Genomic DNA, 110,840 nt, shown 5'->3' with positions numbered 1-110,840 from the left:
CGTCTCCAGCAAGTGCGGGAGCGCGTCCGGATCGTAGGTGGTCGGCAGTCCCAGCATCTTGAGCACGGCCGTGTGCCGCTCCGCGGTGGCGTCGTCGAGACGGCCCGCCAGACGCGCGAGCTCGGCGGCGAACACCAGCCCGACGCTGACCGCGGCACCATGGCGCCACCGGTACTTCTCACGGCGTTCGATGGCGTGGGCGAGGGTGTGGCCGTAGTTGAGGATCTCGCGCAGGTCCGACTCGCGCAGGTCCACGGCGACTACGTCGGCCTTGACCTGGATCGAGCGGCGGACCAGCTCGCCGATGATGTCACCGGTGGTGTCCAGCGCCGCGGCCGAGTCCTGCTCGACGAGTTCGAGGATGCGCGGGTCCGCGATGAACCCGGCCTTGACGACTTCGGCCATACCGGCGACGAGTTCGTTGGGCGGCAACGTTTCCAGCGTCGCCAGGTCGACCAGGACCGCGCTCGGCTCGTGGAAGACGCCGACGAGGTTCTTGCCCGCCTCGGTGTTGATGCCGGTCTTCCCACCGAGCGAGGCGTCGACCATGCCCAGCAGCGTGGTGGGGACGTTGACCAGCCGGACGCCGCGCATCCAGGTCGCGGCGACGAAGCCCGCCAGGTCGGTCACGGCGCCGCCGCCGAGCCCGACGACCACTCCCTGCCGGTCCAGGCCCATCCGGCCGAGGACCTCCCAGCAGAAGCTGGCGACGGTGAGCGCCTTGCCGTCCTCGGCGTCGGGGATCTCGACCCGGTGCGCGTCGATCCCGGCCTCGGCCAGTTCGTCGCGGATGGCCTCGGCGGTGGTCGTCAGCGTCGGCGGGTGGATCAGCGCGACCTTGGAGGCGTCGGCGAGCTGCTCGGTGAGCTCGCCCAGCAGGCCGCGCCCGATGACGACGTCGTACGGCTTGGCGGTGTTGACGGTGATGCGAACCGGCTCGGTCATCGTTTCCCTCACTTCGGCGGAAGCCGCTTGGCCCTGGCGACCTCGCAGGAGATCTTGCCCTTGACCGGGGTGTCACCCGGGATCTCTTCGGTCACCTTCTGGCCCGGCGTCATCCGGTTCTTGGCGAACAGCGCCTCGCCGGAGGCCTTGCCCTCGGCGTCCTTGATCGCGATGGTGACGGCGTAGCGCGCGTCCTCACCGGTGCTGTTAGTGACCTCGATGGTGACCTTCGGGGTGTAGCTGGTGCTCTCGCACTTCATGACCTGGACGTCGGCGGCGACATCGGCTTCGGGCGCGGCCGAAGCCGATGTCGCCGAGCCGGTCTCCGCGGCGCTGGTCTGGATCACGTCCGAGCCCGGGGGCTGCTTTTCCTCGCTGCACGCGGTCAGGCTCAAGGTCAAGACGGCGAGAAGAACGCCGGCGATGGTGCGCTTCATGCTCGTTCCTTGCTGATCTCGGTCAATCCGATGATGGCGGCCTCGACGACCTCGTCGGGCGTCAGGTGGTCGGTTTCGATCTCGAACGTGGCCACCTCGCTGTACACCGGCAGCCGTGCGTCGAGCAGTGCCTTGTAGGTGGCGCGGGGGTTGACCCCGGCCAGCAACGGGCGCGCGGTGGACAGCCCGGCGCGCTGGACCCCGGCGGCCATCCCGACGTTGAGGAAGACCACCGTGTGCCCGGCCAGCCGCTCGCGGGTGCCCGGGGTGATCGGGGCCCCGCCGCCCAGGGAGAGGACGCCGTCGTGTTCGGCCAGTGCCTTCGCGACCATCTCCTCCTCCAGCGCGCGGAAGGCGGGCTCGCCCTCCTCGGTGAAGATGTCGGTGATGGGCTTGCCCGCGCTCGCGACGATGTCGTCGTCGCTGTCACGGAAGGCGAGACCGAGCCGGGCGGCGAGCGCCGGGCCGACCGTGCTCTTGCCCGAACCCGGCGGCCCGATGATCACCGCACGAGGGGTCACCAGCGCTCCTCGAGCGCCTTCAGGTAGCCCTCGACGTTGCGCTTGCCCTCGGCCAGCGAGTCCCCGCCGAACTTCTCCAGCGCGGCGTCCGCGAGGACCAGCGCGACCACCGACTCCAGCACGACACCGGCGCGGGGTACCGCGCAGACGTCGGAACGCTGGTGGATGGCCACCGCGGGCTCACCGGTCGTGACGTCCACAGTGGACAGTGCCTTGGGGACGGTCGAGATCGGCTTCATCGCGACGCGCACGCGCAGCGGCTCGCCGTTGGTGATGCCGCCTTCGAGCCCGCCCGCGCGGTTGGACCGGCGGGTCACCCCGACCGGACCGGTGCCGCGGTCGATCTCGTCGTGGGCCTGGCTGCCCCAGCGCTTGGCCGTGGTGAAGCCGTCGCCGACCTCCACGCCCTTCATCGCCTGCACGCCCATGAGCGCGCCGGCGAGGCGGGCGTCGAGCCTGCGGTCCCAGTGCACGTGCGAGCCGAGGCCCGGCGGCAGTCCGTAGGCGATCACCTCGATCACGCCGCCGACGGTGTCACCCGCCTTCCGCACGGCGTCGACCTCGGCGACCATCGCGTCGGTCCCCTCCTGGCCGAAGGCGCGGACCGGGCTCTCGTCGATGGCGGGCAGGTCCGACGCCACGGGCAGCGGGCCCTCCGGCGCCGAGGCGCCGCCGATCGACACGACGTGGCTGAGGATCTCGACCCCGAGCAGCTGCTTGAGGTACGCGCGGGCCACCGTGCCGAGCGCCGTCCGCGAGGCCGTCTCGCGCGCGCTCGCGCGCTCCAGCACCGGACGGGCCTCGGGGAAGCCGTACTTCTGCATCCCGGGCAGGTCCGCGTGGCCGGGCCGGGGACGGGTCAGCGGCTCGTTGCGCGCCAGGCCGTCCAGTTCCTCGGCGGGCACGGGATCGGCCGACATGACCTTTTCCCACTTGGGCCACTCGGCGTTCTCGATCTGGACCGCTACGGGGCCACCTTGGGTCAGCCCGTGCCGGACGCCGCCGGTGAACTCGATGTGGTCGGTCTCGAAGCCCATCCGGGGGCTGCGGCCGAAGCCGAGCCTCCGTCGCGCGAGCTGCTCGCCCACTTCGGCGGTGGTGACCTCGACCCCGGCGGGCATCCCTTCCAGGATGGCGGCGAGGGCGGGTCCGTGCGATTCCCCTGCGGTTATCCAGCGCAACACCTGATAGATCCTGTCACAACCTCCTCTCCGTCCCAGGACAGGCCGGGCTATCCCGGACCGGGTCCGGCGAAGATCGCGAGCGCCCACGCCGCGACCAGGAGACCGGGCCCGTGCGGCACGGTCGGATGCCGGGGCCCGCCCACCGCGAGTGCCACGCTCAAAAGCGCCGCAGCGACTGCGCCGAGCACGACCGACGGCCAGCCCGTCGCGGCGAGGACCGCGCCCAGGCTCCCGGCGAGCTTCACGTCACCGGCGCCGAGCGAGCGCGGCGAAACCGCATGGACGAGCGCGTGCGCCCCGCCGAAGACCAGCGCGCCGAGGACGGCCCGCCAGGCGATGTCCGCCCCTCCCCCGGCGGCGGCGACCGCGAGCGCGGCGGCGAGGGCCGGGTACGCGGGCAGGGTCAGGACGTCGGGCAGGCGGCGGTACTTGAGGTCGGCGAGCGCGAGCGGGACCGCGAAGACGGTCAGCACGGCCGGGACCGCGAGCCACCACGACGGCCACGCTCCCGCTTGGTGACGCAGGCTGACCGCGAGGAGCAGCGCGGCCGTGAGGCCCGCCGCCCACGCCGTCACCGGCGCTCCCGCCCGGCGCAGGCAGGAGCGCGTGGCGAGCGCCGATCCGGCGCCCGCCACCGTGAAGGCGATCGGCAGGAACACAAGATCAAGAGTGCGCCCGTCGCGCTCGGTGAGGCAAGGATTTCTTTTCGTGACAGGGACTTTCACGCACTTTCGGCAGGACGGGCAGGGGCTGAAGGGGCCCTTCGCCGCATCGCATGCGGCGAAAGCGTCCTTCAGCGCCGGCAACAGGAGGACGCGGCGGGTTATCGGCTCTGCGCGACGCCGGACCTGCGGCACCGACTGTGTGGATTTTGGGACGTTGGATGACCAGAAATCCACACACTCCCGCGCGATCGGTCTGGTCACGACGGGGTGTGTGGAAATAGGGACATCGAACGTCCCTATTTCCACACACCCCTCGTCCTGAGCGACACTTCGCGCCTCGTCGGCCACGTCAACCGGACACTTGCCTCAACCCTCAATACCGCAGGTGGCTGAAGGGGCCCATCGCCGCATCGCATGCGGGGAAAGCGTCCTTCAGCTCATGGACCGCAGCACCAATCCGCCCCGCTCCCGGCACCGAAGGCCTGTCATGACACCGGGATCAGGGGTTCATCCGCAGCAGCGGGAGACCCGAGGGCGTGCGGATCTCCAGCGCCTTGATGTCGCCGGTGCGCATCGCGGTGCCGACCACGATGTGCGCGGTGTCCTTGGGCATCGCGCGCCAGGACGCCAGTTCGCTGGTGCCGCCGTCGGCGTCGACGGCGACCAGGATGTAGTCCCCGGTGCGGTTGCCGCCGTAGCTGCAGGTCATGTCGACCTTCGTACCGGTGTCCGTGGCGGACATGGCGACCTCGGCGGTCACCGGGTAGTCGCCGAGCGGGGTCATCGGGTTCCCGGCGGCCGCGATCGGCCCGGTCAGGACGACCGCGAGCGCGACACTGGCCGCGACGGCCACCCCGGTGGCGGCGGTGGTGATCGCCCGTTGGATCCGCCTTCCCCGGCGGACCCGTTTGAGCACGGTCGGCAGCAGTTCCGGCGAGGGTGCCGGTTCCTCCTCCAGCAGCGCGGGGGCACCGGCCTGCGCGAGGAGACCGGGGATCCCGGCCAGATCGCGGACCGAAGCGGCGCACCGGTCGCACACGCGAAGGTGTTTCTCGTACGCGAACCGGTCTTCCGGGGACAACGCCCCGAGCACGTAGGCCGCGTCGTAAGTGGCGAAGGGGTCGGTCATTGAGTCACCCCTCTTTCCTCCAATACCAGCCGCAACGCCCGCAAGGCGTAGTGCGTCCGCGACTTGATCGTCCCTTCGGCCACACCCAGCCGCTTCGCAGCGTCGGCGACGGAGTAACCCTGGAAATAGCACAAAACGAGCACGTCCCGATGTCTCGGCGAGAGCTCACCGAGGGCTTCGGCGACCAGCCAGCCTTGGACCGCCCGTTCTGTGCCGTCCGTGACCGACGTTTCGGGTGGTTCGCCGGTCACCACCTCCGGATGCGCCTCGGCGGCGCGCCAGTCGTCGATGGCTATCCGTCTCGCGACGGTGAACAGCCAGCCCCGCGCCGACCCCTCGGACTGGTCGAGCACCTTGGCGTTGCGCCAGGCCCGCAGCAGCGTCTCCTGGACGACGTCCTCGGCGCGGACCCGGTCTCCGCTGGTCAGGTGCAGTGCGTAGGACCAGAGCGCCGCGGCGTGCTCCTCGTGCAAAGCCCGCATCAGCCGGTCCTCCGCGAATTCCTTCACCGATCGGTGCTTTCACGGTTGAAGAGCAGAGGGAGGGCGAAGACCACGCAAGCCACTTCGGTGATCAGGCCCCAGAGCTCGGCCTGGGTGGTGAAGCGCTCGGAGACGCCGAAGAACCCTGTCGTCAGCGAAAGCACGTACGCACCCAGCGTCGCCAAGCCGAAGCCGACCGCCGCGAGCACGGGAAGCCAGTGGTGCCAGACCAGGACGGCGACCGCGATGACCACGCCGGCCACCACGTTCACCAGGAAGAGTGGACCGACCACCGCCGTTTCGGACGCCCAGTCCTGCCATACGACGTAATGCACCCACGCCGAGCCGAGCAGGCCCGCCGCCACCACCGCCCGCAACAACCACCGGATCATGTCCGTATCTCTTTCCGCGTGTTCGGTTCCCCTATGCCTTTGAACACGGAAAAAAGGGGCTCCCGGTTCAATCCGGCACCCGATGGTCGGCGAAATTGAACCGGTTGGCCGCTCCGGACGTGTGTATGGGCATGACTGCCGAACTCCACTCCCGCCGCACCGTCCTGACCACCGGGGCCGCCGTCGCCGGCGCGGCCGTCGGTGCCGTGGCCCTCACGGCCTGCGGAAGCGACACCCCGTCGGCCGGCTCGGCCGCGGCACCGCCCGCCGCGGCACCGGGCGAGACCCTGACCGCGCTCTCCGACATCGAGGTCGGCCAGGCGAAGGCCGCCAAGACCGCCGACGGCAAGGACGTCATCGTCACCAGGACCGCCGAAGGCACCGCGGCCGCGTTCAGCGCGATCTGCACGCACCAGGGCTGCGCGGTCGTCCCGGAGGGCGCGGAACTCAAGTGTCCTTGCCACAACTCGATCTTCGACGCGAAGACCGGCGCGGTCAAAAAGGGACCCGCGGACCAGCCGCTGCCTTCGATCGCGGTCAAGGTCACCAACGGCCAGGTCGTCACGGCCTGACGAAACGCGAGAAGGGTCCCTTCAGGACGAAATTCGTCCTGAAGGGACCCTTCTTTGTCTTGCGTTTCAGCTGTCCCAGGTGAAGATCGGGTCGCCCGCCTCGACATCGCCGCCGGTGAGCAGTCCTGAAAGGACCTCGGCCTTCGCGTCCAGCGCCACCACGGGCACGATCGGCGAGTAGCCCGCGGCCACGACCGCTTCGGGATCCCATTCGACGACCGGCTGCCCGGCGCGGACGGTCTCACCCTTGACGACGTGGAGAGTGAACCCCTCGCCCTTCTGCTTGACCGTGTCGATCCCGAGGTGGACCAGCACGCCGCGGCCGTCTTCGGTGGCCACCACGAAAGCGTGCGGGTGCAGGGTCACGACCGTCCCGTCGACCGGCGAGACCGCGTCCTGGCGCCCGCCCGAGGGCAGGACCGCGAGGCCGGGGCCGACCATCGCCTGCGCGAAGACCGGATCGGGCACTTCGGTCATAGCGGTCGTCTTACCGCTTACCGGGCTCAGAATTTCGAGACTCACATCAGGTCCTCGATGTCGCTGGCGATCGTGTCGGCCTCCGGCCCCACGATCACCTGGACACCGGCGCCCATGCGCACGACACCCATCGCACCGGCGGCCTTCAGCGCCGCCTCGTCGAGCAGGCTCATGTCTTCGAGCTCACAGCGCAGCCGGGTGATGCACCCTTCCACCTCGATGACGTTCTCGGCGCCGCCGAGCGCCGCGAGGATCTTTTCCGGCCTGTCATCCGCCATCGCGGTCTCCCTGTTCCCTGTCGGTTTCCCACATGCGAACCAGCTGTACTACGCCGTTCGCCGACTCGCACGCCATCCCTGGCCACGAACGCGTAACGGTGGTTGACACCCGCTCGTGCGACGGAGCATCCTGCCCCATCGGATCATTGGTCTAGACCGGAACGTACCAATCTTCCGGACCAGATGCGAGTACGGGTACCCAACCGAACGGACCGAAAGGACGGTGACCGTCATGAGCGCTTCGGCGCAGCTGCCGCCGTCCGACCGTGTGATCAACGGACCGACGCCCAAACACGCCCAGCTGCGGGAGATTCTGCGCCGCACGGTGGAGCGTGAGCTACCCCCCGGCTCACCGATCCCCTCGGAACGTGACCTGGCCGAGACCTATCAGGTGTCAAGACTCACGGTCCGGTCCGCGATCGGCAAGCTGGTCGAAGAAGGACTCTTGTCGCGAGTGCGCGGCAAGGGGACGTTCACCGCCGCGAGGCGGATGGAATTGCAGCTCTACTTGATGTCCTTCACCGAGGACATGCGCCGTCGCGGGATGACCCCGACCACGGAGGTCGTCAAGACCGCCACCGAGGTCCCGCCCGCCCCTTCGGCGCACGCCCTCGGCCTGACCGCCGGGACCCCGGCGCACCGGCTGGTGCGGCTCCGCCGTGCCGACGGGGTGCCGCTGGCGGTCGAACGCGGCTGGTATCACGCCGGGCGGATGCCCGGTCTGCTCGACCTCGATCTCACTCGATCGTTGTACGTCCAACTCGCCCAGTCGTACGACCTCCGCCCGGACCACGCGTGGCAGACGGTCTGGGCGGAATCCGCGGACCGCGAAACGGCACGCCTGCTCGGCATGCGCGCCGGCAGTCCGCTTCTTGTCTTCCGCCGGGTCTCCAGCGTCAACGGGGAACCGATCGAAGACATGACTTCCTGGTACCGGGGCGATCACTACCAGGTCACCATGCAGCTGGACCGGAACACCCCGGATTCCGGTCACCATCCTCACTACGGAGGTACCCGATGAGCTCCACCACCGCCGAGGGGGCGAAGAGCAAAGGCAAGGGCAAGGGACTTGCCGGCCTTCAGCGCTTCGGCCGCAGCCTCATGCTCCCCATCGCCGCTTTGCCCGCCGCCGCTCTCCTGTCGAGGCTCGGTCAGCCCGACCTGCTCGGCGCGGACGGCCTCGGCTGGGACAAGGTCGCCGCGGCCATCGGTGCCGCTGGTGACTCGCTGTTCAACTGGCTGCCGCTCCTGTTCGCGGTGGGTATCGCGGTCGGGTTCGCCCGGAAGAGCGACGGTGCCACCGGCCTCGCCGCCGTGGTCGGCTTCTTCGTTTTCACCAGTGTTCTTCGCGTCTTCGCGCCGTTCGAAGAGCTTCCCGGCTGGAACCCCGAAAAGCCCGCCGGCCTGATGCTCAACCCGATCAAGTGGCCTTACAGCGTGCTGGCCGGTGTGATCGTCGGCCTCGTCACGGCGCTGCTGTGGCAGAAGTTCTACCGCATCAAGCTGCCGCCGTACCTGGCCTTCTTCGGCGGCCGCCGGTTCGTGCCGATCATCACCGCCCTCGTGCTGCTGGTCCTCGCGGTGCCGCTGGGTCTCGTCTTCCACTGGGTCAACGAAGGCATCCAGGCCGCCGGTGAGGCGGTCACCGGCTCCCCCGTGGTCGGTGGCGGTATCTACGGCTTCCTCAACCGGCTCCTGATCCCGGTCGGTCTGCACCAGCTGCTGAACGTGCCGGTGTGGTTCATCTTCGACGGTGGCGACCTGACCGAGTTCTTCAAGGGCGACCCGACCCGCGGCGCCTTCATGACCGGGTTCTTCCCGATCTTCATGTTCGCCATCCCCGCCGCGGCGCTGGCGATCTGGCAGACCGCGAAGCCCAGCCAGAAGAAGATCGTCGGCGGTGTGATGATCGCCGGTGCGCTGACCTCGTTCCTGACCGGTGTCACCGAACCGATCGAGTTCTCGTTCATGTACGTCGCTTGGCCGCTGTACCTGATCCACGCGGTCCTGACCGGTACCTCGATGGCGCTGGTGAACGCGCTCGACATCCACCTCGGCTTCGGCTTCTCCGCCGGCGCGATCGACTTCGGGCTCAACTTCAGCCACCCGGCGGCGAGCGGCAACGTCTGGCTGCTCATCCCGATCGGCCTGGCCTACGCGGTCATCTACTACGTGATCTTCCGTTTCGTGATCACCAAGTGGAACCTGCGGACCCCGGGCCGCGAGGACGACTCGATCGAGGCCGATCTCGAAGCCACCGCGGCGAAGCCCGTCAAGTAGTTTCAGCTCCAAGGAACAAAGGCACGAAAGGGAAAGAACATGCCGGAGAAACGCGTCACCGTGGCCAGCAAGGTGGGCCTGCACGCCAGGCCCGCGGCGACGGTCGCCAAGGCGGCCGCGGCGCAGCCCGTCGCGGTGTCCATCGCCAAGGCGGGCGGCGACCCGGTCGCGGCCGGCAGCGTGCTGAACCTGATGACGCTCGCCGCCGGTTACGGCGACGAGGTCATCATCAGTGCCGAGGGTGAAGGTGCCGAGGCGGCCGTCGACGCCATCGCCGAGCTGGTGGCGACCGACCTCGACGCCTGATCCCCCTCACTGCGAAGCCCGGGCCGCCCCGACCGGCCCGGGCTTCGTAGGGTGTGGGGCATGGAGAGCCTGCGCGAGATCGAACAGTGGCCGGTGGACAACGCCGCCACGGCCGTGGTGACCGCCGCCGGTGACGTGCTGGGCACGCACGGCGACACGACGAAGGTCTACAAGCTGGCGTCGGTGACGAAGCCGCTGACGGCCTACGCCGCGCTGATCGCCATCGAAGAGGGCGTCGTCGAACTCGACACCCCCGCCGGGCCGGAAGGCTCCACGATCCGGCACCTGCTCGCGCACACCTCGGGCCTGGCCTTCAACGAGCACAAGCAGATGGCCGAGCCGGGCAACCGGCGCCTGTACTCCAACGCCGGGTTCGAGCAGCTGGCCGACGCGCTCACCGAGCACTCCGGTATCCCCTTCGCCGACTACCAGGCGGAGGCGCTTTTCCAGCCGCTGGGCATGAAGTCGACCAAGCTGACCGGCTCCCCCGCCTCCGGCGCGGAGTCCACTGTGGACGACCTGGTCGCCTTCGCAGCAGAACTGCAGGCCCCGAAGCTCATCGCCGCCGAAACGGTGCGCGAGGCGACTTCCGTGGTCTTCCCCGGACTTTCCGGTGTCCTGCCCGGCTTCGGCCACCAGAAGCCGAACGACTGGGGCCTCGGTTTCGAGATCCGCGACCACAAGAGTCCGCATTGGACCGGTTCGTCGAGCTCGCCGCGGACCTTCGGCCACTTCGGGCAGTCCGGCACGTTCCTCTGGGTCGACCCCGAGGCCGGTGCCGCCTGCGTCGCGCTCACCGACCGTGCTTTCGGCCCGTGGGCGGCCGAAGTGTGGCCGCCCTTCACCGACGCCGTCCTCTCGGAGCTGCGCGGCGTCACTCCATGACGCGAACCGGCGAACCCGCCTGGAAGGCCGCGATGTCCTCGACCGCGTCGCGGTAGAAGATCTCGTAGGTCTCCCGGGTGACGTAGCCGATGTGCGGGGTGAGCACGACGTTGTCCAGTGTCCGCAGCGGATGCTCCGAGGGCAGTGGCTCGACGTCGTAGACATCCAGCGCGGCGACCGCGATCTCCTTGCGGCGCAAGGCGTCCACCAAGGCGGCTTCGTCCACGATCGGGCCGCGCGACGTGTTGACCAGGATCGCCGTCGGCTTCATCGCGGCGAGTTCCGGGGCGCCGACGAGCCCGCGGCTGCGGTCACTGAGCACCAGGTGGACCGACAGGACGTCGGCGCGGGCGAACAGCTCGTCCTTCGACACCGCCGTCACCCCGTGGGATCCGGCCTTCTCCTGGGTCAGGTTCTGGCTCCAGGCGATGGTCTCCATGCCGAACGCCTGGCCGATCTTGGCCGCACCGGCGCCGAGCCTGCCAAGCCCGAGCAGCCCGAGGGTCTTGCCCGCCAGGATCGTGCCGACCGTGGTCTGCCAGCCGCCCTCACGCATGTTCCGGGACTCTTCCGGCACGTTCCGCGCGGCGGCGAGGATCAGCGCCCAGGTGTGCTCGGCCGCCGGTGCCGCGATGTAGCCGGTGGAGCAGACGACCACGCCGTTGCGCCGGGCGGCGGCCACGTCGATCGCGGCGTTGCGGTGGCCGGTGCTCACGAGCAGCTCGAGCGCGGGCAGCCGGTCGAGGACCTCGGCGGGGAAGCGGGTGCGTTCGCGCATCGCGACCACGACGTCGAAGTCCCGGAGACGGGCCACCACCTCGGCGGGATCCGCGAACGGCTCGGTGAACACCTTGACGTCGGCGCCGAGGGAGTCCCAGTCCCCGAAGCCGAGCGCCACTTCCTGATAATCGTCGAGAATCGCGATCTTCATGGATCCCAGGCTAGGTCACGGCTAGGGTCCTGCCCGGAAGCCGTGTCGACGGCGAAGGGGAGGAGCGGGAAATGGACGAGATCTCGGCCTGGACCAAGACGGAAAGACTGAGCTTCGCGGACCTGCTGGAGGAGCTGGACGAGCAGGCGTGGTCGGTGAAGACCCTTTGTCCGGAGTGGACGGTGCACGCGATGGCCGCCCATCTGGCGCAGTCCACCAGGAACCGGCTCCGGGACACCCTCATCGGCGCCGTCAAGGCCAAGGGCAACTGGGACAAGATGAACGTCGACCAGGCCGTCGGTTACGCCGCGCGATTCTCCCCCGCCGAACTCGTCGCCCAGATCCGCGACGACGCGGCCTCGCCGCGCCGCTCCCCCGGCGCCAAGCCGATCGACCCGCTCGCCGACGTCCTCATCCACGGTCAGGACGTCGCCCGCCCGCTGGGCATCGACAGGCCCATGCCCGAGAAGCCGGTGATCGCGGCGCTGGAGCATCTCCTCGTCAGCCCGTTCTGGGGTGCCCGCAAACGCTGCAAGGACCTGCGGTTGATCGCCACCGACACCGGATGGACCGGCGGCGCGGGCACCGAAGAGGTGCGGGGACCGCTCGCCGACCTGCTCCTGGCGGTGAGCGGCCGGAGCGCCGGGCTGGCCACCTTGACCGGCCCGGGCACTTCACGGCTCAGCGCCGGCTGAGGGCTACCAGCGCGGGATGAACACGTCGACCCGCACCAGGTGGTGGTCCGAGGCGTCGTTGAGCCGGGCCAGCGGTGAATCGGGCAGCGGCCAGAAGACCTCGGCACGCCAGGGGAACAGGCCCTTCGACGGCAGGACGTAGTCGATCCGCAGGTTCCCCGGCGCGTTGTCGTTGAAGTCGCCGGTGTCGAAGAACGGGTCGCCCTTCTGGCCGATGTTGGCGCCTGCCTGGTCCCGCGCGGCGCGCACCGCGCCTTCGCTGCCCGGGCGCGTCTCGATGACGCGAGGCGAGTTCAGCAGCCGGGAGATCGCGCCGGGGACGCTGTCGCCGTCGAGCGGGTCGGAGTTGTGGTCTCCGGCGATGACGAACTTCTCGTGCGCGCCCAGTCCGCCGCGACGGCCGCGGTCGTCGTGGATGTAGCGGCCCTTGCCCGGGGTCACGTAGTCGGCCCAGAAGCGGATCTCGTCGTTGTTGCGGGTGCCGTTGCGGTCTTCGGGACCGTCGAAGGTGGGCGGCGTCGGGTGCGCGGCCAGGAAGTGCACGGTCGAGCGGCCGACGCGGATCGGGACGTCCCAGTGGGACTTCGACGACAGGCGCAGCACGTCGAGTGCCTGCGGCGAATACCAGTCGGCCGGCGCCGGGGTGGCCGGGTCGTCCGGGAGCAGCGCGCCCGGCATGTCCTTCCAGAGGAACTTCTGGAACGTCCGCACGCTCCGGGTGTCGATCGGGTACTTGGACAGCACGAGCATGCCGTACTGGCCCTCGAAGAGGCCGAAGCCGTGCGCGTCGTTGCCGCCGCCGACCTGGCCGTTGCGGTCGAGGTCGAACCCGGTCGCGACGCCGGTGTTCGACGGCGCCGTGAAGGCGTACGGGTAGTCGATCGGGGCGGCGCCGTTCTGGCCGCGCTCGAGGTAGTTCTCGCGGAACAGGTTCGCGGCGCGGTTTTCCGGCACGTAGTCGAACTCGTTGATCAGCAGCACGTCCGGCCGGTTGCGCTGGATCACCTCGGCGACCTCGTTCGCCTGCGCGTTGCCCGGCTGCGACAGGTCGGTCACGAGCTGCCCCGCCGCGCCGCGGTTGAGCGAGGCGTTGAACGTCGCGAAGCGGACGTTCTTCCCGGCGGTGGCTTCGGCCGGGGTGGCGGCCAGGAGCGTCCCGGCCAGCAATGCGCCCGAGGTGAGCACGGCGGCGATGCGTTTCACGGTCTTGAACTCCCCGTTTTGAGGGCGACAGTCGGTGCGACCTTACGCATCCTCGGCTGCCGCAGGGGTGAGCTTCAGGTGAACAGCTCCCTCTTGAACGTGTTCAAAATCTGGGCTACGGTCCTTCTTGAACACGTTCAAAAGGAGGTTCCCATGCAACCCGTAGTCGTGGCCTATGCGCTCTACCTGGCCATCACCGTCCCGCTGACCGTGCTGGTCGCCCGGACACTGAGCAAGCACGGCAAGACGTTCCTGGAGGACGTCTTCCAGGACAAACTGGCGCTCGCCCATTCGGTCAACCAGCTGCTCGTCGTCGGCTTCTACCTGGTCAGCCTGGGTTTCGTGACCCTGTTCCTGACCAGCGACGACACCGTCCTCGACGCGCGCGACGTCTTCGAGATGCTGTCGGTCAAGGTCGGCACCGTGGCGCTCGTGCTCGGCGTGATGCACGTCGGGAACGTGCTGGTGTTCAACGGGATCCGGCGCAAGCACCTGCACAACGGCGCGGCACGGCCCATGCCGATGCCGCCGCCCTACCCCGGCTACCCGGCGCCCGCTCCGCATCCCGCGCCCTGACCGGATAACGTGCAGTGGTGGCGAAGAGTGAGGAAACCAGGTCGCTGATCGTGGCGACCGCGTTGCGGCTGTTCGCGGAGAACGGCTACGACCGCACGACCATGCGGGCCATCGCGACCGAAGCGGGGGTGTCGGTCGGGAACGCCTACTACTACTTCGCCTCGAAAGACCAGCTGATCCAGGGTTTCTACGACGAGATCGCCAAAGTGCACCTGACGACGGCGCGCCAGGCGATCGAAGGTGAGCGGGACTTCAGCGCACGGCTCAAGACCGTCCTGCTCACCTGGCTCGACGTCGCCGAGCCGTACCAGCGCTTCGGCACCCAGTTCTTCGTCAACGCCGCCGACCCGGACTCGCCGCTGAGCCCGTTCAGCGAGGAGTCGACGCCCGCTCGGGACGCCTCCATCGGCTTGATGCGCGACGTCATCGCCGACTCCGACGCCAAACTCGACCCGGACCTGCGCGACGACCTGCCCGATCTGCTGTGGCTGTACCAGATGGGGGTCGTGCTGTTCTGGGTCCACGACCGGTCGCCCGGGCAGAAACGCAGCCGGGTGCTGGTGGAGCGGACGGTGCCGCTGATCGCGCGGCTGGTGGGACTTTCGCGGCTGCGGGTGCTGCGGCCGGTCAGCCGGGAGATCGTCTCGCTGATCCGGGACCTTTCGAAGCGGGACGATGCCGCCTGAGGCGCGTTTAGTCCTCTAGTTGCGTTTTCGCGAGTACGTGAAGGACCCCTTCCTGCACCTAGGCGCAAGGATGGGAGCCTTCATGTACTTGGAGCCAGAGTGGAAGCCTTCGAAGTCTTACCGGATCGGTAACTGTCATTTCAGGGTCACTCTGACAGGTTGGGAGGAGTGCTCATGGCGTTCCGGGACAATGCTCTGAGCGGAGCAGACCGTAGACGAGCACATCGACATACTCGCCGTGTTGGAAGGACCTGCCGTGCATGACCCCTTCCCGGCGGAACCCCAGGCGTTCGAGGGCTTTCTGCTCGCCGAGGTTACCGCCATTGGTGAGGGCTTCGATTCTGTTCGCAGTCGTGCGGCCGAACAGGTAGTCCACGAGCAGCCTCTGCGCCACCGTGCCCACCCCCTGTCCACGATGCTCGGGTAGTACTCCCACGCCGATCTCGTAGGTGACACCCGAGGGGAAGCCGCGGGGCTTCCAGGTGGCGATGCCGATAACCGTGTCGTCGGCCCGCGCGATCGCAACCGCCGCGAACTCGGCGGAGATATACCCGTCGATCTCCCATCGCTTGCGGCGTGCCCTCGGATCACCGAATCCGGGCCACTCGAACTCGCCGAGCGCATCGGGATCCGTGCAGAGGCGGTCGAGAAAGGCGAGGTCGGCCTCGGTGAACGCCCTCAAGCGGACTTTGTCCGGGCGGTTCGCTGGAGTCATGAAGGCCAGTATCTCGCCCGGAACATCACCCGTCAGACAGCGAACACTTCCCCACCTTGTTGCGACAGGCTGGAGTTTGTCGTTCCCCAGACGCTGACTGTGGCGAAGCACTGTGCACGACATCAAGGCCGCCCGTGCCCACGGGATAATCGAGGCACTGACCGCCGCCGACATCCGCTGCTGGGCTGACAAGGGCTATCGCGGCGCCGGCGGCACCGTGCGTGTGCCCTACTGGGGGCGGTGGGCGAAACTCTCCGCAGGCCGGCAGGCGGCCAACCGCTCACACACCCGGATCCGGGCCGAAGGGGAGCAGACCAACGCAGCTCTGAAGGGTTGGCGTCTCCTGCGCAAGCTCCGGTGCAGTACCACCCCGATCACCAGCCTGGTCAAGGCCAGCTCACTGTCATTTCAGAATCAAATCACTCGTCAGTGGCAAACGTGCCGATTAAATATTACTTAAAATTACGAACATTTGTTCGACTGATTTCGGTATTATTGTGGGGTGTCCCAGACGATCCTTCCCGAGTTGCCGCAGGAGTTGTGGCGCGCTGGCAAGCTGGAGCTTGCCCACGGCGTGCAGCAGTTTCTGCAGGTGATGCGGGTCGCCTCCGCCGGGTTGGGCCGGTATTTGGCGGAGATTGATTCTCGTGGCGCTAAAGACTTGTACGGGTATGGGACGACGGTGGCGTGGTTCGCTGATGTCGCGGGACTGAGCCAGGGCGAGGCGCGGCCGTATGTGAATCGCGCTCTCGATCTGAATCCGACGCGCGCTTTGGACGGCACGGAGATCCCGCCCTTCGCACCGGCAACCGCTGTTGCGGCAGCGGACGGCGCGATCGGCGAGGAACGGATCAAGCAGATCGTGGAGATCCTGCGGAAAATCCCCGCCGACACGTCTGCGGAGGATCGGGAACACGCGGAGACAACCCTCGCCGACCTCGCCCGGAAGGCCGGACCCCAGCAGGTATCGGACCTCGGAGACCAACTGCTGGGCTGGCTCGACCCGGACGGCAAGGAACCAAAGGATCCCGAACCCACCCAACCCCGCCGCGAACTCACCCTGGAACGCCGCAAAGACGGCTACTGGAAACTGAACGGCCTCCTCGACGACGAGTCCGGGGCCCGGACCGCCGCGGCACTCGAGGCTTACGCCAAGCCTCGCCCGATAGACGAGTTCAGCCAAGCCGACCTGCGCACCAAGGCTGAACGTCAGGGCGACGCCTGGGTCGACCTCGTGGACCTCGCGATTGCCTGCCCGGACCAGCCCGGCACCAACGGCTACCGCACCCTGATCCACATCACCATCGACCTCGACGAACTGAAAACCGGACTCGGCACCGCATGCGTGGACTTCGTCGGAACCATGACCGCCCGCGAGGCCCGCATGGCTGCTTGCGACTGCCTGATGTTGCCGGTGGTGATGAACGCGGCGGGTGAGCCGCTGGACGTGGGACGACTGCGACGGTTCGTCACCCCCGGCCAACGCCGAGCTTTGAACATCCGTGATCGGGGCTGCGCGTTCCCGGGGTGTCATCGCAACCCGAAGAACTGTCACGCCCACCACATTCACCACTGGGCAGACGGAGGACCGACAGATCTCCGGAACCTCGTGCTGCTGTGCGGCTTCCACCATCGGTTGATTCATCACGGTGATTGGGAAGTCCGCATGGCGGCCGATGGGTTGCCGGAGTTCATCCCGCCCCAGTATTTGGATCCGCTACGAAGATCCCGGCGCAACACCCATGTGTGAACCGAGGAGCCCGGCGACGGGCCCCTCGCCATGCCCAAGGTGTTTGGGGGTTACTCCCGAACAGTCCGGAAGTACAGGAACCGCGGCTTCGTCCGCAAAGTCGCGTACCACCGGGGATCGGACTCGGCGATCGACTCCTCCGGCATCGGCTCGACCAGCCTGTCGACGGCGAACCCGGCGTCCCGCACCGCGCCGAACGTCCAGCTCAGTGGCCGCCGATAGAACTGGACCTTCTGCTTGTACTCCCCCAGCGGGAACTCGTCGTCGAGCAGTTCGAGCTGGAAGTAGTTGTCCTTCTCGAACCAGCGCCAGTCCTCGCCGGGATGGTGCACGGAGAACACCAGCAACCCGCCAGGCTTCAGCACCCGCCGGAGTTCCGCCAGCGCCGGCGCCCATTCCTTCAGGTAATGCAGCACCAGCGACGCCGTGATGACGTCGATCGAAGCGTCTTCGACGAACGTCAGCGGCCGCGAAACGTCGGCCGTCTCGAACCTCGCGACATCCCCGAACTTGTCCCTGGCGACGGCGACCATGCCCTCGCTGGCATCGACGCCGAGGACGTCCGCGCCCTTCGCCGCGAGCAGCGCGCTGAGGTGACCCGCTGCGCAGCCGACGTCGAGCACCCGCTTGCCCGTCACGTCCCCGGCCAGCTCGACGATGGCTGGGCGGTCGTAATGAGCGTTGGTGCTGCTGGTCTCCGCATGCGCGGCGTAGAGCCGGGCGAAACCGTCGTACTGGGCAGCACGCGCCCGTTCGATGATCTCGTCGATCACCTCGGTCTTGGCGTCGGCGTACTGCTGGATGTACTTCCAGGTACGCCCGGCCAATTCGCGTTTCTTGGCCTCGTAGAGCTTCAGCTCGTCTTCGTGCGCGATCAACCGTTCTCGGAAGAGGCGGTAGCGCTCGGTCTGACCGTTGTCCGGCGAATAGACGTGCAGGTTGATGTTGGTGTCCGGGCCTTTGAAGCTGCGGTGCTTCTCCCACTCGGGCTCGCGGATGACGAGCCGGTAACCCGCCGCTTCGAGATCCGGCAGATAGGTGTCCTCGTCGTTCGAATCGGCGACGATGAGCATGATGTCGATGATCGGTTTCGCGCAGAGCCCGGGCACCGACGTGGAGCCGACGTGCTCCAGCACCAGCGCACGATCCCCCAGGATCCCCCTGATGCGCTTGGCTTCCCGGTCGAACAGCCCGGGCCACTCCGGGTCGTAGTCGGCCAGGGTGACGGTGGAATTCAGCACCGGAGCCTGGTCGACCCACGCGTTGTTGATGTCGTCTTCGGTGTAATCGTCTCGATCAGGTTTAGGCATCGACCCCTTGTTCCTTTCGCAAGGCAGTCGGCCAGATTATCGAATCCGGGCGATCTTGTCACCCGATCGGCAGAGAAAGGATCCCACCGGTCGCTTCCCGAAGAGCGTCCCGCATTTCCGCGCGCGGAGCGGGCTGCCCGGTGAAGTACTCGGACTGCCCGAAAGCCTGGTGCAGCAACATGTCCAGGCCGGTGGCCAGCCGCCCGCCCCGGTCGGCGACCGCTTCGGCGAGCGCGGTCGGCCAGGGGTGGTAGATGACGTCGAGGACGCAGGCGATCCCGGCCAGCTCCGCCAGATGCGGCCGGACGGCGTCCGGGGGCACGGTGTTCACCAGCACCGCCGAATCCACCGCGAGCTTCCCGAAATCCGCGTCGGCCCAGCGAAGGACCTCGACATCGAGACCGGCCCGCTGAGCCGCCTCCACCGTTTCCGCCGCCCGTGCGGGATCCCGCACGACCAGCCGGACCGTCCGCACGCCGAGCGCGGCCAGCCCGACGACCGCCGCCGCGGCCGTGCCACCCGCCCCGAGGACGACGGCCGCGTCGTCGGCGCCGGGCGAGTACTCCCCCGCGATCCGCAGCGCCTCGGTGACGCCGTCGACGTCGGTGCAGTCGGCCAGCCAGCCGCTTTCCCGGCGCACCAGCGTGTTCGCCGCGCCGACCGCGGCCGCGCGCGGCGTGACCTCGTCGGCGTACTCCAGCGCGGCCCGTTTCCCTGGCATGGTCACCGAGAACCCGGTCCATTCCGGACCGAGGCCGTCGATGAACGCGGGCAGCCCGAGACCGTCCATCTCGACCCGCTCGTAGGTCCAGCCGTCCAGGCCCAGTGCGCGGAAGGCGGCACCGTGCAGGACGGGTGAAAGGGAGTGTTCGACCGGTTTCCCGAGGATCGCGGCCTTGCGTTTAGTAGACACCGCGCCTCTGTGCGTCCAACTTGGCCTTGTTGTGCTCGTCGTTCGTCGCCGTGAAGCAGGAGAGTCCGTTCTTCTCGCACTTGACGAAGAACAGCCACTCACCCTCCGCCGGCTTCAGCGCGGCCTGGATCGCCTCCGCGCTCGGGACCGCGATCGGCGTCGGGGTCAGGCCGACGAATTTGTAGGTGTTGTAGGCGCCCGCCTTGTCCCGATCTTCGGGTTTGGTGAGCAGGGTCGGCCGGTCGAGGACGTAGTTGATCGTCGAGTCCATCTCGAGCCGCATCTTCTTGTCGACCCGGTTGTAGATGACCCGCGAGATCTTCCCGAAGTCAGCCTTCACCGCCTCGCGTTCGATGATCGAGGCGATGGCGAGCGTCTCGTACGGCGTCTTGCCCTCGCCCTTCGACTGGTCGCTGAGCCCGGCGTCGAGGATGCGCTTCGCCGAGGTCGTCACGACGTCGGTGAGCAGTTCTTCGGCCGTCCAGCCGGGCTTGACGTTGAAGATGCCCGGGGCGATGAGCCCTTCGAGCCGCCGGTCCTTGTGCTCGGCGTTGGTGGCGGCCTCGACCGCCCACGACGGCACGCCCAGCTTCGCTAGATCCGCGGTCTCGATCGTCTTTTTCAGTTCCTCGACCGGGATGCAGGTGCTCGTGCCGTTCAGGTCCGCGCAGGAAGCCTTGGACAGCAACGTGTACACCCCGGGCGTCTTTTTGCCGTCGGGCTGGGTGATGTCGTGGAACTGGGTGTACGGCCGGATTTCGACCTGGCCGACCTTCGACGTGGGCGCGACCATCTTCTCGACCGCGCTGGCGCCGGACATCTTCGTCTTCATGACGTAGTAGCCCTGCTGGAGCCGCGAGACTGCGGTGTTGTCCTCGCCCGCCTTCACGAACGCCTTGCCGCTGGCGACCACCCCGGCCGCCTGCAGCCGGTTGCCGATCGCCGACGTCGAATCGCCCTTCTCCACCTGGACGAGGACGTCGCTCTCGCCGGCGCCTTCGTAGTCCTCGTAGCCGAAGATCTCGTTGAAGCCGTAGTAGGCGCCACCGGCGAGCAGGACGAGCACGGCCAGCGCCGCGACCCAGCCCAGGGCGCGCTTCTTCTTGCGCTTCTTGGGCGGCGGTCCCTTGCGTTCCGGGCGCTCGTCCGCGATGCGTTCGGGCTCGGCGCGGTCTTCGTCCTCGAAGTCCTGCGCGTCTTCGTATTCGTCGTACTCGTCGTAGTCCTCGTACTCGTCGTACGTGTCCTCGCCGAAGATCTCGTCGTATTCCTCTTCGCTGCCCTGGGACGGCGGAGGGGCCGCGCCGGGACGCCTCGCCATCGGCGCTTCCTGGATCGCGGGGATGATGTCGGTCGGCCGCTCGTCCGGGAGCGGACCGTCGTCCTCGCGGCGCCTGCGGCGGCCGGGACGGGGTGGCTCGTCCTGGGCGTAGGCGGGCATGCCAAGACTCCGGTCACCCGGCTGGGGGGACCGCCTGGGCGGTGCGGGAGGCGGCGGGGCCGCGGGTTCCGGAGCCCGCCTCGGCGGGGCCGGACGCTGCACGCGGGGCGGAGGAGGCGGTGGCTCCTCGGGAGCGGCCCGGCGACGGCGCGGCGCCGGCGGGGGAAGCTCTTCGGGCTCCTGCCGGACGTGCCGGCGACGAGCGATGGGCTCCGCGGGTGGCTGAGATTCGGGCCGCCGACGCGGCGGGGCCGGGGGCCGGGGGGCCTCCTCGGGTTCCTCCCGCAACCGTCGTCTACCGCCCTGACGGCGTTCGGGCCGGCCGTGGGGCTCGGTCATTTGTCGCCCTTCCGTGCGCGATGTGCCGCTACCGCGTCGATCCAAGCCTGCAGGATCTCGACCGCGGCCGCCTGATCGACGACGGCACGTTGCTTACGTCCCTTCACCCCACGCTGCGACAGCATCCTGGATGCCGTCACCGTGGTCAACCGCTCGTCGGCCAGCCGCACCGGTACCGGAGCGATCCTCGCGGCGACCTTGTCGGCGTAGTCCAGCGCCGCTTCGGCCGCCGGGCCGTGACGGTCCTTGAGCGTCCTCGGCAAGCCGACGACGACTTCGACCACGTCGTGTTCCGTGACGAGTTCGACGAGCTGGTCGACGTCCTTGTCGCCAGTCGCGTCGCGAGTGAGGGTAACGAGCGGGCTGGCGAGGATGGGGTCGGGATCGCTCAGTGCGATCCCGACCCGGACGGATCCGACATCCACGCCAAGCCGCCTGCCGCGCCCCGGATCGGACTCCCCAGGCCGATCCGGGCGGCGCCCAGCGGCGTCGTCAGCCAACTTGGGCGACCGCCGCGCGCAGTGAGGCGATGGCCTGCTCGGCACCGGCCGGGTTGGTGCCACCGCCCTGTGCCATGTCCGGCTTGCCGCCGCCACGGCCGCCGATCGCCTCGGCGAACGACGGGACGAGCTTGCCCGCGGCGATGCCCTTCTCCTGGGCCGCCTTGGTGGTCGCGACGACGAAGGCGATCTTCTCGCCCTGCGGCGCGAACAGCGCGACGATGCCAGGACGGTTGCCGAGCCTGCCGCGGATGTCCTGGGCCAGCGCGCGCAGACCGTTCGAGTCGACGCCGTCGCCGAGCTTCTCCGCGACGACCGCGACCCCGCCGATGTCCTCGGCCTTGTCCGCGAGCGAGCCCGCCGAACCGAGCACCTGCTGGGTGCGCAGCTGCTCGATCTCCTTCTCGGCGTTCTTGAGCCGGGTGAGCACGTCGTCGATGCGCGACGGCAGCTGCTCCGACGGCACCTTGAAGGTGCTCGCGAGCTGCGAGACGAGCAGCTGCTCCTTGCGGACGTACTTGAGCGCGTCCGTGCCGACCAGCGCTTCGACGCGGTGCACGCCGGAACCGATGGACGAGTCGCCGACGAGCTTCACCAGGCCGAGCTGGCCGATGCGGTCGACGTGGGTGCCACCGCACAGCTCGCGGGAGTACTCGCCCATGTCGACGACGCGGACGTCGTTGCCGTACTTCTCGCCGAACAGCGCGACCGCGCCCAGTTCGAGGGCCTTGTCCTTCGTGGTGACGAAGGTGTTCACCTCGACGTTGGTCTGGAGGTAGTCGTTGACCTCTTCCTCGACCTCGGTCAGCACGTCGGCCGACACCCCGCCGGAGGTGGTGAAGTCGAACCGCATCCGGCCGGGCGAGTTGAGCGAACCGGCCTGCGCCGCGCGCTTGCCGTACGCGCCGCGCACGGCCGCGTGGACCAGGTGCGTCGCGGAGTGGGACCGCTCGATCGACAGGCGGCGGTGCTGGTCGACCGAACCGGTCAGCGCGCTGCCGATGCCGACCTCGCCGTCGACGACCTCGACGCGGTGCACGAACAGGCCCGGCACGATCTTCTGCACGTCGTGGACCTTGAGCTCGACGCCGTCGCCGAGCAGGACACCGGTGTCGGCGACCTGGCCACCGCTCTCGGCGTAGAACGGCGTGCGGTCCAGGACCAGCTCCGCCTTCTTGCCCGCGCCGACGCTGCGCACCGGGACGCCGTCTTCCAGCAGCGCGACGACCTTCGCTTCGGCCTGCAGATCGCCGTAGCCGAGGAACTCGGTCTCGCCGTGCTGCTCCAGCACCTTGCGGTACTCGGACAGGTCACCGTGGCCGGTCTTGCGCGAAGCCGCGTCGGCCTTCGCCCGCTGCCGCTGCTCGTTCATGAGCGTGCGGAAGCCCTCTTCGTCGACGGTCAGGCCCTGCTCGGACGCCATCTCCAGGGTCAGGTCGATCGGGAAGCCGTAGGTGTCGTGCAGCTGGAACGCCTTGTCGCCGGCCAGCAGCGAGCCACCTTCGCGCTTGGTCTCCTCGGCTGCCATGTCGAAGATGCGCGAACCGCTGGTCAGCGTCGAGAGGAAGGCCTCTTCCTCGACGCGCACGACGTCCTCGATGCGGTCGAAACCGGACAGCAGCTCGGGGTAGGTCGGGCCCATCGTGTCGCGGACGACCGCCGCGAAGGCGGGCAGCACCGGCTCGTGCACGCCGAGCAGGCGCGCGGACCGGACGATGCGGCGCAGCAGGCGGCGCAGCACGTAGCCTCGGCCGTCGTTGCCGGGGGTGACGCCGTCGCCGATGAGCAGGACACCGGTGCGGGCGTGGTCGGCGATGACGCGGAAACGGACGTCGTCGGTGTGGTCGGAGCCGTAGCGGCGGCCGGAGAACTCCTCGGCGCGGCCGATCACCGGGCGGACGAGGTCGGTCTCGTAGACGTTCTCGACGCCCTGCAAGATCGTCGCCACGCGCTCGACGCCCATGCCGGTGTCGATGTTCTTCTTCGGCAGCTCGCCGATCGGCTTGTGGCCGTGCTTCGGGCTCTTCTCGCCCCGCACGTCCTGCATGAAGACGAGGTTCCAGATCTCGATGTAGCGGTCCTCGTCGGCGACGGGGCCACCCTCGCGGCCGTAGTCGGGGCCGCGGTCGTAGTAGATCTCCGAGCACGGGCCACCGGGACCGGGCACGCCCATGTCCCAGTAGTTGTCCTTGCCGTCACGGGACTGGATGCGCTCGCCGGGCAGGCCGGTGAGCTTCTTCCACAGGCCCGCCGCCTCGGCGTCGTCCTCGTAGACGGTCGCCCAGATGCGGTTCGGGTCGAGGCCGTAGCCGCCCTCGTCCTGGGACTTGGTGATCAGCTCCCAGGCCGCCTCGATGGCGCCTTCCTTGAAGTAATCGCCGAAGGAGAAGTTCCCGGCCATCTGGAAGAACGTGTTGTGCCGGGTGGTCTTGCCGACCTCGTCGATGTCCGGGGTGCGGACGCATTTCTGGACGCTGGTCGCGCGCGGGTACGGCGGCGGGGCCTCACCGAGGAAGTACGGCTTGAACTGGACCATGCCGGCGTTGACGAACAGCAGGTTCGGGTCGTCGAGGATCAGGGGCGCGCTCGGCACGCGCGTATGTCCCTTGTTCTCGAAATGGCTCAGGAAGCGCTGGGTGATTTCGTGTGTTTCCACGGGATCGTCCTTGTATACGGGCTCGCGCGAAGGCGCTGGAGAAATGCGGGCAGGCGGGAACGGCGGAGGGCTCGGGCTCTTCTGGTCGCGGACGCGACCCGATCAGCCCTCCGCCCGGCGAGCTCGCCGGGCCGGGCGCCGCGGCGACGCCGCGTGCCTGCCCGCAGGGCCTTCGGAGGCCGTGCTCAAGCCGGATCGTTCGGACACCATGTCGTGCAGCTCCTGTTCGCGTTCGCTCATCCCGGCGCGGACCTCCGCGCCGAACGAACCGACGGCGCCCGCGAGTTCCCGCACGGCGTCGCCCAGGTTCGAGGCTAACCCCGCGGGCGTGGCCTGGCGAGCGGTTTCCGTCGCTTTGCGTGACAGGGCGACCCCGGCGACCACGCCGACGCCGAGCCAGAACAGGCGCTTCACTTGCGGCCCCGCTTCGCCGGGCGCGCGGCCTTCGCTTCCGCCTTCTTCCGGCGGGCCTTGATGGCCTTGCTGAGGCCGTAGGACAGCGCGGCCGTCTTCACCAGCGGTCCGCCGAGCGTCGCGGTGAACACCGACGTCAGCGCGGACACGTTTCCGGACACGGCCTGCGCGTTGGCCGTGATCCCGTCGACCCGCTCCAGCTGCGTGTTGACGTGCGTGATCGTCTCGTTCGCGCCGATCAGCAACGGGTCGGTGTTCTCGTGCGCCTTGCGGATCGCGATCGTGGCCTCGTCCAGGGTCCGGCCGAGCTTGAACAGCACGATCGCCAGCAGCACGACGAGTACGACGAATGCTCCTGCGGCGATCAGCGCGGCGATCTGCCCTGCCGACACGGGCCCTCCTCAAGGGTCTGCGGACTTGGTGCCCGTGAGGTTACCGCCCCGCCAGCCGTTCGGCGGTGTCACCCCGCCGGACGGTCACTCAGCGCAGTGAAGCGGGACGGAGAGCGTGGCGAACGCTGTTCGCCGCACACCCGACCTGTTCGGTTCTTGTGCCGTTCACCTTGCTCGGCAAAGGTCGCGCGCATGCCTGAACTGTCACGCCGTACGTTGCTGGGCGCCACCGGCGCCGCGGCCGCCACCACGCTCCTCCCGCCGTCCGTGCACGCCGCCATGGCCGAACCCATGCGCCGCGGCGGACTCGGCGCCATCGAGCACGTGATCGTGCTGATGCAGGAGAACCGGTCGTTCGACCACTACTACGGCAGCCTGCGCGGCGTCCGGGGCTTCTCCGACACCCATCCGCTGGAACTGCCTTCGGGGAAATCGGTGTTCGAGCAGCCGAATCCCGCGGGCGGCACGGTGCTGCCGTTCTCCCTGCGCAAGGCGGCCGAGCTCGCCGGCCGGAAACCGGACGACATCCAGTACCTCGGCGACCTCGACCACAGCTGGAACGGCAGCGGCAAGGCGTGGGCGCGCGGCTGGAACAACGGCTGGATCGCGGCGAAGACCCCCGCCACCATGACGTACTACGAGCGGCGCGACATCGCGCTGCAGTACGAACTCGCGGACACGTTCACCATCTGCGACGCCTACCACTGCTCGATCTTCGGCTCGACCAACCCGAACCGGAACTTCCTCTGGACCGGGACCACGGGCTTCGAACCGGGCAGCACGACGAACCGCGCGGTCACGAACGCGGCGTACTCCTACGACCACAAGGGCTACGACTGGACGACCTACCCGGAGCGCCTCGAGGCCGCCGGGGTGCCGTGGCAGATCTACCAGGAGTGGGACAACTTCACCGACAACGCGGTCGAGTACTTCGTGCCGTTCAAGAAGGTCGGCACGAAGATCCTCGCCTCGGTCGAGGAGAAGTTCCGCACCACCGAGGAGTTCTACGACGCGCTGCTCAAGAAGACACCCGAGGAGCGCGCGAAGCTGCTGAAGCAGTTCGACGCCGGTGTCGCCACGCTGACGCCCGCCGAGCGGAACCTGTTCAAGAAGGCCATGTACCGCAGTGAGCCGGAGACGCTGGTGACCCGGCTGAAGGCGGACATCCAGGCGCGCCGCCTGCCCGCGGTGTCGTGGCTGGTGCCGTCGGCGGTGGACTCGGAGCACCCCGGCGCGTCCACCCCGGTCGGCAGCGCGAACCTGATCTACCGGGTGCTGGACGCGCTCGCGTCCGACCGCGACACGTGGTCGAAAACGGTGCTGCTGATCAACTTCGACGAGAACGACGGCTACTTCGACCACGTCCCGCCGCCGATGCCGCCCGGCGCCGCGGCGAACGACGCGGACCACTTCAACGGCCAGCCGCTCGGTTTCGGCCCGCGCGTGCCGATGACGGTCGTCTCGCCGTGGTCGATCGGCGGCAACGTCGACTCGACGGTGTACGACCACACGTCGGTGCTGCGATTCCTGGAGCGCTGGACCGGCATCGGCGAGCCGAACATCAGCAAGTGGCGGCGGACCGTGGCGGGCGACCTCACCGGCGCCTTCGACTTCTCGCGCGGCGGACGTCAGCCTCGCGTGACGCGGCCGGGCGCGGTGCCCGCGCCGATCAGCCGGTGGCGGCCGTCCGCTCCGGCGGAGCAGAGCCTGCCCGTGGCCGAGCCCGGCAACCGGCCGTCGCGTCCGCTGCCGTACCAGGTCTCGGTGTCCGGCGTCGTGAAGTCCGGTTCCCTCGCGCTGTCGCTGGCGAACAGCGGCTCGTCTTCGGCGCATTTCGCGCTGTACCCGTACAAGGGCGAATTCCCCGAGCCCGCGCATCGCGACGTCCGCGGCGAGGCTTCGGAAAACGTGAAGCTGGCCGGTGACGACTACCGCGTGGTCGTCCAGGGGCCGAACCGGTCGTGGTGGGAACTGCGCGGGAACCGTACCGGGGCGGCCGCGGGCGTCGACGTGCGGACGCGGTTCCTGACGTGGCGTTCGGGTGTCGAGTTCAAACTGTCCAACTCGGGCTCGTCGGCGCTGACGCTGCGGCTGTCGTCTTCGCGGTTCACGCGGGTGGTGCGGGTCGGCGCCGGGCGTTCGGTCACTGTGGACTGGCCGGTTTCGGGCGGCTGGTACGACGTGAAGGTGACCGCGGACGGGGATCCGTCGTTCCTGCGGACACTGACGGCACGTGTGGAGAACGGGCGTTCCGGCGTCTCCTGCTGACGCCCTCGTGAGTGGTGCCTGACGCAAGTAGTCCTCTAGTTGCGGTAATTGCGTGTGCAAGGACCGCAACTAGAGGACTACTCGCGGTGCCGGTGGCACGAACGCTAATTCGGTTGCGCGCCGGTCTCCCCCGCTCTTAACGTCAGCCATGACCGCCACCTTGCACGCGCTCTGTTTCGACGCGAACGACCCGCGCGGTCTCGCGCGTTTCTGGGCCGGACTTCTCGGCTGGGAAACCGACGGCGACACGCTGATCCCGGACGACGACACAGGTTTCCGGATCCGTTTCGTTCCTGCCGAGGAAACGAAGTCCCGCAAGAACCACGCGCATTTCGACCTGACGAGCGAATCCCTGGAAGACCAGCGGCGGATCGTGGCGAAGGCGCTCGAACTCGGCGGCCGCCATATCGACATCGGTCAGCGCCCCGAGGAAGAACACGTCGTGCTCGCCGATCCCGAGGGCAACGAGTTCTGCGTCATCGAGCCCGGGAACACCTTCCTCGCCGAATGCGGTTTCGTCGGCGCGCTCGCCTGCGACGGTTCGCAGGAAGTCGGCTATTTCTGGAGCAAGGCGCTCGACTGGCCGCTGGTCTGGGACCGGGATCAGGAGACCGCGATCCGTTCGCCGCACGGCGGTCCGAAGATCACCTGGGGCGGCCCGCCGTTCGACGCCAAAACCGGGCCGAACCGGGTGCGTTTCGCTTTGAGCGGCCCGCTTTCGGACGTCGACCGGCTCGTCTCCCTCGGCGCGACCCGCCTCGGCATCGGGGAAAGCGGACAGGTGGAAATGGCGGATCCCGACGGCAACGAGTTTTCTGTCGGTGTGGTTGGCTAACCTCCGCGGCATGGACATGAGAGCCGTGGCCGAGTCCCTCATCGCCGGGGACCACGTCAGCACCTGGGAGCTGCGAGATGCCGGGCCGGACGATTTTCCCGAACTGCGCGAAATCCGGCGAACCGGGAATCAGGCGCTGCGCAACGCGGCACGCACGCTGCTGTTCGACTTGGGCGGCCCGGAAGCACTCGGAGAACACGATCTCGCGCTCGTCCGCCGTCTGATCCGGAGCAAACTCGCCGTCGAAGTCCCGGTCGCGATGCGGAGTTGCGAGTACTGGTTCGCCATCCCGACCACGGACCAGGCGGCGGTGCTCGACGCGTTCGGCCTGTCCGACGCGGAACCGGTGACCATGTCTCTGGGCACCGAGATCTGGAACCAGCACCACGACTCCGGGCATCAAAGATGCGCCCGGGTCTACGTCAGTCCCGCGCTCGACGGGTGGACGCTCGTCTTCGGCCGCCCGTCGGACGACCAGCACCCCGCGGACATCACCGAAGAAAGCTCCTGGAGCATCGAGCCTCGCGAGCAATATCAAGCCATGCTCGCGAACGAAAAAGTCTACCGCGGCGTGGAAAGTGCGCGCTGCGTCGAGTTGAGCCGCCGGTTCAGTGCCGCACATCTGTACTTCCGCAGCCATGGCGACTCGATGACGTCGTGGTGTATCGCCGAAAAAGGCGAACTGGTCCGGTTCTACGACGTCGCCGTCCCCGAGGAATCGGTCGGCGAACTCGCGGCCGAGAACGGCTACCTGCTCCCCCACGAAGACACTCCGCTGCCCGAAGGCTGGGCCGACGACATCGAGCACACCGAAAATCCCCTGGACTGGCAACGGGAATGGGTCCGGCGCCACCGGCGGCTCAAGGCGGAACTCGGGATTCCGGACCACTGCGACGCCGACACGATCGCCGAAGCACTCTCGGTACACCCCGGCAAGATCGGCCCGCACACCCACGTCGAAGGGCATGGGGTCATAGCACTCACCAGATGTGGCCGGGAGTATGGCCATCCCCGAACCTTGTTGACCGGCCTCGCTTACACGCCACCACCCGAACGGACCTCGATCTTCGACGAAGACCGGACCTGACGAACCTCAGGTACGCCCCGGCGTACGGCACAGGATGGAAATTGGTCTACACCTATTGACGCGCGCCTGGTCAGCGGCTCAAGCTGCTGGGACCGAGGGCCATCTTCCACTGTCGGAGGTTTCGGCGTGCCAAGGAGAACCAGAAAACTACTCCCGCTACTGGCGTCGCTCATCGCGCTGGCCGGGCTCATGATCGTCGTCGTCACCCCGTCCACGTCGAGCGCGGCAGGCAATGAGGACTGCCGCCCCGACGGGCTGTACCGGACACCCGGCGTCGACACCCCCTATTGCTCCGTCTACGACACCAACGGCCGGGAAAAGCTGGGAGACGAGCACTCCCGTCGCGTGATCGGCTACTTCACCAGCTGGCGCACCGGTAAGAACGGTTCGCCTTCCTATCTGGTCAACAACATCCCGTGGTCGAAGGTCACCCACCTCAACTACGCGTTCGCCCACGTCGACGCGCAGAACAAGGTTTCGGTCGGCAACCCGGGCGCGAACAACGAGGCCATCGGCATGGAGTGGCCGGACATCCCGGGCGCCGAGATGGATCCGTCGTTGCCCTACAAGGGACATTTCAATCTGCTGACCAAGTACAAGAAGCAGAACCCGAACGTGAAGTCGCTGATCTCGATCGGCGGCTGGGCCGAGACCGGCGGTTTCCTCAACCCGGACGGCACGCGCAACGCGTCGGGCGGGTTCTACAAGATGACGCAAAACCAGGCGAGCATTGACGTCTTCGCGGATTCGGTCGTGAAGTTCCTGCGCGACTACGGATTCAACGGCGCCGACATCGACTACGAGTACGCGACGTCGGCCAGCTACGCCGGAAACCCGGACGACTACTGGATCGCGCAGTCCAACCGCGGCACCCTGTGGACGGGCTACGAGAACCTGATGCGCACGCTGCGCGAGAAGATCGACCGGGCCGGTGCCGCCGACGGCAAGCACTATCTGCTGACCGCGGCCGTGCCCGCGTCCGGCTGGCTGCTGCGCGGCCAGGAGGTCTACGGCGTCACGCGGTATCTCGACTACGCCAACATGATGAGCTACGACCTGCACGGCGCGTGGAACCACTTCGCCGGGCCGAACGCGGCGCTCTACGACAACGGCAAGGACGCGGAACTCGCGCACTGGCAGGTGTACACCACCCCGCAGTACGACGGTCAGGGGTATCTCAACACCGACTGGGCCTATCACTATTTCCGAGGCGCGATGCAAGCGGGCCGGATCAACATCGGTGTCGGTTTCTACACCCGCGGCTGGCAAGGTGTGTCCGGCGGGACGAACGGACTGTGGGGCACCGCTCCACTGCCGGACCAGAAACAGTGTCCACCGGGCACCGGATCCCAAGTCGGCTCGACCGTGCCCTGCGGTAACGGCGCGATCGGCATCGACAACCTCTGGCACGACCTCGGTCTGGCGGGCGGCGAGGTGCCCGCGGGCGCGAACCCCATGTGGCACGCCAAGAACCTCGAGAACGAGATCACCCCGGACTATCTGGAGGCGTACGGGCTCACTCCCAAGACCGACCCGACCGACCGGGTCTCCGGGAAGTACGAGCGGTACTACGACAACACGATGGTGACGCCGTGGCTGTGGAACAACGACAAGAAGGTGTTCCTGTCCACTGAGGACGAAGCCTCGCTCGCCACGAAGGCCAAGTACGTGGCCGACAAGGGCATCGGCGGCATCATGATCTGGGAGCTGGCCGGCGACTACGCCTTCGACGAGGCCAAGGGCCAGTACTTCATGGGCGACACGCTGATCACGAAGATCAACGACGGCCTGCGCGGCGCCGCCCCGTACGGCAACACCAAGTCGTCGCGTCCCGCGCCGTCTTCGGTGCTCGACGTGAACGTGAACCTGACCGGGTTCGCACTGGGCGACGCGAACTACCCGATCACCCCGAAGATGCGCATCAAGAACAATTCGACCACCACCATCCCCGGTGGGACGAAGGTCGAGTTCGACTACGGCACGAGCGCACCCGGCAGCATGTCCGACCAGTCCGGCTACGGCCTGACGGTCACGAGCAAGGGCCATAGCGGCCCCAACGCCGGTGGGATGAAGGGAGACTTCCAGCGCGTCGCGGTGACCGTGCCGAGCTGGCAGTCCATCGCGCCGGGCGCCACGATCGAAATCCAGCTGAACTACTACATGCCGATCGCGTCGCCGTCGAACTTCACGTTCACCTTCGGCGGGACGACCTACGCGCTCACGACGGACTACCCGCGTGGCGGCGGCGCCCCGCCGACGACCACCACCACACCCACCACGACCACCGGAACGACGACCACGACACCCACCACCACGACCAGTCCGACGACGACCCGGACGACCACCACCACCCCGACGACGACCACCACGGCGCCGTCGAACGCCTGGAAACCGAACACCGACTACGCCACCGGTGCCCGGGTGACCCACAACGGCGCGGCGTACGTCTGCCGTCAGGGCCACCGGTCCCTGCCCGGCTGGGAACCGCCGAACGTGCCTGCCCTCTGGACCCCCGCCTGACAGACCCCGGCAGCGCGCTAGGAAAGGCCCGTTACTTGCAAATTTTGCAAGTAACGGGCCTTTCCTGTCACGCAAGTAGTCCCCTGGTTGCGGTACTTGCGCACGGCAAGGACCGCAACTAGAGGACTACTTGCGGCGGAGGTCAGTGACGCCCGGCGGTCAAAGTGTCGAAGTCCGGGAAGTCCCCCGCCAGGGTGGCGCCGGTGAAGTCGCCGACCCACCCGCCGTCGTCGTGGAAGAACCGGATCGACACGTAGTCGGGCCGCGTTCCCATGTCGAACCAGTGCGTGGTGTTCGCGGGCACGCTCAGCAGGTCCCCCGCCTCGCACAGCACCGCGTACACCCGCCCGCCGACGTGCAGGTAGAACACGCCGGACCCCCGGGCGAAGAAGCGGTCTTCGTCATCGTCGTGGGTGTGCTCGGCGAGGAACTTCTTCCGGGCTTCGGCAGCCTCGGCCGCCCAGCCGGGCTCGTCGGACGGAGTCATGCGGACGGCGTCGACGAACGTGTAGCCCTCCGCCGCCGAGACCTTGCCGATCGGCTCCTCGTACGCGGCCAGCACCTGCTCCGGCGTCACTTCGCGCGGCAGGTCCGCGACGAGTTCCCACCGGTCGAACCGGACACCGAGCCGTCCCAGTTCCGCGGTGATCACGGCCGGGTCCTCGGTCCTGAGCGCGATCTCGTCGGGCCGGTCGTCCGGCCACACGGTCAGCAAGGTCATCGCACTCCCCTTTCCTCGGGAACGAGTCTTGTCTCTACCCGGAACCGGAGCAACCACTCCAAACATTCCAGGCGATGACGCGCGTGGCGCAGGTCATCACCCCAGACGTAGATCCCGTGCCGCGCGACGATCACCGCCGGCGTGTCCGCCCGGAACCCCGCCTCGAACGCGTCGCCGAGGACGCGCATGTCCTGGCCGTTGGCGATCACCGGAATCGTCACCAGGTCGTCGTGCGCGGCGCGGCCGAAGCCCTTGAGCATCTCCAGGTCGCGGAGTTCGACGCCGTCCGGCCAGTGCTCGGCGGCCACGACCGGCGCGAGCGCGTGCACGTGGATCACGGCACCCGCGCCCGACACCGCCGCGATCCGGGCGTGCAGGCCCGCTTCGGCCGAGGGCACCTTGTCCGGATGCGGCTGCTCGGCCACGGCCAGCCCGTCCTCGCCGACCACCACGACGTCGTCGCTGGTCAGCTCGCCTTTGTCCCGTCCACTGACGGTGACGGCGACGCGCAGCGGATCTCGGCCCAGCACCACCGAGAGGTTGCCCGACGTGCCCCGCATCCAGCCCAGCCCGGCGAACCGGGCGGATTCCTCGGCGAGCGCGCGTCCGGCGAGTTCCAGTGTCGTCATCGCGGCGAGACCTTCACCTCGTCGAACGTCCGGATCGTCCGGTGTGCCCCGAAATCCGCGTCACCGAACGGCTCGCCGTCGCGCGCGAGGCCGACGGTCTGCCAGCCGTCGGCGGCGGCCCCGTCGAGTTCGGCCGGGACGTCGGAGAAGAACACGATGTCGCCCGGCTCGGCCTCCAGCGCGGAGGCGATCGCGCGATACGACGGCGCCTCGCGCTTCGGCCCGGCGTTCACGGTGTCGAAATGCTTCTCGAACAGGCCGGTGACGTCGCCGTCGGTGGTCCGCGAGAACGACGCGACCTGCCCGGCGACCGAGCCGGACGAGAACACCGCGAGCCGCAGCCCGGACTCGTGCCACGACCGCAGGGCGGGGGCGACGTCGCCGAAGAACTCCGTCGTCAGGTCGCCGTCGGCGTACCCGCGCTGCCAGATGAGCCCCTGCAACGTCTTCAGCGGCGCGATCTTCTGGTCCGCGTCCATCCAGCCGTGCAGCACCGCCACGACGTCCACTGTGGACGCCTCCGCCGGGAGCCCGCCGAGTTCCTTGATCCGCGCCACGGCGCCGGCGACCTCGGGGTCGTCCGGGTGCCCGTCGATCCACGGGCCCAGCCGCGGGCGCGCGTAGTCGTAGAGGGTCACGTGCACGTAGCTGGTGGCCGTCAGCGTGCCCTCGATGTCGAGGACCACCCATCGGGCGGTCAGCGTTGCGGTCACTGGTTCGCTTCCCCTTCTGCGTAGTACTCGCGGAGCCGTCCTGGTGCGAAGGCCCCGCGGTCGGTCACCACCGTGGTCACGAAACGCGGTGATGTCACGTCGAAGGCCGGATAGTGCCCTCGGACGCGTTCACTGGCGACACGGTGGCCGAGCGCGCTCAGCACCTCGTCGCCGTCGCGGTATTCGATCGGCACGTCGGCACCGGTCGGCGCGGCCTGGTCCGGCGCCTGGACCATCGCGTGGAACGGCACGCCGAACGCCTCCGCCGCCACCGCGAGCCCCAGCGTGCCGATCTTGTTGACGACGTGACCGTCCATGGTGACCCGGTCGGCGGCGGTCACCAGCGCGCCGACCTCACCCGAGGACAGCACGGCCGCACCCATCCCGTCGGTGATCAGCCGGGTGTCGGCGCCCATCTCGACGAGCGTCTCGGCGGTCAGCCGCGCGCCCTGCAGGTACGGCCGGGTTTCCGTGCAGAGGAAGGAGAACTCCTTGCCCTGCCGTCGCGCGGCCAGCACCAGCTCGACCAGGTACAGATCCGCCCAGCAGTGCGTGAGCACGGTCGCCCCGTCCGGGACCAGCGCCGCCGTGTGCTCGCCCAGCGCGCGGCTGCGCGACCGGTACAACTCGTCGCCCGATCGTGCCCCGGCGGTGGCGGCCTCGACCGGGTCCCCGGTCGACTTGTCCACTTCGGACAGTACGGCGGCGACGGCCTTGCGGAGGTGGTTGTTCGTCTTGCGGGTCGCGATGATCCGCTCCCCCACGCGCTCCAGGTACGCGCGGGCTTCGGCAGGCGCGTACCCGGCCGCCTCGCGCGCGCCGAGCACCATCGCTCCCAGTGCGGCGAAGTACGGTCCGGACGACTGGGTGACCATGTCCTCGATGGCCACCGCGACCTCTTCCGAAGTCCGGCACAGCACCCATTCGCGTGCGAACGGGAAGACGCGCCGGTCGAGGATGTGCACGCCGTCGTCGTCGAGGCGGACGCTTTCGGCGAGGATCGGCAGCGTCATCAGCTGTACCCCGAAAGGCACGGCGGGATGCCGTTGAGGAAGTGGTCGCCGACCTCGCGCGCTTTGTAGGTCACCGGATCGTGCAGGGTCAGGGTGCGGGCGTTGCGCCAGAAGCGGTCGAAGCCGTACTTGGTCGCCGTCGCCCGCGCGCCGGTGAACTCGAAGACCTTGCTCGTCGTCTCGACGGCCGCCCGGCTCGCGACGATCTTCGCCGACGAGATGGCGATCGCCGCTTCCGCGCGTTCGGCCGCGGTCAGGTCGAAGCCGCGTTCGTCGGCCTCACCGAGGGCGGAAACCGCCGCGTCGACGGCGAACCCGGCCGCCCTCGCCGTCGCGACCAGCTCGCCGTACCCGGCGAGTGTGTACGGATCCTGCGTCGCTTTGTCCACATCGGACAGTGTCCAGGCCCGCGCGGTCTCGCGCGTGTAGACCGCGGCGGCGTCGAGCGCGCCGGACGCGAGGCCGACGTAGACCTGCGCCAGCATGAGCTGGAATCCGATCGCCGCCAGGGAGATCCGGGGCACCCGCGGATCCGCCTGGTCGTCCGGCTGCGCACCGAGGACGTCGTCCTGGCGGACCCGGACGGCATCGAAGCGGACGGCGCCGCTCGCGGTGAGCCGCTGGCCGATGTTGTCCCATTCACCGGGGAAGGTGATCCCGTCGGCCCGCGCGTCGACGACGAACGTGAGCTTGTCGCCGTTGTCGGTCCTCGTCGCGCTGACCACCAGGCGATCGGCGACGGCCGCGCCGGTGGCGAAGGTCTTCGTGCCCTCGACGGTGAACCCGCCGTCCACCGGGGTCAGCAACAGGATGGAGTCGAGCGGGTTGCTCACGCCCGCCCAGAACCAGCCCGGTTCGCTCGCGGCGCGCGGCCCGAACAGGCCGGTGCGCCACAGCTGCAGGTAGTGGTAGCCGAGCAGGTGCCCGACCGACGCGTCCGCGGCGGACACGATCCGGGTGGCCTGGTTCGCGGCCGTCCAGCCGGCGGTGTCGAGCAGGGGCAGGAGCCCGGACTCGCGTAGCAGGGCGACCTCCTGGACCGGGAGCCGTCCGGCGAGGTCGCGCTCGGCAGCGTCCGCCGCCAGGGTGCTCGCCAGCTCGTGAGCCGCTTTTCGCCACACTTCGGTCATTCCGCCCCTTCCAACTCGACCACGGCGTCGAGGGCCACGCGAGTCGCCCTCGCCACCCCCTCGGCCACGACGTCGCGATGCGGGTCGTAGGCCGACGGGTCGGGGTGCTCGGGCCGCGCGTCGCCGTCGATCACGAGCACACCACCGGCCCGCAGGCCGCGCAATGCCGCGAACACCAGCAGCGTGGAGAGTTCCATCTCAATGGCGATCACCCGCGCGGCGAGGTAGTCGGCCATCGGGAGGGTGAGCACCAGCGGGCTGAACGCGGCCCGCGTCCACACCACGCCGCGATGTGCCTCCGGGGCGGCGCGGCTGAGCGCCACGACCGCCTCCGGGGTGGCGAACGCCGGGTACTCCGGATGGATCAGCTGCTGGGTGACGCCGTCGTCGCGGACCGCCGCCTCGGCGATGACGAGGTCGCCGTCCGTGATCCCGTCGGCCAGCGAACCGGCGGTGCCGAGCCGGATGAAGGTACGGACGCCGGCCTCGGCCAGCTCGCCGAACTGGCACAGCGCGCCGGGCCCGCCGACGCCGTGCGAGGACACGACGACCGGGACGCCCTTCCAGGTGCCGGTGTAGCTGCGGTACTCGCGGTTCTGGCCGACGAGGACGGCGTCTTCGAGCGTTTCGGCCACCGTGGTCGCGCGGTCCGGGTCGCCGACGACGACGGCGCGCGGCGGCAGTCCGTGCCGGGGGATCTTGGTGATGGGCAGGACGTCGCTCACGCGGGCTGTCCCTTCTTGCGCTTGAAATTGGACAGGAACAACGCCACGAGCGTGACGACATAAGGCGCGGCGTCGGTGGCCTGCTGCGGAAGGCCGATGCCCTGGAGCCGGAAGCCGAACGCTTCCGCGAGGCCGAACAGCAGCGCCGCGAGGAGCACCCCGAGCGGATGCGCGCGGCCGAGCATGACCGCGACGACGGCGATCCAGCCGCGGCCGGCGGTCATGTTCTCGGCGAACAACGTCACCGAGCCGAGCGCCAGTTGCGCGCCACCGAGACCGCACAGCGCTCCCCCGGCCAGGATCACCCCGTAGCGGTACTTGGTCACGTTGACGCCGAGGCTGGACGCGGCCTCCGGACGTTCGCCGACCCCGCGCAGCCGCAGGCCCCACGGATGCCGGTACAGCAGGACCGCGAGCGCGGGCACGGCCAGCCAGGACAGGTAGACCAGCAGCGACTGCCCGGGAATCGGGCCGAACTGGCCGAGTCCCTGCAGCGTGGGGTCGCTGAACGAGCCTTCGGTGCCGAAGACCGTGCGGATGAGGAAGCTGGTCAGCCCGACCGCGAGCAGATTGCTCGCGACGCCCAGCACGATCGGATCGCCGTCGAAGGTGATCGACCCGATCGCGAGGATCAGCGAGTACGCCGTCGCCGCGATCACCGCCACGACGACGCCGATCCACGCGCTGCCGGTGTACCAGCTCCCCGCGACGGCGCCGAAGCAGCCGACCAGGAGCGAGCCTTCGAGGGAGATGTTGAAGACCCCGGCCCGCCGGCACAGCGCGCCCGCGAGCGCGGCGAACAGGATGGGCGTCAGCGCGGTGAGCGCCGAGGAGAACAGGCTCGCGTCGATCATGCCCGCCTCGCCTTCCGCTTGAAGACCCCGGAGGTGGCCGCGAGGAAGATGATCAGCACCGCCTGCAGGACCGCGGTCAGCTCGCGCGGGACCTGGGTGGCGCGTTCCATGGCGAATCCGCCGCTGGTCAGCGCCGCGAAGAAGACCGCCGCGAGCAGCGTCCCGAGCGGGCTCGCCCCGGCGAGCAGCGCCGCGAGCAGGCCGATCCAGGTGTACTGCGGCGTGATCAGCGCGCCGTCGATGAACCGGTACGGGAAGCCGAGGGCGGCGATCGCGCCGACCAGCCCGGCGGTCCCGCCCGACGCGGCGAGCAGCCGGACCGTGAGCTTCGGCCGGTCGATCCCGGCGTACTCGGCGAACCGCGGCGCCCAGCCGGTCACCTTCGTCTCGAAGCCGGCGGGCGTGCGGGCGTCGATCACCGCGTGGACCGCGATCACCGCCGCCACCAGGAAGATCCCGGTCGTCACACCGTCGAGTTCGGGCAGCCGCGTGCCTTCGGGCAGTTGCGGGCTCTGCGGCAGGCTGGAGCCCGCGTCCTTCAACGGGAACCGCACCAGATAGCCGGCCAGCGACATCGCCGGATAGCTCAGCAGCAGCGTGCTGATCAGCAGCGGGACACCCAGGCGGTTCTCGCAGACCGCGGCCAGCGCGGCGTACGCGGCTCCGGCGAGAACGCCCGCGAGCAGTGCCAAGACGACCTTGACCGGCCCCGGACCGGGCACGTACAGGCCGACTGCGAGCGCGCTGACCGCGCCGAGCACCAGTTGCCCTTCACCGCCGAGGTTGACCATGCCCGCGCGCAGCGGGATCGCGAGCGCGGTCGCCATCCCCGCGACAGGGACGGCGTAGGCGAGGGTGTCACCGATGCCGTCGGGGCCGAAGGCACCCGAGACGATCGCGCCGTAGGCGGCCAGCGGGTCGGTTCCGGTGGCCAGCAACAGGATCGCGCCGAGCACGAGCGCCGCGACGACCGGGACGGCGATGATGCGGACGCGGGTCATCCGGCACCTCCGGCCATCGCCAGGCCGACCGTGTGCTGATCGGCTTCGTCCTTGGTGAACTCCGCGACGATCCGGCCTTCGAACAGCACCAGCACGCGGTCGGACAGCGCGAGGACCTCGCTGAGTTCGGCGGAGATCAGCAGGACGGCGTGCCCGGCGTCGCGGTGGGCGACGAGCCGGGCGTGGATGTTCTCGATCGCGCCGACGTCGACCCCGCGGGTGGGCTGCTCGACCAGCAGGAACGGCGCGTCGTGGGTGAGTTCGCGGCCGAAGATCGCCTTCTGCTGGTTGCCGCCGGACAGCGTGCCCATCGCGGCGGCGGGACCGGCCCCGCGGACGTCGTAAGCCTCGGTGATCGCCGACGCGTGGTCGTCGATCGCCTTGCGGCGCAAGAATCCCTTGCGTGCCAAGGGCAGCTTGCGATGGAAGCCGACGGCCAGGTTCTCCCGGAGGCTCGCCGTGGGCGCCGAGCCGACCTCGGCGCGATCCTCCGGCACGTGGGCGAGCCCGGCGTCCCTCCGCGCGCGCACCGACAGGCCGTCGAGGCTCTGTCCTTTGAGGACGATCTCGCCGCCGGTCTTCAGGAGGCCGGTGATCGCGCCGGACAGTTCGGCCTGGCCGTTGCCCGCGACCCCGGCGACGCCGACGATCTCGCCGGCGCGCACGGTGAGGGACACGTTGTCGAGCAACGGCTTTCCTTCCGTACCGGGAACGGTCAGGGAACGGGCTTCGAGAACGGCGTCCCCGGGTGTCCCGGCCGGATGGATCCGGTCGAGGTCGACCTCACGTCCGGTCATCGCCGCGGCGAGCCCGGCGGCGGTCTGGTCCGCCGTGCGCCCGCGAGCGCTGACGCGGCCGTCCCGCAGCACCGTGACGTGGTCGCTGACGGCGAGAACCTCCTGGAGTTTGTGCGACACCAACAGGATCGTGCGGCCTTCCCCGGCGAGCGCGCGCAGGACGCCGAACAGCCGCTCGGTTTCGGGCGGGGTCAGCACGGCGGTGGGTTCGTCGAGGATCAGGACGTCGGCCTCGCGGTAGAGGAGTTTGAGGATCTCGACGCGCTGTCGGAGCCCGACGGGCAGGTCGCGGACGCGGTCGCCGGGCCGGAGACGCAGTTCGTGCCGGTCGATCAGTTCGGTGACGCGGGCCGTCGCCGCCTTGCGGTCGAACAGGCCGCGGCGGGTGGGTTCGCTGCCGAACACGACGTTCTCGGTGACGGTGAGTTCGCCGAACAACGCGAACCCCTGCTGCACCATGCCGACACCGGCGTCGATGGCCTGCGCGGGCGAGCCGAAAGAGACTTCCTTGCCGTGCAAGGAGATCGTGCCTTCGTCGGGCCGGTGGAGACCGTAGAGCACGGACATGAGCGTCGACTTGCCCGCGCCGTTCTCGCCCATCAGCGCGTGGATCTCGCCCGCGCCGACGTCGAGGTCCACGTGGTCGTTCGCGAGCACTCCGGGGAACCGCTTGACGATCCCCCGGAGTGAGACGGCGTCAGGCTTTGGCGGGGTCATCGACGACGATCGCGCCCGAGATGATCTGGTCCCGCAGCTCGCCGACCTTCGACAGCACGTCGGGGCGGTTCGCGACGACGCACTGAGACGTCGAGGCGTCCGGCTCGAGTCCGGTCAGGGAGATGCCCTTCTCCTTGAGGCCGTAGGACTTCACCTCGCCCGCCTTGCCGCCGAGGATCGCCTCGACCCCGTCGCCGATGACGACGTTGGTGCGCTTGATGACGTTGTCCACGACCTGCCCGGGACTGGCCGGGCACTGGTTGGCGTCGACGCCGAACGCGAAGAAGCCGCCCTGCTTGGCGGCCTCGAAGACCCCGAGGTTGCCCGCTGCGGAGGCCGCGCCCATGACGTGGTCGACACCCTGGCCCGCGAGGGTGGTGGCCAGCGCCTTCGCCCGGGCCGGATCGTTGAACGGGTTCGCGCCGCCGATGAACAACGGGGCCAGCGTGGTGCCGGGCTTGGCCTTCTCCGCGCCCTTCCCGAACGGGATCGAGTACCGGTGGAACTGGGGCGCGTCGAGCACGACGACCGCGCCGACCTTGCCGGACTTGCTCAGCAACCCGGCTTCGGCACCGGCGAGGTAGGAGCCCTCGTGCTCACGGAACACCGCGCAGGTGACGTTCGGAAACGGCTTGGTGGTGCAGGAGTCCACGAACAGGAACTTCTGCTCCGGGTTGCGCTCGGCCTCGGCCGCGATCGCGTCGGCGAAATTGAAGCCGACGGCGACGATCACGGCGGGCTTCTCGCGCACCGCGGCCGCGAGGTTCTGCTGGATCGATGCCGGATCGGTGCTCTGGAACACCTTCTGCGTCCCGTTGTGCTTCTTGGCCGAGTCCTCGATACCTTGGACCGCGAGCTTGAGGAAGTCGTTGACCCCGACCGGGCTCGGCGTGATCAGGACCAGCGCGGGCCCGGCCGCGTTCTGGGCGGCCGGATCCTTGGCCGAGGCGTTGCACGCGGCGAGGAGCGCGACGGCGGAAACGGCCATGACGGCCCGCAAGAGGGTTCTCGGCGACATGTCCCGGACTGTATGTCGCTCGTCCACGATATGGCACCGAGTCCCACCATGCGGACGCGTGTAGGCCGTTATACGTCAAGCGTCGTCGGGGTCAGCCGCGAGCGTGGGGCTCGGGAGCGGGACGGTCCAGTTGCCCAGGGTGCCCCTTACCACTCACGAGACCCGGCTCGAAACGGCACGGACACGCCGCTCACTTCAAGAACGTTCACCCCGGATCGTGCGCCGCAGCTTCGGAACCCGCTCGTGCAGAGTCCGCTCCGCACCCCGCTGCGTCGGCTCGTAGTAGTCCCGTCCGACCAGTTCGTCCGGCGGATACTGTTGCGCCAGAACACCTTCCGGCGCGTTGGGCGGATACCGGTACCCCTTCGCGTTGCCGAGCTTCTCCGCCCCCGCGTAGTGCCCGTCCCGCAGGTGCGGCGGCACCGTCCCGATCCGCCCGGACCGGACGTCGGACAGCGCCGCGTCGATCGAGGTGACGATGGCGTTCGACTTCGGCGCCGTCGCCAGGTGCACGGTCGCCTGCGCCAGCGCCAGCCGTCCTTCCGGCATCCCGATGAACTGCACCGCGTGCGCCGCCGCGACGGCCGACTGCAGTGCCGTCGGATCGGCCATCCCGATGTCCTCGCTCGCGTGCACCACCAGGCGGCGGGCCAGGAACCGCGGGTCCTCCCCCGCTTCGATCATCCGCGCCAGGTAGTGCAGCGCGGCGTCGACGTCGGAGCCGCGGATCGACTTGATGAACGCGCTGATGACGTCGTAGTGCTGATCGCCGTCGCGGTCGTACCGTACCGCCGCCTTGTCCACTGTGGACTCGACGATGGCGAGGTCGATCGTCTTGGCCTCGGTCGCGCTCGCGGCGTCGGCGGCGGCTTCCAGCGCGGTCAGCGCGCGCCGGGCGTCGCCGGTGGCCAGCCGCACCAGATGCGCCCGCGCCTCTTCGGTCAGGGTGAGTTCGCCGCCGAGACCTCGTTCGTCGGTCAGCGCGCGGTCGATCAGGGCGACGATGTCGTCGTCGGTCAGCGGCCGCAGTTGCAGCACCAGCGACCGCGAGAGCAGCGGGGCGACGACGGAGAACGACGGGTTCTCCGTGGTGGCCGCCACCAGCAGCACCGTGCGATCCTCGACCGCGCCGAGCAGGGCGTCCTGCTGCGTCTTGGAGAACCGGTGGACCTCGTCGATGAACAGGACCGTGTTCTCGGCGTTGTAGTTGCGGCGGCGCCGGGCCTCTTCGATGACCCCGCGGACCTCCTTCACCCCGGCCGACAGCGCCGACATCGCCACGAAACGGCGACCGGTCGCGGCCGAAACGAGGTTCGCCAGCGTGGTCTTGCCGGTCCCCGGCGGACCGTAGAGCAGCACGGAGGCGGGGGCGGCGCCCTCGACGAGCCGCCGCAGCGGCGCGCCCTCGCGCAGAAGGTGCTGCTGGCCGACGACCTCGCCGAGCGTCCGCGGCCGCATCCGCACGGCCAGCGGCGAGCCTGCCGGTACGGCGACCTCCCTCGGCTCGTCATCCTCCGGAGGAGGCCCGAGATCGGGGTTCACGGTGAAGAGTTCGTCCTGTGCCACGGTGTCGACGGTAGCCGTACCCACCGACGGTTCCGGCCACAGGTCAGCGCAGCCGCTCCCGGAACGAGTGCCACATGATGACGGCCGCGTAGGGCACGAACTCGCGGCCCCGCCGCCACACCCACGGCACCCCCTTCAGCACCAGCCAGCCGACATGCCCGGCGGTGCTCGGCTCCACGCCTCCCGAGCAGGTCAGGCTGACCGGACGCGGCACCGCGAACCCGGCTTCGGACAGCCGTTCGGTGAACCCGGTCGCCAGCATCCGGTGCCCGAGTTCCGACGGGTGCAGCCGGTCGACGCTCCACGAGGTGAGGTCGTAGGCGCCGGGCAGCAGTTCGAGGTCGAGACACGGCACGCCTTCGCGCTCGACGACACCGGCGATGGCGGCGTTCAGTTCGGCCACCCGCTCGCTCAGCGCCCGCCGCAGCGACTGCGGGAGGCGGAACACCTTGCCGTGGTCGTGGTAGCGCACCGGCACCACGGTGGTGCCGACGGCGGCCAGCGAGCGGATCACTTCGGTGAGGTCCGCGGCGATCCGCTCGGCGCTGAAGTCGGGCCGCAGCGTGTCGTTCATCCCCGCCACCACCAGCGCGACGTCCGGCCGGTGCGCCACGGCCGCGGGAAGCTGCTTCGTCAGCACGCACCCCATGCGCGCTCCGGCGAACGACGGGTTCAGGTAGCCGTCCGGCTCGACGCCCAGCGCCTCGGCGACGAGCGGGCCGACCCCGCGCCAGCCGCCTCTGTCCGGCAGCGGGTCACCCAGGCCCACGGCGGTGGAATCGCCGAGCACGACCAGTCTGCGAGCGGACCGGGGTACGGCCGGGGCAGGAGGAAGGAGGGGTTCGGGACTCGGAGTGACTTCGACACTGATCACGGTCACGGTAGCCACCATCGGCCACGCAGACTCACCTGCGGTGATGCCTGGGTAACGCGGCGAGGACGGTCGAGCGAAAAGTCCGTGCGGGCGGTTACCGGAACGCGGGGTAGAACGCCAGGTCCGCGTGCGGACCCAGCCGGGCCCCGAGCGCCGCGGCGACCCGGGTGGCGTGTTCGGAGATGTCCGTCAGGCGGGCGCGCAGCGATTGCTTGGCCAGTTCCCGCCACCAGGTCACCAATCCGGCCTCCCGGCTGATCGGCGTGGCGTGCCTGTCCAGGTCCAGCTCGGGGAGGATTTCCCAGGTGATGATCCACAGCAGGAGCAGCTGACCGTCCATCAGGTGCTCGGCCAGCGCGTCCTCGTCCGCGAGCGCGGGCCAGACCGAGACGACCTCCGCCCGCCAGGCCGCGATCATCGCCTCGCTCATCCCCGGCGGCAGCGCCAGCGCGTCCGCGGTCGACGCGAACGGCAGCCGCAGGTACGCCGCGTCCATCAGGGTGCTGCGCACCCGGCCGCGTTCGAAGTCGAGGAATCGCACTCCGCCGCTGGTCACGAGGTTGTTGTCCGGGCTGAGGTCGACCGGGCTGAACGCGCGGTACGACGGCGCGCCCGCGCGCTCGGCGACCTCCATGACCCGCCGTTGCACCGGCTCCGGTGTCTCGACGTCGAGCAGTTCCTCAAGCAGCCCCGGCAGCTGAGCGCAGACCGCGGGCAGCGGCGCGTCCTCGTTCTTGACCGGACCACCCAGACGGCGCAGGAGCGCGTTGAAATCGGGCTCTCGGCTCGCGGTGCTCGCGTGCAGCCTGCCCAGCGACCGGGCCCACGACAGCAGCGCGCGTTCGGCTCCGCGCGCGTCACGGGCGTGGAGCTTGTCGTGCAGCGTCGGGACGCCGCCGAGGTCCTCGATCACCAGGACGCGATACCGGCCGTCGTGCGCCAGCAGTTCCGGGCACATCCGGTCCTCCGGCGCGAGCGCGGTGAACAGCTGGTAGCTGACCGCCTCCTGCGCGAACGGATCGGCCCGTCCCGGTTCGGGTGGATCGGGGTAGTGCTTGATGACCAGGGTGCGCGGCAACGCGAACGGCGAGGACGCCACCCGCGCCCGGACGACCGTTGCCGGGCCACTGCCGGCGAGGTCTTCCGGGGCTACGAGAGTGATCGCGCTGCCGAAGCGGCGCGAAAGGACCGACTCGCCCGCAGCGACTGCCGCTGCGACGGCGAGGGTTTCGGCTCCAGCTCCGACGGTGGAATCATCGGCAGAGGAGGTATCGACTGTCATTACCACCGACCCTACTCGTGACTGAGCAACCATGACCACTGAGATCCGGGCAAACGCGCGCACTGGCGCGATCTGGGACTCATCCGCGTGAAAGCGGACGTTCCGTTACCCTCGATCGTTGCCCTCGACGGCGCAACATCAGCACAATGGCCGCAGCTGCAACGATTCCGATGAGATTGACCAGCAGCTGACCGGCCGAATAGAGGCACCGGTCCCACTCACCGGCAACCGCGGCGACCACGGCGTAGCCCGCCGCCGGCACCGTGGTCACCGAGATGAAAACGCCGACCAGGGCGGCGGATTTGGCCGAAGTCATGGAAAGCATCCCCGCCGCGCCCGCGAGCAGCGCGACGATCAGCGACGCGATTCCCACCTGGTAAACGAAATCCGCCTCGTGGTTGTCCAAGAGCTTGCCGACCTCGAGAACTCCCGTGGCGTTGCCCAGCAGCACCACACCGAGGGTGATCACCATGGCGATGGGAAATCCGCCCAGCAGCGCGACGGTGCCTTGTTTCACCAGATCACCCCGCCGCAGCACCAGCCCGACCGCGATGGCCGCCAGCGGGCCGAATTCCGGCCCGACGACCATCGCGCCGACGATGGTGACCGACGAGTTCGTGATCACGCCCACCGACGCCAGCAGGCAGGCGATGGTCAGAAACGCCTGAAATGTCCAGGTGAGCCGGGATTCCTCACCCGTGCGGCCGACGAGTTCCTGCCACACCACCGCGTCCGCGGCCTCCCCCGGCGCGTCCTCTTCGGCCTTGTCCGCGGCGTCGGACACCGCGGTGTCCAGCGCCTCCAAGGTGATCCCGCCGGTGTGGTCGAGGTCGAGCCCGCACAGCGACTCGATGATGTCGTCGGTCGCCTCGCGGGCGATGTCGGCCTCGATCAGGTCGCCCTCGGGCGCGACCGCCACCCCGCGATGCAGGACGAGGTGCGCGGTCCCGGGGTGTGCCCGCAGGATCCGGATCGCTTCTTCGGTCCGGTCCGGCGGGCACACGGCCCTGAGATGGAGCATCAGTTCTTGACGGGCGGCGCGGGCTTGGCGTCGATGCCCGCCTCCTTGCGCTGTTCCGGCGTGATCGGCGCCGGGGCCGCGGTCAGCGGGTCGAATCCGCCGCCGGTCTTCGGGAACGCGATCACGTCACGCAGCGAATCGGCCTTGGCCAGCAGCATGACGATCCGGTCCCAGCCGAACGCGATGCCGCCGTGCGGCGGCGGGCCGAACGCGAAGGCGTCGAGCAGAAAGCCGAACTTCTCCTGCGCCTCCTCCTCGCCGAGGCCCATCAGCTCGAAGACCTGCTTCTGCAGTTCCTGCTGGTGGATACGGATCGAGCCGCCGCCGATCTCGTTGCCGTTGCAGACGATGTCGTAGGCGTAGGCCAGCGCGCTGCCGGGGTCGTCGGCGAGTTTGCCGATCCACTCCGGGGTCGGCGAGGTGAAGGCGTGGTGCAGCGCCTTCCACTTGCCGCCGCCGACGGCGACGTCGTCGGACTCGTCGGCCGAGATGAACATCGGGAAGTCGACGACCCACACGAACGACCAGGCGTTTTCGTCGATCAGGCCGAGACGGCTGCCGATCTCCAGCCGGGTCGCGCCGAGGAGCGAACGCGCGTCGGCGGGCTTGCCGGCGGCGAAGAAGACGCAGTCGCCCGGCTTGGCGCCGACGGCCTCGGCGACGGTCTCCCGCTCCTTCTCCGACAGGTTCTTCGCGACCGGCCCGCCGAGCGTGCCGTCCTCGTTGACGAGGATGTAGGCGAGACCGCGGTGACCGCGCTGCTTGGCGAAGTCCTGCCAGGCGTCGAGGGTGCGGCGCGGCTGGTCGGCCCCGCCCGCCATCACGACGGCACCGACGTAGGGCGCCTGGAACACGCGGAACGGCGTGTCGGCGAAGAACGCGGTCATGTCGGTGAGTTCGAGGTCGAAGCGCAGGTCCGGCTTGTCAGAGCCGTACTTCTCCATCGCCTCGGCGTAGGTGATGCGCTGGAACGGCCGGGGGATCTCGGCGCCGATCAGCTTCCACAGCGCCGTCACGATGTCCTCGCCGAGGGCGATGACGTCGTCCTGCTCGACGAAGCTCATCTCGATGTCGAGCTGGGTGAACTCCGGCTGCCGGTCGGCGCGGAAGTCCTCGTCCCGGTAGCAGCGCGCGATCTGGTAGTACCGCTCGAGCCCGCCGACCATGAGCAGCTGTTTGAACAGCTGCGGCGACTGCGGAAGCGCGTACCAGGAACCGGGCTTGAGGCGGGCCGGGACCACGAAGTCACGGGCACCTTCGGGGGTGGAGCGGGTCATGGTCGGGGTCTCGACCTCGACGAACTCCTGGGCGTGCAGCACTTCGCGGGCGGCCCGGTTGACGTCGCTGCGCAGGCGCATCGCGGCCGCGGGGCCGCTGCGGCGCAGGTCGAGGTAGCGGTGCTTCAGGCGCGTCTCTTCGCCGACGTCGACCCGGTCGTCGATCGGGAACGGCAGCACGGCGGCCTCGGACAGCACCTCGAGCTCGGTGGCCAGCACCTCGATCTCGCCGGTGGGGATCTCGGCGTTGGCGTTGCCGTCCGGGCGCTTCGAGACCTCGCCGACGATGCGGAGGCAGTACTCCGACCGCAGCTGGTGCGCGCGCTCGGCCATCTCGCCCTCGCGGAAGACGACCTGGCTCACGCCGCTGGCGTCGCGCAGATCGATGAAGATGACGCCGCCGTGATCGCGCCGCCGAGCCACCCATCCGGTGAGGGTGACCGTCTGACCGGCGTGCTCGGCACGCAAGGTGCCGGCTTTGTGGGTGCGAAGCACTGCGGGTGCTCTCCTTCGGCATCACGATTCTGCGATTCGACGGCGCTGCGGTTCGACTGCTCTGCGCCGACGTCAAAGGCTAACGAATCGCCCCCGATGCCTCGCGACCAGGTGTTCTCAGATCGTCGGCCAGGCCTCCAGCGCCGCGACCATCCGCCGGGTGTGCGCCAGATAGTCGGGCACGGACAGGACCCGGCCGTCGATGTTCTCCAGCAGCCAGCCCGCCGCGGCCTCCTTCGAGGCGAAGAACTGGGTGCAGACCAGCGCCTCGACGTAGTCCTGGCCGAGGGTGAGGTCGACGCCCGGCAACCGCGACGCGGCGACGACGGCGTGCGGCGGGTCGACGCTCAGCACGTGCGCCCGGGTGAAGTGGACACGGACGCGCGCTCCGGTCGCCGGGCAGACCGAATCCGCGTGCACGGGTTCGCCGGTGGCGACGGCCAGCAGGAACAGGTCCACCCGGAACAGGTCGGAACCCGGCCGGTCGGCCGGACCGGGCCGGGCGCCGCGGTCCATCACGACCAGACCGTCACGGATGACGAAACCCATCAGGTCCATCAGCCGGTGGGCCTCGGCGGGGTCCATCCCGACGGTGGCGGCGAGTCTGCCAATGGCGATGGGGTGTCTGCCCGCTCTGGTCAGCTTGGTCGCGGCCCAGGCGATGCGGACAGCGGCGGTGCGGTCAGTCCGGGTGGTCAACAGGCACCTCCTCGCCTTCGTCCCTTCGAGATTAATCACGAAAAGGATTTCCGCCAAGTGACTAAGCCGAACGGCCGAATCCGTTGTGACGTAAGAAGATTCACATTACGTATCCGGTTCACAGCAGCTTGAGCTGTTCCGCGGCGGGCGCCACCTCCTCCCCCACACGCTGCACGGGCATCGTCACTTGCATCCGGTCCCCGCCGTCCGCACGGGAACCGAAGCCGTGACGGCGCAGCAGCGGGCCGACGCGTGTCCCCAGCCGCTCTCGATAGGACTTCGGGAGATACGCGCCGCGCGAGTACAGCTCGCGATATTTCGGCACCAGCTCCGGGTGTTCGCGGCCGAGCCAGCGCGCGAACCACTCCCGCGCGCCCGGCCGCAAGTGCAACGGGAGGACGGTGACCCGCGTGGCACCGGCCTCGGCCAGCCGCGCGAACAAGGCGTCGAGCGCCTCCACCGAGTCGGTCAGGTACGGCAGCACCGGGGCGACCAGCACCGAACACGGGAGCCCGGCGTCGGCCGCCTTGCGGATCAGGTCGAGCCTCGCCCGCGGGGTCGGCGTCCCGGGTTCGAGGCGGCGTTGCAGATCCTCGTCCAGCAACGCGAGCGAGATCGCCAGCCCGGCGGGCACGTCCTTCGACACCGATTCCAGCAGCGGCAGATCCCTGGCCAGCACGGTCCCCTTGGTCAGGATGGACAGTGGCGTGCCCGAATCCGCGAGCGCGGTGATGATGCGCGGCATCAGCCCGTACCGGCCCTCGGCGCGCTGATAAGGATCGGTGTTCGTGCCCATCGCGACGTGCTCGCGCGTCCAGTTCGGCCGCCGCAGCTGCGCGGCCAGCACTTCGGGCGCGTTGACCTTGACGATCACCTGCGTGTCGAAGTCCCGTCCGGCGTCGAAATCCAGATAGGTGTGGGTGTTCCGCGCGAAGCAGTTGTGCGTGACCATGCCGTCGGCGATGAAGTCACCGGTGCCGGTGGTGATGTCGAACAGCGGCAGCTCGATGCCGAGCGCCTCGATGGACGACACCTTCCGCCTGGTCCGGCCGATGGCGAGACCGTCGAGGGACCGTTTCCAGCCGACGGCGGGGTCGGCGAGGTGGAAGAAGCGCATCTCTTCGGCCGGGCCGCCGATCAGCTGAACCGTCCACAACGGACGGAACTTGACGTTTTCGGTCTTCACGTATCGGAAACCGAAGTTGTCGAGCGCGGCGCAGAAGGTCGAGACGATGTCCTGTTCGTCGTGGGTGACGCGCAGCGCGCCGTGCCGGTAACTGCCGGCGAGGTCGAACAGCCCGGCCAGGAATCCGCGCTGCCAATGGGAATCCGGTGACGGTGGCACCTGCACGAAGCCGACCGACGCGCCGAAGTCGGGCAGGTACTTGAGCGCGCGGTCCGCGGCGGCCTGTTCGGCCGAGAAACCCCCGGACCGCAGCATTCCGCAGAGGAAACCGGCGCGGTAACCGATGGTGTCGTCCGGGGTCCTGGCCAGCTTCCCGACCCCGACGAGTTCGGTGCCGCCGACCAGATGCGGCCGCTGCGCCGCGCCGAAACGGGAACCCGTGACGTGCTTCCACCCGCGTCCGGTGAGGAACCGGTGGTCGCCACTGGCCACGATGGACGTTCCGTCGTCGAGGGTCAGGCGGTACGCAGGTTTGAGTGTCGACCAGTGCGCGAGGACGGTGGTGGGCACCAGGCGCCGCCCCGCGCCGCGCCCGCGCGTCCCGTAGATCTCGTCTCCGGGCGCGAGATCCGCGAGTGGCTTTGTCCGGCCGTCGGCCATCAGGACCGGCGTCCCGCCTTCGAGGCAGTACGTGCACGCGTGAGAGCAGCCGCGGTACGGGTTCACCGTCCAGCCGAACGGGACCCCCGAACCCTCGGGCACCTTGTTCAGCACGGACTTGGCGTGCACCTCGTGAAAGGTGACGCCGTCGAATTCGGGTGCCCGCACGGAGCGCAGCAGCCCGTCCAATCCGGGCAGGACCGGCTCGCCGCCGTCCGCCCGCTGTCGATCCCATCGCACCCGGCCAGTCGAACACATGTTCTAGACAGGTGTCAAACAGGTGTTCGAACGCGGGTGATCTTCACCGCGTTTCGTCCTCTAGTTGCGGTAGTTGCACGCGCAAGGACCGCAACTAGAGGACGAAACGCGAGGGTTCAGAGCTTGGTGATCTCGTCGGTGACGTACCCGGCGGGCTGGATGAGACCCGCGCACCGGCTCTCCCCGCGCGGCGTCGCCGACCGGCGGCGCACGGTCACGGAGTAGAAATCCTCGCCGCCGCGCACGGTGACCACCCGCGCGTCGGATTCGAGCAGCGGCTCCTCCTGGACGGCGAGCACGTCGTCCAATCCGGACAGGTTCAGCTGACGCCGGATCGCGATCTCCGCGAACTGCGCCCATGCCGTCCTGGCGGACGTGCGGCCGCGGAGCTGTTCCGGTTCGACCTGCCCGCGCAACGCGGCCTTGGCGACCAGCGCCGCTTCGGCCGGGTTGAGCTGGCCGTGCAGGAATCCGTCGGGGACCACGAGGAGGTTGCCCGCCCAGCGGTCGCCGCCGACGTGGCTGACCTCCCAGGACCGGCCAGGGTGGTTGGCGTTGAGCGCCGAGGCCAGCGGGCGGCCGAGGACCGCGCAGCACATGTCCTTGGTGCCGTGCGTGCAGACCAGGAACAGCGGACCGTCCACTCGCGTGCCGAGCCCGCCGACGCCGTTCGCGACCGCTTCGAGGTCCAGTCCGGCCAGGTCTCTCGTATCGCGGATCTCCAGGCGCTCCAGCCAGCGGTTGCCCGGCTCGCCCCCGCCGACGTACACGACGCGGGGGCGATCCGGGTCTCGCTGGTGCTTGCCGGGACGGCGGATCAGCAGCGGGCGGAGCCCGTGCGAACGTCTCAGGTTCTCGAGCAGCTCACGGCGCTCGGCGGGGAATGCCTCGTCGAGCAGGTTTTCCAGCGCGTCCGCGGGCCAGGGGCCCGGCTGCTCGATGAGCAGCCAGCAGCGCATGTCGGCCGCGGTGCCGGCGGGGCTCGCGCCCAGCATGCGCGCGACGGTGGCGCAGCCCGGCATCGCGGCGGGCGGCGCTGGGGTGTCCGAGAGCTGAGCGGTCATCGGCCGACCGCTCCGGACTTGACCTTAGGCATGCCTTAGCTTACCCCGTCCGGGCTACCTTCACACTTCTCGTCCCCTGTGACATTCAGCCGATGGAGAGAAGCCCCTGTGTGGTGAGCTCGCCGAGGAAGGCCCTAACGGTCCCCCGATCGAGTTCGGACAGCTCGGCGAGTCGTTTGACCGCCTGCGGAGTCCCGTCGAGCAACGCTCTCAGCAGCGGAGCCGCGGCGCCCGCGAACACGAACCGTTTGCCGTCCGCGAACAGGGTCACCCGGCCGTCGCCTTCTTCGAGCACCGCCCGGGGGACGAGGAACCGGACTTCGGTCTCGTCACCGTCCGGCAGCAGGCCGGAGGTCGCCGCCCAGGGCAGCCCGACACGCGGATGCGCCGGGGCCGACGAGTCGCGCTCGGCGAGGAAACGGCCGACCACGTCGGTGGTCAGCGTGGCTTCCAGTTCGGCGCGCAGCGCGGCGGCACGGGCCGCGCGCTCGTCCTCCGTCCCGAACCTCGGGAGGTCCTGGCGGAACACGGTGCTCGCCCGCAGCTTGTCGGCGAGCCAGGACACCAGGTCGATCCCGGTGGCCGGGCTGAAACCGAGCGTGAGGTGCAGCGACATCTCCCCCACCGCGGTGACGTCGTGCCAATGCCCGCGCGGGACATAGAGGACGTCGCCGTCTTCGAGGACGAAGTCGTCGATGGGCTCACCGGGCCGCTCGGGCTGGTCGACGTCGCGGTGCAGCGGAGCGGTCCTGGTCGGGCCGTGCATCCGCCAGCGTTTGCGGCCCGCGACCTGGATGATGAACGCGTCGTGGTCGTCCCAGTGCACGTCGAAGCCGTGGGTCACGCCCCAGCCCGCGTACAGGTTGACCTGGACGCTCTCGCGGAGGTCGTGTTCGAGACCCCTGGCGAGGTCGCCGATCGGGTCGCTGAGTTCCTGGATGGCGTCGAGCACCATCGTCGCGCCGCCGCGGAGGTGCTCGGTGAACGGAGCGGCCTGCAGGCGGGGGACGGTGCCACTGCGGCGAGTGGGGACGAGATCGGTGTAGCTCTCCATGGGCACCGGAGTGCCATCGAGCGCCAGGCGCAGCCGCGGGAACTCCAGGCGATGCTGCCGGAGGATCGCGTTCAGCGCCGGCCACGGCAGCAGGTCGGAGAACCGGCCCGCGCGGCCTTCGAAACGGCGGTAGGTCTCGCCCTGGACGTCTTGGAAGAACTGGCTGACCCCGAGCGGAGCCACGAGGTCAGCCAGTGTCGGCGTTTCGGGCACTCAGCCGTCGTTGCCGTCGTTGTCGGCGGCCGCGCCGTTGGCCTTCCCGCGGTCGACCGCGGTCGGGATCATTTCGACCTCCAGCAGCAAACCGCTGTCGGGAGCCTGCGTACCTGACTGTTCCTGTGCCATCCTGCCACCTTTTTCTCAGACGAGCGGACGGACCGAAAATCGGCCTGGAGCGTCGCCAAGCCTACGACACGTTTCGAGAAAATTCACCGCCCAGCAGGGAAAAACGACCTGCGGAGCGATCTTCGACACCGTGGCGCGAGTTCACCCGGACAGCGGTTCTAAGCTCCCATCCATGGCTGAACCGGCATCCGTCCCGCGACCGCGATGGGACGTGCTCGCGGCCGTCGGCGCGGGGGGCGCGCTGGGCAGCCTGGCCCGCTACGGCCTGTCGGTCGCGCTCCCCCATTCGCGGGGCCAATTCGCGCTTTCGACCTTCGCCACCAACGTTTCCGGCTGCCTGCTGATCGGCGTCCTGATGGCACTGCTGACCGCCGCGGCCGATCCGCACCGGCTGCTGCGGCCGTTCCTCGGGGTCGGGATCCTGGGCGGTTACACCACGTTTTCGACCTACGCGACGGACTCACTCGATCTTGTGACGACCGGGCATCCGTTCACCGGGTTGGCGTACGCCTTCGGCACGGTGGCCGCAGCGCTGGTGGCGGTCTACGCCGGCCACGAAATCACCCGCGCGGTGACGAAATGACCGTTTTCCTCGTCGCACTGGGCGGCGGTACCGGCGCGATCCTGCGTTTCCTGACCGATCTGCGGATGCGGGCATGGCGAGGCGCCGCCTTCCCGTGGGGCACGCTGGCGGTCAACATCGTGGGCTCGGCGATCCTCGGCGTCCTCACCGGCTGGGCGCTGTACGGCGGCCAGCCGGACGGGATCCGCTCGCTGCTGGCCGTCGGGTTCTGCGGCGGGCTCACGACGTTCTCGACCTTCGGGTACGAGACGCTGCTCCTGTTCACCGAGAAGACGCGACCGCGCGCCGTGCTGAACGTCGGCGTCACGATGGCCGCCGGGATCGGCGCCGCGGCGGCGGGGCTCCTGCTCGCCGCCGCCGTCTGGCGCTGAGTCAGTCTTCGGGGACCATCCGCCACGCGGCCATCGCGATCGCCTCGCGCTGCTCGGCCGGGAGACCGGCCGCCATCTCCTCCAGCTTCTCGACGACGCCTTCGTGAGCGGCGTTCGCGAGCCGGAGCCCCTCTTCGGTCAGCGTGATCTTCAGCGCGCGGCGATCACAGGAATCCGCGACCCGCTCGACGAGAGCGCGCCGCTGAACCCGGTCCACCAGGCCCGTGACACTGGACTTCTCCAGGTTCAGCAGGCGGCCGAGCTCGGTCATCCCGACGCCGGTCTCCCCCTGCGCCAGCACGCAGAGCAGCTGCGCTTGCTGGGGCGTGAGGTCGTGAGACCGGCCGACGTCGATGAAAGCCCGCTGCACGAGATGCGAGAGCCGCACCAGCGCCGTCGCGAATCCGAGGTCTTCGGCCGTGGTCATGCTCCCTAGTCTACTTGACGATCGTTCGGAGTACGAACTACTGTAGTTCGTAGTACCAACATTACGTACTACGAACTAGGGGGTCTCATGACCACGACCGTGGCCGTCATCGGCGGGGGATACGGCGGCATCACCGTCGCGAAGGAACTGGACGCGTTCACCGACGTCGTCCTCGTCGAGCCGCGCGAGGACTTCGTCCACCACGTCGCCGCGTTGCGCGGGCTCGTCGATCCCGAGTGGACGGATCGGCTCTTCTACCCGTACGCCCGGCTGCTCGAGCGGGGGCGGGTGCTCCGCGACCGCGCGGTGACCGTGGACCAGAACGGCGTCACCCTCGCGTCGGGCGAGCGGCTCACGCCGGACTACGTCGTGCTGGCGACCGGTTCGGCGTACCCGTTCCCGGCGAAGATCGACTTCCAGGACAGCGCCGCGGCGAAGGCGAAGATCCGTGCCACGCGGGAAGAACTCGCGGGCGCGGAGAAGGTGCTGCTGCTCGGTGCGGGCCCGGTGGGGCTCGAGCTGGCGGGTGAGATCAAGGCGGTGTGGCCGGAGAAGGCCGTGACGATCGTCGACCCGGCGGCGGGAATCCTGCCCGGCTTCCCGAACGAGTTCCGCACGGAGATCCGCCGTCAGCTCGACGAACTGGGCGTCGAGCTCCTGCTCGGCACTTCGCTGGCCGAGCCGCCGGTCTCGGAACCGGGGCAGGCGAAGACGTTCACCGCCGCGCTGACCGGCGGCGGCGAGGTGACCGCCGACCTGTGGTTCCAGTGCTACGGGGGCGCGCCGCACACGGCGTACCTCGACGGTGAGCTGGCCGGCGCACGGCAGGCGAACGGGCAGGTGGACGTGACCGCCGACCTGCGGCTTCCCGGGCAGCCGCGGGTGTTCGCGCTCGGCGACATCACCGCGCTGCCGGAAGGGAAGCTGGCGAAGGTGGCCGGTGACCACGCGGAGGTCGTCGTGGCCAACATCCGGGCGCTGATCGAGGGCGGCGAGCTGCGGACCCACACGCCGGGCGGGCCGATGATCTCGCTGCCGCTCGGGCCTTCCGGGGGCGCGACCTACGCCGAGGAGGTGGGGGTGCTGGACGCGGCGACGACCTCGGAGATCAAGGGGTCGCACATGATGGCTTCGCGGTACGAAGAGCTGTTCAACACCGCGTGAGCCCTCCCGGGATGTCATGAAAGGGGCTTTCAGGACGAAAAATGTCCTGAAAGCCCCTTTCATGACACGCGTCAGCGGGGAGCGAGACCCCGAACGTGCGCGAAAGGATCCTCACCCGTCGGAAGCAAGGCGATGATCGGCGTCGTCAACCCGTTGTCCACATAGGACTGTACCTGCTCGCGGCAGGAATCGAGGCTGCCGTGGACGATCAGGTCGTCGACGACCTCGTCCGGGATGACCTGGTTGGCCTTCTGCCGGTCGCCGGCGGCCCACGCCTCGTGCATCGGCGCCAAAGCCTCGCCTCGGCCGAGCCAGTCGTGGAACGCCGCGTACACCGGCACGGTCAGGTAGCTCGAGATGAGCATCCGGCCGAGCCCGCGCGCGGCGGCCTTGTCCTCGGTGGGGCAGACGAAGATCCGCGCGGCGAGTTCGGTGTCCGGACCGATTTCGGCCCGCACCTTCGGCACGTCGGAGGCGGCGAGCCAGTTGGTGATGGCGCCGTCGGCCTCCTTCGCCGCCAGCCGCAGCATGCCCGGCCGCAGCGCGGCGAGCATGATCGACGGCGGCGGGTCGGCGGGCCGCTCCAGCCGGAACTTGCTGACCGAGAAGGACTCGTATTCCTCGGTGACCTTCTCCCCCGCCAGCGCCGACCGCAGGAACCGCAGGGTGTCACGGGAGCGCGCGAACGGGGCCTCGAACTCGGCGGCGTTCCAGTTCTTCACGATCACCGGCGACGACGCCCCGATGCCGAGCACGAACCGGCCGGGCGCCAGTTCCGCGACGGTCGCCGCGCTCATCGCCAGCAGGCCGGGTCCGCGGGTGTACACCGGCACGATCGCGGTGCCCAGCCGCAGCTGCGGCGCCCACTGCGAGGCCAGCACCAGCGGCGTGAAGGCGTCGTTGCCCGCCGTCTCGGCCGACCACGCGTCGGTGTAGCCGAGGTCGGGCAACTGTTCGACCATCTCCTTGTGCGCCGCGAGCGGCACCCCGGTCAGCGGAATCGTGATGCCCCACCGTTTCATGCGTTCTCCTCGCTCTTCACCGCGTCACCGGACAGCTCACGCACGATCCAGTCGATCTGCGTGCGCATCAGGTTCTCCGCGACCTCTTCGGCCTGCGGCGTCATATGCGTCGCGCCGGCCAGCGGCAGGAACACGTGCGCGCGCCCCTTGGCCAGCAGTGCCGACGACAGGCGCAACGAGTGGGCGACGAAAACGTTGTCGTCGGCCAGACCGTGCACGATCAGCAGCGACCGCGAAAGGTCACCGGCGCCGGCGATCAGCGAGTTGTGCTCGTACGACGCCGTTTCCTCCTGCGGAAGCCCGAGGTAGCGCTCGGTGTAGTGCGTGTCGTACAACGACCAGTCGGTCACCGGGGCGCCCGCGATACCGGCGTGGAAGACGTCGGGACGGCGCAGCACGGCCAGCGCGGACAGGTAGCCGCCGTAGGACCAGCCGCGGATCGCGACCCGCTCCAGATCCAGTTCCGGATGGAGCGCGGCCGCCGCGTGCAGGGCGTCGACCTGGTCGGCGAGGGTGACGTCGGCGAGCTTGCCCGCGATCTCCTTCTCCCAGGCGGAACCCCGGCCGGGCGTGCCGCGGCCGTCGGCGACCAGCACCGCGAAACCCTGGTCCGCCAGCCACTGCGGGGTCAGGAAGGCGTTGCGGGTCTGCAGGACACGCTGGGCGTGCGGGCCGCCGTACGGGTCGAGCAGCACCGGCAGCTTGCCTTCGCTCGCCTCGTAGCCGGTCGGCAGCACCAGCGCGGCGCGCAGGCCCCGCTCCCCCAGCGTCAGCCAGGTCAGGTTCGGCACGACGTCGGGATCGACGGTGTAAGAACCGATGCGCGCCACGGTCGTCTCGCCGGACACGACGGTCACCACCGGGCCGCTGCGGTCCAGGCTCCACGACGAGAGCACGGTCAGCGAAGCGTTGCCGGAGCCGACGTGCACACCGTCCTCAGTGGACAGACGGCGGAGTTCGCCGCCTTCGGTCCGGAAGACGTGGATCTGCGTCGGATCGGCTTCCGACGCGCTGAACAGCACCTCGTCGCCGACGTGCAGGATCGAACGCACCTGCAGCCCCGGCGGGGTGACCGCGACCCCGTCGACGATCAGCCGGTGGTCGCCGTCGGCGGCGCTCTCGCGCACCAGTCGTCCGCCGGTCGTCCACGCCGGGACACCCGCGGCGATCTCGACCCAGCACTCGTCGGTCTCGGTGTGCAGGACCTCGACGGCGCCGGTCGCCGGGTCGACCGCCTGGATCTCCAGGGTGCGCTGGTCACGCGACTGCACGGACAGCAGCGGCTTGCCCGCGGCCGACCAGTGCACCGCGGCCAGGTACTCCCAGTCGGTCTTCGCGACGTCGACGCGCGCACCGTCGAGGCCGATGATCGCCAGCGTCACGTCGACGTTCTTCGACCCCGCCGCCGGGTACGCGACCACGGTGGCCGGCGACTGCGGGTTGGCCGGGTCGGCGATCGTCCAGCGCGGCACGGCGGCGCGGTCGGACCGCTCGGCCAGCAGGCTCTTCCCGTCCGGGGACCACCAGTAGCCCCGGGTCCGGTCCATCTCCTCGGCCGCGATGAACTCAGCGAGCCCCCAGGTGATGTCCTCGCCGTCTTCCCCGGCGAGCACGCGGTCCTCACCGGTGGCGCGGTCGATCACCCGCAGGCGCCGGTCGCGGACGTAGGCGACGTGGGTGCCGTCCGGGCTGGGCCTCGGGTCGACGACCGAGCCGTCGACCAGCACGGACACCGCGCCGGTGGCCAGGTCGAGGGTGTGGAGCTTGCCCGACAGCGAGAACGCGGCGACGGTGAAGGCGTCGTCGACCGCGTAGCCGACCACGCCACCACCGGTCTCGCGGCTGCGCTCGCGGCGAGCACGCTCCTCGGGCGGCAGGTCCTCTTCACCCGGCAGCAGCTCGGCCGCGTCGACCAGCTTCGTCTCCTCGCCCGAAACGACGTCGAACGACCACAGGCTGTGCCGCGGGTCGGTGCCGGACTCGGCGCGCAGGAACAGGATGCGGGAGCCGTCCGGAGCGACCTTGAACTCTTTCGGCGCGCCGAGGGTAAAGCGCTGAGTGCGGGCCTGACGGCGGAGGAATGGGAGATCTTCGAGGCTGGTGTCGGTCACGTCCGAACTCTCTCAGACGATCAACCGGGAACGCCAACACCTTCCAGCTTCTTCAGTTCCGTCTCGGGGTCGAAGTCGGCCTGGGGGAACTTCGGGTCCATCTCCTCGATCGTCTCGATCAGCAGCCGCGCGACCAGGAAGTTGCGGTACCACTTGTGATCGGCGGGAACGGCGTACCAGGGCGCGTTCGCCGTCGAGGTCTTCGCGAAGATGTCGGCGTAGGCCTTCTGATAGTCGTTCCATTGGGCGCGCGCGTCGAGGTCGGCGGGGTTGTACTTCCACCACTTCGCCGGGGTCTCCAGCCTCGCCTTGAGCCGCTTCAGCTGCTCCTCCGGCGAGATGTCGAGGAACACCTTCACGACGGTGGTGCCCGCGTCGGCCAGCTCCTGTTCGAACTCGTTGATCTCGGCGTAGCGCTTGCGCGATTCCGCGGCGGGCACCAGTTTCTGCACGCGCGGGACCAGGATGTCCTCGTAGTGGGAGCGGTCGAAGACGCCGACCTGCCCGGGCACGGGGAGCTGTTTGCGGATCCGCCACAGATAGTGGTGGCGTGCCTCGGCCGCGGTCGGCTTCTTGAACCCCGCGTACCGCACGCCCATCGGGTTGACCAGGCCGAGGACGTGCCCGACCGTGCCGCCCTTGCCGGAGGTGTCCATCCCCTGCAGGACCAGCAGGACACTGCGCTTTCCGCCGCCGACGCCCTCCGCGTAGAGGGCCTCCTGCAGCTTCGCGAGCTTGCCGCCGGAGTCGGCGAGGCCCTTGAGCGCCTTCGGCTTCTTGTGCGGCCCGATCGGGAACGAGCCCGGATCGTGCCGCTCGGTCCCCTTGCCGATCCTCAGCGCGTCCCGCACGGAGACGTGGTCCTTTTTCGCCATCCGGCGACGATAACCGCGGTCCGCGCCCCGCGCCTGCGGTGATCAAGTACTCCGATGCATGATTTCGCCACCCGAAGGAGGCGATACGCAACGAACAACGGGTCAAAGCAACGTTTCCCGGATGAAGTCCACGAGAAGGGCATCTAACCTGAACGCATGACGACCGCCGACTTCATCGCGCTCGACGAGCAGTGGAGCACGCACAACTACCACCCCCTGCCCGTCGTGATCGCCACCGCCGAGGGCGCTTCGGTCACCGACGTCGAGGGCAAGACCTACCTCGACTTCCTCTCCGGCTATTCCGCGTTGAACTTCGGGCATCGCCACCCCGGGCTCATCGCCGCCGCGATCGAGCAGTTCGGCCGGGTGACCCTGACCTCCCGCGCCTTCCACCACGACCAGCTCGGGCTGTTCTGCCGGGAACTCGCCGAGCTGACCGGTACCGAAATGACGTTGCCGATGAACTCCGGCGCGGAGGCCGTCGAGTCCGCGGTGAAGATCGCCCGGAAGTGGGCGTACCAGGTCAAGGGCGTCCCCGACGGGACCGCGGAGATCATCGTCGCGGGCTCGAACTTCCACGGCCGGACGACGACCATCGTGTCCTTCTCCACCGACGAGACCGCCCGCGCCGACTTCGGCCCGTTCACGCCGGGGTTCGTCACCGTCAAGTACGGCGACGCCGACGCGCTGCGCGACGCCATCACCGAGCGCACCGCCGCGATCCTGCTGGAGCCGGTCCAGGGCGAGGCGGGCGTGATCGTGCCGCCCACCGGCTACTTCGCCGAGGCGCGGCGCCTGTGCGACGAGCACGACGTCCTGCTGATCGCCGACGAGATCCAGTCGGGCCTCGCGCGCACCGGCACCGTCCTCGCGCTCGACCACGAAGAAGTCCGCGCCGACGTCTACACCCTGGGAAAGGCGCTCGGCGGCGGGATCATGCCGGTCTCGGCCGTCGTCGGCAGCCAGGCCGTGCTCGGCGTGCTGAAGCCGGGTGAGCACGGCTCCACCTTCGGCGGGAACCCGGTCGCCTGCGCGATCGGCCGGGCCGTGGTCGGGCTGCTCAAGACCGGCGAGTTCCAGGAACGCTCGCGCGAACTGGGCGCCCACCTGCACGGCAGGCTCGGCGAACTGGTCGGGAACGGCCTGGCCGAGGTCCGCGGCCGCGGTCTCTGGGCGGGCATCGACATCGCGCCCGGCGGGCCGACCGGCCGGGAGGCGTCCACCGCGCTGGCCGAACGCGGCGTCCTGTGCAAGGAGACGCACGACCACACCCTGCGGATCGCGCCGCCGCTGGTGATCAGCCGCGAGGAACTCGACCGCGGTATCGACGCGATCACGGAGGTCGTCAAGACCCGGTGAACCTTTCGGGCGGCCGGTACGTTGGCTGTCCATGGGAGACGAGCGGGAGTGGGTGGAGCGGCCGCTGGTCGGCACCGAGACGGTGTCGCCGGAGGACTGGTTCGCGAGGGGCAAGGCGCTGCGGGACAAGGCGCCGTCGGCCGAGCACGATCACGCGGCGGCCGGCAAGGAACGGCCCGGGGTGGCGGAGTTCTTCGCCCGGAGCAACGAAGGCCGCCTGCCGGAACTGGTGGAACTGCGGCGCGAGCGCATGCTCGCGTCGCCGTTCACCTTCTACCGCGGCACGGCCGGGCTGATGGCCGCGGATCTGGCGGGCTCGCCGGCGTCCGGGCTGACGGCGCAGCTGTGCGGGGACGCGCACGCGGCGAACTTCGGGCTCTACGGCACTCCCGAGGGCCAGATCGTGATGGACATCAACGACTTCGACGAGTCCGTGCCGGGGCCGTGGGAGTGGGACCTCAAACGGCTCGCCGCGAGTCTCGTGCTGGCCGGGCGCGAGGGCGGTATCGGCGAATCGGGCTGCCGCGAAGCCGCCGAAGACGCGGTGAAGTCCTACCGGCGCACCATCCGGGGGCTGGCGGAACTGCCGTTCCTGCGAGCGTGGAACGCGCTGCCGGACGCGTCGGTGCTGAGCAAGGTGAAGGCGCACGACCTGATCGACGACTTCGAGGAAGCGGCCGAGAAGGCGCGGAAGAACACCAGCGCCAAGGTCACCGCGAAGTGGACGAGGCGGATCGACGACCACGAGACCGGCCTGGAACGGCACCGGTTCGTCGAAGACCCGCCGGTGCTCACGCACGTCGACGACGCGACGGCGGAGGCCGTCGTCACCGGCCTGGTGTCGTATGTCGACACCCTGCGCGAGTCGCGGCGGACGCTGATCTCGCGGTACCGGGTGTCCGATGTGGCCTTCCGGGTGGTCGGCACCGGCAGTGTCGGGCTGCGCAGTTATGTCGCGCTGCTGCACGGGAACTCCGGTGAAGACCTTGTCCTGCAAGTGAAACAGGCCAACCCGTCGGCGCTGGCGCCCTACCTCGGGCTGCCTTCACCGGAACACGAGGGGCGCCGGATCGTCGAAGGCGCACGGCTCGTGCAGGCGGAGACGGACATCCTGCTCGGCTGGACGACCATCGACGGCGTGCCGTACATCGTGCGGCAGTTCCGGAACCTCAAGGGCGACATCGACCCGGCGGAGCTGAAGAAGGACCACCTCGACGACTACGGCCGCCTCGCGGGCGCTTTGCTGGCGCGGGCGCACACGCGGTCACTGCATCCGCAGATGCTGGCGGGGTACTTCGAGGACGACGAAGACCTCGACGAGGCCATCGGGGCGTACGCGGTGCGATACGCGGATCAGACCGAAGAGGACTTCGCCGCCTTCGCCGCGAGCTGAAGGGGCCCTTCCCCGCATCTGATGTGGGGAAAGTCCCCTTCAGCCCCGTGGGGTGGTCACGTAATCTCGCCGGATGAGCGGAAGAGCACCGTACGGGCTGGTCGCGGTGACCTGCGCCGTGCTCATGGTCGTCCTCGGCCTGATGGTCTCCGGCGAAGGCCTTTCCGGCCCCGACGAACTCGCCGTCAAGTGGGTCGAGCGCACCTTCGGCGAAGACGTGCTGCGACTCCTCGTCCTGCCGACCGAGGCCTACGTCCTGATCCCGATCGCGGTCCTCGCCGTCGCCTTGTGCCTGTCAGGAGGGCACAAGCTCGAAGCGGTACTGACCATCGTGGGCCCGCTCATCGCGATCCTCGCCAACACCTGGGTGCTCAAACCGCTCTTCGACCGCTGGAAGAACACCTATCTCGCCTACCCGAGCGGGCACACCGTCGCGCTGGTCGCGGTGCTGACCGTGCTCGTCCTGCTCGCCCGCCCCGGGGTCGCGACGGCCGTCATCGCGGTCGTGGGCGCGGTGGTGCTCGGCGGTGTCACGATCGGCATGATCGGCCTCGGCTATCACTACCTGACCGACGTCGTGGGCGGCACGCTGTTCGCCATCGCGACCGTGTGCGCGACGTGGACGCTGCTCACCTGGGCTGCACGGCGTCGCGCGCCAGTGCCGTCAGACGGCTGACGGCGCGCAGGTACTTCTTGCGGTAGCCGCCGTTCACCATCTCCTCGGTGAACAGCAGCGGCACCGGCTCACCCGAGACCACCAGCGGGATCGCGCGGTCGTAGAGCCGGTCGGCGAAGGCGACCAGCCGCAGTCCGACGTTCTGGTCGGGGACCGGGTGGATGTCGCGCAGGTGCACGCGGGTCACGCCGTCGAGAAGCCTGCCGTAGCGCGAAGGATGCAGCTCGCCGAGGTGCCCGCACAACGCGTCGAAGTCGTCCACAGTGGACTCAGGATGCGCGGCGGCGGAGGCTTCCAGCTCCTCCGGGCTCGCGGGCGGCGGCGCGTCGGGCAGGCCACGGTGGCGGTAGTCCGGGCCGTCGACGCGGCAGACGCCGAACCGGGCCGACAGCGACTGGATCTCGCGCAGGAAGTCCGCGGCGGCGAACCGGCCTTCGCCGAGTTTGTCCGGCAGCGTGTTGGAGGTCGCCGCCACGAACACCCCGGCCGAAATCAGCTCCTGCAGCAGCCTGGTGACGAGCATGGTGTCGCCGGGGTCGTCGAGTTCGAACTCGTCGATCGCCAGGAACCGGTGCTCGGACAGCCGCCGGACCGCTTCGGCGAAACCGAGGGCGCCGACGAGGTGGGTCAGCTCCACGAAAGTGCCGTACGCCTTGGGGGACGGCGTCTCGTGCCACGCCGAGGCGAGCAGGTGCGTCTTGCCGACGCCGAAGCCGCCGTCCAGGTAGAGCCCCATCGGCCCGGCCGGCGCGTCGTCCCCGCCGCCGAACAGCGCGCGCAGCTTCGACTTCGGCTTCCGGTTCGCGGCCTCCGCCACGCGCTTCGCGAAAGCGCCGCAGTCGACGACGGCCGCGGCCTGACTCGGCTCGTCCGGGTTGGGCACGTAAGTGGAGAACCGGACCGCGTCGAACCGGGGCGGCGGGACGAGCGCGGTGATCAGCTCGTCGGCGGACAGCTCCGGACGGCGATCGATCAGGCGGGCGGGCATTCGCCGAGAGTAACGGCACCGGCGGCGGCCGTTCACCCTCCCTGACCGGGCGTATCCCCCGCTCAGCGGTGCCGTCGGGCGCGTGCTGGGATGGTCGTGTGCAGCTTTTGTGGCCAACGACACCGGCGGATCCCGTCTCCGACGCCGACCTGGAACGGCTCTACGGGTATCCCGAAAACCTGACCCGACCCTGGGTCCAGGTCAACTTCGTCAGCTCCGCGGACGGCGCGGCGGCGGTCGACCAGCTGTCCGAGGGGCTTTCGCACCCCGCCGACAAGCGGATCTTCCTGATGGGACGGCTGCTTTCCGACGTGATCCTGGTCGGCGCGGGCACGGCGCGCGCCGAGGGCTACCGCGGCGCGCGGATCACTCCCGAACGCGCCGCCCGCCGGGTCTCGCTCGGGCTGTCCGAAGTTCCGCCGATCGCGGTGGTGACCCGTTCCGGTGAACTTGACCCCGCGGGCCCGTTGTTCACCGACACCAAAGTCCCGCCCATCGTCATCACCACCGAGAAGGCGCCGCGAGCCGAACTGGAGCGCACGGGCGCCGAAGTCCTCGTCGCCGGGACCGACGACGTCGACCTCCACGAGGCACTGAAACTCCTGGCAGGGCGCGGGCTGTATCGCGTCGACTGCGAAGGCGGCCCGATGCTGTTCGGCGACCTGATCGCGGCCGACCTCGTCGACCAGTTGTGCCTGACCGTCGCTCCCCTGCTCGCGGGCGCGGGCGAACGCAGGATCGCCGACGGCCGCCCCGCCCCGCAACCGCGGCGGATGGATCTCGCGTCCGTGCTTTTCGAAGACGGCTTCACCATGCTCCGCTATCGCCGCCGGGAGGGCGGGTGAGCGAGCCCGCGCCGGTTCCGGACGAGGAGCTGGCGGCCCGGGCCGCCGCCGGGGACCACGGTGCCTTCGACACCCTGGTCCGGCGGCACACGGCCAGGATGTACCGCGTGGCGCTGCGCATCACCGGCAGCGCGTCGGAGGCCGAGGACGTCGTCCAGGAGGCCTGGCTTTCCGCGTGGCGCGCGCTGCCCGGGTTCCGGTTCGAATCCGCGGTGTCCACCTGGCTCTACCGGGTGACGACGAACGGCGCGCTCGGCCAGGTCCGGCGCCGGAAACCGACCGTGCCGCTCGACGAGGGGGACGCGGGCGTCGTGCCTGGTCCGGAGGGGCATGTGGTGAGCGCCGAACAGGTCGGCACCGTGCTGCGCGCGATCGCCGAACTCGATGTCGGCCAGCGGATCCCGCTGATTCTGCGAGAATTCGAGGGGATGACCTACGAGGAGATCGCCGAGGTCCTCGAGGTCGGCGTGCCCGCCTTGCGTGCCCGCCTGCACCGCGCGAGGGTGGCGCTGCTGGCGAAGCTCGGCGACAACTTCCGACCCGGGGAACGGTGATGAGCGAGGATCCGCGGGACGACCCCCGGTGGGAGCAGGTGCGCGCCGCCGCGAGCCGTCCGGTGCCGACGCCGCCCGGGCTCGTCGAACGGGTGCTCCGCTCGGTCGGCGGGGTTCGCGGCAGGCACACCACGGCGCCGCTCGATCTGCCCTCGGCGGGTGGGAAGACCCAGGTGTCGGAACGGGCTCTGGTGCTGATGACCAGGAGGGTCGCCGCCGAGATCGGCCGCGACCTCGGCGGGGTCCACGTCTCGGCCGTCGCGCTCGAGGACGACGTCCTCCAAGTGCTGGTGACGGTCCGGTTCGGGGTCGAGGCGTCGGCCGCGGAACTGTTGCGCCACCGCGTCACCGCGGCGCTGACCGGTCAGCTCGGCTCGTCCCCGCCCGCGATCAACGTCCACGTCGTCGACGTCCACCCGGACTGACCCCGGACCTGGACCGACCGCTCACCGGCGGGTCAGCGGGGGCGTGACTCGACGTCGTGTCTCGAAGGCCCCCTTTGGGACGTTCACCGTCCTGAAGGACCCCTTTGAGACATCCCGAAGCGGGGCCGGAGGCACAGAACCCCAGCGGGGCTTGACGCGAAGGGAGCCTTCACGCGGCCCCGTCCGTGACTACTGGTGTTCCTCGGGCCACAGGTGCGTTCGGGTGCCCGCCGCCAGGACACGTTTGGCTTTCGGCTCGATAGGACACGAATCGCCACTCACGACCAGCTGGACCGACCGCTCACCGTCGGCTGAACCCCGGAAGTGATTACCCCGTTCGGGTGACATGGCGGGACGACTCGGCATGCGCGCATGTCCTGGTCGGTGAGAGCGTAGGGACCACCGCGCGCGCAGGTCGCGCGGCACCGGTGCGAGAAGGAGCGAACTTCATGGCGCAGCCGATCGCGAGCAGGCCCGACACCCCGATCGCGGGGTCGTCCCTCAACGAAGAAGGAGCCGCCGGCAAGACCACGATCTCGTCGGTGGTGGTGCAGAAGGTGGCCGGTCTGGCCACCCGTGAGGTGACCGGGATCCACGCGCTGGGCGGCGGCGTCTCGCGGGCCTTCGGCGCGATCCGCGAACGCATCCCCGGTTCCGGCACGGTCACCACGTCCGGTGTCTCGGTCGAGGTCGGCGAGAAGCAGGCGGCGATCGACCTCGACGTGGTCGTCGAGTACGGCGCGCGCATCGTCGACGTCGCGCGGGCGGTGCGCCGCAACGTGATCGGCCAGGTCGAGCAGATCACCGGCCTCGAGGTGATCGAGGTCAACATCGCGGTCAACGACATCCACCTGCCCGACGAGAACGGCGGCGAGACCGAGACCTCGCGGGTCGAATGATGAACGGGACCCAGACCGGCCTGCTCGCCGGCCTCATCCTCGGCCTCGCCGCGACCCAGGGCTTCACCGCGTTCCTGGTGACGCTGGCCGTCGGCGTCATCGGCCTCGTCCTCGGCCGGGTACTCGACGGCGAACTCGACCTCGGCGACCTGTTCGGCCGGGGCCGCGACAAATGACCGTCCCGCCCGACCCCGACGACACCGCTGATCGCGGCACCCTCACCATCGCGCCCGCCGTGGTCCGCAAGATCGCGCAGCACGCGGCGGACCAGGTCGACGGGACCACGCGTGCCGAGCGGCGGATCGCCGGACTCGGGCTGGGAACACACGGCGCGAGCGCGAAGGTCGGCGGTGAGGGCAACGACGTCGACCTCGTGCTCGACGTGGCGCTGAACTATCCGGCACCGGTGCGGCGGGTCGTCGGCGACCTGCGCGCCCGGGTCACCGAAGAGGTCGAACGGATCACCTCGTACCAGGTCCGCGACATCTCGGTGAAGGTCTCCGCGCTCCTGCCCGACATCGCGCCCCGCGTCCGCTAAGGAGCATCCGCATGCGTTTGTTCGTCCGCCTGCTGTCCGCCCTGATCGGGCTGGCGCTGGCCGCCGCCGGAGTCCTGCTGGCCTTGGAGGTCGGCTGGGGCTGGTGGCGGCCGGGGCGGGGACCGCTCTTCCTCCCGTGGGACGACTGGCGCGACAGGCTCTCGGAGGTGTCCTGGAGCGCGCCGGAGGTCCGGTACCTCGCGATCGCCGTCGCGGTCGTAGGCCTGCTGCTGATCGTCGCGGCGGCCTCGGCCGGGCGGCGGGCCATCCGGCTGGCCGATCCGGCGAACGAGGTCAGCGTGACCACCTCGCCGCGTTCGCTGGCGAGGCTGGTGGGGCTGACCGTGCGCGCGCAGGACAACGTCGCGGGCGCCAAGGTCACCGCCACCGCCAAGAAGATCCGCGTCCGCGCGACGAGCAGGCTGGAAACCGAAGGCGAGCTGCGGCCGCGGCTGCTGGAAACGGTCTCCGGCCTGCTCGACGACGTCCCCCTGGTGCGGCGGCCGAAGGTGTCCGTCGTCGTCGACTCCCCGAAGGACCGCCGATGACCCGTTCGGTCTCCGCCAAGGCGCTCGGCCGGTCCACCGGCACCGAACGCACCCTGACCGTCCTCATCGGACTGCTCGCGCTGCTCGGCGGGGCCGCGGTGGTCGCGGTCGGCGCGGGCTGGCTCGGCACGTATCGGGCCAACCGCTCGCTCGTGGACCCGATCGCGCTCGACTGGCTCTCGCAGAACGCGCTGGCCGCCCGGATCGGCGCCATCGTGCTCGGTGTCCTGCTGTTGTGGCTGGGACTGTGGTGGTTCTTCCGATCGCTGCGCCCGGAAGGCCGTCCGGACCTCGAACTCGACGACGACCTCGTGGTGACCTCCTCGGCCATCTCCGAGGCCGTCCGCGCCGACGCCGAGACGATCGACGGTGTCGGGCGCGCCCGGGTCCGCGCGGTCGGCGACAGCGACAACCCGGCGCTGCGGATCACCCTCTGGCTGAGCGAGGGCACCGACCTGAAACGGGTGTGGGAGCAGCTCGACCTCACCGTCCTGGCCCGCGCGCGGGAATCGCTCGGGGTCACCGTGCTGCCCACCGCCGTCCGGCTCGAACTCGACACGGGAGCACCGCAACGGGTGCGCTGAGCGCGTCGTTGTGGCAAGAATGGCCGTCATGTCGCTTCCCTTGACACCGCCGGTCAAACCGATGCTCGCCAAACCGGCGAAGGCGATCCCCGATTCCGGTGGTCTGCTGTTCGAGCCGAAATGGGACGGCTTCCGCTGCCTGGTCTTCCGCGACGGCGACGAACTGACCCTGCAGTCCCGCTCGGAGAAGCCGCTCAACCGGTACTTCCCCGAGGTCGTCGAGCGGCTGAAGGCGGCGCTGCCCGAGCGGATCGTGCTCGACGGCGAACTGGTGGTCGGCCGGGACGGGAAGCTGGACTTCGACGCGCTCACCGACCGGATCCACCCCGCCGAAAGCCGGATCAAGCTGCTGGCGGAACAGACCCCGGCGGAGTTCGTCGCGTTCGACCTGCTGGCGCTCGGCGACGAGTCCTATCTGGACGAACCCACGTCGAAGCGGCGCGAACGGCTGGAGAAGCTGGCTTCGGGCGGCATCCACCTGACCCCGGCCACCTCGGATCCGGTGATCGCGCGGCACTGGTTCGAGCTGTTCGAGGGCGCCGGGCTCGACGGCGTCATCGGCAAACCGCTCGACGAGCCGTACACCCCCGGCAAACGGGTCCTGCTCAAGTACAAGCACTCGCGCACCGCCGACTGTGTGCTCGCGGGCCTGCGCTGGCACGTCGACGGCGAAGCGGGCGAGATGGTCGGCTCGTTCCTGCTCGGGCTCTACGACGAGGACGGCGTGCTGCACCACCCCGGCGTCGTCGGGTCGTTCCCGGTCACCCGGCGGCGTGAACTGGCCGAGGAACTGGCGCCGCTGATCACCGACGGGGCCGATCACCCCTGGCTGGGTGACAACGTGCGGGAAAAGCAGCGGATCCCCGGCGGGATCACCCGGTGGAAGTCCAAGGAAGCCCCGTGGGTGCCGCTGAAGCTGGAGAAGGTGGTCGAGGTCGGTTACGAGCACACGGAAGGCGGCTATCCGTCGCGGTTCCGCCACACCGCGCAGTTCAAGCGGTGGCGTCCCGACCGCGAACCGGATTCCTGCACCTACGCCCAGCTCGAAGAAGTCGCCCGCTACGACCTGGACGCGGTCTTCCGCGGCGAAGTCAAGCGCACCCGCTAACCGGGGTCTGACACACCACCTGCGAAGCTCACCCACGAGCTTTGTCATGCCCTGGAAGTGAGGACCAGCCCGTGAGCACCGCCCGCCGCACGCCACGGCTGATCCTGACCACGGCCATGGTCACGGCCGCGATCGCGGGCTGCACGGCCGGTCCGTCGGTCCGGCCGGCGGTGATCGACAACGACGGCAAAGCCGATCCCGGCTCGTCGACCACGGCGCAGCAGGTACCGCTGCCGCCGCTCACCGAACCGCAGTCGCCGTCCATCAAATGGGAGGACTGCGACGACGCGACCCGGCAACGGCTGGGCCGGCCGTCCGTGCCGGACACGCTGAAGTTCTCCTGCGCCAGGGTGCCCACCACGCTCGACGCGCCGGATCTGCCCGGCCGCGGGCTCTCGCGGATGACGGTGGTCAAGACCGGCGGCGGGCCGATCCCGCTGGTCGTGGTCAACGACGTCGACGGTGAGCCGGGTTCGCTGTACGCCGCGCGGCTGGCCGCGGCGCTGCCGCCCGAGTACCTGCAGAAGTTCTCGCTGATCGGCGTGGACCGGCGCGGGACCGGGGCGTCCGCGCCGGTGCAGTGCATCCCGGCGGAGATCCGCACCGACCTGCTCGGCGGGGACCCGGCCGCCGGCGACCTCGAAGCCGTGGTCGACGCGGCGCGCAAGGCGGGCCAGCAGTGCGCGATCGAACTGGACGACTCTCAGGTCGCGATGGACAGCTGGCGGACCGCGGGCGACCTCGAAGAACTCCGGAAGCAGCTGGGGCTGGACAAACTGCACGCGCTGGGCCGCGGTGACGGTTCGAAGGTCCTCGCCGAATACGCCGTGCGGTTCCCGGCACAGGTCGGCCGCGTCATGCTCGACGGACTGCCCGACCCCGCCCCCGACGCGGCCGCCGTCCAGGAGTCCATCGCCGCGAGCGCGCAGGCAACCCTCGACGCCTTCGGCGCCGACTGCATCGCCAAGGGCTGCCCGATCGGCGACGCCCGCGCGGCCGTGACCGCCGTGGCGGACCGGCTCCGCGCCGCCCCCGCGATGACCACCGACGGGGTGGAGATCACGCCGGGGATCGCTTTGTACGCCGTCTATTCCGGGCTCGCGCAGCGCTCGCGCTGGGTGGAACTCGCCGAGGCGCTCAAGACCGCGCAGACCGGCGACGTCACGCCGCTGGCCGCGTTCGCCGAACCGGTGCTCAAGGACTCCCGTGCCCGGCCGACCCGGCTGGACGGCACGCTCGCGACCAAGTGCAACGACAGCGCGACACGGCTCTCGGCCGAAGAACTCACGCGCGTGACCACGACCCTGCGCGACAAGTACCCGCAGTTCGGCGTCTTCGCCGCGCAACAGCTGGCTTGGTGCAGCCCGTGGCCCGTGCGCCGCGAACCGCTCCCACCCGCCGGCACCCCGGGCGCACCGCCGATCCTCGTCGCGGGCACCGCGACCGACCCGGTCACGCCGGAACAGGGCACCGGCCGGGCCGCCGACCAGATGCCGAGCGCGGTCACGATCACCTGGCAGGGCGCCGGGCACGGCGCGCTGAGCCTCTCCCCCTGCGTCACCGACGCGACGCGGGCCTTCCTGATCGACGGCAAGATCCCCGTCGACGGCACCCTCTGCCCGGCCTGAAGGGCCCCGTCCCTACGCCCCCGAGAAGTGTCATGAAAGGGGCTTTCAAGACATTTTTCGTCCTGAAAGCCCCTTTCATGACATCGGGCGGCCGCGAAAAGCGCTACTGCCGGTAAGACTCCACCTCGGAGACCGGCCGCACCGCGGCCCCGTCCGGGTCCTCGTCGAACTCGACCCGCGCCCGGCGCTGCCGCAGCAGGTCCCAGCACTGGTCGAGCTGCTGCTCCACGCCCGCGAGCCGGGCCCGGTCGTCCGAACTCAGCCCGGCGCCGATCGCCCGCGAGCGGAGTTCGTGCTCGACACTGACCAGCTCGTCGATCCGGCTGAGGATGTCCCCGTCGGCCATGTGCGCCTCCTGCGAAACGAAACCTGGGTTGCTCCATAAGAGACGCTACGCGCAATCGCGGGAATGTGCGCCGGGCCTGTTTCGTTACGCCGGACATGAGCACAGTTGAGCTGACCGCCGCCAACTTCGATCAGGTCGTGTCCGAGAACGACTTCGTGATCATCGACTTCTGGGCGGGCTGGTGCATGCCGTGCCGCCAGTTCGCGCCGACCTACGAAAAGGTGTCGGGCAATCACGACGACATCGTGTTCGCGAGCGTCGACACCGAGGCCGAGCAGCAGTTGGCCGCCGCCTTCGACGTGCGCTCGATCCCCACGCTCGCGGTGATCCGCGACAAGACCGTCATCTACGCGCAGCCGGGCGCGCTTCCCGAGAAGACGCTCGAAGACCTGATCCAGCAGGCGCGCGACATCGACATGGACAAGCTCAAGGAAGAGGCGCAAGAAGCCTGAGAAACGAAAAGAAGGGGCCCTTCCCGGCGGATTTCGCCGGGAAGGGCCCCTTTGTACTTCAGCGGAACCGTGCCACCAGGGACCGGGTCAGCCCCGGGTGGCGAGTCCGCGCAGGAAGAACGCCAGGTTCGCCGGGCGTTCCGCCAGCCTGCGCATGAAATAGCCGTACCATTCGTCGCCGTAGGGGACGTAGACGCGCATCGTCTTGCCGTCGCCCGCGATCCGGCGCTGCTCTTCGGGACGGATCCCGTACAGCATCTGGAATTCGTGGTCGTCCGCCTCGCGGTCCGTGTCCATCACGAGCTTCTCGGCGATCGCGATCATCCGGGGGTCGTGCGAGGCGACCATCGGATAACCCTTGCCCTGCATGAGGATCTTCAGGCAGCGCACGTAGGACTTGTCCACTTCGGACTTGTCCTGGAACGCGACCTCTTCGGGTTCGGCGTACGCGCCCTTGCACAGCCGGACGCGGGAGCCCTCGCCGGAGAGGTCGCGGCAGTCCTGTTCGGTCCGCCGCAGGTAGGCCTGCAGCACCGCGCCCACCCACGGGTACTCGGTGCGCAGTTCCCGCAGGATGCCCAGCGTCGAGTCGGTGGTGGTGTGGTCCTCCATGTCGAGGGTGACCGTGGCACCGACCGCTTCGGCCGCCGCGCAGATCTTGCGGGCGTTCTCCAGCGCGACCTTCTCGCCGTCCGCGGGCAGGAACTGGCCGACCGCGGACAGCTTCACCGAGACGTCCGCGCCGAACGCGAGACCGTCGGCGGCGAGCGCGGACAGCAGTTCCTCGTAGGCGCGGACGGTCGTCGCGGCCTGCTCGGCGTCGGTGGTGTCCTCGCCGAGGTGATCGAGGGTGACCCGGAGGCCGTCATCGGCCAGTTCGCGGACCACCCGGGCGGCGTCGGGCGTCCCGGCGCCGGCGACGAACCGGCCTACCACCGATCGGGTGGCGGGGACGACCTCGACCAGCTTGCGCATCCGCTGGGATCGAGCGGCGGCGAGCAGCGGGGCACGCAACATCACGGACTCCTGAGAACTCAGCCCTGGTGGGGGTAACGGACGGAGGTGGGCGGAACGAAGGTCTCCTTGACCGAGCGCGGGCTCGTCCAGCGGAGCAGGTTGAACACCGAACCGGCCTTGTCGTTGGTGCCGGACGCGCGACCGCCGCCGAAGGGCTGCTGGCCGACGACCGCACCGGTCGGCTTGTCGTTGACGTAGAAGTTGCCGGCGGCGAAGCGCAGCGCCTCGGACGCCTTCGCGACGGCCGTGCGGTCGTTGGCGATGACCGCGCCGGTGAGCGCGTAGTCGGCGGTCTCGTCGATCAGCTTCAAGACGTTGTCGAAGCCCGCGTCGGTGTCGTCGTCGTAGACGTGGAGCGAGAGGATCGGCCCGAAGTACTCGGTGCGGAAGATCTCGTGGTCCGGGTTGTCCGACACCAGGATCGTCGGGCGCACGAAGTAGCCGACGCTGTCGTCCGCGGTACCACCGGCGATGACGTCGATCTCGGCGTCCTCGGCCGCGTTCTTCAGCACGGCGGCGTGCTTGTCGAAGGCACGACGGTCGATCACGGCGCCACCGAAGTTGCCCAGATCGTTGACGTCGCCGTAGGTGATGGCCTCGGTCTCGGCGATCAGGCCGTCCTTCAGGCTCGCCCAGAGCGAACGCGGGACGTACGCGCGGGACGCAGCCGAGCACTTCTGGCCCTGGTACTCGAAGGCGCCGCGGACCAGCGCGGTGCGCAGGATGTCGACGTCGGCCGAGGAGTGCGCGAGCACGAAGTCCTTGCCGCCGGTCTCGCCGACCAGACGCGGGTACGTGCGGTAGCCGGAGATGTTGGCGCCGACGGTGCCCCACAGGTGCTGGAAGGTCGCGGTGGACCCGGTGAAGTGGATCCCGGCCAGGTCGCGGTGGGTCAGGGCGACCTCGGAGACGGCCTTGCCGTCACCCGGCAGCAGGTTGATCACGCCCGGCGGCATGCCGGCCTCTTCGAGCAGGCGCATCAGCATGTGCGCGGCGTAGCTCTGCGTCGGCGACGGCTTCCACAGCACGACGTTGCCCATCAGCGCGGGCGCGGTCGGCAGGTTGCCGGCGATCGCGGTGAAGTTGAACGGGGTGATGGCGTACACGAAGCCCTCGAGCGGGCGGTGCTCCATCCGGTTCCAGATACCGGGCGAGCTGACCGGCTGCTCGGCGAGGATCTGGCGGCCGAAGGCGACGTTGAAGCGCCAGAAGTCGATCAGCTCGCAGGCGGAGTCGATCTCGGCCTGGAAGGCGGTCTTCGACTGGCCGAGCATGGTGGCGGCGTTCAGCCGGGCACGCCACGGACCGGCCAGCAGGTCGGCGGCACGCAGGATGATCGCGGCGCGGTCGTCGAAGGACAGCGCGCGCCAGCCGGGAGCGGCGGCCTTGGCCGCGGCGATCGCGTCGTGCGTGTCCTGCGCGGTCGCGCTGTGGATGACACCCAGCACCGCCTTGTGGTTGTGCGGCTGGACGACCTCGATCTTCTCGCCGCCGCCCTTGCGCTGCTCACCACCGATCGTCACGGTGAGGTCGATGGGGTCCGCGCCGCCCAGCGACTTGAGCGCGCCCTCGAGTTCAGCGCGCTCGGCGCTGCCCGGTGCGTAGTTCAGCACCGGCTCGTTCTTCGGGGCGGGGGTCTGGGTCACGGCGTCCACTGACTGCTCCTGACTTCACTTCGCCGGGTAGAGGTCTCACCCCGAACGTTAGACCGGACGAGTCTGTCGCGGCTTGTTCGACTGGCTAGAATCAGGGTGACCATCTTGTCCGATCGGCTTAATTCGGTGATTACCGCGATTACAACGTCCGCTGATTCGACCACTGCCGCGTCCCTGCGGCATGTCCTCGCCACTCTCGGGGAACCGCTGGTCAGGGTGCTCGCGGCGCCGAGCGGGCTCGGGGTCGAGGTGGGGGACGTCGTCATCCACGATCCGGAGGATCCGCCCGACGCCCATCCGGGTGATCTCGTCCTGGTGATCGGCGCCCGCGGCCGGGCCGCCGCGGGCGCGATCCGGGCGGCGGGACGGTCGGGCGCGGCCGCGGTGGCGGTCAAGAACGGCTCGGCGGTGGTGAACGTCGCGACCGACGCGGGGATCGCGCTGATCGAGGTCGGCCACGAGGCGCGCTGGGAGCAGGTCGAGGCGCTGGCCAGGGGTGTCGTGGACGCCGCCCGCGCCGGGGGCGAGGCGGACAGCGGCGAGGTGCTCGGCGACCTGTTCTCGCTCGCGCAGACCGTCGCGACGCTCACCGGCGGCCTGGTCAGCATCGAGGACACCGCGAGCCGCGTGCTGGCCTATTCGCGAGCGGGCGACGAGGTGGACGAACTGCGCCGTCTCTCGATCCTCGGCCGTGAAGGCCCGGAGCGGTACCTCGCGATGCTGCGCGAATGGGGTGTCTACCAGCGACTTCGCGCCGGGGAAGGCATCGTCCGCATCGACGAGCGGCCCGATCTCGGCATCCGGCGCCGGATCGCGGCCGGGATCCACGCCGGGTCGCAGCCGCTCGGCACGATCTGGGTCCAGGAGGGCGCGCATCCGCTCACCGAAAGCGCGGAAATCGCGTTGCTCGGCGCGAGCCGGGCGCTCGCGCCCCAGCTGATCCGGCACCGGACCCTGCCCAGCCCGGAACTCCGGCTGCGCGAAGACCTGCTGGCGGGACTGCTCGACGGCCGCCTCGACGTCGAGTCCGTGGCCGACGACATCGGCGCGGATCCGGGGAAACCGGCCATGGTGCTGGGATTCTCGCTCCCCCGCGACCGGGCGGCGACCGACCGGCAGCTGCGGCGGGCCGAGCTGGTGCACCTGATCACCGTGCACACCGCCGCGTACCGGCGGAGCGCGCTGGTGAGCGTGATCGGCGGCCGGGTCTACGCGCTGCTCCCCGATCTGCCCGAGCACGCCGAGACGCGGATCCTGGCGCTGGCCAAGGAAATCGTCGGCACCGCGCAACGGCACCTCGACGTCCGGGTGCGCGCGGCGCTGGGCGGCGTCGTGCCCCGCCTCTCCGACGCGGCGGCTTCGCGTGGCGACGCGGACCGCGTGCTGGCGACGATGGCGCGCGGACACGGGACCGCGGATGTCGCCTCACTGGCCGACGTCCGCGCCGAGGTCCTGCTCTCCGAAGTGCTCGCTTTCCTCGGTGAGCAACCGAGAATCCGCGATCCGCGGCTGGCCGAACTGATCGCGCACGACGGCGACCACGGCGGGATCCTGGTTCCGGCGGTGCTCGCCTATCTCGACGCGTTCGGTGACGTCCGGCGCGCGGCGCGCGAACTGAACATCCACCCGAACACGGTGCGGTACCGGGTACGGCGCGCGGCCGAGGTGTCCGGGATCGACCTGGACGATCCCGCGCAGCGCATCCTCACCCAGCTTCTCCTGCGCCTCTAACCCGCGTTTCGTCCTCTAGTTGCGGTTGTACGCGTCGCGAACTACCGCAACTAGAGGACGAAACGCGGGGGTGTCACGACGCCGTGGCGAGGCTCCGCAGCCCCGCGACCTCGGCGAGGGCCCGGTAGGAATCCAGCCGTTCGGCCTGGTCGAAAGTGCTTGTGGTCACGAGGATCTCGTCGGCGCCGGTGGTGGCGACGAGGGCGTCCAGCCGGTCGCCCACCTCATCCGGGGTGCCGGCGATCTGACCGTCGAGTGCCCGGTCCAGCCGCTCACGGTCGCGTTCGGACAGTGCCCCGGTGAGGATCTCCTCCACCGGCGACAGCGGCGGGAAGACGCCGTGCGTGCGCGAGTAGACGGTCGACCACGCTTCGGGAATCAGCAGTCGTCGCGCGGCTTCGGCCGTCTCGGCGACCGCGATCGCCGTGGACACCACGACGTACGGCCGCGAAGCCTGCGCCGAAGGACGGAAGGCGGAGCGGTACCCCTCGATGGCTTCGAGCAGCGGCCCCTCGCCCCGGACCGGCGCGATCACCAGCGGCAGCCCCAGTTCCGCGGCCAGCCGCGCCCCGGCGCCGGTGGCCAGCAGGAACGCGGGCACGCGCAGCCCCTCCGCGGGAATGGCGTGCACGCCCGGATACGCCGTCTGGTCCCCCGCCACGAAGCCCAGCAGCTCCCGGACCTGGTCGCCGAAGCGGTCGGCGTCGTCCTTCTCGTGCCCGAGTGCCTGGCGGACGCCGCCGGTGAACCCGACCGACCGGCCCAGTCCCATGTCGATCCGGCCGGGGAACAGCGACTCGAGGACACCGAACTGTTCCGCGACCACCAGCGGCCGGTGGTTCGGCAGCATCACGCCGCCGGTGCCGACCCGGATCCGCTCGGTCGCGGAGGCGACCGCGGCCGCCAGCACCGTCGGCGCCGAACCGGCGACGCCGGGCACGCTGTGGTGCTCGGAGACCCAGAATCGGTGGTAGCCCAGCGCTTCGATGTCCCTGGCGAAGGCGACCGTGTCCCGCAGCGCGCGGGGCGCGTCGCCACCGCGGCGGGTCGGGGACCGGTCCAGTACCGAAAGCGTGATCACCCTCGGGTCAACGCGCCCGGACCCGGCGGGCATTCCCCGCTCAGGGGCGCCAGCGCTCGCTGTAGTCCGCGTGGTCGGCGTGCGGCAGGGCCAGCAGCCGCAGGGTCAGGCACCAGTTCGTCCCGGCCTCGTCGGCGGGCACGTTGCACGTCTCGCACCAGTACTCGTTGCCGTACAGGGGGAATCCCGGGACCTTCTCCGAAACCGTCGTGCGGTGCGCCTGCAGGAGCCTGCGCGTCGCCTCGATCTCGTTGATCATCTGATTGACCACATCGAGCTCGATGTCGTTCATCGAACGGATCTTCTTTTCGATGACGACCTTGGTCTCACCACGATTGAGCGATTCGCTGATCTCGGTTTTCTTGACCGCCTGCATGATCAACGCCTGGCGTTGCCCCACACGCGCGGCGAGAAAGGCGATCAAGTCGTCCACAGGTACTCCTTCGTCTCCCCCAGCCTAGTGTTCGGGTGAGACTGTCGCTGGCAGGAAGCCCGGCGTTACGACAAGGTCCCACGCGTCACACAGTCTCGTATCGGTCCGCCGCGGAGCGGTAACAGGTTTCTAGATCGACACGAAAGCGCAATCACTCCGCGAGCAAAACGAAGAAGAGATGGATGACGAGCACGAATTTGTCACCGATACCGCACGCGTCGTCACGAAATGCGTTCCCGCTCGTGGCCGGGCTCGCCGTCGCACTCACTTTGGGCGCGGGCGTCGGAGTGGTGGCGGCCACTCAGCCGAGAGTGCTCGACGCGGCCACGGCGACCGTCCCGGCGACGGTGACCGTCACCGCGGAGGCCACCCCCGCGCCGACCGTGACCGTCCCGGCACCCCCGGTCACTTCCGGACGCGCCGTCCCCGCCACTCCCGCGAACCGGTTCGCCGACGGGACCTACCTGGTCGGCACCGAGATCGAAGCGGGCTCGTACCGCTCGTCAGGACCTGCACCGGGCGGCAACGGGCATTGCTACTGGGCGAGGCTGCGCACCGGCGGCGTGTCGAAGATCCTGGCCGACCAGCTGACCACGGGCGCCGCCCGGTTCACCACTCGCAGGGGTGAGTACGTGCAGGTCGCGGGCTGCGAGTTCAGCCTGTCTCCGTAGATACGCAGGCAACATTGCGCAGTTTGAACTGCGGAAGTTAGCCTGCGGTCATGCCCGAGAACACCTCCAGCGCCCGCGCGGCGCACGACATCCGAGTCGCCTTCAGCAGGTTGCGGCGCCGCCTGCGCGAGAACTACGGCAGCGGCGACCTCACGCCGTCCCAGACGTCCGTGCTCAGCAGGCTCGACAAGGACGGCGAAGCGTCGGTCAGCGACCTAGCCACACTGGAAGGCATCCGCCACCAGTCGATCGCCACCACCGTCGGTGTCCTCGTGGAACGAGGGCTGGCCGCCCGCCGCCCGGATCCGGGGGACGGACGGCGTCAGCTGATCTTCGTCACCGGCGGCGGTCACGACTTCCTCGAAGAACGCCGCAGGGCCGGGGAAGGCTGGCTCGCCCAGGTCCTGGAGACGCGGTGCACCGAGGCCGAGCGGCGCACGCTCATCGCGGCGGCGGCCGTCCTGGAACGGGTCGTGCGGCGGTGAGCACGGGCTTCGACCGGCGGCTCCTGCCCCCGATGATGCTCGGAGCGGCCCTCAACCCGGTCAACTCGTCGATCATCTCCGTGTCCCTGGTGCCGATCGGCGTGGCCTTCGGGGCGCCGCCCGCCCAGACGGCGTGGCTGGTCTCCGCGCTGTACCTGGCCACCGCGATCGGCCAGCCGGTGATGGGACGGCTCATCGACCTCTTCGGCCCCCGCAGCCTGTTCCTGGCCGGGGCGGCGCTGACCGGGATCTCGGGCGTCGTCGGCATGCTCGCCCCTGGTTTCGGCGTGCTCGTCGCGTCCCGGGTGCTCCTCGGTTTCGGCACCTGCGCCGGCTATCCGGCGGCGATGCACCTCATCCGGAGCGAGTCCCTGCGCACCGGGAAGGACAGCCCGGCCGGGGTCCTCACCGCGCTCGCCATCACCACGCAGACCATCGCCGTCGTGGGGCCCAGCCTCGGCGGCCTGCTGATCGGGGTCGGCGGCTGGCGCGCGACCCTCGCGATCAACATCCCGCTCGCCCTGGCCGGCCTGTACCTCGGCTTCCGCCGTCTCCCGGCGACGCCGGTCCCCCACCGTGACAACCGGAGCATCGTGCGCGAACTGGACCTGCCCGGCATGGGCCTGTTCGCCGCGGCGCTCGTCTGCCTGCTGCTGTTCCTGATGGACGTGCGGAGCGGCGACTGGTGGCTGCTCGCCGTGACCGTCGTGGCGGGCGCCGGGTTCACCTGGCGCGAACTGAGGACCCGGCAGCCGTTCATCGACGTCCGCCTGCTCGGCGGCAACCTGCCGCTGCTGGCCACCTACGGCAGGGCCCTGCTCAGCTTCGTCGTCAGCTACGCCTTCCTCTACGGCTACACGCAGTGGATGGAGCAGGGCCACGGGCTGTCCGCGCCGGAAGCCGGACTCGTCCTGCTCCCCCTGTTCGCCGTCGGGATCATCGCCTCCACGGTCACCGGACGCGGCAAGGCCGTCCGCGGCAAGCTCCTGGTCGGCTCGCTCGGGCAGGTCGCCGCCTGCGCCCTGCTGCTGTTCCTGAACGACGGCAGCCCGATTTGGGCGCTCCTGGCCGTCGTGGTGGTCCTCGGGGTGCCGCAGGGGTTGAACAACCTCGCGCTGCAGAACTCCGTGTACCACCAGGCCCACGCCGAACGGATGGGCTCGTCGGCCGGGCTGCTGCGCACCTTCGGCTACCTCGGCGCCATCGTCGCGTCCGCGGCCAACGGCGCCTTCTTCGGGCAGCGCGCCGACAGCGGCGGCCTGCACCACCTGGCCGCGTTCATGCTCGTGGTCAGCGTGCTGTTCCTCGCGCTGACCGTCGCGGATCGCTCGCTGGCCCGCGTCGGGCGAGCCTAGGTGTCGTCGCGCGCCTTGCTGGGCTGCACCCGCTTCGGCTCACCAGGCATTTTCGGATAGTCCGGCGGATACGGCATCTCGCCGAGGCCGTGGTCGCGCTCGTCCCGCGCGTACCACTCCAGCAGCGTCTCGATGCCGAACGCCTGCTCGTCCATCGGCGCGTGGAGGTCACCGCGCTCGGCGTAGAAGGCGCCGGCGGTGAGGACGTCGAAGTCGTCCGGGTCGACCTCGGTGAGCAGGTCCCAGGTCAGCGGGGTCGACACCGTCGCGCGCGGCGTGCCGCGGACCGACCACGCCGACGCCACCGTGCGGTCACGGGCGGCCTGGTTGTAGTCGATGAAGACCCGGCCGCCGCGTTCTTCCTTCCACCACGCGATGGTCGCCTTCTCGGGAATCCTGCGCTCGACCTCGCGGCCCAGCGCGATCACCGCGTGGCGGACGTCGATGAAGTCCCACTCCGGCCGGATCCGCACCAGGACGTGCACGCCGCGGCCGCCCGAGGTCTTCGGGTAGCCGACGAGCCCCGCCGAGTCGAGGACCTCGCGCACCACGCCGGCGACCTCGACCGCGTCGGAGAAACCCGCCTCGTCCGGCGGGTCGACGTCGATGCGGAGCTCGTCGGGATGGTCGACGTCGGGCCGTCGCACCGGCCACGGGTGGAAGTCGAAAGTGCCCAGGTTCGCCGCCCAGGCGAACACGGCGGGTTCGGTCGGGCAGACCTCCTCGGCGGTCCGGCCCGACGGGAAGGTGATCTTCGCGGTCTCCACCCAGTCCGGGGCGCCCTTCGGCACACGCTTGGCGTAGAACCACTCGCCCTCGACGCCGTCGACGTAGCGCTTCAGCGTCGTGGGCCGCTCGCCCACCGCGCGCAGCAACGGCACGCCGACCGCGACGTAGTGCTCCACCACCTGGCGCTTCGTGATGCCGCGGGCGGGGAAGTACGGTTTGTCCGGGCTGGAGACCCGGACCTTGCGCTCGCCTACCTCGACCTCGATCGGCTCACCGTTCTTGGGCATGCGCCCACCGTAGCCAGTCCGGCGCCGCTCAGGCCCGTGGATCGTGCTTCAAAACCGCCATCGTGATGACGTCATGCCACTCGCCGTCCCACCACAGGGCTTCCCGCTGCAGTCCCTCGCGGACGAACCCGCACTTCTCGTAGACCCGCTGGGCACGCGGGTTGAAGTCGAACACCTCCAGCGAGACGCGATGGACGCCGACGACGTCGAAGGCGAAGTCCAGGATCAGCTTCGTCGCCTCGGTGCCGTAGCCCTTGCCGAAGACTGCGGGCCCGGTCAGCGCGATCCGGAACGAGGCGGAGCGGTTGTGCTCGTCGAAGTCCGAAAGCACGACATCGCCGAGGTAGACGCGATCCTCCTTGCGCAGGATCGCGTAGTCGGCCCGGTCTTCGAGTCCCGGCCGCGAGGCCAGCCAGTTACGGATCTGTTCCTCGGTGAAGACGGTGTGCGTGCCGGTCAGCCGCGTGGTCTCCGGCTCCTGCAGCGCCCGCCAGGCGGACTCGAAGCAGGACTCGTCGAGCTGCGCCAGCACGATGTTCTCGCCGGTGAGTTCGGGCTGCGTCCGCAGCGCGTCGGTGTCGATCACAGCGAATACCGTACGGTTGACGCAGTGTCCGGCCGTACCAAATTGATTCTCGCGCTCACCGTGCTCGCCCTCTTCGTGACGGCCGCGGTGCTCCTGCCGATCCCGAGCCCGGCCGGGCTGCGGGCCTGGGCCACCGGACTCGGCCCGGCCACACCCCTGGTGTTCTTCCTGGTCTATTCGGTACTCACCGTGGCGCCGATCCCGCGCACCGTGTTCAACCTGGCGGGCGGGCTGCTGCTCGGCGCCACGACGGGCATCGTCGTCGGCATCCTGGCGACCACGGTCGCCTCCGGGCTCTCGTTCGCCCTTTCGAGGGCACTGGGCCGCGACCTCGTCACCCGGCATCTGCACCGGGCCAAGGTCCGCGCGGTCAACGACCGGCTTTCCGACGGCGGGGTCCTGGCGATCACGTCCTTGCGGCTGATCCCGATGGTGCCGTTCGCTCCGTTCAGTTACCTGTGCGGAGTGTCATCGGTCCGTTTCGCTCCGTATCTGATCGGGACCGCGCTCGGCAGCCTGCCCGGCACGGTCGCGGTCGTCGTCCTCGGTGACGCGCTGACCGGGGAAACACCCCCCGCCCTGCTGATCTGTTACGCCGTGTTCGCCGCCGCGGGGGCCGTCGGGCTGATCAAGGTCTTCCGGCGGAAGGCCGTTCCGGTGGCCGAACCGAGCGGCGAAGAAGAAGTGCCTGCCTCCGCACCGGCGAGCTGACGGGGATCCGAAACCACAGCCCGCTACACTCGATCGGGTGCGCGGGACCATCACGACCGCGTAACGCCACCATCACCCCGGGAATGTGTCAGGAGCAGTCGCCATCGACACCGGTCAGCTGATCGCTGGGCACTATCGCCTGGTCGAGCAAATTGGTAGCGGTGCCATGGGGGTGGTCTGGCGTGCCATCGATGTCCGCCTCGAGCGCTCGGTGGCGGTCAAGCAGATCCTCCCCCAGCCGGGTGTCTCCGAAGCCGAACGCGACAACATGCGCCAGCGCGCCATGCGCGAGGCGAAGAACGCGGCCCGCTTCCAGCATCCGAACGCGATCGTGGTGTTCGACATCGCCGAAGACGGCGGCGACCCCTGTCTGGTGATGGAGTACCTGAACGGCCCGAGTCTCTCGGCGATCATCTCCGACGAAGGCACGCTGCCGCTGGGGCGCGTCGCGAAGATCGGCGAGCAGGTCGCGTCGGCGCTGGTCGCCGCGCACCGCGCCGGGATCGTGCACCGTGACGTCAAACCCGGCAACATCCTGATCGACGAGTCGGGGACCGCCAAGATCACCGACTTCGGCATCTCCCGCGCGGCCGGCGACATGACGCTCACCCAGACCGGCCTGATCGGCGGCACCCCGGCCTACCTCGCGCCCGAGCTGGCGCGCGGCTCGGACCCGGTGCCCAGCTCCGACGTCTTCGCGCTCGGCGCGACGCTCTACCAGGCGATCGAGGGCCAGACGCCGTACGGGAACAGCTCCAACCAGCTCGCGCTGCTGTACGCGGCCGCGAACGGGCAGATCAACCCGCCGCAGCAGGCGGGCGCCGCGACGGCGCTGCTGATGAGCCTCCTGCGCACCGAACCGACCGAACGCCCGAGCATGGCCGAGGCCCAGCAGCGGCTCGCCGCGCTGGCGGCGAACGAATCCGGCGCGGGCACGGCGGCGTCGCCGCGGCTCTTCGGAGCGGGCGGCGGTAGACAGCCCGCCGCGCCCGACACCCCGGGACGCGGCATCCCCGGCGGGGACCGGCCGCCGTGGCAGCGGACCGAGCAGCCGGCGCAGTCCGCCGCCGCGCCGCCCCCGCCTCCTCCGGTCAAGCAGCACACGCCGACAGCGGCGTTCATCCCGATGCGCTCGCAGTCGGCCCCGCCGAACACCCCGCCGCGGCCGGTCGCCGCGGCGACCCCGCCGCCGTCCGCGGCCGCCCCGATGCGGCCGTCCGCCGGGAAGCCCGCCGACGGCAAACGCAAGGCCGTCCTGTTCGCGGGCGCCGGTGCCGCGGTCGTGGTGATCGCCGTGATCGTGTTCCTGGTGCTGAACTCCGGCAACGGGGCCACCAACAACCAGGGCGGCGACAACGCCGGGGCGAACCCGCAGACCTCCGCCTCCGCGCCCAAGTCGACCGCGCCGTCGTCCTCGAAGGCCGCCCCGGCGGGCCTGGGGAAGACCCCGAGTGAGAAGGTCACGAGCTATTCGAGCGTCGGCGGCTTCGTCCTCGACTTCTTCGACACCGACAAGATCGGGACCTCCGCGAGCTGGAACAAGCTCACGGACGCCGCGAAAGAGCTCTACGGCTCGGAGCAGGCTTTCGCCGACTACTGGAGTAGCCACAAGGTCACCGGTGCCGACACCGCCCGGGCGGACAAGGGCGGTGGCAACGCCGACGGCTCGATCGACATGAACATCACGCTCAACAAGGGAGTCCGTCCCGCGCTGCGCGTCGTCCAGGTCGGCGGCCAGTACTTCATCGACGCCGACACGCGAGTACTCGGCAACTGACCCAGCGTGGCGGTGGTGAGACCCGCCTCGCTGGTGGTAGGCCAATCGCCGCTCGTGGCTTACTGTTGCCCGTATGGCCGATAGCGGACCTTTCGGACCTGGCCAGAATCCTCGTTTCGACGAGGACCTGGTAGGCCTCGACCCGTACGACCCCGAAGCCCGTGCCTTCGCCGAGCACCTGGACCGCATCGAACGCTGCGGTCCCAACTTCACCGTGGAAGCCTGCCTCGACGGTGTCTCCGATTTCGCCGACTCCAGCAACCGTCTCGGCGGTCTGCGCTGGTGGGTTTCGGCACTCGTGGTGATCCTCATCGTGCTCGGCGTGATGGTCACCGCATGGGACATCATCGGCCGGGCCATCGCGTGGCTCGCGGGGTAACGTGGAACCGGTGAAAGGCATGAAACCCGTTGTCGGAGCCACGCCACGCGTGGTCAAGTCCGAGCAGGAATGGCGGGAACAGCTCAGCCCCGACGAGTACGCCGTGCTCCGCCAGGCGGGCACCGAGCGCCCCTTCACCGGGGAGTACACCGACGCCAAGACCACCGGTGTGTACCAGTGCCGTGCCTGTGGCGCCGAGCTGTTCCGCAGCGATACGAAGTTCGAGAGCCACTGCGGCTGGCCGTCGTTCTACGACCCCGCCGATACCGAAGCCGTCCTCCTCCGTGAGGACACCGCCATGGGGATGCGCCGGATCGAGGTGCTGTGCAAGTCGTGCCACAGCCACCTCGGGCACGTCTTCGAAGGCGAGGGGTACGCGACGCCGACGGATCAGCGGTACTGCATCAACTCGATCTCGCTGACGCTCGTTCCCGAGTCGTAACCAACCGAAGCGAACCACCGCCCTCCCCGACGCGTTCCCGTTGAACAGGAACAGCGTCGGGGAGGGCGGTGTCATATGAGTGACCCCTGGGGTATCAGCGGACCGGACTTCGCCTGGCTTTACGCCTGGCTCGCGTTTCTCCCGTTCCTCGCCGCCGGGATGTACGCGCTGTGGCTGCGCCGCGGCACCGGCCCCCTCGAAGTGCCCGGAGTCCATCACCTGGCCGCGCTGGCGGGTGGCAGTGACCGCGTCACCGACACCGCCGTCGCCGGGTTGCTCGAACGGCACGGCCTCCGGCCCGACAGCTGCGGACGCCTGCACCCGGTCAGGCCGGTTCCGGCCGATCCCTTCGAGCGCGCGATCGTCGCTCTCGTGCGCGGCGACAGAATCGGCCTGCGCGAGCTGCGCTCCAAGATGGCGCGGCACGAGGTCGTCCACGAGCTGCGCGCCGACCTCCAGCGGAGAGGTCTGCAAGTCGCCGAGAACCGCCGCCGTCTGGGCTGGCGGTGCGCGATGGCCGTGTACGTCGCCGTTCTCGCGCTGGGGATCGCGCGGCTGGCGAACGCCGTACCGCTGAAGCGGCCGGTCGCCATCCTCGTCGTCCTGATGGTCTGCGTGGTCGGCGCACTCGGCCTGATCGTGTGGTTGCAGTTGCCGGACAGGTCCGGCCGCGCGACCACCCAGGGCACGCTGGCGCTCCGGTACGGCGACTGGGACCGCGAACTGGGCAGGACCGCCACCGGGCAGGTCGCCCTCCACGGTTTCAGGGCCTATCCCGATCCGGTGATCGCGGCCGCGCTGAGCACGACCGGTGGCACCCGCGGCAACCGGTTCACGGGCATGGTGGGCTCCTCGGGCTCCGGGGGCGCTTACATCCCGGCGGGCTCGTCCTGCGGCGGAGGCGGTTCTTCTTGCGGTGGCGGAGGTTCGTCCTGCGGCGGCGGTGGCGGAGGTGGTTGCGGTGGCTGAACTCGAGACCGTCATGGCCGTGCTCGCGGCGCTTCCGCTCCTCACTGCCCTGACGTACACGCGGTGGCTGCGGAACCGGCGTCACGGCGGCGAACCGCCGCGCACGATCTACCAGGTCGCCTACCTCGCCGGCGGACCCGACCGGGTCTCGGACACCGCCGTCGCGGGCGCCGTCGAGCGGCGGGTGGCCCGCCTCGACAGCTCCGGTGTCCTGCGTCGGACCTCCGCGCGCTCCGCGGACCCGTTCCTGCTCGCGGTGGCGGACAGCCTGCCGAAGGTGCGGGCGGCGAGGGTGTGCGAATCGCTGCGCGGGTCGGAGCCGATGCGCACGCTGCGGGCGGAGTTGCTCGACGGCGGTCTGGTCGTTCCGGAAAGACGTCTGCGCCGGGTATGGCGCGCCGCCGTGGTCGCGCACCTCGGGCTCGTGGTGCTCGGGGCGGCGGTGCTCATCCGCACCGTCGTGATCACCGAGCGGTCCATCGCGCTCGCCGGAATCGCGCTGGCCGTCGCGATGACGGCGTGCGCCGTCACCGTCCGGCTCGAGCGGGTCCATCGTGCGGTGTGGACCACGAAAGCGGGCGAGCGGGCGCTCTCGCGGGCGAGCGGCGATCCGCACCTCGTCACCGGCGCGATGGGCGCGGTGGCACTGGGTGGCATCGACGCCTATCCGGATCGGCGGTTGGCGCGGCTTCTGACCCTGACGACGCCTTCTTCCCGCCGCAAAGCCCAGGTCGCCGTCAGCAACGGTGCCTCTCCTGACGGTCTAACGGCCGTCGCGGACGGTTCGCCGGGCTGATCGACTGGTCCGGGGGAACCACGACCGGACGGAAATGCGTCGGACTACGGTAAGTGCACCTGCTCGTGAAAGGCCCGTGCGATGGAAGACACCTGGGGCATTCCCGGACCCACTTTCCTGGCGATCTACGCCGTCCTGCTGGTGTTCCCGCTGGCCCTCGGTCTCCTGTGGACCATCTCGGTCAAGCTGGACCGCAAGACCTCGCGCGGCACGGTGAACGGACCGCAGCCGACGGTGTACGAACTCGCTTACCTCGCCGGCGGCCCGGACCGCGTGGTCGACACGGCCATCGCGGCCTTGGTCGACCGCGGGACGCTGCGGGTCAGCAGCTCGAAGCAGCTTCAGCTGACGGGAGCCGAGCCCGCGGACCCGGTCGAGAGGGCCGTCGCCAAGGGCGCCAGGCCGGGCTACAACGCCACGACGCGCGGCATTCGCGACCGGCTGCGGATGTCGGGGCCGATGCAGGCGCTCGGCAAGGATCTGGAAGCGCGAGGACTCGTCGTCGTCAACCAGGCTCCGCAGATCCGCCGGGTCGTGGCCAACCTCTACCTGGGTGTGATGATCCTCGGCCTGGTGCGCGTGTTCGCCGGGATCCTCGGCGACCATCCGGTCGGTTTCCTGATCCCGCTGGTGATCGTGGCCTCGCTCGCGACCTTGTTCTCCCGGATCGCCAAGAACAAGCGGACCGGGCCGCGCCCGACCAGCGAAGGCAACCGGATCCTCGGCAGCGCCAACAGTGCCCTGGCGCGGGAGCGCAAGCGCGGGATCCCCAGCGCGCCCGCGATGGGCGGTATGGCCGGTGGAGCCATGCTGGGCGGCGCCGCCGCGGCCGTCGCCTTGGGCGGACTCGCCTTCTACCCGGACGAAGAGCTCAGTGCGGCGCTGATCCCGCCGCCCATGCCCGGCGCGTTCGGTGGCGGTGGTTCGTCCGGCGGCAGCACTTGCAGCACCGGTGGATCCTCGTGCAGCGGCGGGAGTTCCTGTGGTGGCGGCGGTAGCTCCTGTGGAGGCGGCGGCGGGGGCTGCGGTGGCTGACGCACCGGGCCACCTCGGGATCGGCATCGGCTGGCGGCACGAGCTGGACCTGTCGATCGCGCGGCTGCCCGGCGTCGACTGGGTCGAGGTCGTCGCCGAGAACCTGCACACCGGTCATCTTCCCGAAACCCTGATCGCGTTGCGCGACAAGGGAATCCCGGTCCTGCCGCATGCGGTCTCGCTGTCGCTGGGCGGGGCGGGGCCGCTGGACACCGACCGCGTCGAGCAGCTCGCGGAAGTCACCCGTGAACTCGGGGCGCCGATGGCCAGCGACCACGTGTGCTTCGTCCGCGCGGGCGGGCTCGACTCGGGGCATCTGATGCCGCTCCCCCGCACCCGGGAAGCGCTCGACGTCCTGGTGGACAACGTCAAACTGACCCAGTCCATCGTGGACGTCCCGTTCGCGCTGGAGAACATCGCGGCGGTGCTGGAGTGGCCGGACGCGGAGTTCACCGAGTCGGAGTTCCTGCGCGAACTCACCGACCGGACCGGCTGCCTGCTGATCATCGACGTCGCCAACCTGTACGCCAACGCCCGCAACCTCGGCACCGATCCCGAACGGTTCCTCGACGAGATCCCATGGGAGCGGCTGGCGTACACGCATATGGCGGGCGGTGTCGAACGCGACGGCGTCTACCACGACACGCACGCCCATCCGATCGTCCCGGAGGTGCTGGACCTGCTGCGGGAGCTGCGGAAGCGCGTCGCCCCGCCGGGTGTCCTGCTGGAACGCGACGACGACTACCCGCCCGACAGCGAACTGGCCGCCGAACTGGCCGCGCTCCGGGAAGCGGTCACGCCGTGACCTCGCCCCGGGAGCGGCTCGCCGGGCAACAGGCCGAGCTGCTCAAGGCGCTCCTCGCCGGAGGCGACCCTCCGGCGGGTTTCGACGCGGACAGGCTCCGCATCGAAGCGAACGTCTTGCGGAACAAGCAGAGCAGGCTGGCCGCGTACCTGCGGCCGGACCTCGCCGAGGCCCTCGGCGACCGGTTCGGCGCGCTGTTCCGCGAGTACACGACGGCGCATCCGAAGACCGACACGGTCCGCGCGCGGGCCTACGCGGACGCGTTCGGCACGTGGCTCGTGGAACGCGGCGAGATCCCGAAACCTCGGGGCCGGTTCGCAAGCTGGCTACGCCGCAACTAGTCCTCTAGTTGCGGTACTTGCGCGTGCAAGTACCGCAACTAGAGGACGAAACGCGGGTTTCACCAGACGGCGCGGTCGCTTCCGGGTACGCGCGTGCCCTCCACCCAGAAGGGATTCGAGCCCGGCAGTACCCCGGCCATCTTGACCCGGGTCAGCCGCCCGAGCGGGCTTTCGGCGTCCTCCAGCCATTCGCCGCCGTCGAAACCGGTGGGCCCGGGTTCCTTGCGGCCCAACGAATTCAGCCACTCCCCCGTCCCGGCGAGCGAGGTCCGGACGTGCTGACTGCCGCCCTCGGTGGCCGCCCGGCGAAGGGCGGTCATGATCGCCGCCGCGGTGAGCCAGCCGGTCGCGTGGTCGAGCGCCTGCACCGGAAGCGGCCCCGGACCGTCGATCCCGGCGGTCTTGCCGCCTTCGTCGGCGATCCCCGACGCCATCTGCACCAGGCTGTCGAACCCTCGCCTGCGCGCCCAGGGACCTTCCCAGCCGTAGGCGGACAGGTCCGCGACCACGATCCCGGGCCGGGATTCGGCGATCGCCTCCGGAGAGAAACCCTTGGCCACCAGCGATCCCGGCCGGAAGCCCTGCAGGACGACGTCGGCACGCGCGATCAGCTTGCGCAGCCGCGAGCGCCCGGCTTCGGTCTCCAGATCGACGTACGCCGAGAGCTTTCCCATGCCGGTGTCGACGGCCAGTGGCGGCACGGTCGGCAGGCGGTCCGCCCCGATGTGCATGACGGTCGCGCCGTGCGCGGCGAGCACACGGCCCGCGACCGGTCCGGCGATGACGTGGGTCAGGTCGAGGATCCGCACCCCGCCCAGCGGCCGGTCGGAATCGAACAGCCGCACCGGATCCGACGACCCGAGCGACCGGATCCCGGCGACCGGCAACGCGGAAGACGCCTGTCCTTGCTTGTGCGCCAGCCATTCCTCACGGGAGCGCAGCACGGCCGCGGCACCGCCGGCGCCGACCACCGCCGACTCGACCTCGAACTTCGACTTGGCCGCCACGACCTTCTCGAAAGCCGCGCGGGTCGCCGGGACACCGAGGCCCCAGCACACCGCCGAAACGTGACGCGGGTAGTTGCAGTGCAGCCGCACCCAGCCGTCGTTCGCGCGGTAGTCGCCGGACAGCGGCGCGCTGAACGGCACCGGCTCCCCGTCGACCCGGATGTACTGCTCGCTGTGGAAGGACGCCGCCGCGTGCCGGGTGTCGATCGAGACCTTGCCCGGCTCGATTCCCCGCAGCCGCAACAGTTCCCCGGCGGCCAGCGTCGCCACGGCGATACTGGTCGTCGCGGCTTCCTCGACCCGGAAGGTCCCGGGCAGCACGGATTCGGGGCCGGTGACCTCGACGGCGTCTTCGGTGAGCGTGTCGCCGGTGAGCGTGGTCCAGACGCGGGAGTCCACTGAAGCGTTCACTACGGCAGCAGGGTGATCAGCTCGGCGGGATCCACCTTCGTCCCGGTGTAGAACGGGATCTCCTCGCGCACGTGGAGGCGGGCCTCGGTGCCGCGCAGGTGGCGCATCAGGTCGACGATGCGGTGCAGCTCGTCGGCCTCGAAGGCCAGGATCCACTCGTAGTCGCCCAGCGCGAACGACGCGACCGTGTTGGCGCGGACGTCCGGGTAGTCGCGGGCCTCCTTGCCGTGGTCGGCGAGCATCTTGCGGCGCTCGTCGTCCGGCAGCAGGTACCACTCGTAGGAGCGCACGAACGGATAGACGCAGATGAACTTGCGGGCCTCTTCACCGGCGAGGAACGCCGGGATGTGGCTCTTGTTGAACTCCGCCGGACGGTGCAGCGCGACCTGGCTCCACACCGGAACCGAGGCGCGGCCGAGCGGGGTGTGCCGGAAACCGCTGTAGGCCGCCTGGACCTGCTCGATCTCCTCGGCGTGCCACCAGACCATGTAGTCGGCGTCGGCCCGCAGTCCGGAAAGGTCGTAGAGCCCGCGGACGACGACGCCCTTGGCCTCCAGCGAGTCCAGGTACTCCGTGGTCTCCGCGGTCGCCCGCGCGCGGTCCTCACCGAGCTTGCCCTGCTCGGCCCGGAAGACCGACCAGGCGGTGTAGCGGATGGTGTCATTGAGCTCGTTGTAGTTCAGCCGCGCCATACCGCCATCTTGGCACTGCCGGTGCTCAGGAGCCCTCGTGGGTCGGTGTGATCCCGGCGATGCGCCGGGCGGCCGCGTCGGCGGTGGCGATGCAGGCCGGGAGCCCGACGCCGTGCAGCGTCGCGCCCGCCACGGCGAGCCCCGGGACCTCCCCGACGGCGCGTTCGATGCGCTCGACGAGTTCGAGGTGACCGGTGCCGTACTGCGGGAGCCCGCCGCCCCAGCGCGTGACCAGCGTTTCGATCGGCGCGGCGGTGACACCGGTCAGCCGGGCCAGATCGTCGCGGACCACCCGGACGAGTTCGTCGTCGTCGGCGTGCAGCGCGCCCGGTTCGCCGAAGCGGCCGACCGAGCCGCGCACCAGCACCGGGCCTTCGCCGTACTGCGCCCACTTGCGCGTGGAGAAGGTGAACGCCTTGGCCGCGAACGGTTTCCCGGCCGCGTCCTGTTCACCGGCCCCGATCAGCACCCCGGACGACTCCGGCAGTTCGGTGCCCGGCGGCAGCGCGAGCGCGATCACCGCCATCGACGCCAGCTCGACCTCCGCGAACGCCGACGACGCCACACCCACGACGCCGTCGAGCAGCCGCCGCGCCGAGGGCGCCGGAACCGCGAGAAGGACTGAGTCGGCTTCGAGGTCGTCGACCTTCCAGCCGGTGGCGGTGCGCTCGATCGCCGTCACCGTGGTCCCGGTCCGGATCTCGGCGCGGGACAGCTCCGCGAGCCGCCGGATCAGGGTGCCGAGCCCACCCAGCAGGGTGCCGAAGACCGGCGCAGTACTCGGCGAAGCGGGCATGAGCGAGGCCGCGCCTTCGGTGAGCGAACGCGCGCCGCGGTCCACCGCGGACGCCAGACCGGGCATCGTCGCGCGCAGCCCGAGCCCGTCCGCTCCCCCGGCGTAGACCCCACCGAGCAGCGGGTCGACGAGGCGGTCCACGAGCTCGTCGCCGAACCGCTCGCGCAGCAGCGGGCCGAGCGGCACGTCCCCGGCGGGCAGTTCCACCGGCGCCAGCGAAGACTCGGCCTCGACCAGCGCGCGGCCCTTCTCCGACAGCACCCCGGCGACCGCGTCCGCCGAGGCGGGAACGCCCATGACCGTGCCCGGCGGCAGGCCGAGCACGGATCCGCCGGCGTGGATCTTCGCGCGGGCCTTGGTGGGGTGGACGAGACCCTCGCCCAGCCCGACCTCGCGGACCAGGGCGAGCGCCTCGGGTCGCCGGGCGAGGAATGCCTCGGCGCCGACGTCGTAGCGCTCACCGGCGAGTTCGATCGTGCGGAGTTTCCCGCCGAGGGACTCGGTCGCTTCGAAGACGACGATCCTGGTGTCTTCGCCGAGCAGCGTCCGCAGGCGGTAGGCCGCGGTCAGTCCCGAGATACCGCCACCGACGACGGCGGCGGTCTTCACGGTGCTCACGGCTGGAGCTCGTGCACCAGCCCGACCACGCGCGTCAAGACGTCCGGGTCGACGCCGGGCAGGACGCCGTGGCCGAGGTTGAAGATGTGCCCGTCGGCCGCGCGGCCCTCGGCGTGGATCCGCCGGACCTCCGCTTCGAGCACCGGCCAGGACGCGTGCAGCAGCGCGGGGTCGAGGTTGCCCTGGACGACACCGCCGCCGAGCCGCCGGACGGCCTCGTCGAGCGGGAGGCGCCAGTCGACGCCGACCACGTCGGCGCCCGCGTCGCGCATCGCGACCAGCAGCTCGCCGGTGCCGACACCGAAGTGGATCCGGGGCACGCCGTACCCGGCGACCGCCGACAGCACCTTCGCCGAATGCGGCAGGACGAACTCGCGGTAGTCCCGCTCCGAGAGCGCGCCCGCCCACGAGTCGAACAGCTGGATCGCGTCGGCCCCGGCGTCGAGCTGCGCGGACAGGAAGGTGATCGCCATGTCCGCCAGGCGCCCGGCGAGCTCGTGCCACAGCTCCGGCTCGGAGTGCATGAGCGCCTTGGTGTGCTCGTGGTTGCGGCTCGGCCCGCCCTCGATGAGGTAGGAGGCCAGGGTGAACGGCGCGCCGGCGAAACCGATCAGCGGCGTCTCGCCCAGCGACCCGACCAGCAGCCGGACGCCGTCGGCGACCCGCTCCACCTGCTCCGGGTCCAGGACCGGCAGCGCGCGCACGCCCGCGGCGTCGCGGATCGGCTCGGCCACGACCGGGCCGGTGCCCGCGACGATGTCGATGTCGAGACCCGCCGCCTTGAGCGGGACGACGATGTCACTGAAGAGGATGGCCGCGTCGACGCCGTGACGGCGGATCGGCTGGAGCGTGATCTCGGCGAGCATCTCGGGGTCGAAGCACGCGTCGAACATCGAGGTGCCTTCGCGCAGCGCCCGGTACTCGGGCAACGACCGGCCTGCCTGGCGCATGAACCACACGGGGGTGCGGGCCGGGCGTTCGCCGCGCGCGGCGGCCAGGAACGGCGCGCCGGGCAGGGCACGACGGGCCGCGGGGACGGTCTGCGCGGGAGAAGCAGCTGAAGGAGACATCACGGTTCATGGTGCCATGGGCGCTCCGAGCCCTTACTCTCGGCGCGTCTGCGCCCCGAACCGGACTATCGCGTCTTACAGTCGGTTGGTGACCGCGATGACGTCAGTACCCGATCTCTTCCGTGAAGCCGTCGCGGCGTTGCAATCGGTCCGGCCCCGTCCCGAAGTGCAGCTGGAAACGATGCGCCCGCCGCAGCGCCTGGCGCCGTGGTCCTACGCGGTGAGCTGCGAGGTGGAAGGGCCGGCGGACGTGCTGGCGTCGGGGCGGCTGGTGCTGCTGCACGATCCGGACGGTCAAGAAGGCTGGGACGGGGTTCTGCGGCTGGTCATGTACGTCCGCGCGGAACTCGACCGGGAACTGGCGACGGATCCCTTCCTTCCCGCCGTCGGCTGGTCGTGGCTGACCGACGCGCTGGAGAGCTCCGGCGCGGAGTGGACGGCGCTGGGCGGCACGGTCACCGAGACGTCCTCGGCCCGCTTCGGCGACATCTCCGGGCCCACGCGCACCGACGACCTGGAGCTGCGGGCGTCCTGGACGCCGACGGACGCCGCGCTGCGGTCGCACGGGCAGGCCTTCTGCCAGGTGATGGCGAGCGTCGTCGGACTGCCGCCGGTCGGCGTGACCCTCTTCGAGCAGCGCCAGTCCTCCTGAGACCCGACACTCCGTCCCGACACGCCGGAATCCCGGCAATCGAGACATAGCATTTGGGTTATTCTGCAATCTCCGGCCAGCTAGCGCCGCTAGGAAAGCTAGCGACACTAAAGGCCCCTTGCTCCCCCGCCGGATCGGCGGCCCAAGTACGTGAAGGACCCCTTCATTGCGTCTAGCGCAATGAAGGGGTCCTTCACGTACTGCCGAAGACCGCGCGAAGCGCCCGAGGACACCTTCGCTTACCCCATTCGCGAGGCCCTCAGAGCGTCCGTACGCCGTCGAGAGGCGCTTCAGGGCCATCTGGACTAGACCAGCTCCGACCAGCGCGGAGACGGCCGCCCAGAGGTCTGGACCACCCCGTTCGTGCTACCGACAGTGTCACCGTCAGCAACAAGATCAATCCGGCCGAAACAGGCCCTTGAAGCACCCCGGGGCGCCTCCGGAGCGTTACTACCGCAGTCACCCAGCGAAGCGATCATGACCCTCCGCGAAGTTGATCAAGCCCCATGCCGGAGGCGGTTTCCGACCCTCGATGCCCTGCTCTCCAAGGCTCCCGGGCAGAGGCACCGGCAGGTGCACGGCCCATCTGCACAGTCGGTTGGACCCCGGTAACTGAAGTGCATCGTGTTCTTTCGGCGATGTGTTAGCCACCGGCTGTGTACTAGCCCGATCGTGTTACAACGAACTCCCTGAGTAACTACTCGTTTGAGATAGATACCCATTCGATCCCCCCGTGAAGGCCTCAGGGCGGCTACAGTGCCATCGACGACACCACTTTCGGTCTAAAGCTGGCGCGGCTAAACGGCCGAAAGTCCCGGTGCCGGTCGGGGGGCACGACCGACTCCAGGGAGGTAGTGACGTGGCTACCGTCGGCATTTCTCAGGCCGTCCGATCCACGCCAGCCGGTTCATTGCCGGCGAGCATGGTTCCGCATCCGCGGGAAGAGCTTTTTTCCGTGTTGGTGGTCGATGACCACCCGCTGTTGAGGGAGGCAATCTCAGCAAGACTCGCACAGATGGGTGCGGGCACCGTCCACGAGGCCGCCACGGTGGCCGAGGCAAGGGCGCGAGCACAGGCCACTGGGCCTTGTGACCTGGCGATCCTCGATCTCGGTCTGCCGGATGGCAGCGGCATCGAGCTGGTTACGGAACTCCGTAGCCATGGCTGGCCTCGCGTAGTGGTGCTCGCTTCATCGGACGACCCGTACGCGGTCAGGTCGGCGTTCCAGGCCGGCGCCCAGGCATACCTGCTCAAGTCGGCATCGCCGGTCGTAGTGACCGACGGCGTCCGCAGGGTGCTCGAGGGCGGCGTCTACGCGGACCCGAGCGTCGCACCGGTCTTGGCCACCGGCACCCGAGTCGCCGGCACCGACAACACCCCGCGCGAGCTTTCGGCGCGCGAGGTCGAGGTGCTGCAGCTCGTCGCCGACGGCCAGTCCAACAAGGAGATCGGCGAGGAACTCAGCCTCTCCGCTCTCACCGTGAAGTCTCACCTCTCCCGCATCGGGCGCAAGCTCGGCACGGGTGACCGGGCTCAGATGGTGGCGCTGGCCATGCGTGCCGGCGTGATCCGCTGACAAAGGCGAACTGCCCTGCGGGGCGGGCGGACCAGGCGCGGCCCGCTCGTCCCGTAGGGTCTTCACCTATGGATGGCGACCGACCCGGAGAACCGCAGGCGGACTCTATGACCGGCACTGATGACACCAGTGCCGCCGTCTTGTTACGCGAGCCCGCCGAAGGCACTCCACCGGTGATCGCCGACGCGACAGCCCTCGCCGAAGCCTGCGTGAAGATCGCGGGCGGCAGCGGGGCCATCGCCGTGGACACCGAGCGCGCGTCCGGCTACCGGTACTGGCCGAAGGCCTATCTGGTCCAGCTGCGCCGCGAAGGTGCCGGCTCCTTCCTCATCGACCCCATTCCGCTCGAAGGGCAGCTCGCGCCCCTCGCGGAAGTGCTCAACAACGCCGAATGGGTGTTGCACGCGGCCTCTCAGGACCTGCCGTGTCTCGCCGAACTCGACCTGCACCCGAAGAGCCTGTTCGACACCGAACTCGCCGGACGGCTCGCCGGGTACGAACGGGTCGCCCTCGGCACCCTCGTCGAACTCCTCCTCGGCTACCAGCTGGAGAAGGGGCACAGTGCCGCCGACTGGTCGAAGCGCCCGCTTCCCGTCGACTGGCTGAACTACGCCGCCCTCGATGTCGAGTTGCTCATCGAGCTGCGAGAGAAGCTCGAAGCCGACCTCGAGGCCCAGGGCAAGCTCGAATGGGCTCAGCAGGAGTTCGAGGCCGTCCGCACCGCGCCGCCGCCCGCCCCTCGGGCCGAGCCGTGGCGCCGGACGTCCGGCGTCCACAAGATCCGCAGCGCCCGCGGCCTCGCCGCGGTGCGCGAACTGTGGCAGGCGCGGGACGAGCTCGCCCGCAAGCGCGACCGCGCGCCCAGCCGGATCCTGCCCGACAGCGCGATCATCAACGCCGTCACCGCCGACCCGAAGACGGTCGAGCAGCTGCAGTCGCTGCCGGTGTTCAGCGGCCGGATCCAGCGGAAGTACACCGCGAGCTGGCTGCGGCACCTGCAGGCCGCCCGCGCGCTCCCCGCCGAGGAACTGCCCACCCCGGCGCAGCAGACCGACGGCCCGCCGCCGGTGAACCGCTGGTCGGACAAGGATCCCGACGCCGCCGCCCGGCTTTCGGCCGCCCGCGCGGCGCTGGCCGCGATCGCGGAGGACCGGCGGCTGCCGGTGGAGAACCTGCTACTGCCGGAACTCGTGCGCCGCACCTGCTGGCGCCCGCCCGCGGACCTGAGCGAGGACGCGGTCGCCAAGGTCCTCGCCGACGGCGGTGCCCGGCCGTGGCAGATCGAGCTGACCGTGGCGGCGCTGAGCAAAGCGCTCCACGCCACCGCCGCCGCCTGACCCGGCTTCAGTCCTCCAGTAGCGCCCGCGCGGATTCGCGCAGCTCGGCGTCCGGTTCCCCGATACCGGCCAGCCTCAGCACGCTGTCGGCCCCTTCGACGGCGTGCGCTTCGACGTCCAGGTCCGGCTGGTCACGCCGGACGATCGCGATGCTCTCGACGAGCCCGAACACTAGATCGGTCCGAATGCCCAGGAGGTCGCCGGGGACCCCGGCGACCGCGACGAGCGAGCCGTAGACGCGTTTGAGCTCCGCGCGTTCGGCCCGGAACCGCCCCAGCCTCGGCGAGGAGATCTCCGGCAGCAGGTACAGCGCACCGAGGTTGTGCCGCGCGCTGCCGAGCAGGTGGATGTCCGCGTAGGCCAGCGCCCACAGCCGCGTGCCGACCGGCGCCAGCTGGGCCGACAGCCCGCCCGCGACGTCCAGCGACGGCCGGACGGTGTCCTCCAGCAGCGCCGCGAGAATGTCCTCTTTGGACGGAAAGTGGTAGTAGAGCGACGCCTGGCGCAGTCCGGCGCGTTCGGCGATGGCCCGTGTGGTCGTCGCCGCGTACCCGGCGCCGGTGAACAGCTCCCCGGCCGCGTCCAAAACCGCGAGCCGCGCTTCCCGTTTGCTCGCCGCCGCACCGCTGGCTCTGGGCCTGCCCACCCCGGTCGTTTTCGTCATCTATCCGATCCTGCCATTTCTCCGCGAAGATCTTTGTTACGTCCGGCGGTCGGCCCAGGTTACCGAATCCGGTATCACTTAACACCGCGCTTACCGGGCGGAGATCAGAAGGACTCCGCATGCGCTTAATTTCGGTCATCCGATCGAAATTCGGCCCTCCAGACAGGAGCCCCCGAAAATGCCGTCCGAAGACCTTTCCGCCTTCGGTTACCGTCAAGAACTACGCCGGACGCTGGGCGGGTTCTCCGCCTTCGCCGCCGGATTCTCCTTCGTTTCCATCCTGACCACGGTGTTTCAGCTGTTCGCCTTCGGCTATTCCTTCGGCGACACCCTCTTCTTCTGGACCTGGCCGCTGGTGATCATCGGCCAATTGCTCGTCGCCCTGAACTTCGCCGAACTCGCGGCCCGATTCCCGCTGGCAGGATCGGTTTACCAGTGGGCGAAACACCTCTCACCTGGATTCGCGGGCTGGCTGGCGGGCTGGATGATGCTGGTCGGCTGCGTCGTCGCGCTCGCCGGTGCCGCCATCGCGCTGCAGGTCGTCCTCCCGTCGGTCTGGAGCGGTTTCCAGCTCGTCGGCGGGGATCCGGCGATCACGTCCCCGACCGGCGCCACCAACGCCGTCCTGCTCGGTGCCCTGCTGATCGTCTTCACCACCGCGATCAACGCGGGCGGCGTGCGGCTCATGGCGCGGATCAACGACGTCGGGGTGGCGGCCGAACTCGTCGGCGTCCTCATCCTGATCATCGGGCTCGCGCTCTTCGCCGTCCGCGGCCCGCAGGTCGTGCTCGCACCGGCGGGCGAAAGCCCGGGAGCCGGCGGCGTTCTCGCTTCGGCGCTGATGGCCGCGTACGTCCTGTACGGCTTCGACACCGCAGCCTCGGTCGCGGAGGAGACCAAGGACGCGAGGCGCATCGCTCCGCGCGCCGTGCTCCGCGCGCTCCTGATCTCCGGAATCGGCGGGCTCGCCGTCGTCATCACCGCGCTGATGGCGGCACCGAGCCTCACCGACGGCCAGCTCGCCGGGAAGGGCCTGCCGTATGTGATCACGGCCGTCTTCGGGGACACGCTCGGCCGGATCTTCCTCGCCGACGTCGCCATCGCCGTCGTCGTCTGCACCCTGACCATCCAGACCGGCACCGTCCGGCTGATCTACGCGATGGCCCGCGACGGCGCGCTTCCCGGCGCCAAACTGCTTTCCGCGGTCAACGCCCGCACCGGGACGCCGATCGCGCCCGCCGTCCTGTCCGGGGCGCTCGCGATCGGGCTCCTGCTGCTGAATCTGGGGAATCCGACCATCTTCAGCACCATCACCGGCACCTCGGTGGTCGTGGTCTACCTCGCCTATCTCCTGGTGACCGGACCGCTGCTGATCCGGCGCCGTCAAGGCCGTTTCACCTCCGAACCCGGCCACTTCTCCCTGGGGCGATGGGCTATTCCGGTCAACGTCGCGGCAGTAGGGTACGGCGCGATGATGATCGTCAACATCGCTTGGCCACGAGCCGAGATCTACGACCTGGCGGGCACCGGCTCCGTCTGGGTCCTGTTGTTCCCGATCGAGTTCGTCGGCGCCGCGATCCTCACCGGCTACCTCTGCTGGCGCCGCCGCTCCGCGCTCACCACGGTCCCCGTCCCCGCGATCTGAAGGAAGGTTCCATGAGCACGACATCGACCACGTACGGCGCTCGCGACCACGCGCGTGCCCAGGCGGGCACGGTGACCGACACGATGCCCGCCATCCCCGCGGCCACCTGGCCGGATCCGCCCGCCGGGATCGACCCGGCGAAGCTGGTCTGGGCCGAGACCGTCGCCGGCGGCGGCTACACCCACAAGGTCCTCGCCCGCGGCACCGAACTGCGGCTGACCGACCTCGAGGGCGACGCCTGCGCGCATCTGCTGCTGTTCAACGCCGACCAGCCGTGGGAGCGGCTGAACGTCGCGGACACGGTGAAGGTCCAGTGGAACGCCTATCTCGGCGAGTCGATCGCGCTGCTGTCGGATCAGGCGCGGGTCCTCGCGACCGTCGTCACCGACGAGAGCGGAAAGCACGACTCGCTGTGCGGGACGTCCACTGTGGACGGCAACGCCGAACGCTACGGCGACGGAAGCCCGCAGGGCGATTCGCCTTCGGGGAACGCGCTGTTCACGCTGGCCGCCGCGAAGCACGGCCTGACCCCGCGCGATCTTCCGCCGAGCCTGTCCTTCTTCCAGGGCGTCCACGTGGAGGCGGACGGAGGGCTGACCTTCGAGGGATCGGCAGGTCCCGGCAAATCCGTGGTCCTGCGGACCGAACTCCCGGTCGTCGTCCTGATCGCCAACGTCGCGCATCCGCTCGACCCGCGCCCGGACTACACGGTCACCCCGCTGCGTGTCTTCGCCCAGCGCAGTGAACCGTCCACACCGGACAGTCCTGAATGGACCGCGTCACCCGAGGCACAGCGCGCCTTCGAGAACACCGCCGACTACCTGACCGCCAGGGGGATCGCATGACCACGACGATCATCTCCGACACCGAGGTCGCCGCGCGGGCCCCGTACTCCACCGTGCTCCGCAGAGGCGAGACACTCGCGATCATCGATCTCGGCGGCAACCAGGCCGTCGACTTCCTCTGCTACGCCGCCGCCGACACGGCCAAACGCTACAGCGCCGCCGCCACGATCTCCGCACAGCGCAACATCTTCCTCACCACCGGCAGCGTGCTGCGCACCGGCGAAGGCGCTCCGCTGCTCACCGTCGTCGGGGACACCTGCGGACGACACGACACGATCGGCGGCGCCTGCAGCAAGGAGTCGAACAGCCTCCGCTACGGCCAGCACACTCGGTACCAGCACGCCTGCGTCGAGAACTTCCTGGCCGAAGGCGCGAAATGGGGCCTGGGGAAACGGGATCTGGTCGGCAACGTCAACTGGTACATGAACGTGCCGGTCGAGCAGGACGGCACACTCGGCATCGTCGACGGCATTTCCAGGCCCGGCATGGAGGTCCGGCTGCGTGCCGAGACCGACGTCCTGGTGCTGGTGTCGAACTGCCCGCAGATCAACAACCCGTGCAACGGGTTCGACCCGACTCCGGTCAGAATGATCGTCACCGGCGGTGACGCGTGAAACTGCTCGTCGCCAACCGGGGGGAAATCGCGGTCCGGATCATCCGGACCGCCAAGGAGATGGGCATCGCGACGGTCGCCGTCTACTCCGACGCGGACCGCACCGCCGCACACGTACGACTCGCCGATGAGGCCATCCGACTGGGCCCCGCGCCCGCCAGGGAGAGCTATCTCCTCGGTGACGCGATCATCGAAGCCGCACTGAAGACCGGGGCGGACACGATCCACCCCGGCTACGGATTCCTGTCCGAGGACACCGCTTTCGCCCGGACGGCGGAAGCGGCGGGGATCCGGTTCGCCGGTCCCACCGCGGACCAGCTCGAAGTCTTCGGCAGCAAGCACACCGCCCGGCACAAGGCCGTCGAAGCCGGGGTCCCGTTGTTGCCGGGCACCGGGCTGTTGGACACCCTCGCCGACGCGGAAGTGGCGGCCACCATGATCGGCTACCCGGTGATGCTCAAGGCCACCGGCGGTGGCGGCGGGATCGGCATGCGCGCCTGCGCTTCGGCCGAGGAGTTGCGGGAGGCCTGGGACGCGGTGCGGAGCATCGTGGCCAAGAGCTTCTCGACGTCGGGCGTGTTCCTCGAACGCCTGGTGACGCGGGCCCGGCACGTCGAAGTCCAGGTGTTCGGCGACGGCGCGGGTGAGGTGCTGGCGCTGGGCACCCGGGACTGCACCCTGCAGCGACGCAACCAGAAGGTGTTCGAAGAGTGCCCCGCGCCGGGTCTTTCCGAAGCGGTGCGCGAGAAGCTGGTCTCGGCGGCCGTCGGCCTCTGCGCGTCGGTGCGCTACCGGTCGGCCGGCACGGTCGAGTTCATCTACGACCCGGACCGGGAAGAAGCCGCGTTCCTCGAAGTGAACACGCGGCTGCAGGTCGAGCACCCGGTCACCGAGGCGGTCTACGGGATCGACCTCGTCGCGTGGATGCTCCGGCTCGCCGACGGCGACACCGGGATGTTCGCCACCGCGCCGGAACCGCGCGGGCACGCGGTCGAAGCCCGGGTCTACGCCGAGGATCCGGCCGCCGGGCACCGGCCGAGCGCGGGCCTGCTGACCCGCGCCGACTTCCCCGCCGACGTCAGGGTCGACACCTGGGTCGAGGCCGGCACGAAGGTGACGACGCATTACGACCCCTTGCTCGCCAAGGTGATCACCGTCGGTCAGGACCGGGCCGGGGCACTGGCCGCGCTGGGCACGGCGCTCGGGGGAAGCCGGGTGGACGGCGTCCGCACGAACCTCGGGCAGCTGCGCGCGGTCGCCGCCGACCCCCGGCTTCGGGAGGTCACGCACGACACCTCGACCCTCGACGCGATCACCGATCCCGAACCGCGGATCGAGGTGCTGCGCGGCGGCACGATGACCACCGTGCAGGACTGGCCGGGACGGCTGGGGTTCTGGCACGTGGGTGTCCCGCCGAACGGCCCGATGGACGATCTGTCACTGCGCCTGGGCAACCGCGCGCTGGGCAATCCCGAAGGGACACCCGGCCTAGAGTGCACTGTGGACGGTGTCTGCCTGCGGTTCACCGATGACGCAATCGTTTGCGTCACGGGATCTCCGTCCCCGGTGACCCTCGACGGCGAGCCCGTTCCCCAGTGGGAACCGGTCGAGGTTCCCGCGGGCGGCGTGCTCGACGTCGGCACCGGCACCGCCGGGCTCCGCGCGTACGTCCTCGTCCGCGGCGGGATCGACGTGCCGGACTTCCTGGGCAGCGCGGCGACCTTCACCCTGGGCGGCTTCGGCGGGCACGGCGGCCGCGCGCTGGCGACCGGCGACGTCCTCTCCCCCGGGCCGGTTCCGGAGAACGCCGTCACCGGCGCTGTCCCCGAGGCCGAACGCCCGGTCTTCTCGACGCACTGGGAGATCGGCGCGTCCGAAGGACCACACGCGGCTCCGGAGTTCTTCACCCCGGACGACGTCGAAACGTTCTACGCCACCGACTGGGAGGTGCACTTCAACTCCGCGCGGACCGGCGTCCGGCTCGTCGGGCCCCGGCCACGATGGGCGCGGGAGGACGGCGGCGAGGCGGGATTGCACCCGTCGAACATCCACGACACGCCGTACGCCATCGGCGCCGTCGACTACACCGGCGACCTGCCGATCCTGCTGGGCCCGGACGGGCCGAGCCTCGGCGGTTTCGTCTGCCCGGCGACCGTGGTGACCGGGCAGCGCTGGAAACTCGGCCAGCTGCGGCCGGGTGACACCGTACGGTTCGTGCCGATCACCATCGAGCACGCGATGTCGCTCCGGGAGACTCCGGCCTCGGCGGTCAAGCCGAGCCGAACGCCGATCGACGACGGCGGCATCTTCGGCCGTCTGTCCACTTCGGACGAGAACCCCGAGGTCACCTACCGGCGCAGCGGCGACGACAACCTGCTGATCGAGTACGGGCCGATGAAACTCGACCTGGCCCTGCGGATGCGGGTCCACGCCCTCGCCGACAGGCTGGGCGCGGAAGGACTCGACGGTGTCGTCGACCTGACACCGGGCATCCGCTCGCTGCAGGTGCACGTCGATCCGGACGTGCTGCCGGTGTCGAAACTGCTCGGCCTCGTCCAGGAGGTGGAGCACGATCTGCCGCGCACCGCCGATCTCGTGGTGCCGAGCCGGACCGTGCGGCTGCCGTTGTCCTGGGACGATCCGGCGACCCGCGAGGCGATCGAGCGGTACATGGCGGGCGTGCGCGACGACGCGCCGTGGTGCCCGTGGAACATCGAGTTCATCCGGCGGGTCAACGGTCTGTCCAGTGTGGACGACGTCTACCGGACGGTGTTCGACGCGGAGTACCTCGTGCTGGGCCTCGGCGACGTCTATCTCGGCGCGCCGGTGGCCACCCCGCTGGATCCGCGGCACCGGCTGGTCACCACGAAGTACAACCCGGCGCGCACCTGGACCGCGGAGAACTCGGTCGGCATCGGCGGCTCGTACCTGTGCATCTACGGGATGGAGGGCCCCGGCGGGTACCAGTTCGTCGGGCGGACCACGCAGGTGTGGAGCGGCTGGCGGCAGCGGGGTTCGTTCGAACCGGGTTCGCCGTGGCTGCTGCGGTTCTTCGACCGGATCTCGTGGTATCCCGTGTCCGCCGAAGAACTGCTGGACCTGCGGGCCTCCAGTTCGGCGGGGGACCTGGAACTCGACATCACCGACGGCGAGTTCGCGCTGGCCGACCACGAGCGTTTCCTGGCCGACAACGCCGCCGACATCGCCGCGTTCCGGGCAAAGCAGAGCTCGGCGTTCGAGGCGGAGCGGCAGGCCTGGGCGGCCGCGGGCGAATTCGACCCTCGTCCGGAACCGGCAGGCGCGAAGGTCCCGACCACGAAGGTCGAGGCCCCGCCCGGTGGCCACGTCGTCGAAGCGCCGTTCGCCGCGACCGTGTGGCGGGTGGACGTCGAGGCGGGCAAGACGGTCGGTCCGGCGGAGACGCTGGTGATCCTCGAAGCGATGAAGACCGAGGCGCGGATCCCCGCGCCCGCCTCGGGGGAGGTCGTCGAGGTACTCGTCTCCCCCGGCGATCAGGTCGCCCCCGGCACACCGCTGGTGGTACTGGGAAGGAGCGCGGGATGAGCGTGCGGGAGCGGGTGCGCGCCGCGTACCACCGGATCGCCCGGGTCGACCGGCCCGAGATCTGGATCGACCTGCGTCCCGAGGCGGACGTGCTCGCCGACGCGGAAGCGCTGGAAGCCCGTCGCGCGGCGGGGGAACCCTTGCCGCTGTACGGGAAACTCGCGGCGGTCAAGGGCAACATCGACGTCGCCGGGTTCCCGACGACGGCGGCCTGCCCCGAGTACGCCTACCGACCGGACGAGGACGCGCCGGTGGTGGCGCGGCTGCGCGCGGCCGGGGCGCTGATCCTGGGCACGACCAATCTGGACCAGTTCGCGACCGGGCTGGTCGGCACGCGCAGTCCGCACGGCGCGGTCCGGAACGCGATCGACCCGGCGTACGTGTCGGGCGGGTCGAGTTCGGGTTCGGCGGTCGCGGTGGCGCTCGGGATCGCGGATCTCGCGCTGGGCACCGACACCGCCGGATCCGGCCGGGTTCCGGCGGCGTACAACGGGATCGTCGGGCTGAAACCGACACGGGGACTGCTTCCGACGACCGGTGTCGTGCCCGCGTGCGCGAGCATCGACTGCGTGACCGTGTTCGCGCGGACGGTCGACGAGGCGACGGCGGCCTTCACCTGCCTGAGTGAGCCGCGGGATCTTCCGGTCGTCCACCGGCCGTTCCGGATCGGCGTGCCTCAGGAGTTGGGCGGCCCGCTGCGGGATGGCTGGGCAGAGGCGTTCGCCGCCGCGGCCGAGTCGTACCGTGACGCGGGCGCCGAACTCGTCACTGTCGACATATCGGCCTTCCTGGCCGCGGCGCGTCTGCTGTACGAAGGCGCGTTCGTGGCCGAGCGGTACTCGGCGGTCGGAGAATTCCTCGACGCGCACCCGGACGCGGTCGATCCGGCCGTACGGCAGATCATCGGCGCGGCGAAGGACATCCCGGCCCACCGGTTGTTCAGCGACCTCGTGACGCTCGACGGCCTCTCGCGAGAGGCGTCGGCGGTTCTGTCCACTGTGGACTGCCTGCTGCTGCCCACGACGACGGAGCATCCGACGATCGCCGAGGTCGAGGCCGACCCGCTGGGCGTGAACGCCCGGCTGGGCAGGTTCACGAACTCGACGAACCTGCTGGGCCTTTCGTCGCTGGCCGTACCCGGCGGAACCGTCGGAGGGCTGCCGTTCGGGGTGATGCTGGTCGGGCCCGCGTACGCCGACCGGATCCTCGCCGACGTCGCCCGCCTGGTGCCGCGGCGGACCCGGATCGCCGTCGTCGGCGCCCATCTGCGCGGGCAGCCGCTGAACCACGAACTGACCTCGCGGGGCGGGCGGTTCGTCTCGGCGGGACCGACGGCGGCCGAGTACCGGTTCTTCGCGCTGGACACCGTGCCGCCCAAACCCGGTCTCGTCCGGGTCGCCTCGGGGGGCGCACCGATCGAGGCGGAGGTCTGGGACCTGCCACTCGCGGGGTTCGGGGAGTTCGTCGCCGGCATTCCCGCGCCGCTGGCGATCGGGAAGGTGCGGTTGGCCGACGGGAGCGAGGTGTCCGGGTTCGTCTGTGAACCGGCCGCGGTGGAAGGTGCGGAGGACATCACGGGGTACGGAGGGTGGCTCGGGTACTTGAGCCGCTGAGTCACGTCTCGTGAGTGGTAAGGACGGTTCTAACCGTCCTTACCACTCACGAGGCCCCACGCTCACCAGGCGTTTTCCGGTTTGGTTGGCCTGCCGGACCATTCTGGGAAGAAGGTCACAAACCCTGGCGGCCCGCCCGGCGCTGGGTAGCTTCGGAGTGGTGCCCACCACAGTGATGTCCAGCCGCAGGACCGCGATCAGCGTGCTCGTGGCGCTGGGGCTCGTCGGGATCGCGATGGTGACACTGGGAGCCACCGGTGTGGCCGTCAAGCCGGTCGCCGGGAAGGCACTCGCGGTCCTCGAAGAGGTCCCCGGCCCCGAGAGCGGCCCGACGTGCGCCGTCGACAAGCGCTATGTCGACGAGGACACCTTCGGCATGCGCCCGGACGTGATCGACGCGTGGAACGCCCTGCGCGCCAAGGCCAAAGCACAGAACATCACGCTCTGCGTGAACGACGGCAAGCGCAGCCGGGCCCAGCAGCAGCGTGAGTTCGACAAGGCCGTCGAGCGGTTCGGCTCCGTGGAGCAGGCCAAGAAGTGGGCACTGCAGCCGGAGACGTCCATGCACGTCAAGGGAATCGCCGTCGACATCCAGCCGCTGAATTCGGCCTCGTGGGTGGACAAGAACGGCGGCGCGCTCGGCTGGTGCCGCCGCTACGACAACGAGAAGTGGCATTTCGAGTACGACCCGGCCTGGGTCACCGGCGGCTGCCCGGCCTTACTTCCCAGCGCGACCGGCAACTAGGGAGAAAGAGGGCAACGGTGGCGTGTTCGCGGGCAGTCAGTAGCCCGGCACGAATCGCCGCTCACGGCCACGGTGACCCGACCGCGTGCGCGCCGGACCTCTTCTCCGGCTCCATCAACCGGTCGTGGAACTGACGGCTGGGCGAAGGCGGTGGCGGCGGGACCGACGACGGCGCGGGTGCGGTTCCGCGAGTGCAGGCGGCCAGCGGCACGAGGACCGCCATCCCCAGAAGCGCACGACGGGTGACGGCCGGACCCGGCGTAGTCATCGTGATCCCTCCCCCTGATCACTCCGAACATAGCAATTTCCCGACCGCCCCCGGATCGGCCAAGCGGCCGACGCCGATGACCCGGGAGTGTGCCTTCCCCCACTCGACCGGGCCACCGTCCTGGTTACCGGCGGGTAACCGGGGCTAGGGTGCGGTCAGGACTACCTCTACTTCAGGAGCATTCGTGGCCGCAGGAGCAACACCGCTCGCGCCGAACGCGCGGTCGGTACGCAATGTCGCCTTCGTCGAAGGGGTGCGAACGCCCTTCGGCAAGGCCGGTGACAAGGGCATGTACGCCGGCACCCGTGCCGACGACCTCGTCGTCAACGCCATCCGTGAACTCTTGCGGCGGCATCCCGAGCTGCCGCCCGAGCGCGTCGACGAGGTGGCGATCGCCGCCACCACCCAGATCGGGGACCAGGGCCTGACGATCGGTCGCACCGCCGCGCTGCTGGCGGGCCTGCCGAAGTCGGTGCCCGGTTTCGCGCTGGACCGCATGTGCGCGGGCGCGATGACCGCGGTCACCACCACCGCGAGCGGAATCGGCTTCGGCGCCTACGACATCGCGATCGCCGGCGGCGTCGAGCACATGGGCCGCCACCCGATGGGCGAGGGCGTCGACCCGAACCCGCGCATCATCGCCGACAAGCTCGTCGACCCGACGGCGCTCGTGATGGGCCAGACCGCGGAGAACCTGCACGACCGGTTCCCGGCGATCACCAAGCAGCGCACCGACGCCTTCGCCGCGCGCAGCCAGGAGAAGTACGCCGAAGCGGTGAAGACCGGCAAGATCGGCCCCGAGCTGGTCCCGGTAGCCACCCGTTCGAAGGAACTCGGCTGGGGTCTCGCGACCGAGGACGAGCCGCCGCGCCCCGGCACCACGCTCGAGACGCTCGCCGGGCTGAAGACGCCGTTCCGCCCGCACGGCCGGATCACCGCGGGCAACGCGGCCGGTCTCAACGACGGCGCCACCGCCGCCCTGCTCGCCGACGAGGACACCGCCCGCGAACTCGGCTTGCCGATCGGCATGCGGCTCGTCGGCTACTCCTTCGCCGGCGTCGAGCCGGAGGTGATGGGCATCGGCCCGGTGCCCGCCACCGAGAAGCTGTTCGCGCGCACCGGCCTGTCGATCGACGACATCGGCCTGTTCGAGATCAACGAGGCGTTCGCCGTCCAGGTCCTCGCCTTCCTCGACCACTTCGGCATCGCCGACGACGACCCGCGCGTCAACCAGTGGGGTGGCGCGATCGCCTGCGGTCACCCGCTCGCGTCCTCCGGTGTCCGGCTGATGACGCAGCTTTCGCGTCAGTTCGCCGAGCGCCCCGACGTGCGCTACGGCCTGACCACCATGTGCATCGGCATCGGCATGGGCGGCACCGTGATCTGGGAGAACCCGGCGTTCGAGGGGGCGAAGTAAATGACTTTCACCGCTGAGCAAGCGAAAGCCGCTTTCCCCGACGAGGTCGTCACCAACGCCGTCACGCGGTTGGTGAAGGTGCCCGGTCTGTCCAAGCCGGTCGCGCTGATCACGCTGGACAACGGGCACGACCACACTCGGCCGAACACCTTCGGCCCGCAGGGCCTGGTGAGTCTGAACGCCGCGATCGACACCGCCTTCGCCGCCGAACCCGCCGCGATCGCGGTCATCGGCAAACCGTTCATCTTCGCCGTCGGCGCCGACCTTTCCGGTGTCGAAGCGGTCGCGGATCCGGCGCTGGCGCGAGAGATCGCGCAGACCGGGCACGACGTCTTCCGCCGTCTCACCGAGACCGAGATCCCCACCTTCGGATTCATCAACGGCGCGGTGATGGGCGGCGGACTCGAACTCGCGCTCTCCTGCCACTACCGCACGCTGTCCGAGAACACCCCCGCGATCGCGTTCCCCGAGGTCTTCCTCGGCCTGTTCCCGGGCTGGGGCGGCACGCAGCTGCTGCCGAACCTGATCGGGCCGGACGCCGCGGTCACCGTGATCATCGAGAACGCGCTGGCACAGAACAAGATGCTGAAGGTCGCGCAGGCGGCCGAACTCGGCATCGTCGACGAGGTCTTCGGCTCGGCCGACTACTTGGAGCAGTCGCTGCTGTGGCTGGCGAAGGTCGTCAACGGCGAGATCACCCCCGCCCGCCGCGAGATCGACCGCGGCGCGGGCTGGGACGCCGCGATCGCCCGCGCCAAGGCCATTGTGGACGGACGCACGAAGGGCGCGTCCCCTGGCGCGACCAAGGCCGTCGAGCTGCTGGAGCTGGCCCGCGAGAACGACCTCGACCGCGGCTACGCGGCCGAGACCGACGGGCTCGCCGAACTGCTCATGGACGACACGCTGCGCGCCGGGCTGTACTCGTTCAACCTGGTCAACAAGCGCGCGAAGCGGCCGGCCGGTGCGCCGGACAAGGCGCTGGCGCGCAAGGTGAACAAGGTCGGCATCGTCGGCGCGGGCCTGATGGCCAGCCAGATGGCGCTGCTGTTCGTCCGCCGTCTCAAGGTGCCCGTGGTGCTCACCGACGTCGACCAGGACCGGGTCGACAAGGGTGTGTCCTATGTGCACGGTGAGATCGACAAGCTGCTGGCCAAGAAGCGGGTTTCGCCGGACGGCGCGAACCGGCTGAAGGCGCTCGTCTCCGGCTCGCTCGACAAGTCCGCGTTCGCCGACGCCGACTTCGTGATCGAGGCGGTGTTCGAGGAGCTGGGCGTCAAGCAGAAGGTGTTCGCCGACCTGGAGCAGTACGTCTCCCCCGAGGCGATCCTGGCGACGAACACCTCGTCGCTGTCGATCACCGCGATGGCTTCGCGGCTCAAGCACCCGGAACGCGTGGTCGGGTTCCACTTCTTCAACCCGGTCGCGGTGATGCCGCTGCTGGAGATCGTCCGGGCGGAGAAGACCGACGACGCCGCGCTGGCCACCGCGTTCGCGCTCGGCAAGCAGCTCAAGAAGTCGAGCGTGCTGGTCAAGGACGCGTCCGCGTTCGTGGTCAACCGGCTGCTGCTGCGGTTCCTCGGCGAGGTGCTGGTGACCGTGGACGAGGGCACGCCGTTCGAGGTCGCCGACTCCGCGCTCGAACCGCTGGGCCTGCCGATGACGCCGCTGACGCTGATGCAGCTGGTCGGCCCGGCGATCGCCCTGCACGTCGGGGAGACCCTGCACGAGGCGTTCCCGGACCGGTTCACCGTCAGCGAGAACCTCGACCGCTTCGTCAAGGCGGGCAAGAAGGGCGTCTGGCAGTGGGACGACAAGGGCAACGCCACCGTCGATCCCGAGGTGGCCGAGCTGTGGCAGCGGGGCGACTCGCCATCGACGTCCGAGCAGGTGCGTGATCGCGCGCTGGCCGCGATCGCCGAGGAGATCCGGATCATGCTCGACGAGGGCGTGGTCGCGGAGGCGCAGGACATCGACCTGTGCCTGATCCTCGGCGCCGGCTGGCCGTTCTGGCTCGGCGGCATCACGCCGTACCTGGACCGGGCCGGGGTGTCCGAGAAGGTCAACGGCAAGCCGTTCCTGACCCCGGGCGTGGCGAGCGTGCCGCTCTCCTGAGGTTCGACGAAAGGCCACCGTCGGCGATGTTTCGGTCGCCGACGGTGGCTTTTTGCGTTTTTCGTGAGTTTTGTGGCGACGTTCTGCGTTTTCCGGAACACTCGGCCTACGCCTGGTTCTCCAGGCACTGGGGAAGAACTGAAAACTGGGAGGAAAGCCGATGAAGAACGGAAGCGTCCGGATCACCGGAG

The 110,840-nt window shown here is 69.8% G+C and carries 111 protein-coding genes and 2 pseudogenes (1 of these 113 cut by a window edge); 55 read left to right on the top strand and 58 right to left on the bottom strand.

Annotation, left to right across the window (positions count from 1 at the left end):
* The 8 genes from aroB to ACZ5IK_RS13450 all read right to left on the bottom strand — a co-directional run.
* Window positions 1–945, bottom strand: the 5' portion of a protein-coding gene (gene aroB, locus ACZ5IK_RS13485; RefSeq protein WP_465487942.1) for a 3-dehydroquinate synthase. 165 nt of this gene lie to the left of the window's left edge; 945 of the gene's 1,110 nt are visible here — the first part of the coding sequence; it begins with the start codon at window positions 943–945; its stop codon lies off the left edge, out of view.
* Between the two features lie 8 nt (window positions 946–953).
* A complete protein-coding gene (locus tag ACZ5IK_RS13480) occupies window positions 954–1,382 on the bottom strand; it encodes a hypothetical protein (protein WP_465487941.1) in 429 nt (142 codons plus the stop codon).
* The gene (locus ACZ5IK_RS13475; protein WP_465487940.1) at window positions 1,379–1,903 is read right to left on the bottom strand and encodes a shikimate kinase; all 525 of its coding nucleotides are present in this window, start codon (window positions 1,901–1,903) and stop codon (window positions 1,379–1,381) included. The genes ACZ5IK_RS13480 and ACZ5IK_RS13475 overlap by 4 nt, the downstream gene beginning before the upstream one ends.
* The gene (aroC, locus tag ACZ5IK_RS13470) at window positions 1,900–3,087 is read right to left on the bottom strand and encodes a chorismate synthase (RefSeq protein WP_101606724.1); all 1,188 of its coding nucleotides are present in this window, start codon (window positions 3,085–3,087) and stop codon (window positions 1,900–1,902) included. Before aroC ends, ACZ5IK_RS13475 begins: the two co-directional genes overlap by 4 nt.
* Before the next feature lie 47 nt (window positions 3,088–3,134).
* Complete coding sequence (locus tag ACZ5IK_RS13465) at window positions 3,135–3,746, bottom strand: prepilin peptidase (RefSeq protein WP_465487939.1); 612 nt, start codon at window positions 3,744–3,746, stop codon at window positions 3,135–3,137.
* Window positions 3,747–4,251: 505 nt separating this feature from the next.
* Window positions 4,252–4,881: an anti-sigma factor family protein gene (locus ACZ5IK_RS13460; protein ID WP_465487938.1), complete on the bottom strand. Its 630-nt coding sequence runs from the start codon at window positions 4,879–4,881 to the stop codon at window positions 4,252–4,254.
* The gene (locus ACZ5IK_RS13455; protein WP_410601954.1) at window positions 4,878–5,390 is read right to left on the bottom strand and encodes a sigma-70 family RNA polymerase sigma factor; all 513 of its coding nucleotides are present in this window, start codon (window positions 5,388–5,390) and stop codon (window positions 4,878–4,880) included. Before ACZ5IK_RS13455 ends, ACZ5IK_RS13460 begins: the two co-directional genes overlap by 4 nt.
* Window positions 5,387–5,755, bottom strand: coding sequence for a hypothetical protein (locus tag ACZ5IK_RS13450; RefSeq protein WP_101606720.1), 369 nt, complete (start codon window positions 5,753–5,755; stop codon window positions 5,387–5,389). Before ACZ5IK_RS13450 ends, ACZ5IK_RS13455 begins: the two co-directional genes overlap by 4 nt.
* Window positions 5,756–5,886: 131 nt before the next feature.
* Between ACZ5IK_RS13450 and ACZ5IK_RS13445 the strand changes: the two genes are divergently transcribed.
* The gene (locus tag ACZ5IK_RS13445; RefSeq protein WP_465487937.1) at window positions 5,887–6,327 is read left to right on the top strand and encodes a QcrA and Rieske domain-containing protein; all 441 of its coding nucleotides are present in this window, start codon (window positions 5,887–5,889) and stop codon (window positions 6,325–6,327) included.
* A 66-nt stretch (window positions 6,328–6,393) separates the two neighbouring features.
* Here ACZ5IK_RS13445 and ACZ5IK_RS13440 read toward each other — a convergent pair whose 3' ends face one another.
* Window positions 6,394–6,849: a PTS sugar transporter subunit IIA gene (locus ACZ5IK_RS13440; protein WP_410662617.1), complete on the bottom strand. Its 456-nt coding sequence runs from the start codon at window positions 6,847–6,849 to the stop codon at window positions 6,394–6,396.
* A pseudogene (locus ACZ5IK_RS13435) lies at window positions 6,846–7,091 on the bottom strand (PTS sugar transporter subunit IIB); the annotation flags it as partial. The pseudogene ACZ5IK_RS13435 and the gene ACZ5IK_RS13440, both read right to left, overlap by 4 nt.
* 223 nt (window positions 7,092–7,314) lie before the next feature.
* On the opposite strand from ACZ5IK_RS13435, the gene ACZ5IK_RS13430 reads away from it, so the two are divergent.
* The 4 genes from ACZ5IK_RS13430 to ACZ5IK_RS13415 are packed head-to-tail and all read left to right on the top strand — an operon-like array spanning window position 7,315 to window position 10,553.
* On the top strand, window positions 7,315–8,103 hold the full coding sequence (locus ACZ5IK_RS13430) for a GntR family transcriptional regulator (protein ID WP_076163796.1): 789 nt from the start codon (window positions 7,315–7,317) through the stop codon (window positions 8,101–8,103).
* Window positions 8,100–9,362, top strand: coding sequence for a PTS transporter subunit EIIC (locus ACZ5IK_RS13425; RefSeq protein WP_465487936.1), 1,263 nt, complete (start codon window positions 8,100–8,102; stop codon window positions 9,360–9,362). Before ACZ5IK_RS13430 ends, ACZ5IK_RS13425 begins: the two co-directional genes overlap by 4 nt.
* Window positions 9,363–9,401: 39 nt before the next feature.
* A complete protein-coding gene (locus ACZ5IK_RS13420; RefSeq protein ID WP_076163675.1) occupies window positions 9,402–9,668 on the top strand; it encodes an HPr family phosphocarrier protein in 267 nt (88 codons plus the stop codon).
* 60 nt (window positions 9,669–9,728) lie between these two features.
* Window positions 9,729–10,553 carry a serine hydrolase domain-containing protein gene (locus ACZ5IK_RS13415; RefSeq protein WP_465487935.1) on the top strand — a complete coding sequence of 275 codons (825 nt, stop codon included), beginning with the start codon at window positions 9,729–9,731 and terminating at the stop codon, window positions 10,551–10,553.
* Here the strand turns inward: ACZ5IK_RS13415 and ACZ5IK_RS13410 are convergent.
* Window positions 10,543–11,484 carry a D-2-hydroxyacid dehydrogenase family protein gene (locus tag ACZ5IK_RS13410; protein ID WP_465487934.1) on the bottom strand — a complete coding sequence of 314 codons (942 nt, stop codon included), beginning with the start codon at window positions 11,482–11,484 and terminating at the stop codon, window positions 10,543–10,545. The genes ACZ5IK_RS13415 and ACZ5IK_RS13410 overlap by 11 nt on opposite strands.
* 71 nt (window positions 11,485–11,555) lie before the next feature.
* Here ACZ5IK_RS13410 and ACZ5IK_RS13405 point away from each other — a divergent pair, with 71 nt between their 5' ends.
* Window positions 11,556–12,179: a maleylpyruvate isomerase family mycothiol-dependent enzyme gene (locus tag ACZ5IK_RS13405; protein ID WP_465487933.1), complete on the top strand. Its 624-nt coding sequence runs from the start codon at window positions 11,556–11,558 to the stop codon at window positions 12,177–12,179.
* Between the two features lie 3 nt (window positions 12,180–12,182).
* Here the strand turns inward: ACZ5IK_RS13405 and ACZ5IK_RS13400 are convergent, their stop codons facing one another.
* On the bottom strand, window positions 12,183–13,382 hold the full coding sequence (locus ACZ5IK_RS13400; RefSeq protein ID WP_465487932.1) for an endonuclease/exonuclease/phosphatase family protein: 1,200 nt from the start codon (window positions 13,380–13,382) through the stop codon (window positions 12,183–12,185).
* 153 nt (window positions 13,383–13,535) lie between these two features.
* Between ACZ5IK_RS13400 and ACZ5IK_RS13395 the strand changes: the two genes are divergently transcribed.
* The gene (locus ACZ5IK_RS13395) at window positions 13,536–13,958 is read left to right on the top strand and encodes a hypothetical protein (RefSeq protein WP_465487931.1); all 423 of its coding nucleotides are present in this window, start codon (window positions 13,536–13,538) and stop codon (window positions 13,956–13,958) included.
* A 17-nt stretch (window positions 13,959–13,975) separates the two neighbouring features.
* Complete coding sequence (locus tag ACZ5IK_RS13390) at window positions 13,976–14,644, top strand: TetR/AcrR family transcriptional regulator (RefSeq protein WP_101613073.1); 669 nt, start codon at window positions 13,976–13,978, stop codon at window positions 14,642–14,644.
* Between the two features lie 172 nt (window positions 14,645–14,816).
* On the opposite strand, the gene ACZ5IK_RS13385 is transcribed toward ACZ5IK_RS13390, so the two are convergent.
* Window positions 14,817–15,359 (bottom strand): GNAT family N-acetyltransferase, encoded by a 543-nt coding sequence (locus ACZ5IK_RS13385; protein ID WP_465487930.1) that lies wholly within the window; start codon window positions 15,357–15,359, stop codon window positions 14,817–14,819.
* 109 nt (window positions 15,360–15,468) lie between these two features.
* Between ACZ5IK_RS13385 and ACZ5IK_RS13380 the strand changes: the two are divergent.
* Both ACZ5IK_RS13380 and ACZ5IK_RS13375 read left to right on the top strand, forming a co-directional pair.
* A pseudogene (locus ACZ5IK_RS13380) lies at window positions 15,469–15,819 on the top strand (transposase family protein); the annotation flags it as partial.
* Between the two features lie 42 nt (window positions 15,820–15,861).
* The gene (locus ACZ5IK_RS13375) at window positions 15,862–17,109 is read left to right on the top strand and encodes an HNH endonuclease signature motif containing protein (RefSeq protein WP_465487929.1); all 1,248 of its coding nucleotides are present in this window, start codon (window positions 15,862–15,864) and stop codon (window positions 17,107–17,109) included.
* Between the two features lie 50 nt (window positions 17,110–17,159).
* On the opposite strand, the gene ACZ5IK_RS13370 is transcribed toward ACZ5IK_RS13375, so the two are convergent.
* The 7 genes from ACZ5IK_RS13370 to ACZ5IK_RS13340 all read right to left on the bottom strand — a co-directional run bounded on the left by ACZ5IK_RS13370 (window position 17,160) and on the right by ACZ5IK_RS13340 (window position 25,074).
* Window positions 17,160–18,419, bottom strand: coding sequence for a GrpB family protein (locus ACZ5IK_RS13370; RefSeq protein WP_465487928.1), 1,260 nt, complete (start codon window positions 18,417–18,419; stop codon window positions 17,160–17,162).
* A 58-nt stretch (window positions 18,420–18,477) separates the two neighbouring features.
* The gene (locus tag ACZ5IK_RS13365) at window positions 18,478–19,308 is read right to left on the bottom strand and encodes a shikimate dehydrogenase (protein WP_465488023.1); all 831 of its coding nucleotides are present in this window, start codon (window positions 19,306–19,308) and stop codon (window positions 18,478–18,480) included.
* A 13-nt stretch (window positions 19,309–19,321) separates the two neighbouring features.
* Window positions 19,322–20,773, bottom strand: a complete 1,452-nt coding sequence (gene mltG / locus ACZ5IK_RS13360) for an endolytic transglycosylase MltG (protein WP_465487927.1) — start codon at window positions 20,771–20,773, stop codon at window positions 19,322–19,324.
* Between the two features lie 335 nt (window positions 20,774–21,108).
* Window positions 21,109–21,537 carry a Holliday junction resolvase RuvX gene (ruvX, locus tag ACZ5IK_RS13355; RefSeq protein WP_465487926.1) on the bottom strand — a complete coding sequence of 143 codons (429 nt, stop codon included), beginning with the start codon at window positions 21,535–21,537 and terminating at the stop codon, window positions 21,109–21,111.
* A gap of 67 nt (window positions 21,538–21,604) precedes the next feature.
* A complete protein-coding gene (alaS, locus tag ACZ5IK_RS13350; RefSeq protein WP_465487925.1) occupies window positions 21,605–24,268 on the bottom strand; it encodes an alanine--tRNA ligase in 2,664 nt (887 codons plus the stop codon).
* Between the two features lie 102 nt (window positions 24,269–24,370).
* Window positions 24,371–24,682 carry a hypothetical protein gene (locus ACZ5IK_RS13345; protein WP_101606705.1) on the bottom strand — a complete coding sequence of 104 codons (312 nt, stop codon included), beginning with the start codon at window positions 24,680–24,682 and terminating at the stop codon, window positions 24,371–24,373.
* Entirely contained in the window at window positions 24,679–25,074 is a 396-nt protein-coding gene (locus ACZ5IK_RS13340) for a DUF948 domain-containing protein (RefSeq protein ID WP_101606704.1), read from the bottom strand. Before ACZ5IK_RS13340 ends, ACZ5IK_RS13345 begins: the two co-directional genes overlap by 4 nt.
* Window positions 25,075–25,266: 192 nt before the next feature.
* Between ACZ5IK_RS13340 and ACZ5IK_RS13335 the strand changes: the two genes are divergently transcribed.
* The 4 genes from ACZ5IK_RS13335 (at window position 25,267) to ACZ5IK_RS13320 (ending at window position 31,784) form a co-directional block, all read left to right on the top strand.
* Window positions 25,267–27,342, top strand: coding sequence for a phosphocholine-specific phospholipase C (locus tag ACZ5IK_RS13335; RefSeq protein WP_465487924.1), 2,076 nt, complete (start codon window positions 25,267–25,269; stop codon window positions 27,340–27,342).
* A 148-nt stretch (window positions 27,343–27,490) separates the two neighbouring features.
* Window positions 27,491–28,177 (top strand): VOC family protein, encoded by a 687-nt coding sequence (locus ACZ5IK_RS13330; RefSeq protein WP_465487923.1) that lies wholly within the window; start codon window positions 27,491–27,493, stop codon window positions 28,175–28,177.
* Between the two features lie 10 nt (window positions 28,178–28,187).
* Window positions 28,188–29,264 carry a hypothetical protein gene (locus tag ACZ5IK_RS13325; protein ID WP_465487922.1) on the top strand — a complete coding sequence of 359 codons (1,077 nt, stop codon included), beginning with the start codon at window positions 28,188–28,190 and terminating at the stop codon, window positions 29,262–29,264.
* 126 nt (window positions 29,265–29,390) lie between these two features.
* Window positions 29,391–31,784 (top strand): chitinase C-terminal domain-containing protein, encoded by a 2,394-nt coding sequence (locus ACZ5IK_RS13320; protein ID WP_465487921.1) that lies wholly within the window; start codon window positions 29,391–29,393, stop codon window positions 31,782–31,784.
* 142 nt (window positions 31,785–31,926) lie between these two features.
* On the opposite strand, the gene ACZ5IK_RS13315 is transcribed toward ACZ5IK_RS13320, so the two are convergent.
* The 20 genes from ACZ5IK_RS13315 to ACZ5IK_RS13220 all read right to left on the bottom strand — a co-directional run bounded on the left by ACZ5IK_RS13315 (window position 31,927) and on the right by ACZ5IK_RS13220 (window position 52,823).
* Complete coding sequence (locus tag ACZ5IK_RS13315) at window positions 31,927–32,505, bottom strand: 1,2-dihydroxy-3-keto-5-methylthiopentene dioxygenase (RefSeq protein WP_101606699.1); 579 nt, start codon at window positions 32,503–32,505, stop codon at window positions 31,927–31,929.
* Window positions 32,502–33,134 (bottom strand): methylthioribulose 1-phosphate dehydratase, encoded by a 633-nt coding sequence (gene mtnB / locus ACZ5IK_RS13310; RefSeq protein WP_465487920.1) that lies wholly within the window; start codon window positions 33,132–33,134, stop codon window positions 32,502–32,504. The genes ACZ5IK_RS13315 and mtnB overlap by 4 nt, the downstream gene beginning before the upstream one ends.
* Window positions 33,131–33,847, bottom strand: coding sequence for an acireductone synthase (gene mtnC, locus ACZ5IK_RS13305; protein WP_465487919.1), 717 nt, complete (start codon window positions 33,845–33,847; stop codon window positions 33,131–33,133). Before mtnC ends, mtnB begins: the two co-directional genes overlap by 4 nt.
* Window positions 33,844–34,860 (bottom strand): translation initiation factor eIF-2B alpha/beta/delta subunit family protein, encoded by a 1,017-nt coding sequence (locus tag ACZ5IK_RS13300; RefSeq protein ID WP_465487918.1) that lies wholly within the window; start codon window positions 34,858–34,860, stop codon window positions 33,844–33,846. Before ACZ5IK_RS13300 ends, mtnC begins: the two co-directional genes overlap by 4 nt.
* Window positions 34,860–35,990 (bottom strand): acyl-CoA dehydrogenase family protein, encoded by a 1,131-nt coding sequence (locus ACZ5IK_RS13295; RefSeq protein WP_465487917.1) that lies wholly within the window; start codon window positions 35,988–35,990, stop codon window positions 34,860–34,862. Before ACZ5IK_RS13295 ends, ACZ5IK_RS13300 begins: the two co-directional genes overlap by 1 nt.
* Window positions 35,987–36,715 carry a nucleoside phosphorylase gene (locus tag ACZ5IK_RS13290; RefSeq protein WP_465487916.1) on the bottom strand — a complete coding sequence of 243 codons (729 nt, stop codon included), beginning with the start codon at window positions 36,713–36,715 and terminating at the stop codon, window positions 35,987–35,989. The genes ACZ5IK_RS13295 and ACZ5IK_RS13290 overlap by 4 nt, the downstream gene beginning before the upstream one ends.
* Window positions 36,712–37,569, bottom strand: coding sequence for an ABC transporter permease (locus ACZ5IK_RS13285; protein WP_465487915.1), 858 nt, complete (start codon window positions 37,567–37,569; stop codon window positions 36,712–36,714). Before ACZ5IK_RS13285 ends, ACZ5IK_RS13290 begins: the two co-directional genes overlap by 4 nt.
* Complete coding sequence (locus ACZ5IK_RS13280; protein ID WP_465487914.1) at window positions 37,566–38,570, bottom strand: ABC transporter permease; 1,005 nt, start codon at window positions 38,568–38,570, stop codon at window positions 37,566–37,568. Before ACZ5IK_RS13280 ends, ACZ5IK_RS13285 begins: the two co-directional genes overlap by 4 nt.
* Window positions 38,567–40,084: an ABC transporter ATP-binding protein gene (locus ACZ5IK_RS13275; RefSeq protein ID WP_465487913.1), complete on the bottom strand. Its 1,518-nt coding sequence runs from the start codon at window positions 40,082–40,084 to the stop codon at window positions 38,567–38,569. Before ACZ5IK_RS13275 ends, ACZ5IK_RS13280 begins: the two co-directional genes overlap by 4 nt.
* Window positions 40,065–41,102 (bottom strand): BMP family ABC transporter substrate-binding protein, encoded by a 1,038-nt coding sequence (locus ACZ5IK_RS13270; protein WP_465487912.1) that lies wholly within the window; start codon window positions 41,100–41,102, stop codon window positions 40,065–40,067. The genes ACZ5IK_RS13275 and ACZ5IK_RS13270 overlap by 20 nt, the downstream gene beginning before the upstream one ends.
* A gap of 195 nt (window positions 41,103–41,297) precedes the next feature.
* On the bottom strand, window positions 41,298–42,668 hold the full coding sequence (locus ACZ5IK_RS13265) for a replication-associated recombination protein A (protein ID WP_410601985.1): 1,371 nt from the start codon (window positions 42,666–42,668) through the stop codon (window positions 41,298–41,300).
* Window positions 42,669–42,711: 43 nt separating this feature from the next.
* Window positions 42,712–43,560, bottom strand: coding sequence for an SGNH/GDSL hydrolase family protein (locus ACZ5IK_RS13260; protein WP_465487911.1), 849 nt, complete (start codon window positions 43,558–43,560; stop codon window positions 42,712–42,714).
* A 76-nt stretch (window positions 43,561–43,636) separates the two neighbouring features.
* Entirely contained in the window at window positions 43,637–44,824 is a 1,188-nt protein-coding gene (locus ACZ5IK_RS13255) for a phosphotransferase (protein ID WP_465487910.1), read from the bottom strand.
* A 79-nt stretch (window positions 44,825–44,903) separates the two neighbouring features.
* Entirely contained in the window at window positions 44,904–45,845 is a 942-nt protein-coding gene (locus ACZ5IK_RS13250) for a DUF389 domain-containing protein (RefSeq protein ID WP_465487909.1), read from the bottom strand.
* Window positions 45,845–47,617: an aspartate--tRNA ligase gene (gene aspS, locus ACZ5IK_RS13245; RefSeq protein ID WP_465487908.1), complete on the bottom strand. Its 1,773-nt coding sequence runs from the start codon at window positions 47,615–47,617 to the stop codon at window positions 45,845–45,847. Before aspS ends, ACZ5IK_RS13250 begins: the two co-directional genes overlap by 1 nt.
* Before the next feature lie 117 nt (window positions 47,618–47,734).
* Window positions 47,735–48,316 (bottom strand): organomercurial lyase, encoded by a 582-nt coding sequence (gene merB / locus ACZ5IK_RS13240; RefSeq protein WP_465487907.1) that lies wholly within the window; start codon window positions 48,314–48,316, stop codon window positions 47,735–47,737.
* 118 nt (window positions 48,317–48,434) lie between these two features.
* Window positions 48,435–50,342 carry an intein-containing Rv2578c family radical SAM protein gene (locus tag ACZ5IK_RS13235; RefSeq protein WP_465487906.1) on the bottom strand — a complete coding sequence of 636 codons (1,908 nt, stop codon included), beginning with the start codon at window positions 50,340–50,342 and terminating at the stop codon, window positions 48,435–48,437.
* A 134-nt stretch (window positions 50,343–50,476) separates the two neighbouring features.
* Window positions 50,477–51,424: a sucrase ferredoxin gene (locus ACZ5IK_RS13230; RefSeq protein WP_465487905.1), complete on the bottom strand. Its 948-nt coding sequence runs from the start codon at window positions 51,422–51,424 to the stop codon at window positions 50,477–50,479.
* A gap of 85 nt (window positions 51,425–51,509) precedes the next feature.
* A complete protein-coding gene (locus ACZ5IK_RS13225) occupies window positions 51,510–52,691 on the bottom strand; it encodes a cupin domain-containing protein (RefSeq protein WP_465487904.1) in 1,182 nt (393 codons plus the stop codon).
* On the bottom strand, window positions 52,692–52,823 hold the full coding sequence (locus tag ACZ5IK_RS13220) for a hypothetical protein (RefSeq protein WP_255431246.1): 132 nt from the start codon (window positions 52,821–52,823) through the stop codon (window positions 52,692–52,694).
* A 172-nt stretch (window positions 52,824–52,995) separates the two neighbouring features.
* On the opposite strand from ACZ5IK_RS13220, the gene crcB (ACZ5IK_RS13215) reads away from it, so the two are divergent.
* On the top strand, window positions 52,996–53,406 hold the full coding sequence (gene crcB / locus ACZ5IK_RS13215; protein ID WP_465487903.1) for a fluoride efflux transporter CrcB: 411 nt from the start codon (window positions 52,996–52,998) through the stop codon (window positions 53,404–53,406).
* Window positions 53,403–53,777, top strand: a complete 375-nt coding sequence (gene crcB, locus ACZ5IK_RS13210) for a fluoride efflux transporter CrcB (RefSeq protein WP_465487902.1) — start codon at window positions 53,403–53,405, stop codon at window positions 53,775–53,777. Before crcB (ACZ5IK_RS13215) ends, crcB (ACZ5IK_RS13210) begins: the two co-directional genes overlap by 4 nt.
* Window position 53,778: 1 nt before the next feature.
* Here crcB (ACZ5IK_RS13210) and ACZ5IK_RS13205 read toward each other — a convergent pair whose 3' ends face one another.
* A complete protein-coding gene (locus ACZ5IK_RS13205) occupies window positions 53,779–54,204 on the bottom strand; it encodes a MarR family winged helix-turn-helix transcriptional regulator (RefSeq protein WP_101606679.1) in 426 nt (141 codons plus the stop codon).
* An 87-nt stretch (window positions 54,205–54,291) separates the two neighbouring features.
* Between ACZ5IK_RS13205 and ACZ5IK_RS13200 the strand changes: the two genes are divergently transcribed.
* Window positions 54,292–55,368 (top strand): NAD(P)/FAD-dependent oxidoreductase, encoded by a 1,077-nt coding sequence (locus ACZ5IK_RS13200; RefSeq protein WP_465487901.1) that lies wholly within the window; start codon window positions 54,292–54,294, stop codon window positions 55,366–55,368.
* Window positions 55,369–55,439: 71 nt separating this feature from the next.
* On the opposite strand, the gene ACZ5IK_RS13195 is transcribed toward ACZ5IK_RS13200, so the two are convergent.
* From ACZ5IK_RS13195 to ACZ5IK_RS13185, 3 genes are read right to left on the bottom strand one after another with little or no spacing between them, the layout of a single operon-like run.
* Entirely contained in the window at window positions 55,440–56,390 is a 951-nt protein-coding gene (locus ACZ5IK_RS13195; RefSeq protein ID WP_465487900.1) for an LLM class F420-dependent oxidoreductase, read from the bottom strand.
* Window positions 56,387–58,501 (bottom strand): S9 family peptidase, encoded by a 2,115-nt coding sequence (locus tag ACZ5IK_RS13190; RefSeq protein WP_465487899.1) that lies wholly within the window; start codon window positions 58,499–58,501, stop codon window positions 56,387–56,389. The genes ACZ5IK_RS13195 and ACZ5IK_RS13190 overlap by 4 nt, the downstream gene beginning before the upstream one ends.
* A 20-nt stretch (window positions 58,502–58,521) precedes the next feature.
* Window positions 58,522–59,376 (bottom strand): PPK2 family polyphosphate kinase, encoded by an 855-nt coding sequence (locus ACZ5IK_RS13185; RefSeq protein WP_465487898.1) that lies wholly within the window; start codon window positions 59,374–59,376, stop codon window positions 58,522–58,524.
* 156 nt (window positions 59,377–59,532) lie between these two features.
* Here ACZ5IK_RS13185 and rocD point away from each other — a divergent pair, with 156 nt between their 5' ends.
* From rocD to ACZ5IK_RS13170, 3 genes are all read left to right on the top strand, one after another.
* Window positions 59,533–60,735 carry an ornithine--oxo-acid transaminase gene (gene rocD / locus ACZ5IK_RS13180; protein WP_465487897.1) on the top strand — a complete coding sequence of 401 codons (1,203 nt, stop codon included), beginning with the start codon at window positions 59,533–59,535 and terminating at the stop codon, window positions 60,733–60,735.
* A 31-nt stretch (window positions 60,736–60,766) separates the two neighbouring features.
* Window positions 60,767–62,128, top strand: a complete 1,362-nt coding sequence (locus tag ACZ5IK_RS13175; protein WP_465487896.1) for a DUF2252 domain-containing protein — start codon at window positions 60,767–60,769, stop codon at window positions 62,126–62,128.
* A gap of 73 nt (window positions 62,129–62,201) precedes the next feature.
* Window positions 62,202–62,804: a phosphatase PAP2 family protein gene (locus ACZ5IK_RS13170; protein WP_465487895.1), complete on the top strand. Its 603-nt coding sequence runs from the start codon at window positions 62,202–62,204 to the stop codon at window positions 62,802–62,804.
* On the opposite strand, the gene zapE is transcribed toward ACZ5IK_RS13170, so the two are convergent.
* Entirely contained in the window at window positions 62,758–63,792 is a 1,035-nt protein-coding gene (gene zapE, locus ACZ5IK_RS13165; protein ID WP_465487894.1) for a cell division protein ZapE, read from the bottom strand. The genes ACZ5IK_RS13170 and zapE overlap by 47 nt on opposite strands.
* A 98-nt stretch (window positions 63,793–63,890) precedes the next feature.
* Between zapE and ACZ5IK_RS13160 the strand changes: the two genes are divergently transcribed.
* The 10 genes from ACZ5IK_RS13160 to ACZ5IK_RS13115 all read left to right on the top strand — a co-directional run bounded on the left by ACZ5IK_RS13160 (window position 63,891) and on the right by ACZ5IK_RS13115 (window position 70,921).
* Entirely contained in the window at window positions 63,891–64,637 is a 747-nt protein-coding gene (locus ACZ5IK_RS13160; protein WP_465487893.1) for a pyrimidine reductase family protein, read from the top strand.
* The gene (locus ACZ5IK_RS13155) at window positions 64,634–65,191 is read left to right on the top strand and encodes an RNA polymerase sigma factor (RefSeq protein WP_465487892.1); all 558 of its coding nucleotides are present in this window, start codon (window positions 64,634–64,636) and stop codon (window positions 65,189–65,191) included. Before ACZ5IK_RS13160 ends, ACZ5IK_RS13155 begins: the two co-directional genes overlap by 4 nt.
* Entirely contained in the window at window positions 65,191–65,616 is a 426-nt protein-coding gene (locus tag ACZ5IK_RS13150) for a hypothetical protein (protein ID WP_465487891.1), read from the top strand. Before ACZ5IK_RS13155 ends, ACZ5IK_RS13150 begins: the two co-directional genes overlap by 1 nt.
* A 449-nt stretch (window positions 65,617–66,065) precedes the next feature.
* Window positions 66,066–66,515 (top strand): Asp23/Gls24 family envelope stress response protein, encoded by a 450-nt coding sequence (locus ACZ5IK_RS13145; protein ID WP_465487890.1) that lies wholly within the window; start codon window positions 66,066–66,068, stop codon window positions 66,513–66,515.
* The gene (locus ACZ5IK_RS13140; protein ID WP_005157087.1) at window positions 66,515–66,691 is read left to right on the top strand and encodes a hypothetical protein; all 177 of its coding nucleotides are present in this window, start codon (window positions 66,515–66,517) and stop codon (window positions 66,689–66,691) included. The genes ACZ5IK_RS13145 and ACZ5IK_RS13140 overlap by 1 nt, the downstream gene beginning before the upstream one ends.
* A complete protein-coding gene (locus tag ACZ5IK_RS13135; protein ID WP_465487889.1) occupies window positions 66,688–67,053 on the top strand; it encodes an Asp23/Gls24 family envelope stress response protein in 366 nt (121 codons plus the stop codon). Before ACZ5IK_RS13140 ends, ACZ5IK_RS13135 begins: the two co-directional genes overlap by 4 nt.
* 11 nt (window positions 67,054–67,064) lie before the next feature.
* Window positions 67,065–67,601: a DUF6286 domain-containing protein gene (locus ACZ5IK_RS13130; RefSeq protein ID WP_465487888.1), complete on the top strand. Its 537-nt coding sequence runs from the start codon at window positions 67,065–67,067 to the stop codon at window positions 67,599–67,601.
* Window positions 67,598–68,185: an alkaline shock response membrane anchor protein AmaP gene (locus ACZ5IK_RS13125; protein ID WP_465487887.1), complete on the top strand. Its 588-nt coding sequence runs from the start codon at window positions 67,598–67,600 to the stop codon at window positions 68,183–68,185. Before ACZ5IK_RS13130 ends, ACZ5IK_RS13125 begins: the two co-directional genes overlap by 4 nt.
* A 28-nt stretch (window positions 68,186–68,213) precedes the next feature.
* Window positions 68,214–69,293 (top strand): ATP-dependent DNA ligase, encoded by a 1,080-nt coding sequence (locus tag ACZ5IK_RS13120; RefSeq protein ID WP_465487886.1) that lies wholly within the window; start codon window positions 68,214–68,216, stop codon window positions 69,291–69,293.
* 116 nt (window positions 69,294–69,409) lie between these two features.
* The gene (locus ACZ5IK_RS13115; RefSeq protein WP_465488022.1) at window positions 69,410–70,921 is read left to right on the top strand and encodes an alpha/beta hydrolase; all 1,512 of its coding nucleotides are present in this window, start codon (window positions 69,410–69,412) and stop codon (window positions 70,919–70,921) included.
* A gap of 103 nt (window positions 70,922–71,024) precedes the next feature.
* On the opposite strand, the gene ACZ5IK_RS13110 is transcribed toward ACZ5IK_RS13115, so the two are convergent.
* Window positions 71,025–71,267: a DUF2630 family protein gene (locus ACZ5IK_RS13110; RefSeq protein WP_465487885.1), complete on the bottom strand. Its 243-nt coding sequence runs from the start codon at window positions 71,265–71,267 to the stop codon at window positions 71,025–71,027.
* Window positions 71,268–71,362: 95 nt separating this feature from the next.
* Between ACZ5IK_RS13110 and ACZ5IK_RS13105 the strand changes: the two genes are divergently transcribed.
* Window positions 71,363–71,719 (top strand): thioredoxin family protein, encoded by a 357-nt coding sequence (locus ACZ5IK_RS13105; protein ID WP_020637318.1) that lies wholly within the window; start codon window positions 71,363–71,365, stop codon window positions 71,717–71,719.
* Between the two features lie 87 nt (window positions 71,720–71,806).
* Here ACZ5IK_RS13105 and ACZ5IK_RS13100 read toward each other — a convergent pair whose 3' ends face one another.
* Window positions 71,807–72,736, bottom strand: coding sequence for a proline dehydrogenase family protein (locus ACZ5IK_RS13100; protein ID WP_465487884.1), 930 nt, complete (start codon window positions 72,734–72,736; stop codon window positions 71,807–71,809).
* Window positions 72,737–72,753: 17 nt separating this feature from the next.
* Window positions 72,754–74,391 carry an L-glutamate gamma-semialdehyde dehydrogenase gene (gene pruA, locus ACZ5IK_RS13095; protein WP_465487883.1) on the bottom strand — a complete coding sequence of 546 codons (1,638 nt, stop codon included), beginning with the start codon at window positions 74,389–74,391 and terminating at the stop codon, window positions 72,754–72,756.
* Window positions 74,392–74,517: 126 nt separating this feature from the next.
* Here pruA and ACZ5IK_RS13090 point away from each other — a divergent pair, with 126 nt between their 5' ends.
* The gene (locus tag ACZ5IK_RS13090; protein WP_465487882.1) at window positions 74,518–76,122 is read left to right on the top strand and encodes a PucR family transcriptional regulator; all 1,605 of its coding nucleotides are present in this window, start codon (window positions 74,518–74,520) and stop codon (window positions 76,120–76,122) included.
* Between the two features lie 73 nt (window positions 76,123–76,195).
* Here the strand turns inward: ACZ5IK_RS13090 and ACZ5IK_RS13085 are convergent, their stop codons facing one another.
* Together ACZ5IK_RS13085 and ACZ5IK_RS13080 are read right to left on the bottom strand one after the other, a co-directional pair.
* A complete protein-coding gene (locus ACZ5IK_RS13085) occupies window positions 76,196–77,236 on the bottom strand; it encodes an LLM class flavin-dependent oxidoreductase (RefSeq protein WP_465487881.1) in 1,041 nt (346 codons plus the stop codon).
* A 7-nt stretch (window positions 77,237–77,243) separates the two neighbouring features.
* Window positions 77,244–77,636 (bottom strand): DUF6221 family protein, encoded by a 393-nt coding sequence (locus ACZ5IK_RS13080; RefSeq protein ID WP_101606657.1) that lies wholly within the window; start codon window positions 77,634–77,636, stop codon window positions 77,244–77,246.
* 182 nt (window positions 77,637–77,818) lie between these two features.
* On the opposite strand from ACZ5IK_RS13080, the gene ACZ5IK_RS13075 reads away from it, so the two are divergent.
* Genes ACZ5IK_RS13075 through ACZ5IK_RS13065 form a run of 3 tightly spaced genes read left to right on the top strand, consistent with a single transcriptional unit; the run spans window position 77,819 to window position 80,147 of the window.
* Complete coding sequence (locus tag ACZ5IK_RS13075; protein WP_465487880.1) at window positions 77,819–78,307, top strand: hypothetical protein; 489 nt, start codon at window positions 77,819–77,821, stop codon at window positions 78,305–78,307.
* 50 nt (window positions 78,308–78,357) lie between these two features.
* Entirely contained in the window at window positions 78,358–78,792 is a 435-nt protein-coding gene (locus tag ACZ5IK_RS13070) for a MarR family winged helix-turn-helix transcriptional regulator (protein ID WP_465487879.1), read from the top strand.
* A complete protein-coding gene (locus ACZ5IK_RS13065; protein ID WP_465487878.1) occupies window positions 78,789–80,147 on the top strand; it encodes an MFS transporter in 1,359 nt (452 codons plus the stop codon). Before ACZ5IK_RS13070 ends, ACZ5IK_RS13065 begins: the two co-directional genes overlap by 4 nt.
* Here ACZ5IK_RS13065 and ACZ5IK_RS13060 read toward each other — a convergent pair.
* Complete coding sequence (locus tag ACZ5IK_RS13060; RefSeq protein WP_465487877.1) at window positions 80,144–81,163, bottom strand: DNA polymerase domain-containing protein; 1,020 nt, start codon at window positions 81,161–81,163, stop codon at window positions 80,144–80,146. The two genes, ACZ5IK_RS13065 and ACZ5IK_RS13060, sit on opposite strands and share 4 nt — an antisense overlap.
* A gap of 28 nt (window positions 81,164–81,191) precedes the next feature.
* On the bottom strand, window positions 81,192–81,749 hold the full coding sequence (locus ACZ5IK_RS13055; protein WP_465487876.1) for a GNAT family N-acetyltransferase: 558 nt from the start codon (window positions 81,747–81,749) through the stop codon (window positions 81,192–81,194).
* Between the two features lie 24 nt (window positions 81,750–81,773).
* On the opposite strand from ACZ5IK_RS13055, the gene ACZ5IK_RS13050 reads away from it, so the two are divergent.
* The 9 genes from ACZ5IK_RS13050 (at window position 81,774) to ACZ5IK_RS13010 (ending at window position 89,004) form a co-directional block, all read left to right on the top strand.
* Complete coding sequence (locus ACZ5IK_RS13050; protein ID WP_465487875.1) at window positions 81,774–82,460, top strand: TVP38/TMEM64 family protein; 687 nt, start codon at window positions 81,774–81,776, stop codon at window positions 82,458–82,460.
* 166 nt (window positions 82,461–82,626) lie between these two features.
* On the top strand, window positions 82,627–84,237 hold the full coding sequence (locus ACZ5IK_RS13045) for a serine/threonine-protein kinase (protein WP_465488021.1): 1,611 nt from the start codon (window positions 82,627–82,629) through the stop codon (window positions 84,235–84,237).
* A 73-nt stretch (window positions 84,238–84,310) separates the two neighbouring features.
* The gene (locus ACZ5IK_RS13040; protein WP_101606650.1) at window positions 84,311–84,616 is read left to right on the top strand and encodes a hypothetical protein; all 306 of its coding nucleotides are present in this window, start codon (window positions 84,311–84,313) and stop codon (window positions 84,614–84,616) included.
* A 19-nt stretch (window positions 84,617–84,635) separates the two neighbouring features.
* Complete coding sequence (msrB, locus tag ACZ5IK_RS13035; protein WP_101613068.1) at window positions 84,636–85,058, top strand: peptide-methionine (R)-S-oxide reductase MsrB; 423 nt, start codon at window positions 84,636–84,638, stop codon at window positions 85,056–85,058.
* A gap of 75 nt (window positions 85,059–85,133) precedes the next feature.
* Complete coding sequence (locus ACZ5IK_RS13030; protein WP_465487874.1) at window positions 85,134–86,027, top strand: TIGR04222 domain-containing membrane protein; 894 nt, start codon at window positions 85,134–85,136, stop codon at window positions 86,025–86,027.
* Window positions 86,020–86,823, top strand: coding sequence for a TIGR04222 domain-containing membrane protein (locus ACZ5IK_RS13025; protein ID WP_465487873.1), 804 nt, complete (start codon window positions 86,020–86,022; stop codon window positions 86,821–86,823). Before ACZ5IK_RS13030 ends, ACZ5IK_RS13025 begins: the two co-directional genes overlap by 8 nt.
* A gap of 81 nt (window positions 86,824–86,904) precedes the next feature.
* Window positions 86,905–87,858 carry a TIGR04222 domain-containing membrane protein gene (locus tag ACZ5IK_RS13020; RefSeq protein ID WP_465487872.1) on the top strand — a complete coding sequence of 318 codons (954 nt, stop codon included), beginning with the start codon at window positions 86,905–86,907 and terminating at the stop codon, window positions 87,856–87,858.
* On the top strand, window positions 87,851–88,663 hold the full coding sequence (locus tag ACZ5IK_RS13015; protein WP_465487871.1) for an MbnB/TglH/ChrH family RiPP precursor modification enzyme: 813 nt from the start codon (window positions 87,851–87,853) through the stop codon (window positions 88,661–88,663). Before ACZ5IK_RS13020 ends, ACZ5IK_RS13015 begins: the two co-directional genes overlap by 8 nt.
* The gene (locus ACZ5IK_RS13010; RefSeq protein ID WP_465487870.1) at window positions 88,660–89,004 is read left to right on the top strand and encodes an SCO6045 C-terminal-like domain-containing protein; all 345 of its coding nucleotides are present in this window, start codon (window positions 88,660–88,662) and stop codon (window positions 89,002–89,004) included. The genes ACZ5IK_RS13015 and ACZ5IK_RS13010 overlap by 4 nt, the downstream gene beginning before the upstream one ends.
* Window positions 89,005–89,063: 59 nt before the next feature.
* On the opposite strand, the gene ACZ5IK_RS13005 is transcribed toward ACZ5IK_RS13010, so the two are convergent.
* The 4 genes from ACZ5IK_RS13005 to hemE are packed head-to-tail and all read right to left on the bottom strand — an operon-like array spanning window position 89,064 to window position 93,598.
* Entirely contained in the window at window positions 89,064–90,410 is a 1,347-nt protein-coding gene (locus ACZ5IK_RS13005; protein ID WP_465488020.1) for a CoA transferase, read from the bottom strand.
* Between the two features lie 11 nt (window positions 90,411–90,421).
* On the bottom strand, window positions 90,422–91,114 hold the full coding sequence (gene hemQ / locus ACZ5IK_RS13000; RefSeq protein WP_465487869.1) for a hydrogen peroxide-dependent heme synthase: 693 nt from the start codon (window positions 91,112–91,114) through the stop codon (window positions 90,422–90,424).
* A 25-nt stretch (window positions 91,115–91,139) separates the two neighbouring features.
* Window positions 91,140–92,519 carry a protoporphyrinogen oxidase gene (gene hemG / locus ACZ5IK_RS12995; RefSeq protein ID WP_465488019.1) on the bottom strand — a complete coding sequence of 460 codons (1,380 nt, stop codon included), beginning with the start codon at window positions 92,517–92,519 and terminating at the stop codon, window positions 91,140–91,142.
* A gap of 5 nt (window positions 92,520–92,524) precedes the next feature.
* Window positions 92,525–93,598 (bottom strand): uroporphyrinogen decarboxylase, encoded by a 1,074-nt coding sequence (hemE, locus tag ACZ5IK_RS12990; RefSeq protein WP_465487868.1) that lies wholly within the window; start codon window positions 93,596–93,598, stop codon window positions 92,525–92,527.
* Between the two features lie 88 nt (window positions 93,599–93,686).
* Here hemE and ACZ5IK_RS12985 point away from each other — a divergent pair, with 88 nt between their 5' ends.
* The 3 genes from ACZ5IK_RS12985 (at window position 93,687) to ACZ5IK_RS12975 (ending at window position 97,163) form a co-directional block, all read left to right on the top strand.
* Window positions 93,687–94,250, top strand: a complete 564-nt coding sequence (locus tag ACZ5IK_RS12985) for a DUF3000 domain-containing protein (protein WP_168214274.1) — start codon at window positions 93,687–93,689, stop codon at window positions 94,248–94,250.
* A gap of 859 nt (window positions 94,251–95,109) precedes the next feature.
* Window positions 95,110–95,826 carry a response regulator transcription factor gene (locus tag ACZ5IK_RS12980; protein WP_034318331.1) on the top strand — a complete coding sequence of 239 codons (717 nt, stop codon included), beginning with the start codon at window positions 95,110–95,112 and terminating at the stop codon, window positions 95,824–95,826.
* A 107-nt stretch (window positions 95,827–95,933) separates the two neighbouring features.
* Window positions 95,934–97,163 (top strand): HRDC domain-containing protein, encoded by a 1,230-nt coding sequence (locus tag ACZ5IK_RS12975; RefSeq protein ID WP_465487867.1) that lies wholly within the window; start codon window positions 95,934–95,936, stop codon window positions 97,161–97,163.
* A 7-nt stretch (window positions 97,164–97,170) separates the two neighbouring features.
* On the opposite strand, the gene ACZ5IK_RS12970 is transcribed toward ACZ5IK_RS12975, so the two are convergent.
* Window positions 97,171–97,827 (bottom strand): TetR/AcrR family transcriptional regulator, encoded by a 657-nt coding sequence (locus tag ACZ5IK_RS12970; protein WP_465487866.1) that lies wholly within the window; start codon window positions 97,825–97,827, stop codon window positions 97,171–97,173.
* A gap of 178 nt (window positions 97,828–98,005) precedes the next feature.
* Between ACZ5IK_RS12970 and ACZ5IK_RS12965 the strand changes: the two genes are divergently transcribed.
* From ACZ5IK_RS12965 to ACZ5IK_RS12940, 6 genes are all read left to right on the top strand, one after another.
* Window positions 98,006–99,472: an amino acid permease gene (locus ACZ5IK_RS12965; protein ID WP_465487865.1), complete on the top strand. Its 1,467-nt coding sequence runs from the start codon at window positions 98,006–98,008 to the stop codon at window positions 99,470–99,472.
* A gap of 11 nt (window positions 99,473–99,483) precedes the next feature.
* A complete protein-coding gene (locus tag ACZ5IK_RS12960) occupies window positions 99,484–100,317 on the top strand; it encodes an urea amidolyase associated protein UAAP1 (protein WP_465487864.1) in 834 nt (277 codons plus the stop codon).
* Window positions 100,314–100,931, top strand: coding sequence for an urea amidolyase associated protein UAAP2 (locus ACZ5IK_RS12955; protein ID WP_465487863.1), 618 nt, complete (start codon window positions 100,314–100,316; stop codon window positions 100,929–100,931). Before ACZ5IK_RS12960 ends, ACZ5IK_RS12955 begins: the two co-directional genes overlap by 4 nt.
* Window positions 100,928–104,494, top strand: coding sequence for an urea carboxylase (uca, locus tag ACZ5IK_RS12950; protein WP_465487862.1), 3,567 nt, complete (start codon window positions 100,928–100,930; stop codon window positions 104,492–104,494). Before ACZ5IK_RS12955 ends, uca begins: the two co-directional genes overlap by 4 nt.
* Window positions 104,491–106,107, top strand: coding sequence for an allophanate hydrolase (locus tag ACZ5IK_RS12945; RefSeq protein ID WP_465487861.1), 1,617 nt, complete (start codon window positions 104,491–104,493; stop codon window positions 106,105–106,107). The genes uca and ACZ5IK_RS12945 overlap by 4 nt, the downstream gene beginning before the upstream one ends.
* 157 nt (window positions 106,108–106,264) lie before the next feature.
* Window positions 106,265–106,852: a D-alanyl-D-alanine carboxypeptidase family protein gene (locus ACZ5IK_RS12940; RefSeq protein ID WP_465487860.1), complete on the top strand. Its 588-nt coding sequence runs from the start codon at window positions 106,265–106,267 to the stop codon at window positions 106,850–106,852.
* Window positions 106,853–106,913: 61 nt separating this feature from the next.
* Here ACZ5IK_RS12940 and ACZ5IK_RS12935 read toward each other — a convergent pair whose 3' ends face one another.
* Window positions 106,914–107,120, bottom strand: coding sequence for a hypothetical protein (locus ACZ5IK_RS12935; protein WP_465487859.1), 207 nt, complete (start codon window positions 107,118–107,120; stop codon window positions 106,914–106,916).
* A gap of 184 nt (window positions 107,121–107,304) precedes the next feature.
* On the opposite strand from ACZ5IK_RS12935, the gene ACZ5IK_RS12930 reads away from it, so the two are divergent.
* Together ACZ5IK_RS12930 and ACZ5IK_RS12925 are read left to right on the top strand one after the other, a co-directional pair.
* A complete protein-coding gene (locus ACZ5IK_RS12930; RefSeq protein WP_101606634.1) occupies window positions 107,305–108,537 on the top strand; it encodes a thiolase family protein in 1,233 nt (410 codons plus the stop codon).
* Entirely contained in the window at window positions 108,538–110,649 is a 2,112-nt protein-coding gene (locus ACZ5IK_RS12925) for a 3-hydroxyacyl-CoA dehydrogenase NAD-binding domain-containing protein (RefSeq protein ID WP_465487858.1), read from the top strand.
* Window positions 110,650–110,840: the final 191 nt, after the last annotated feature.

The organism is Amycolatopsis sp. NPDC031561 (assembly GCF_055580625.1).
This window is presented reverse-complemented; position numbering and strand designations above follow the sequence as displayed.

Excerpts from the sequence above, each read along its gene's own strand:
- ACZ5IK_RS13480 (WP_465487941.1), bottom strand. The coding sequence starts at position 1,382 with ATGAAGCGCACCATCGCCGGCGTTCTTCTCGCCGTCTTGACCTTGAGC.
- ACZ5IK_RS13460 (WP_465487938.1), bottom strand. The coding sequence starts at position 4,881 with ATGACCGACCCCTTCGCCACTTACGACGCGGCCTACGTGCTCGGGGCG.
- ACZ5IK_RS13450 (WP_101606720.1), bottom strand. The coding sequence starts at position 5,755 with ATGATCCGGTGGTTGTTGCGGGCGGTGGTGGCGGCGGGCCTGCTCGGC.
- ACZ5IK_RS13445 (WP_465487937.1), top strand. The coding sequence starts at position 5,887 with ATGACTGCCGAACTCCACTCCCGCCGCACCGTCCTGACCACCGGGGCC.
- ACZ5IK_RS13430 (WP_076163796.1), top strand. The coding sequence starts at position 7,315 with ATGAGCGCTTCGGCGCAGCTGCCGCCGTCCGACCGTGTGATCAACGGA.
- ACZ5IK_RS13425 (WP_465487936.1), top strand. The coding sequence starts at position 8,100 with ATGAGCTCCACCACCGCCGAGGGGGCGAAGAGCAAAGGCAAGGGCAAG.
- ACZ5IK_RS13420 (WP_076163675.1), top strand. The coding sequence starts at position 9,402 with ATGCCGGAGAAACGCGTCACCGTGGCCAGCAAGGTGGGCCTGCACGCC.
- ACZ5IK_RS13415 (WP_465487935.1), top strand. The coding sequence starts at position 9,729 with ATGGAGAGCCTGCGCGAGATCGAACAGTGGCCGGTGGACAACGCCGCC.
- ACZ5IK_RS13410 (WP_465487934.1), bottom strand. The coding sequence starts at position 11,484 with ATGAAGATCGCGATTCTCGACGATTATCAGGAAGTGGCGCTCGGCTTC.
- ACZ5IK_RS13405 (WP_465487933.1), top strand. The coding sequence starts at position 11,556 with ATGGACGAGATCTCGGCCTGGACCAAGACGGAAAGACTGAGCTTCGCG.
- ACZ5IK_RS13395 (WP_465487931.1), top strand. The coding sequence starts at position 13,536 with ATGCAACCCGTAGTCGTGGCCTATGCGCTCTACCTGGCCATCACCGTC.
- ACZ5IK_RS13385 (WP_465487930.1), bottom strand. The coding sequence starts at position 15,359 with ATGACTCCAGCGAACCGCCCGGACAAAGTCCGCTTGAGGGCGTTCACC.
- ACZ5IK_RS13370 (WP_465487928.1), bottom strand. The coding sequence starts at position 18,419 with ATGCCTAAACCTGATCGAGACGATTACACCGAAGACGACATCAACAAC.
- mltG (WP_465487927.1), bottom strand. The coding sequence starts at position 20,773 with ATGCCCGCCTACGCCCAGGACGAGCCACCCCGTCCCGGCCGCCGCAGG.
- ACZ5IK_RS13335 (WP_465487924.1), top strand. The coding sequence starts at position 25,267 with ATGCCTGAACTGTCACGCCGTACGTTGCTGGGCGCCACCGGCGCCGCG.
- ACZ5IK_RS13330 (WP_465487923.1), top strand. The coding sequence starts at position 27,491 with ATGACCGCCACCTTGCACGCGCTCTGTTTCGACGCGAACGACCCGCGC.
- ACZ5IK_RS13325 (WP_465487922.1), top strand. The coding sequence starts at position 28,188 with ATGGACATGAGAGCCGTGGCCGAGTCCCTCATCGCCGGGGACCACGTC.
- ACZ5IK_RS13315 (WP_101606699.1), bottom strand. The coding sequence starts at position 32,505 with ATGACCTTGCTGACCGTGTGGCCGGACGACCGGCCCGACGAGATCGCG.
- mtnB (WP_465487920.1), bottom strand. The coding sequence starts at position 33,134 with ATGACGACACTGGAACTCGCCGGACGCGCGCTCGCCGAGGAATCCGCC.
- ACZ5IK_RS13300 (WP_465487918.1), bottom strand. The coding sequence starts at position 34,860 with ATGACGCTGCCGATCCTCGCCGAAAGCGTCCGCCTCGACGACGACGGC.
- ACZ5IK_RS13295 (WP_465487917.1), bottom strand. The coding sequence starts at position 35,990 with ATGACCGAAGTGTGGCGAAAAGCGGCTCACGAGCTGGCGAGCACCCTG.
- ACZ5IK_RS13285 (WP_465487915.1), bottom strand. The coding sequence starts at position 37,569 with ATGATCGACGCGAGCCTGTTCTCCTCGGCGCTCACCGCGCTGACGCCC.
- ACZ5IK_RS13280 (WP_465487914.1), bottom strand. The coding sequence starts at position 38,570 with ATGACCCGCGTCCGCATCATCGCCGTCCCGGTCGTCGCGGCGCTCGTG.
- ACZ5IK_RS13275 (WP_465487913.1), bottom strand. The coding sequence starts at position 40,084 with ATGACCCCGCCAAAGCCTGACGCCGTCTCACTCCGGGGGATCGTCAAG.
- ACZ5IK_RS13270 (WP_465487912.1), bottom strand. The coding sequence starts at position 41,102 with ATGTCGCCGAGAACCCTCTTGCGGGCCGTCATGGCCGTTTCCGCCGTC.
- ACZ5IK_RS13260 (WP_465487911.1), bottom strand. The coding sequence starts at position 43,560 with ATGGTGGCTACCGTGACCGTGATCAGTGTCGAAGTCACTCCGAGTCCC.
- ACZ5IK_RS13255 (WP_465487910.1), bottom strand. The coding sequence starts at position 44,824 with ATGACAGTCGATACCTCCTCTGCCGATGATTCCACCGTCGGAGCTGGA.
- ACZ5IK_RS13250 (WP_465487909.1), bottom strand. The coding sequence starts at position 45,845 with ATGCTCCATCTCAGGGCCGTGTGCCCGCCGGACCGGACCGAAGAAGCG.
- ACZ5IK_RS13230 (WP_465487905.1), bottom strand. The coding sequence starts at position 51,424 with ATGACCGCTCAGCTCTCGGACACCCCAGCGCCGCCCGCCGCGATGCCG.
- ACZ5IK_RS13220 (WP_255431246.1), bottom strand. The coding sequence starts at position 52,823 with ATGGCACAGGAACAGTCAGGTACGCAGGCTCCCGACAGCGGTTTGCTG.
- crcB (WP_465487903.1), top strand. The coding sequence starts at position 52,996 with ATGGCTGAACCGGCATCCGTCCCGCGACCGCGATGGGACGTGCTCGCG.
- crcB (WP_465487902.1), top strand. The coding sequence starts at position 53,403 with ATGACCGTTTTCCTCGTCGCACTGGGCGGCGGTACCGGCGCGATCCTG.
- ACZ5IK_RS13205 (WP_101606679.1), bottom strand. The coding sequence starts at position 54,204 with ATGACCACGGCCGAAGACCTCGGATTCGCGACGGCGCTGGTGCGGCTC.
- ACZ5IK_RS13200 (WP_465487901.1), top strand. The coding sequence starts at position 54,292 with ATGACCACGACCGTGGCCGTCATCGGCGGGGGATACGGCGGCATCACC.
- ACZ5IK_RS13195 (WP_465487900.1), bottom strand. The coding sequence starts at position 56,390 with ATGAAACGGTGGGGCATCACGATTCCGCTGACCGGGGTGCCGCTCGCG.
- ACZ5IK_RS13185 (WP_465487898.1), bottom strand. The coding sequence starts at position 59,376 with ATGGCGAAAAAGGACCACGTCTCCGTGCGGGACGCGCTGAGGATCGGC.
- rocD (WP_465487897.1), top strand. The coding sequence starts at position 59,533 with ATGACGACCGCCGACTTCATCGCGCTCGACGAGCAGTGGAGCACGCAC.
- ACZ5IK_RS13175 (WP_465487896.1), top strand. The coding sequence starts at position 60,767 with ATGGGAGACGAGCGGGAGTGGGTGGAGCGGCCGCTGGTCGGCACCGAG.
- ACZ5IK_RS13170 (WP_465487895.1), top strand. The coding sequence starts at position 62,202 with ATGAGCGGAAGAGCACCGTACGGGCTGGTCGCGGTGACCTGCGCCGTG.
- zapE (WP_465487894.1), bottom strand. The coding sequence starts at position 63,792 with ATGCCCGCCCGCCTGATCGATCGCCGTCCGGAGCTGTCCGCCGACGAG.
- ACZ5IK_RS13150 (WP_465487891.1), top strand. The coding sequence starts at position 65,191 with ATGAGCGAGGATCCGCGGGACGACCCCCGGTGGGAGCAGGTGCGCGCC.
- ACZ5IK_RS13145 (WP_465487890.1), top strand. The coding sequence starts at position 66,066 with ATGGCGCAGCCGATCGCGAGCAGGCCCGACACCCCGATCGCGGGGTCG.
- ACZ5IK_RS13140 (WP_005157087.1), top strand. The coding sequence starts at position 66,515 with ATGAACGGGACCCAGACCGGCCTGCTCGCCGGCCTCATCCTCGGCCTC.
- ACZ5IK_RS13135 (WP_465487889.1), top strand. The coding sequence starts at position 66,688 with ATGACCGTCCCGCCCGACCCCGACGACACCGCTGATCGCGGCACCCTC.
- ACZ5IK_RS13130 (WP_465487888.1), top strand. The coding sequence starts at position 67,065 with ATGCGTTTGTTCGTCCGCCTGCTGTCCGCCCTGATCGGGCTGGCGCTG.
- ACZ5IK_RS13125 (WP_465487887.1), top strand. The coding sequence starts at position 67,598 with ATGACCCGTTCGGTCTCCGCCAAGGCGCTCGGCCGGTCCACCGGCACC.
- ACZ5IK_RS13120 (WP_465487886.1), top strand. The coding sequence starts at position 68,214 with ATGTCGCTTCCCTTGACACCGCCGGTCAAACCGATGCTCGCCAAACCG.
- ACZ5IK_RS13115 (WP_465488022.1), top strand. The coding sequence starts at position 69,410 with ATGGTCACGGCCGCGATCGCGGGCTGCACGGCCGGTCCGTCGGTCCGG.
- ACZ5IK_RS13110 (WP_465487885.1), bottom strand. The coding sequence starts at position 71,267 with ATGGCCGACGGGGACATCCTCAGCCGGATCGACGAGCTGGTCAGTGTC.
- ACZ5IK_RS13105 (WP_020637318.1), top strand. The coding sequence starts at position 71,363 with ATGAGCACAGTTGAGCTGACCGCCGCCAACTTCGATCAGGTCGTGTCC.
- ACZ5IK_RS13100 (WP_465487884.1), bottom strand. The coding sequence starts at position 72,736 with ATGTTGCGTGCCCCGCTGCTCGCCGCCGCTCGATCCCAGCGGATGCGC.
- ACZ5IK_RS13085 (WP_465487881.1), bottom strand. The coding sequence starts at position 77,236 with ATGCCCGCCGGGTCCGGGCGCGTTGACCCGAGGGTGATCACGCTTTCG.
- ACZ5IK_RS13075 (WP_465487880.1), top strand. The coding sequence starts at position 77,819 with ATGACGAGCACGAATTTGTCACCGATACCGCACGCGTCGTCACGAAAT.
- ACZ5IK_RS13070 (WP_465487879.1), top strand. The coding sequence starts at position 78,358 with ATGCCCGAGAACACCTCCAGCGCCCGCGCGGCGCACGACATCCGAGTC.
- ACZ5IK_RS13060 (WP_465487877.1), bottom strand. The coding sequence starts at position 81,163 with ATGCCCAAGAACGGTGAGCCGATCGAGGTCGAGGTAGGCGAGCGCAAG.
- ACZ5IK_RS13045 (WP_465488021.1), top strand. The coding sequence starts at position 82,627 with ATGGGGGTGGTCTGGCGTGCCATCGATGTCCGCCTCGAGCGCTCGGTG.
- ACZ5IK_RS13040 (WP_101606650.1), top strand. The coding sequence starts at position 84,311 with ATGGCCGATAGCGGACCTTTCGGACCTGGCCAGAATCCTCGTTTCGAC.
- msrB (WP_101613068.1), top strand. The coding sequence starts at position 84,636 with ATGAAACCCGTTGTCGGAGCCACGCCACGCGTGGTCAAGTCCGAGCAG.
- ACZ5IK_RS13030 (WP_465487874.1), top strand. The coding sequence starts at position 85,134 with ATGAGTGACCCCTGGGGTATCAGCGGACCGGACTTCGCCTGGCTTTAC.
- ACZ5IK_RS13020 (WP_465487872.1), top strand. The coding sequence starts at position 86,905 with ATGGAAGACACCTGGGGCATTCCCGGACCCACTTTCCTGGCGATCTAC.
- hemQ (WP_465487869.1), bottom strand. The coding sequence starts at position 91,114 with ATGGCGCGGCTGAACTACAACGAGCTCAATGACACCATCCGCTACACC.
- hemE (WP_465487868.1), bottom strand. The coding sequence starts at position 93,598 with ATGTCTCCTTCAGCTGCTTCTCCCGCGCAGACCGTCCCCGCGGCCCGT.
- ACZ5IK_RS12975 (WP_465487867.1), top strand. The coding sequence starts at position 95,934 with ATGACCGGCACTGATGACACCAGTGCCGCCGTCTTGTTACGCGAGCCC.
- ACZ5IK_RS12970 (WP_465487866.1), bottom strand. The coding sequence starts at position 97,827 with ATGACGAAAACGACCGGGGTGGGCAGGCCCAGAGCCAGCGGTGCGGCG.
- ACZ5IK_RS12965 (WP_465487865.1), top strand. The coding sequence starts at position 98,006 with ATGCCGTCCGAAGACCTTTCCGCCTTCGGTTACCGTCAAGAACTACGC.
- ACZ5IK_RS12960 (WP_465487864.1), top strand. The coding sequence starts at position 99,484 with ATGAGCACGACATCGACCACGTACGGCGCTCGCGACCACGCGCGTGCC.
- ACZ5IK_RS12955 (WP_465487863.1), top strand. The coding sequence starts at position 100,314 with ATGACCACGACGATCATCTCCGACACCGAGGTCGCCGCGCGGGCCCCG.
- ACZ5IK_RS12945 (WP_465487861.1), top strand. The coding sequence starts at position 104,491 with ATGAGCGTGCGGGAGCGGGTGCGCGCCGCGTACCACCGGATCGCCCGG.
- ACZ5IK_RS12935 (WP_465487859.1), bottom strand. The coding sequence starts at position 107,120 with ATGACTACGCCGGGTCCGGCCGTCACCCGTCGTGCGCTTCTGGGGATG.
- ACZ5IK_RS12925 (WP_465487858.1), top strand. The coding sequence starts at position 108,538 with ATGACTTTCACCGCTGAGCAAGCGAAAGCCGCTTTCCCCGACGAGGTC.